Origin of the sequence: Streptomyces hyderabadensis (genome assembly GCF_020404845.1) — a bacterium.
Taxonomy (GTDB): Bacteria; Actinomycetota; Actinomycetes; order Streptomycetales; family Streptomycetaceae; genus Streptomyces; species Streptomyces hyderabadensis.
Genome location: NZ_JAIOJZ010000027.1, coordinates 1 through 112293, shown reverse-complemented (window position 1 = coordinate 112293; position 112293 = coordinate 1). Strand labels below are relative to the sequence as shown.

The following is a 112293-nucleotide window of genomic DNA, read 5'->3' as shown; positions in this document are numbered from 1 at the left end:
TCGGCCCGGTCCTCGAAGTGGTCCGGCCCATCCCCGCCATCGCTCTGGTCCCGGTGGCGATCCTCCTCTTCCCCTCCAACGAGCAGGGCATCGTCTTCATCACCTGCACCGCCGCCTTCTTCCCCGTCCTGGTCTCCACCCGGCACGCGGTACGCGCGCTCTCCCCCGTGTGGGAGGAGGCGGTCCGGACCATGGGCGGCGGCCGGTGGCGGGTCCTCGGTTCGGTGGTCCTGCCGGGCGCGCTGCCCGGTGTCTTCGGTGGGCTGTCGGTCGGCATCGGCGTCTCGTGGATCTGTGTGATCTCCGCCGAGATGATCTCCGGACAGTACGGCGTGGGGTACCGCACCTGGCAGGACTACACGGTCGTCGACTACCCGGGCGTCTTCGTCGGCATGGTCACCATCGGCGTGCTCGGCTGGCTCACCTCCACGGCCGTGGAACTGCTGGGCCGCCGTCTGACCCGCTGGCTGCCACGGACGGCGCAGGGTCCCACCGCCCGCCCGAAGCCCGCGCGGTCCGGGGCGGCGCACCCGCACCCTGCCGCCGCCGTACGCAAGGACATCATCCGCACCCGTCCCGAGGAGGCACGCGATGAGCACCTCGTCCGAGACTGAGACTGAGACCGAGAACGAAGCCGAGACGGAAGCCGGGAACGGGAACGAAGCCGATACCGAGGCCGGCGCCGGGACGTCCGGCCGCGGCAGCCGGCTCACCCTGCGCGACGCCGCCCTCGGCCGCCCGGACGCCGCCGCGGTGAGCGGTGTGGACGTCGACGTCTCCCCCGGCGAGATCCTCACCGTGGTCGGACCCTCGGGCTGCGGCAAGTCGACGCTGCTGCGCACCCTGGCCGGTCTTCTGCCGCCGCTGGCCGGAACGGCGGAACAGGACGGGCGCCCCATCGACGGCCCGGGGGCGGACCGGGCCCTGGTCTTCCAGGAGGACGCCCTCCTGCCCTGGCGCAGCCTGCGCGCCAACGTCGAACTCCCCCTCGCCGTCCAGGGCGTGCCCCGCGCCGAGCGCCGGAACCAGGCGACGGCCTGGCTGGAGCGGGTCGGCCTCGCCGCACAGGCCGGGCAGTTGCCGCACCGTGTCTCCGGGGGACAGCGCCAGCGCGCCCAGTTGGCCCGTGCGCTGGCCGGACGCCCCCGCGCCGTCCTGATGGACGAGCCCTTCGGCGCCCTCGACGCCCAGACCCGGGCCGGGATGCAGGACCTGCTGGTGGAGGTACTGCACGGCACCGGAGCCACCGTCGTCTTCGTCACCCACGACGTGGACGAGGCCCTGTTCCTCGGCGACCGCGTCGCCCTGCTCGGCGCCGGCCGCCTGGCCGCCGTACGCGCCGTGCCCCGCCCCCGGGACCGCACCGCGCACGACGACCCGGCCCGCACGGCGCTGCGGCGCGACGTCCTGACATCCCTCGGCACCTGAAAGGCCACCTGGTGGAGATCCCCGCCCTCACCGACGCCGAAGAACTCTCCTGCGACGTCCTCGTCATCGGCGGCGGCACCGCCGGCACCATGGCCGCGCTGACCGCCGCCGAGCACGGCGCGGACGTGCTGCTGCTGGAGAAGGCCCACGTCCGCCACTCCGGCGCCCTCGCCATGGGCATGGACGGCGTCAACAACGCCGTCGTCCCCGGCCGCGCCGAACCCGACGACTACGTAGCCGAGATCACCCGCGCCAACGACGGCATCGTCGACCAGTCCACCGTCCGTCAGACCGCCGTCCGCGGCTTCGCCATGGTCCAGCGGCTGGAGTCGTACGGGGTGAAGTTCGAGAAGGACGAGCACGGCGACTACGCCGTCCGCCAGGTGCACCGGTCCGGCTCCTATGTGCTGCCGATGCCGGAGGGCAAGGACGTCAAGAAGGTCCTGTACCGGCAGCTGCGGCGGCGCGAGATGCGGGAGCGGATCCGCATCGAGAACCGGGTGATGCCGGTGCGGGTCCTGACTGCGGAGGGGCGGGCGGTCGGTGCGGCGGGCTTCCACACCCGCACCGGACGCTTCGTGACCGTCCGCGCGGGCGCCGTGATCCTCGCGACCGGCGCCGCCGGCCGACTCGGTCTGCCCGCCTCCGGCTACCTCTACGGCACCTACGAGAACCCCACCAACGCCGGTGACGGCTACGCCATGGCCTACCACGCGGGCGCCGAACTGACCGGCATCGAGTGCTTCCAGATCAATCCGCTGATCAAGGACTACAACGGCCCGGCGTGCGCCTACGTCGCCAATCCCTTCGGCGGCTACCAGGTCAACCGGCACGGCGAACGCTTCGTCGACTCCGACTACTGGTCGGGCCAGATGATGGCCGAGTTCGCGGCGGAGGTCGCCAGCGACCGCGGTCCGGTCTACCTCAAGCTCAGCCACCTCCCGGAGGAGTCGGTCGCCGCCCTGGAATCCATCCTGCACTCCACCGAGCGGCCGACCCGCGGCACCTTCCACGCGGGCCGCGGGCACGACTACCGCACCCACGACGTCGAGATGCACATCTCCGAGATCGGGCTGTGCGGCGGCCACTCCGCCTCGGGCGTCCGCGTGGACGACCACGCCCGCACCACCGTCCCCCGCCTCTACGCGGCAGGCGACCTGGCCTGCGTGCCGCACAACTACATGATCGGCGCGTTCGTCTTCGGCGACCTGGCGGGCGCGGACGCCGCCCGGTACACGGCCTACGCGGGCGAACTGCCGTCCGAGCAGCTGCGCGAGGCGCACGAACTGGTCTACCGCCCGCTGCGCAACCCCGACGGCCCGCCGCAGCCGCAGGTCGAGTACAAGCTGCGGCGCTTCGTCAACGACTACGTGGCGCCACCGAAGTCCGGCGCCCGGCTGTCGCTCGCGCTGGAGTCCTTCGAGCGGATGCGCACGGACATCGCGGCGATGGGTGCCCGCACCCCGCACGAGCTGATGCGCTGCGCCGAGGTCACCTTCATCCGTGACTGCGCGGAGATGGCCGCCCGGGCCTCCCTGGCCCGCACGGAGTCCCGCTGGGGCCTCTACCACGAGCGCGTCGACATCCCCGAGCGCGACGACGCTTCCTGGTTCCACCACCTCGATCTGCACAAGTCCCCCTCCGGTGCGATGGAGTTCACGGCTCGTCCCGTGGCTCCCTATCTGGTTCCGATCGACGAGTTCACGCCGGTCGGAGGCCCCTCCCGGCACCTCGGTGAGGTGCATCCGGAGCAGGTGGCGACGGCCGGGGCGCGCGATGCCGCACCCCTCGCCACCGGGGCCAGGGCTGGTACCGGGGCCGGGGCCGGGGAGACCTGCCCCTCGGCCACCTCGGCCGCCGAGCCGGGCGCCGCCGGGTCCCCCAGGCTGCTGGAACTGCTCGCCCTGGCCGAGAACGAGCCCGATCTGCCCGCCCTCCGCCCCTACCTGTCCGATCCCGAACCGGGCGTCCGGCGCACGGCGGTCACCGTGCTCACCGAGACCGTCCCGACCGGTACCGGTCCGGCGCTCGCCGCCGCCCTGTCCGATCCCGACGGCGAGGTGCGCGCCGCCGCGGCCGCCTCCCTGCGTGAACTGGCCGAGACGCTGACGCCCGGGCCCGCCCTGGGCGACCCCCTCGCCGAGGCACTGGCCCAGGCCGACCCCGTAGTCCGCGCCACCGCCCTCGACCTGCTGCGCATCCTGCGGCTGGGCGGCACCGGCACGTTCGCCACGGCCCTGGGCGACCCCGACGCCCGGGTACGCATCGAGGCGGTGCGCGGGCTCGTCTCGCTGGACGTCGCCGAGTCGCTCGCCCCGGCCGCCGACGATCCGTCCCGCGAGGTGCGGGTCGCGGTCGCCAAGGCGCTGGGGACGCTGCGGGCGGCACCTGGCACCGGCGGTGCCCTCGACCGGCTCACCGAGGACCCCGACGTCCTGGTCCGCGGCGCCGCCCTCGCGGCCCTCGCGGAGACGGGCTGCCCCGCCCCGCTGGCGGCCCGTGCCGTCGCCGCACTGTCCGACCCCGCCTGGCAGGTGCGGGCGGGCGCGGCCACCGCGCTGTCCGCCGCCCCTTCCGACCACGCGGTCCCCGTCCTCGCCAAGGCCCTCGCCGACCGGAACGCCGACGTCCGCAAGGCGGCCGTCCTCGCCCTGACCCGGCACACGGCCACCACCGAGGACGCCCGGACGGCGCTGGCGACCGTCACCGGTGACACGGACGCCGACGTCAGGGCGTACGCGACCCGGGCCTTGTGACTCCGGGGACGGACACGGAGGCTCCCCTTAGCCGAGTGCCTATATCCAGTCCTCCGGCTCGGGCTCCGGCTCGGGCTCGTGCTCGTGCTCGTGCTCGTGCTCGTGCTGGGGCCAGTCGACCGCGCCGCCGTGCGCGCCGGAACCGGTGCCCGGGCCGTCCGACGGGGCGGGCGCGGGCGCCGGGGCGGAGCCCGGTCCGTCCAGCCCGGCCAGCACCTCGATCACGCCCTCGCCGTAGGTCGCCAGCTTCTTCTCACCGACTCCGCTGATGCCCCCGAGCTGCCCGACCGAGGTGGGCCAGACGGTGGCGATCTCCCGGAGGGTGGCGTCGTGGAAGATGACGTACGCCGGGACGCCCTGCTCACGGGCCTGTTCCGCCCGCCAGGCACGCAGTGCCTCGAAGGCGGGGACCAGCTCCGCGGGCAGCTCGGCCGCGGCCGCCTTCGCCTTGCGCTCCCCGCGGCCGCCGCCCGCCGACCTGGCCACCGCGGGCTTCTTCGGCTCCTTGCGCAGCGGCACCTCCCGCTCCCGCCGCAGGACCTCGCCGCTGGTCTCGGTCAGCACCAGCGTGCCGTACTCCCCCTCGACCGCGAGCAGTCCCTGGGCCAGCAGCTGCCGGGCGACGCCCCGCCACTCGCCCTCGGTCAGCTCCTCGCCGATGCCGAACACGGAGAGCTGGTCGTGGTCGAACTGGATGACCTTGGCGGTGCGCTTGCCCAGCAGGATGTCGATGATCTGCCCGGCGCCGAACTTCTGCCCCCGCTCCCGCTTCAGCCGTACCACCGTCGACAGCACCTTCTGCGCCGCGACCGTGCCGTCCCAGGTCTCGGGCGGTGTCAGGCAGGTGTCGCAGTTGCCGCACCCGGCCCGGTCCGGGTCCTGCCCGAAGTAGGCGAGGAGCTGGCCGCGGCGGCACCGGGCGGTCTCGCACAGGGCGAGCATGGCGTCCAGGTGGGACTGGGCCCGGCGGCGGAACGCCTCGTCGCCCTCACCGGACTGGATCAGTTTGCGCTGCTGTATGACGTCGTTGAGGCCGTACGCCATCCACGCCGTGGAGGGCAGGCCGTCCCGTCCGGCGCGGCCGGTCTCCTGGTAGTAGCCCTCCACCGACTTGGGCAGGTCCAGGTGGGCGACGAACCGTACGTCCGGCTTGTCGATGCCCATGCCGAAGGCGATGGTCGCCACGACCACCAGGCCCTCCTCGCGCAGGAACCTCGACTGGTGCGCCGCGCGGGTGCCCGCGTCCAGGCCCGCGTGGTAGGGCACCGCTTCGATGCCGTTGCGCGACAGGAACTCGGCGGTCTTCTCGACGGAGTTGCGCGAGAGGCAGTAGACGATGCCGGCGTCGCCGGGGTGCTCCTCGCGCAGGAAGCTCAGGAGCTGCTTCTTGGGGTCGGACTTCGGGACGATCCGGTACTGGATGTTGGGACGGTCGAAGCTGGCCACGAAGTGCCGCGCGGCCGGCATGTTCAGCCGCTCGGTGATCTCGCGGTGGGTGGCGTCGGTGGCCGTCGCCGTGAGGGCGAGCCGGGGCACGTCCGGCCAGCGCTCACCGAGCAGCGACAGGGTGAGGTAGTCGGGCCGGAAGTCGTGGCCCCACTGGGAGACGCAGTGCGCCTCGTCGATGGCGAAGAGGGAGATCTTGCCGCGGGAGAGCAGATCGAGGGTGCTGTCCAGGCGCAGCCGCTCGGGCGCCAGGTACAGCAGGTCCAGCTCCCCGGCGAGGAATTCGGCCTCGGTCACGCGCCGCTCGTCGAAGTCCTGCGTGGAGTTCATGAACCCGGCCCGCACGCCGAGCGCCCGCAGCGCGTCGACCTGGTCCTGCATGAGCGCGATCAGCGGCGAGACCACGATGCCCGTGCCGGGCCTGACCAGGGCCGGGATCTGGTAGCACAGGGACTTGCCGCCGCCGGTCGGCATGAGCACGACGGCGTCGCCGCCGGCGATCACGTGCTCGACGATCGGCTCCTGCTCACCGCGGAATGCCTCGTACCCGAAGACCCGGTGCAGGGTGGCCAGCGCCTCGCTGTCCCCGTCCCTCACCTGCGCCGTCTCTGTCATCTCGCCGATCACGCCCGTCCCGCCCATCGTCTGGTCCCCCGTACGCACTGCCTCGCCCGTCCGGCCTGCCTGGTCCGTCCTGCCCCGACCACTGCCTCAACGATAGGGGTCCGCGCCGACAGCCCCGGAGTTATCCACAGGCTTCGCCCGTGACGGACAGCCACACGCCGATAACCTGCCGTCCTGTCTCCCTCCTACCAGCAGGGACAACCTGACCGGCATCAAACCGCGCCGCGGCGGCGAGTAGCCCCCTCCCCGAACGGCTGTGGTCCGGCACCTCACCGAAGAGGTGCCGGACCACAGCCGTGCAGCCGCAAGCCGCGAGCGCAGCGTCAGCGCACGAACACCCCCGCCTGACCCGCCAGGTCCAGGAAGTACTGCGGCGCCACGCCGAGCACCACCGTGACCGCCACGCCCACGGCGATGGCCGTCATCGTCAGCGGGGACGGCACCGCGACCGTCGGGCCCTCCGGGCGCGGCTCGCTGAAGAACATCAGCACGATCACCCGGATGTAGAAGAACGCCGCGATCGCCGACGAGATCACACCGATCACCACCAGCGGGGCCGCGCCGCCCTCCGCCGCCGCCTTGAACACGGCGAACTTCCCGGAGAACCCGGAGGTCAGCGGGATGCCGGCGAAGGCCAGCAGGAACACCGCGAAGACCGCAGCCACCAGCGGGGACCTGCGGCCGAGCCCCGCCCACTTCGACAGGTGCGTCGCCTCGCCGCCCGCGTCGCGCACCAGCGTGACGACCGCGAAGGCGCCGATCGTGACGAAGGAGTACGCGGCCAGGTAGAAGAGGACGGACGAGATGCCCTCCGGCGTGGTCGCGATGACACCGGCGAGGATGAAGCCCGCGTGCGCGATCGACGAGTACGCCAGCAGCCGCTTGATGTCGGTCTGCGTGATCGCGACGATCGCGCCGGCCAGCATCGTGACGATCGCCACGCCCCACATCACCGGCCGCCAGTCCCAGCGCAGGCCGGGCAGGACGACGTAGAGGATGCGCAGCAGGGCGCCGAAGGCGGCCACCTTGGTCGCCGCCGCCATGAAGCCGGTCACCGGCGTCGGCGCGCCCTGGTACACGTCCGGCGTCCACATGTGGAACGGCACGGCGCCCACCTTGAACAGCAGGCCCATGACGATCAGCGCGGCGCCGACGAGCAGCAGCGCGTCGTTGCCCATGGTGTCCGCGAGCGCCGGGGTGACGTTCTGGACGGTGCCGTCGACGACCTGGGCGATGGTGCCGTACGACATGGAGCCCGCGTAGCCGTAGAGCAGGGCGATGCCGAACAGGGTGAACGCGGAGGCGAAGGCGCCGAGCAGGAAGTACTTGACCGCCGCCTCCTGCGACATGAGCCGCTTGCGGCGGGCCAGCGCGCACAGCAGGTACAGCGGCAGGGAGAAGACCTCAAGCGCCACGAAGAGCGTCAGCAGGTCGTTGGCCGCCGGGAAGACCAGCATGCCGGCGACGGCGAAGAGCAGGAGCGGGAAGACCTCCGTCGTGGTGAAGCCGGCCCTGACCGCCTTCTGCTCGCTGTCGCTGCCGGGTACGGCGGCCGCCTGGGCGGCGAAGGAGTCGACGCGGTTGCCGTGCTGCTCCGGGTCGAGGCGCCGCTCGGCGAAGGTGAACAGGCCGACCAGGCTGGTCAGCAGGATGGTGCCCTGCAGGAACAGAGCGGGTCCGTCGACGGCGACGGCGCCCATCGCCGCGATGCCGGCCTTGGTCGTGCCGTATCCGCCCGCCGCGAGGGCGACGATCGCGGCGAACGCGGCGATCAGCGCGACGGCGGACACGAACATCTGCGCGTAGTAGCGGGACCTGCGCGGCACGAAGGCCTCGACCAGGATTCCGATGATCGCCGCGCCGAGGACGATGAGGACGGGTGACAGCTGCCCGTACTCGATCTTCGGCGCGTCGATCTTGGCGATCGGGTTGGCCGCCGTCGCCGCCGTTGTCCACAGGCTGTGGACGGCTGTTGCGCTCACTTGGCCGCCTCCACCTCAGGCTGGGGGTCCTTCTTGTGTACGTCGGACATGGTCTGCTCCACCGCCGGGTTGACGATGTCCGTCACGGGCTTCGGGAAGACGCCCAGGAAGATCAGCAGCGCCACCAGCGGTGCCACCACCACCAGCTCGCGCACCCGCAGGTCGGGCATCCCGTTCACCTCGGCCTTCACCGGGCCCGTCATCGTCCGCTGGTAGAGGACGAGGGTGTAGAGCGCGGCGAGGACGATGCCGAGGGTGGCGATGATGCCGATCACCGGATAGCGGGTGAACGTGCCGACCAGGACCAGGAACTCGCTGACGAAGGGCGCCAGGCCCGGCAGCGAGAGGGTCGCGAGGCCGCCGATCAGGAAGGTGCCGGCCAGGATCGGGGCGACCTTCTGCACACCGCCGAAGTCGGCGATGAGCCGCGAGCCGCGCCGCGAGATCAGGAATCCGGCGATCAGCATCAGCACGGCGGTCGAGATGCCGTGGTTGACCATGTACAGCGTGGCGCCGGACTGGCCCTGGCTGGTCATCGCGAAGATGCCCATGATGATGAAGCCGAAGTGCGAGATCGACGCGTAGGCGATCAGCCGCTTGATGTCGCGCTGGCCGACCGCGAGCAGCGCGCCGTAGATGATGCTGATGACCGCCAGGACCAGGATGACCGGCGTCGCCCACTTGCTGGCCTCCGGGAAGAGCTGGAGGCAGAAGCGGAGCATCGCGAAGGTGCCGACTTTGTCGACGACCGCCGTGATGAGCACGGCGACGGGCGCGGTCGACTCCCCCATGGCGTTGGGCAGCCAGGTGTGCAGCGGGAACAGCGGCGCCTTCACCGCGAAGGCGAAGAAGAAGCCGAGGAACAGCCAGCGCTCGGTGCTGGTCGCCATGTCCAGCGAGCCGTTGGCCCGCGCCTCGGCGATCTCGGTGAGCGAGAAGTTCCCGGCGACCACATAGAGGCCGATCACCGCGGCCAGCATGATCAGACCGCCGGCCAGGTTGTAGAGGAGGAACTTCACCGCGGCGTACGACCGCTGGGTCGCCGCCGTCTTCTCGCCGTGCTCGTGGGCCCGGTCGCCGAAGCCGCCGATCAGGAAGTACAGCGGGATCAGCATGGCTTCGAAGAAGATGTAGAAGAGGAAGACGTCGGTGGCCTCGAAGGAGATGATCACCATCGCCTCGACGGCCAGGATCAGGGCGAAGAAGCCCTGCGTCGGCCGCCACCGGCTGCTGCCGGTCTCCAGCGGGTCGGCGTCGTGCCAGCCCGCGAGGATGATGAACGGGATCAGCAGGGCGGTCAGCGCGATCAGCGCCACCGCGATGCCGTCCACGCCCAGTTCGTAGCGGACGCCGAAGTCCGCGATCCAGGAGTGGGACTCGGTGAGCTGGTAGCGGTCGCCGTCGGGGTCGAAGCGGACCAGGACCGCGATCGCCAGCGCGAGTGTGGCCAGCGAGACCAGCAGCGCCAGCCACTTGGCCGCGGTGCGTTTCGCGGCCGGCACGGCTGCCGTGGCGATCGCCCCGACGGCCGGGAGGGCCGCCGTGACTGTCAGCAGGGGAAAGGACATCGGTATCAGACCGCCCTCATCAGCAGGGTCGCGGCGACCAGGAGCGCCGCACCGCCGAACATCGAGACCGCGTACGAGCGCGCGAAGCCGTTCTGCAGCTTGCGCATCCGCCCGGACAGGCCGCCGACCGAGGCCGCCGTGCCGTTGACGACTCCGTCGACCAGGGTGTGGTCGACGTAGACCAGGGAGCGCGTGAGGTGCTCGCCGCCGCGGACCAGGACCACGTGGTTGAAGTCGTCCTGGAGCAGGTCGCGGCGGGCGGCCCGGGTGAGCAGCGACCCGCGCGGGGCGACGGCCGGGACCGGACGGCGCCCGTACTGCGCCCAGGCGAGGGCGACGCCGACGACCATGCAGGCCACCGTCGCCCCGGTGACCGCCCCGGCGCTGATCGGCGCGTCGCCGTGGCTGTGCCCGGTGATGGGCTCCAGCCAGTGCAGGAAGCGGTCGCCGATGCTGAAGAAGGCACCGCCCGCGACCGATCCGACGGCCAGCACGATCATCGGGATCGTCATGAGACTCGGTGACTCGTGCGGGTGCGGCGGCTCGTACGCGCCGCGCGTCTCGGCGGCGGGCTCCACGTCGGGCTGGGCCGGGGACGGCGTCGGGGCGTTGCGCCAGCGCTCCTCGCCGAAGAACGTCATCAGCATCACGCGCGTCATGTAGTACGCGGTGATGGCCGCGCCCAGCAGGGCGCAGGCGCCGAGGATCCAGCCCTCGGTGCCGCCCTTGGCGAACGCCGCCTCGATGATCTTGTCCTTGGAGAAGAAGCCGGACAGGCCGGGGAAGCCGATGATGGCGAGGTAGCCGAGGCCGAAGGTGACGAAGGTGACCGGCATGTACTTGCGCAGTCCGCCGTAGCGGCGCATGTCGACCTCGTCGTTCATGCCGTGCATGACGGAACCGGCGCCGAGGAACAGCCCGGCCTTGAAGAAGCCGTGCGTCACCAGGTGCATGATCGCGAAGACGTAGCCGATGGGGCCGAGGCCCGCGGCCAGCACCATGTAGCCGATCTGCGACATGGTCGAGCCGGCCAGCGCCTTCTTGATGTCGTCCTTGGCGCAACCGACGATCGCACCGAAGAGCAGCGTGACCGCGCCCACGATGGTGACCACCAACTGCGCGTCGGGCGCGCCGTTGAAGATCGCACCGGACCGGACGATCAGGTACACGCCCGCCGTGACCATGGTCGCGGCGTGGATGAGGGCCGAGACCGGGGTCGGGCCCTCCATCGCGTCCCCGAGCCAGGACTGCAGCGGCACCTGCGCGGACTTGCCGCAGGCCGCGAGCAGCAGCATCAGGGCGATCGCGGTGAGCTTGCCCTCGTCCGCCCCGCTCGCGAGCCCGGCCTCCCCGTGGCCGCCGAGCACCGGCCCGAAGGCGAAGGTGCCGAACCACAGGAACATCAGCATGATCGCGATGGACAGGCCCATGTCGCCGACGCGGTTGACCAGGAAGGCCTTCTTCGCGGCGGTGGCGGCGCTGGGCTTGTGCTGCCAGAAGCCGATCAGCAGGTAGGAGGCGAGACCGACACCCTCCCAGCCGACGTACAGCAGCAGGTAGTTGTCGGCGAGGACGAGGATCAGCATCGCCGCGAGGAACAGGTTCAGGTAGCCGAAGAAGCGGCGGCGGCGCTCGTCGTGCTCCATGTACGCGACCGAGTACAGGTGGATGAGCGAGCCGACGCCGGTGATCAGCAGGACGAACGTCATCGACAGCTGGTCGAGCCGGAAGGCGACGTCGGCCTGGAAGCCCTCCACCGGGATCCAGCTGAACAGGTGCTGCGTCAGGGTGCGGTCCTCGGCGCCGCTGCCGAGCAGGTCGGCGAAGAGGACGACGCCGAGCACGAAGGACACGGCGGCCAGCAGGGTGCCGATCCAGTGGCCCACGCGGTCCAGCCGGCGTCCGCCGCACAGCAGGACCACCGCTCCGAGCAGGGGCGCCGCCACCAGCAGCGCAATCAGGTTCTCCACGTTTCAGCCCCTCACAACTTCATCAGGCTGGCGTCGTCGACCGAGGCCGAGTGGCGGGAACGGAACAGGGACACGATGATCGCGAGCCCGACCACGACCTCCGCGGCGGCGACGACCATCGTGAAGAAGGCGATGATCTGGCCGTCGAGATTGCCGTGCATCCGGGAGAAGGCGACGAACGCGAGGTTGCAGGCGTTGAGCATCAGCTCGATGCACATGAAGACCACGATCGCGTTGCGCCGGATCAGCACACCCGTGGCGCCGATCGTGAACAACAGGGCCGCGAGGTAGAGGTAGTTGACCGGATTCACTTCGACGCCTCCTCGGACCGCTCGGAGCCGGACCGCTCGGAGCCGGTCCCGCCCGGGCCGGAGCGGCCGGAGCCCACCGGGTCGACCGCCTTGCGTTCCAGCCGCTCCTGGGACCGCTGCTCCAGAGCCTTCAGATCCCCCAGCGCCTCCATCGACACGTCGCGGATCTGGCCCCGCTCGCGCAGCGTCTTGCTGACGGTCAGCTCGGAGGGGGTGCCGTCGGGCAGCAGGCCCGCGATGTCGACGGCGTTGTGCCGGGCGTACACACCGGGTGCCGGCAGCGGCGGCAGGTACTTGCCGTCGCGGACGCGCTGCTCGGACAGCTCGCGCTGGGTCCTGGCCCGCTCGGTGCGCTCGCGGTGGGTGAGCACCATGGCGCCGACGGCGGCCGTGATGAGCAGGGCGCCGGTGATCTCGAAGGCGAAGACGTACTTGGTGAAGATGAGGGACGCGATGCCCTCCACGTTGCCGTTCGCGTTCGCCTGGGCGAGGCCGGTGAACTCCGAGACGGAGGCGTTGCCGATGCCGGCGATCAGCAGGATGCCGAAGCCGAGCCCGGACAGCAGGGCCAGCCAGCGCTGGCCCTTGATGGTCTCCTTCAGCGAGTCCGCCGCGGTGACACCGACGAGCATCACCACGAACAGGAACAGCATCATGATGGCGCCGGTGTAGACGACGATCTGCACGATGCCGAGGAAGTAGGCGCCGTTGGCGAGGTAGAACACCGCCAGGACGATCATGGTCCCGGCCAGGCACAGCGCGCTGTGCACGGCCTTCTTCATGAAGACGGTGCACAGGGCGCCGATCACCGCGACGGTGCCGAGGAGCCAGAACTGGACGGCCTCTCCGGTGGAGGTGCCGGCGGCGAGCGTCGTCGCGGCGGCGAGCTGCGCGCTCATCGGCGGATCACCTCCTCCGAAGCAGGCTCCGTCCCGCCGAAGGTCGAGTCGCCCTCCTGGACGACCTCTCCCTTGGAGTGGGCGACCTGCTGGACCGTGCCGGGCGCGGCCTCGGTCACCAGGCCCCGGTAGTAGTCCTGCTCGTCGGTGCCCGGGTAGATGGCGTGCGGCGAGTCGACCATGCCCTCCTCCAGACCGGCGAGCAGCTGGTCCTTGGTGAAGATGAGGTTGGCGCGGCTGGAGTCGGCCAGCTCGAACTCGTTGGTCATCGTCAGCGCGCGCGTGGGGCACGCCTCGATGCACAGGCCGCACAGGATGCAGCGGGCGTAGTTGATCTGGTAGACGCGGCCGTACCGCTCACCGGGCGAGTAGCGCTCCTCGTCGGTGTTGTCCGCGCCCTCCACGTAGATGGCGTCGGCGGGACAGGCCCAGGCGCACAACTCGCAGCCGACGCACTTCTCCAGGCCGTCCGGATGGCGGTTGAGCTGGTGCCGTCCGTGGAAGCGCGGAGCGGTGGTCTTCTGCTGCTCCGGGTACTGCTCGGTCAGCCGCTTCTTGAACATGGCCTTGAAGGTCACGCCGAAGCCGGCCACGGGGTTCAGGAAACCGGGGTCGGTCCCCTTGTGCTCACCGTGTTCCGCGTTGTCCCTGTGTTCCTTGTGTTCCTCAGCCATCGGACGCCTCCTTTCCATCCGTAGATCCGCCCACAGGTCCGTCACTGTGAGTATCGGGCCCGCCACTGACAATCAGCTCCCGCTCCCGGCGGGGACGGCGCCTGGGCACCGGTGGTACTTCCTGTCCGGGCATCGGCGGGACGGGGAATCCGCCGGCCATCGGGTCGAAGGTGGCCCCGGTCTCGGCGGGCGGTTCGGCGGCCTTGCCGCCCTTGTCGCGGTACATGTCCACGAGGAAGGACAACAGCAGCAGGACCAGGACGCCGCCGCCGATGTAGAGGGCGATGTCGCTGAAGCCGTAGTTCTCGTTCCTCAGCGCCCGCACGGTCGCGACCAGCATCAGCCAGACCAGCGAGACCGGGATCAGTACCTTCCAGCCGAGCTTCATCAACTGGTCGTAGCGGACCCGGGGCAGGGTGCCGCGCAGCCAGATGAAGAAGAAGAGCAGCAGCTGGACCTTGACCACGAACCAGAGCAGCGGCCACCAGCCGTGGTTGGCGCCCTCCCAGAAGGTGCTGATCGGCCAGGGGGCCCGCCAGCCGCCGAGGAACAGCGTGGTGGCGACCGCGGAGACCGTCACCATGTTCACGTACTCGGCGAGCATGAACATCGCGAACTTGATCGACGAGTACTCGGTGTTGAAGCCGCCCACCAGGTCGCCCTCGGACTCGGGCATGTCGAAGGGGGCGCGGTTGGTCTCGCCGACCATCGTGACGATGTAGAGGATGAAGGAGACCGGCAGCAGCACGATGTACCAGCGGTCGTCCTGCTGGGCGACGATCTCCGACGTCGACATCGAACCGGAGTACAGGAACACCGAGGCGAACGCCGCGCCCATCGCGATCTCGTAGGAGATCATCTGCGCGCACGAGCGCAGTCCGCCGAGCAGCGGGTACGTCGATCCGGAGCTCCAGCCGGCGAGCACGATGCCGTAGATGCCGACCGAGGCGACCGCCAGGATGAACAGCATCGCGATCGGCAGGTCGGTGAGCTGCATGGCGGTGCGGTGGCCGAAGATCGAGACCTCGTTGCCGGCCGGTCCGAAGGGGATCACCGCGATCGCCATGAAGGCCGGGATGGCCGCCACGATCGGCGCGAGGACGTAGACCGCCTTGTCGGCGCGCTTGACGACGACGTCTTCCTTGAGCATCAGCTTGATGCCGTCGGCGAGCGACTGGAGCATGCCCCAGGGGCCGTGCCGGTTCGGGCCGATGCGCAGCTGCATCCAGGCGACGACCTTGCGCTCCCACACGATGGAGAACAGCACGGTCACCATCAGGAAGGCGAAGCAGAACACCGCCTTGAGGAGGACCAGCCACCAGGGGTCGGTGCCGAACATCGAGAGGTCTTCAGCGGCGAGGTACGGGCTCATGCCTCCACCTCCTTGGGGGCGGCGCCCTCGGGCGTCGCCGGACCGATGCGGACGAGGGTTCCGGGCAGGACCCCGGCGTCGGAGGCGACGCCGTTGCCGGCCGAGTTCAGCGGGAGCCAGACCACCCGGTCGGGCATCTCGGTGACCTGCAGCGGGAATGCGACGACTCCGGCGGGACCGGTCACGGCGAGGAGGTCGCCGTCCTTGACGCCCGCCTCGGCGGCCGTGGCGGCCGACACGCGCGCGTGTGCGGCGTGCCGGGTGCCGGCCAGCGCCTCGTCGCCCTGCTGGAGCAGCCCCTGGTCGAGCAGCAGCCGGTGCCCGGCCAGTACGGCCTCCCCGGCGGCCGGCCGCGGCAGCGCGCTCGCGGTCTGCAGCGGCTCGCCGCCCCGCGGCCCGTCCCAGGCGCCGAGCCGGTCGATCTCCGCCCGCGTGGTGCGCAGATCGGGCAGGCCGAGGTGCACGTCCATGGCGTCGGCCAGCATCTGCAGGACGCGGGCGTCGGTGGGGGCGAGACGGCGGGTCATCTGGTCGGGCTTGAGCGCGGCCTCGAAGAAGCGCACCCTGCCCTCCCAGTTGAGGAAGGTGCCGGGCTTCTCGGCGACCGCGGCGACGGGCAGGACCACGTCGGCGCGTTCGGTGACCTCGCCGGGCCGCAGCTCCAGCGAGACCACGAACCCGGCCTCGTCCAGTGCGGCACGCGCGCGCGTGGGGTCGGGCAGGTCGGCGACCTCCACGCCCGCCACCAGCAGTGCCTGGAGTTCGCCCCGGGCCGCCGCCTCGACGATCTCGCCGGTGTCGCGGCCGTAGCGGTGCGGGAGGTCGGCCAGACCCCACACGGCGGCGACCTCCTCACGCGCGCGCGGGTCGGTCGCCGGGCGTCCGCCGGGCAGCAGCGACGGCAGCGCGCCCGCCTCGATCGCACCGCGCTCCCCGGCCCGGCGCGGGATCCACACCAGCCGGGCGCCGGTCGCGGCGGCGGTCCGTACGGCGGAGGTGAGGCCGCCGGCCACGGACGCCAGCCGTTCGCCGACGACGATCACGGCGCCCTCGGCGCGCAGCGCCTCGGCCGCCCGGGTGCCGTCCTCCTCCAGGCCGACCCCGCCGGCCAGGGCGTCCAGCCACTCGGTCTCGGTGCCGGGGGCGGCGGGGAGCAGGGTGCCGCCCGCCTTCTCAAGACCCCGCGTGGCGTGCGTGGCCAGCGAGAAGACCTGCTGTCCGTGCTTGCGCCAGGCCTTGCGCAGCCTCAGGAAGACGCCGGGCGCCTCCTCCTCGGCCTCGAAGCCGACCAGCAGGACGGCGGGTGCCTTCTCCAGCGACGTGTACGTGACGCCGGTGCCGTCGAGGTCGCGGCCGCGGCCGGCGACGTGGGCGGCCAGGAAGTCGGCCTCCTCGGCGCTGTGCACGCGCGCGCGGAAGTCGATGTCGTTGGTGTCGAGCGCCACGCGCGCGAACTTGCTGTACGCGTAGGCGTCCTCCACGGTGAGCCGCCCGCCGGCCAGGACGCCGGTGCGGCCCCGGGAGGCGAGCAGTCCCTGCGCGGCGATCTGCAGCGCCTCCGGCCAGGAGGCCGGCTCCAGCTCGCCCTCGGCGTTGCGGACCAGGGGCGTGGTGAGCCGGTCGCGCTGCTGGGCGTAACGGAATCCGAAGCGCCCCTTGTCGCAGATCCACTCCTCGTTGACCTCGGGCTCGTTGGCCGCGAGACGCCGCATGACCTTGCCGCGCCGGTGGTCGGTGCGGGTCGCGCAGCCGCCGGAGCAGTGCTCGCACACGGACGGCGAGGAGATCAGGTCGAAGGGCCGGGAGCGGAACCGGTAGGCCGCCGAGGTGAGCGCGCCGACCGGGCAGATCTGGATGGTGTTGCCGGAGAAGTACGACTCGAAGGGATCGCCCTCGCCGGTGCCGACCTGCTGGAGCGCGCCCCGCTCGATCAGCTCGATCATCGGGTCGCCCGCGACCTGGTTCGAGAACCGGGTGCAGCGGGCGCACAGCACGCAGCGCTCGCGGTCGAGCAGGACCTGCGTCGAGATCGGCACCGGCTTCTCGTAGGTGCGCTTCTTGCCCTCGAAGCGGGAGTCGGCCTGGCCGTGCGACATGGCCTGGTTCTGCAGGGGGCACTCGCCGCCCTTGTCGCAGACGGGGCAGTCCAGCGGGTGGTTGATGAGCAGCAGCTCCATCACGCCGTGCTGGGCCTTCTCGGCGACGGGCGAGGTGAGCTGCGTCTTCACCACCATGCCGTCGGTGCAGGTGATGGTGCAGGACGCCATGGGCTTGCGCTGGCCCTCGACCTCGACGATGCACTGGCGGCAGGCGCCGGCCGGGTCGAGGAGAGGGTGGTCGCAGAACCGGGGGATCTCGATGCCGAGCTGCTCGGCGGCCCGGATGACCAGGGTGCCCTTGGGCACGCTGATCTCGGCGCCGTCGATCGTCAGCGACACGAGGTCCTCCGGCGGGACCGCCGCCTCTCCCCCTCCCGAGGGAGCATTGGTGGTCACTGTCATGCCTTCACCTCCGTGCGGTCGGCCCAGGCCGTCGACTTGGCCGGGTCGAAGGGGCAGCCGCGGCCCGTGATGTGCTCCTCGTACTCCTCGCGGAAGTACTTGAGCGAGGAGAAGATCGGCGAGGCGGCACCGTCGCCGAGGGCGCAGAAGGACTTGCCGTTGATGTTGTCGGCGATGTCGTTCAGCTTGTCGAGGTCGGACATCTGTCCCTTGCCGGCCTCGATGTCGCGCAGCAACTGCACGAGCCAGTACGTGCCTTCGCGACACGGTGTGCACTTGCCGCAGGACTCGTGGGCGTAGAACTCGGTCCAGCGGGTGACGGCGCGCACGACGCAGGTCGTCTCGTCGAAGCACTGGAGCGCCTTGGTGCCGAGCATGGAACCGGCGGCGCCCACTCCCTCGTAGTCGAGGGGGACGTCGAGGTGCTCGTCGGTGAACATCGGGGTCGAGGAGCCGCCGGGCGTCCAGAACTTGAGCCGGTGGCCGGGGCGCATGCCGCCGCTCATGTCGAGGAGCTGGCGCAGCGTGATGCCGAGCGGGGCCTCGTACTGGCCGGGGCCCGCGACGTGGCCGCTGAGCGAGTAGAGCGTGAAGCCCGGGGACTTCTCGCTGCCCATCGACCTGAACCAGTCCTTGCCCTTGTTCAGGATCGCGGGAACTGAAGCGATCGATTCGACGTTATTCACCACAGTCGGGCACGCATAGAGGCCCGCGACGGCAGGAAAGGGGGGACGGAGCCGCGGTTGACCCCGGCGGCCTTCGAGCGAGTCGAGCAGTGCGGTCTCCTCACCGCAGATGTACGCGCCAGCGCCCGCGTGCACGGTGAGTTCGAGGTCGAGTCCGCTGCCCAGGATGTTCTCGCCGAGGAAGCCGGCCGCGTAGGCCTCGCGCACGGCCTCGTGCAACCGCCGCAGCACTGGGACGACTTCACCACGCAGGTAGATGAAGGCATGCGAAGACCTGATGGCGTAACACGCGATGACGATGCCCTCGATGAGGCTGTGCGGGTTCGCGAAGAGGAGCGGGATGTCCTTGCAGGTCCCCGGCTCCGATTCGTCGGCGTTGACAACTAGATAGTGAGGCTTGCCGTCCCCCTGAGGAATGAACTGCCACTTCATCCCCGTCGGGAACCCGGCACCGCCGCGTCCGCGCAGACCGGACTCCTTGACGTACGCGATCAGGTCGTCCGGCGCCATCGCCAGCGCCTTGCGGAGCCCCTCGTACCCCTCGTGCCTCCGGTAGACGTCGAGAGTCCAGGACTCGTCCTCGTCCCAGAAGGCCGACAGCACGGGTGCGAGCAGCTTCTCCGGGCTGCTGCCCCTGATCTCGGCTGCCACGGTCATCACTCCCCCTCCTCGGCGGTAGGCCCTGCCGGGTGGGCAGAGTCGGATGCCGATGTGTCCTGCGGCGCATCGTGCGAGCTGAGGTGTTCCGTCGGGGACGGGTCGTGCACGGCCCGGTCCTGCGGCTCGTCGTGCGGCCCGCCGTCCCGCGGGTGCACCACGCGCGCGGCGGTCGCCTCGCCCTTCGCCAGCTTCAGTCCGGCCAGGGAGGCGGGACCCGCGCTGCCGCCGGCCGCGACGGCGCCGTCCCGCTCGTCGGGGAAGCCCGCCAGGATCCGGGCGGTCTCCTTGAAGGTGCACAGCGGCGCACCGCGCGTGGGCGTCACCGGCCGTCCCGCGCGCAGGTCGTCGACGAGGGCCTTGACGCTCGCCGGGGTCTGGTTGTCGAAGAACTCCCAGTTGACCATCACGACCGGGGCGAAGTCGCAGGCCGCGTTGCACTCGATGTGCTCCAGGGTGACCTTGCCGTCCTCGGTGGTCTCGCCGTTGCCGACGCCGAGGTGTTCCTGGAGGGACTCGAAGATGGCGTCGCCGCCCATCACCGCGCACAGCGTGTTGGTGCACACGCCGACCTGGTAGTCGCCGCTCGGCCTGCGCCGGTACATGGTGTAGAAGGTGGCGACCGCGGTGACCTCGGCGGTGGTGAGGCCCAGCATGTCCGCGCAGAACTGCATCCCGGTGCGCGTGACGTGCCCCTCCTCCGACTGCACGAGGTGCAGCAGCGGCAGGAGTGCGGACCGGGAGTCCGGGTAGCGGGCGATGACCTCGCGCGCGTCGGTCTCCAGCCGGGCCCGGACGTCGTCCGGGTAGGCGGGCGCGGGCAGTTCCGGCATGCCCAGGCTGACGCCCCGCTCCGAAGAAGAGGTGGTCACCGGTCGACGCCTCCCATCACGGGGTCGATGGACGCCACGGCGACGATGACGTCGGCGACCTGGCCGCCCTCGCACATCGCCGCCATGGCCTGCAGGTTGGTGAAGGACGGGTCGCGGAAGTGGACCCGGAAGGGGCGGGTGCCGCCGTCGGAGACGACGTGCACCCCCAGCTCGCCCTTGGGCGACTCGACCGCCGTGTACGCCTGTCCCGGCGGCACCCGGAAGCCCTCGGTGACCAGCTTGAAGTGGTGGATCAGGGCCTCCATGGAGGTGCCCATGATCTTCTTGATGTGGTCGAGGGAGTTGCCCAGTCCGTCCGGCCCCAGGGCGAGCTGGGCGGGCCAGGCGATCTTCTTGTCGGCGACCATGACCGGGCCGGGCTGGAGCCGGTCCAGGCACTGCTCCACGATCCTGAGCGACTGGCGCATCTCCTCCAGCCGGATCAGGAAGCGGCCGTAGGCGTCGCAGGTGTCGGCGGTCGGGACGTCGAAGTCGAACGTCTCGTAGCCGCAGTACGGCTGGGACTTGCGAAGGTCGTGCGGCAGGCCGGTGGACCTGAGCACCGGGCCGGTGGCGCCCAGCGCCATGCAGCCGGACAGGTCGAGGTAGCCGACGTCCTGCATGCGGGCCTTGAAGATGGGGTTCCCGGTGGCGAGCTTGTCGTACTCCGGGAGGTTCTTCTTCATCTTCTTCACGAACTCGCGGATGTGGTCCACCGCGCCCGGCGGCAGGTCCTGGGCGAGTCCGCCGGGGCGGATGAACGCGTGGTTCATGCGCAGGCCGGTGATCAGCTCGTAGATGTCGAGGATCAGTTCCCGGTCGCGGAAGCCGTAGATCATGATCGTGGTCGCGCCCAGCTCCATGCCGCCGGTGGCGATGCACACCAGGTGGGAGGAGAGCCGGTTCAGCTCCATGAGCAGGACCCGGATGAGCGTGGCCCGGTCGGGGATCTGGTCCTCGACGCCGAGGAGCTTCTCGACGCCCAGGCAGTACGCCGTCTCGTTGAAGAACGAGGTCAGGTAGTCCATGCGGGTCACGAACGTGGTGCCCTGCGTCCAGGTCCGGTACTCGAGGTTCTTCTCGATGCCGGTGTGCAGGTAGCCGATGCCGCAGCGGGCCTCGGTGACCGTCTCGCCGTCGATCTCCAGGATGAGGCGGAGGACTCCGTGGGTGGACGGGTGCTGCGGGCCCATGTTGACGACGATGCGCTCGTCGTCGGCGCGGGCCGCGGACTGGACGACCTCGTCCCAGTCGCCGCCGGTGACCGTGTAGACGGTGCCCTCGGTGGTCTCGCGAGGGGATGCGTGGGAAGTGCTCACGAGTACGACCTCCGCTGGTCCGGAGCCGGGATCTGGGCGCCCTTGTACTCGACGGGGATGCCGCCGAGGGGGTAGTCCTTGCGCTGCGGAAAGCCTTGCCAGTCGTCCGGCATCATGATCCGCGTCAGGGCCGGGTGACCGTCGAAGACGATGCCGAAGAAGTCGTACGTCTCGCGCTCGTGCCAGTCGTTCGTCGGGTAGACGGAGAACAGGGACGGGATGTGCGGGTCGCTGTCGGGCGCGCTGACTTCGAGGCGGATCAGCCGGTTGTGGGTGATCGAGCGCAGGTGGTAGACGGCGTGCAGCTCGCGGCCCTTGTCGTGCGGGTAGTGGACGCCGCTGACGCCGGTGCACAGTTCGAAGCGCAGGGCCGGGTCGTCGCGCAGGGTGCGGGCGACGCGGACCAGGTGTTCGCGCTCGATGTGGAAGGTCAGCTCGCCGCGGTCGACGACCGTCTTCTCGATGGCGTTGTCGGGCAGGAGTCCCTGCTCCTCCAGGGCGCCCTCGAGTTCGTCGGCGACCTCGTCGAACCACCCGCCGTAGGGCCTGCTCGCCGGGCCGGGGAGCCGGACGGAGCGGACCAGGCCGCCGTAGCCGGAGGTGTCGCCGCCGTTGTTGGCACCGAACATGCCGCGCTGGACGCGGATCTCCTCGCCGCCCCGGCCCCGCTGGCCGGGGAGGTTCTCCGCGGACAGGTCCTTCTCGGGGTTGACCCCGTTCGCGTCACCCGCGGTGTTGTTCGCGTCGCTCACCGCAGCAGCCCCTTCATCTCGATCGTGGGCAGGGCCTTGAGCGCCGCCTCCTCCGCCTCGCGGGCCGCCTCCTCGGCGTTCACGCCGAGCTTGGAGCCCTGGATCTTCTGGTGGAGCTTGAGGATGGCGTCCATCAGCATCTCGGGGCGCGGCGGGCAGCCGGGGAGGTAGATGTCGACCGGGACGACGTGGTCGACGCCCTGGACGATGGCGTAGTTGTTGAACATGCCGCCCGAGGAGGCGCAGACCCCCATGGAGATGACCCACTTCGGGTTCGGCATCTGGTCGTAGACCTGCCGCAGCACCGGCGCCATCTTCTGGCTGACCCGGCCCGCGACGATCATCAGGTCCGCCTGCCGCGGCGAGCCGCGGAAGACCTCCATGCCGAAGCGCGCCAGGTCGTAGCGGCCGGCGCCGGTGGTCATCATCTCGATGGCACAGCAGGCGAGGCCGAACGTGGCCGGGAAGACGGATGATTTGCGCACCCAGCCCGCGGCCTGCTCGACGGTGGTCAGCAGGAAGCCGCTCGGCAGTTTTTCTTCGAGTCCCATGTCAAAGGCCCCTCAGTCCCATTCCAGGCCGCCGCGCCGCCATACGTACGCGTACGCGACGAAGACGGTGAGCACGAAGAGCAGCATCTCCACGAGCCCGAAAATCCCCAGGGCGTCGAAGGTGACGGCCCAGGGGTAGAGGAAGACGATCTCGATATCGAAGATGATGAAGAGCATCGCCGTCAGGTAGTACTTGATGGGGAAGCGCCCGCCGCCGGCCGGCGTGGGGGTCGGCTCGATGCCGCACTCGTAGGCCTCGAGCTTCGCCCGGTTGTACCGCTTCGGACCGATCAGCGTGGCCATCACCACGGAGAAGATCGCAAAGCCTGCCCCGAGGGCTCCCAGTACGAGGATGGGCGCATACGCGTTCACCGCTCCTCGCTCCTCTCAGTCGGCACTGACTGCTGGCGGTTGCACTGGACTCACTGCCGCCCCAACAGCCCCACGAGCCCCGCCCGTCCCGACGAAGATCGCGAACATGTGAAGCAGGTCACAAGCCCAACTGCCTCGCATCCTATGCCCGACGCTCTGTGATCTGCGACACGGGGTATTGCACAAGCTTTGTGATCTCCACCACCTGACGAACGATCATGAAGTCGGATGAGCGGTGATCTTCACACAAGAAGCGTTCACCTGATCACCAGAGGTGACAATTTCGCTCGTCGCCGCTGGCCAGAGGGCCCGAGCAGGGTGCGTCTCCATATCAAGAGACTTCCCTTGCATGCAAATTGGCGCTGGACGCACACCCTTGATAGAGGAGGCGTTCACACCTGAGGGGGAGGACCGGGGGCCGATGTGGACACGTGCACGCGTTCACGAGCACCGGCGGACACCACCGGGCGCCTCGCACGCGACGGACGCGCGCGTCGGGGTAACCGTTCCGTGACCTGCGCCACATCGATGAGAGGCGTCTGAGAACCGGGCTTGGCCAAGTGTCCCAACAAGTGGTAAGCGCGGGGCAATTCGGGCGTAACGATCAAAGACCGTGATCACAGGCCGGTTACGGCCCGTCCGCTATGTCCGTTACGGCGTCAATAAAGAGCGACACGCCCGGGATTCGGCGGCTCGATTGAACAACTGTGGCGCAGCACACGTTTCTTGAAGGTATGGAGGAGCTACTGATACCGGTTGTCCCTATGTCCCACACCGCTCACATACGCAGCCACCGGAAGCCCCGCCGCAGCGCGTCGACGATCGCGATGCGGGCCGGAGTTGCCGGTGGCGTCCTCAGCACCCTGGCAGTGGCCGGTGCGTCGGGGTCGGCCAACGCGGCCGAACCGGTGACGCAGACCCTCGAACTGCCCACCCTGACGGCCGACCTGGCCGCTCAGGTCGCCCAGTCCGCGGACGTCACGCAGCAGGCGGCCGCGAGCTACCAGCTGCAGGCCGAGCGTGACGCGGCGGCCGCCAAGGCCGCCAAGCAGGCCAAGACGGACCTCGCCGAGGCCAAGAAGAAGGCCGCGGAGGCGAAGAAGAAGGCCGAGGAGGCCGCGCGCAAGGAGGCCGCCGAGCGCGCCTCGCGCGCCGCCGAGCGCACCACCCTGAGCGCTTCCTCGGACACCGGCTCCTCCACCGGCACGAGCAGCAACAGCAGCACCAGCACCAGCACGTCCACGGCCACCGGTTCGGCCGCCGCCGTCGTCTCCTTCGTGCAGGCCCAGGTCGGCAAGGCGTACGTCTCCGGCGCCACCGGCCCGTCCGCCTACGACTGCTCCGGTCTCGTGCAGGCCGCCTTCAAGCAGGTCGGCATCAGCCTGCCCCGCGTCTCCCAGGCGCAGTCCACGGCCGGCACCCAGGTCGGTCTGGACAACCTCCAGCCGGGCGACATCCTCTACTGGGGCGGCGCGGGCAGCGCCTACCACGTGGGTGTCTATGTCGGCGGCGGCATGTTCGTCGGCGCGCAGAACTCCTCCACCGGTGTCGTCGAGAGGCCGCTGTCCTACGACCCGCCGAGCGGCGCGGTGCGCGTGCTGTAAGCCGCACCCGCCCGTATCCGCGAAAGGGCCGCAGCCGCTCGGGGGCTGCGGCCCTTCGCGGGCTCCTGGCATGCTCGGGCGCGGGCCGGTTCCCTCCGGCCCGTCCACGAGCCGAAGGAGAGACAACGTCATGCCGAGCGTCTTCGTACAGGGGCGGCCCACCGCCTCCTATCCCCCGTTCGCACCCGAGGCCCGGCGCGGATCGGTGCGACGCGTCACCGAGGTGGGCGAGGAGGTGCTGCACAGGCCGTGCCGTGACGTCACGGAGTTCGGGCCCGACCTCGCCGCGCTCATCGACGACATGTTCCGCACGATGTACATCGCGGAGGGGGCCGGGCTGGCGGCCAATCAGGTCGGGGTCGGCCTGCGCCTGTTCGTCTACGACTGCCCGGACGACGACGGTGTCCGACATGTCGGGCACATCGTGAATCCGGTCCTGGACGCCCTCGACCCGGCCGCGCGGCGGCTGCTCGACGAGGGCGAGGGGTGCCTGTCGGTGCCGGGCGCCACCATGGTCGTACCGCGGCCCGACCGGGCCGTCGTGCGCGGTCTGGACAAGGACGGCGCGCCGCTGGTCGTCGAGGGCACCGGTTACTTCGCGCGCTGCCTGGCCCACGAGACCGACCACGTGAACGGGCAGGTCTACCTGGACCGGCTCTCCGGCCGGGAACGGAAGGCGGCGCTGCGGCAGTCGGCGGACCGGCGCGAGGAAGTCTTCGCGCGCCGGGCGGCCAACGCCGCGGCCTTCACCGCCTGACCGGCCTCGGGGCCCGGCCGACGGCCGGGCCCCGGGCTCACGCCTTCGGCGCGACCTTGCTCAGTCCGTTGATGATGCGGTCCATCGCGTCGCCGCCCGTCGGGTCCGTCAGGTTGGCGAGCATCTTCAGGGTGAACTTCATCAGGATCGGGTGGGTGAGGCCGCGCTGGGTCGCGATCTGCATGACCTTCGGGTTGCCGATGAGCTTCACGAAGGCGCGGCCCAGCGTGTAGTAGCCGCCGTAGGTGTCCTTCAGGACGCGCGGGTAGCGCTGCAGGGCGGCCTCGCGCTGCGCCGGCGTGGCCCGCGCGTGGGCCTGGACGACGACGTCGGCGGCGATCTGGCCGGACTCCATGGCGTAGGCGATGCCCTCGCCGTTGAAGGGGTTCACCAGGCCGCCGGCGTCGCCGACGAGGAGCAGGCCCTTGGTGTAGTGGGGCTGGCGGTTGAAGGCCATGGGCAGGGCGGCGCCGCGGATCGGGCCGGTCATGTTGTCCGGGGTGTAGCCCCAGTCCTCCGGCATGGACGCGCACCAGGCCTTGAGGATCTCGCGCCAGTCCAGCTCCTTGAAGGCGGCGGAGGTGTTCAGGACGCCCAGGCCCACGTTCGAGGTGCCGTCGCCCATGCCGAAGATCCAGCCGTAGCCCGGCAGCAGGCGGTCCTGCGCGCCGCGCCGGTCCCACAGCTCCAGCCAGGACTCCAGGTAGTCGTCGTCGTGGCGGGGCGAGGTGAAGTACGTGCGCACGGCGACGCCCATGGGCCGGTCCTCGCGGCGGTGCAGGCCCATCGCCAGGGACAGCCGGGTGGAGTTGCCGTCGGCGGCCACGACCAGCGGCGCGTGGAAGGTGACCTCGCGCTTGTCCTCGCCCAGCTTGGCGTGCACGCCGGTGATGCGGCCGGTGCGGTCGTCGACGACCGGCGCGCCGACGTTGCAGCGCTCGTACAGGCGCGCGCCGGCCTTCTGGGCCTGCCGGGCGAGCTGCTCGTCGAAGTCGTCGCGCTTGCGGACCAGCCCGTAGTCGGGGAAGGAGGCCAGGTCCGGCCAGTCCAGCTGGAGGCGGGAGCCGCCGCCGATGATGCGCAGGCCCTTGTTGCGCAGCCAGCCGGCCTCCTCGGAGATGTCGATGCCCATGGCGACCAGCTGCTTGACCGCGCGCGGCGTCAGGCCGTCGCCGCAGACCTTCTCCCTGGGGAAGGCGGTCTTCTCCAGCAGCAGGACGTCGAGTCCCGACTTGGCCAGGTGGTACGCGGTGGTGGAGCCGGCCGGCCCCGCGCCCACGACGATCACGTCGGCGGTGTTCTCGGAGAGCGGCTCAGTCTCGACGGTCACGGCGGGATCTCCCCAAGTTCGGAATCTGCGTGCCGACCGGCACTGGTCATGGGCAGTCTATTCAGCGTCACCGATCACCCGGCTGAAGGGCTGCCCAGTGAAGCGACCTCTCCCCGTTGTACGGTTGCGCGTCCCCACCGACGAGGACGCCGTCGCCTGGCACCGGATCTTCGCCGACCCGGACGTCATGGAGTTCCACGGCGGCAGGCCCGCCGAGCTGTCCGTCTACGAGGAGCTGACCGCCCGCCAGCGCCGGCACGACGCCGAGCACGGCTTCTGCCTGTGGACCATGGTGGACGAGTCCGGGCAGGTCATAGGGTTCACCGGCGCCCAGCCGTGGCCCGGGGACTGGGGCCCCAAGGGCGAGATCGAGATCGGCTGGCGGCTCGGGCGGGCGCACTGGGGCAAGGGGTACGTCACGGCGGCCGCCCGGCAGACGCTGGAGCGGGTCCGCGACGCGGGCGTGGCGGAGGTGGTCGCGATGGTCGACGCGCGCAACGTCCGGTCCATCGCGGTCACGGAGCGGCTGGGCATGCGGCTCGCCGAGGTCTTCACGATCCCGTCCTCCGAGCGGCAGGGGCACTGCTACCGCCTCGGCCTCATCAGCGGCGAATCCTCGAGTGACACAGAGTAACCAACTGTCACAGTCAGCCACTTGACGCTTCCGGGCGGTACCGGGCGGCGCTACTCTGCCGGGTACCGCTGGGGGTGACGTCCGTGCGCCTGGTATCCGAGAACCCCGAGAACCGTGACGTCCGCGTACCGCGCCTGGTCGGTCTCATGGCCGTGGACGCGTACGAGACCGCCCACGGACAGGGCCTGTCCCTGTACGCGCCGGACCGGCCCGATCCGCGGGCCGCCGCCGTCGACCACGTCGTACGCCAGTATCCGCGGCCCGGTGCGCAGGTGCCCCGGGAGTCGACGGTGTACGTGTGGTTCGACTTCGGGGAGGGCGAGGGCGGCGGGGGCATCCGCGAGCCGCGCGTGCCGCGGCCGCCGCTGGGCGGGCTCGGCCGCGAGCTGGCGGAGCCGGGGGAACCGGGGGTGCCGCCGGCCCGCTGCGCCGCGCTCAGCTCGCCTTGAAGCCGCGGTGCAGCGTCACCACGCCGCCCGTCAGATTGCGCCAGGCCACCTTCGACCAGCCGGCCTTGCCCAGCCGCCCGGCGAGCGCCGCCTGGTCGGGCCAGGCCCGGATGGACTCGGCGAGGTAGACGTACGCGTCGGGGTTGGACGACACCGCGCGGGCCACCGGCGGCAGGGCGCGCATCAGGTACTCGGTGTAGACGGTGCGGAACGGCGCCCAGGTCGGGTGCGAGAACTCGCAGATGACGACCCGCCCGCCGGGCCGCGTCACCCGGTACATCTCGCGCAGCGCGGCGTCCGTGTCCTGGACGTTGCGCAGCCCGAAGGAGATGGTGACGGCGTCGAAGACGTCGTCCTTGAACGGCAGCCGGGTCGCGTCGCCCGCGGTGAACGGCAGCCAGGAGTGGCGCTCCTTGCCGACCTGGAGCATGCCCTGGGAGAAGTCGCAGGGCACGACGTACGCGCCGGTGCGGGCGAAGGGCAGGGAGGAGGTCGCGGTGCCGGCCGCCAGGTCCAGGACCTTCTGCGCGGGACGGGCGTCGACGGCTCTGGCGACCGCCTTGCGCCACGCCCGGTCCTGGCCGAGCGAGAGCACGGCGTTCGTCAGGTCGTACCGTTGCGCGACGTGGTCGAACATCGAGGCGACTTCGTGCGGCTGCTTGTTCAGGGAAGCGCGGGTCACGGGCCCATTGTTGCAGCACGGGTCCTTCCGGCCGCTGACGGGCTCACGGCAGCAGCCGCGGCCGCCGGCGCGCGGCGACGTCCTCCACCCACCCGAAGAGCAGCACGAACCCCGCGATCAGGACCCAGCCCACCGCCAGCAGGAACCACTGGCTCCCCAGCGGCAGGTACGCCTCGAAGGCGGGCACGTCCCAGCACCGGTCGATCAGCGGCACGGCCAGGACCAGGGCCAGCTCGTGCCAGAGGTAGACGGTCACCGCGCGGGCGTTGAACACGCTCACCAGCCGGTCCAGCCGCCGCATCCGGGCCAGGCCCGAGAAGTCGAACCTCAGCCGCGCCTTGGAGTACATCAGCAGCGTCACGAACCCGGCCGACCAGAAGGCCTGCGCGAGCGGGATGTCGTCCAGGTCGTAGGTGCCGTACTCGGCCCGGTGCGCGAAGGCGTACCAGGCGCCGCAGGCGAGGGCCGCGAGCGAGAGGACGACGACGGCGGCCGGTCTCAGGCGGGCCAGCACCCCGTCGCGGTGGGCGAAGCCGAGAACCCAGCAGAAGAGGTACGTGGCCAGGTCGAGCAGCGCCGTCCCGAAGCGGTTGTCCGGCGGCTGCCAGAGGAACTGGAACGCCACGACCGGCGCGAGGGACAGCAGCAGCACCGGCACGGGCGCGAGCCGGAAGACCCGCAGCAGCAGCGGGGAGAGCAGCACGAACCACAGGTACGTCCTGAGGTACCAGAGGATCTCCCAGGCCTGCTCGCCCCACGCGCTGCCCGGCGGGTCGCCGAGCGGCACGATCCAGTAGACGATCTGCCACCCCGGCATCCAGCCGCGCACCAGCATCGCGCCCACCACGAACAGCCCCCAGCACCAGAACGGCGGCAGCAGGCGGCGCAGCCGGCCGCGGAGCACCGCCGCGGCGGGCCGCCGGAGCGAGCGGGCCATCAGGGTGCCGGCCAGGCCGAACATGACGCCCATGGACGGGAAGACCAGCCCGGCCCAGGGCCAGCCGAAGGCGTGGTACGCGACGACCCGGACCAGGGCGAGGGCGCGCAGCGTGTCGAAGTACCGGTCCCGGCCGCCGCCTGCCGGGGCGTCCCCGTCGGCGCGCACGGCGGGCACGGCGCCCTTGCGGTGCACGCCCATCAGCCCGTGCCCGTCCCCGTGGTCCCGGTCCCCGCCGGGGTCCCCACCTCGCCGGTCCGTTTCAGCTTCTGCCAGCGCAGCCGCCCGCCGGTCAGCGCGGTGACGCAGGAGTGGATGAGGACGAGGTACATCATCTGCCGGTACGCCAGCTGCTGGAGCGGCATCATCAGCAGGTACCGGTACTTCTCCCCATCGAGCCGGAAGGCGTACGCCGCGCACACCAGCTGCACGGCCAGCACCGCGAGCCAGGCCAGCAGCGCCGCGCGGAAGTCGACGAAGAGCATCGAGTAGACGGTGAACACGTCGATGAGCGGCGCGAAGACCGGCGTGACCACCTGGAAGAGCACCACCAGCGGCAGGCCGACCCGCCCGAAGCGGCCCGAGGGCCCCTTGTCCGTCAGGGAGCGGCGGTGCTTCCACAGCGCCTGCATCGTCCCGTACGACCAGCGGTAGCGCTGCGACCAGAGCTGGCCGAGCGACCCGGGCGCCTCGGTCCAGGCGCGGGCGTGCTCCTCGTAGACCACCCGCCAGCCCGCGCGGTGCAGGGCGATGGTGATGTCGGTGTCCTCGGCGAGGGTGTCGTGGCTCATGCCGCCGACCTGGAGGACCGCCTCGCGCCGGAAGGCGCCGATCGCGCCGGGGATGGTCGGCATGCAGCGCAGCAGGTCGTACATGCGCCGGTCGAGGTTGAAGCCCATCACGTACTCGATGTGCTGCCAGGCGCCGATGAGGGTGCGCCGGTTGCCGACCTTGGCGTTGCCCGCGACCGCGCCGACGGCGGGGTCGGCGAAGGGCTGCACCAGGTGCCGTACGGTGTCGGGTTCGAAGACGGTGTCGCCGTCCATCATCACGACGATGTCGTACCGGGCGTGCCGGACGCCGTTGTTGAGGGCGGCGGGCTTGCCCGCGTTGGCCTGCCGCACTACCCGGACGCCCGGCAGCCCCAGCGACTCGGCGATCTCCGCCGTGCCGTCCGTCGAGCCGTCGTCCACGACGATGATCTCGATCGGGTGCGTACTGCGCGCCAGGGATCTCAGGGTCGCCTCGATGCACTCCTTCTCGTTGTACGCCGGGACGATCACGCTCACCGGCCGGGTGACGGGCGGGCCCCAGCTGAAGCGTCGTCTGTTGCGCTGCCGGTAATGGCGGCGGGCCAGGACCAGCATCATCGCGAACCTGCCCATCACGGCCACACCCACGATCACGAGCCCGGCCGACAGCGCCGGCACCGTCCACTCGGCGACCGCGACGGCGGCGACGAGCGCCTTGCCCTCGTAGAGGGTGGCGCCGGTGGCCTTGTGGTGGGCGGCCTGGAGGCTGTCACCGGAACCCGTCGCGTCCGAGGCTGCGGCGGCGGGCCCACGCGTGGGCTGCTGGTCGGCCATGACACCGCTGACCGTGGTGAAGGTGTAGCCCTTCGCCTTCATCTTCTCGATGTACTTCGGCAGCGCCTCGATCGTCTGGGACCGCTCGCCCCCGGCGTCGTGGAAGAGGACGGAGGCGCCCTCGCCGTCCTCCGGCGTCGCCCACTCGACGATCTTCGAGACGCCGGGCCGCTTCCAGTCGTCGCTGTCGGTGTCGATGAAGACGCTGGTGTAGCCGTCCTCGCCGAGGCTCTCGTAGACGGGCCAGCTGTAGTTGTCGATGGCGTCCGTCTCGGAGGAGTACGGCGCCCGGAAGAGCGTGGTGGTGATGCCGGCCGCGCCCGCGAGCGCGAGCTGGGTCTGCTCGATCTCTCGGTCGACGCGGGACTGGCTCTGGTAGGAGAGGTCGACGTGGGTGAAGGTGTGGACGCCCACCTCGTTGCCCTGCTCGACCATGTCCCGCACGATGCCCGGGTGGCGCGCGACCATCGAGCCGACCAGGAAGAACGTGCCGGGCACGTCGTACTTCTCCAGGATCTCCAGCACCTGCGGCGTCCAGGTGGGGTCGGGGCCGTCGTCGAAGGTCAGCACGATCGTCTTGTCCGGGACGGAGACGGTGGTGGCCTGCCCGCCGGGGAAGGACAGGATCGGCCCGCCGTCGAGCACGTCCTCGGGGACGTCGCTCGCCGAGGCGCCGGTGCGCACGCGCTGGTCGCCGCCGACCTCGGCGCGCAGATAGCCGTCGAGGAGCATCACGCAGGTCAGCGCGAGCAGGAGCAGCAGGGCGAGGAGGACCCGGGGGCGTTGCAGCGCGGCGGCCCGGCCCGCGGCGCGTTCCATGCGGGAGGGGGCGCGGCGGCGGCCCCGGGCGGGCGGGGTCGCGGGAGGGGTGGTGGGCGTGGTCATGAGGGTGAGGGCGTCCGGTCAGTCGGTGCGGGCGGCGGTGGAGGCGGATGCGGTGGCGGCGGCGCTGGGGACCGCGCTGGGGGAGACGGAGGGTGCGGTGCTCGGCGGGACGCCCGTGGGAGCCACGCCGCCCTGCGGACGCGTGCCGCCGCCGGGGCCCGGGCCGCCCTCCGGTCCTCCGCCACCACCGCCGAAGGGCAGCAGCGAGGACGGGTTGACCGAGATGCCGACGCCCATGAAGGCCAGGCCCAGGACGGCCGTGTAGCCGACGCACACGGCCCCGAGCAGGAGTCCGAGCCGGCGCAGCAGCCGGGCCCGGCGTCCGGTGCTGTCGACGAACACGGGTCCTTCGGCAGGACCGTTGCCGCGTTTGCGGCGGCGACCGCGCGGGGCGGCTCGGGAGGCGGTGGCAGGCTCGGATCGCATGCCCCGGACGGTAGGGAGCCTTGCCTGTCGCGAACTGGCAGTTCCTTGAGAGGTCCCGGTGAAAAGCGGCCGTTCCTGTCCGTTTCCTGGGAGATGACCCCGAACGGCGCGCTTTCCTCAGCGAAGACCCAGGCAGGCGTGACACCTTCACTGGTCCGACACGAACGACGAGAACGGGAGGGTGCGCTCATGAGGGTTCACCGGACCGCGGCAGCCGGGTGCGCCCTGTTGCTCGCCCTGGCCACCGCGGGCTGCGCCGGGCAGGACGACGGCACCACCGACGCGGCCCCCGCGTCGCCGTCCGCCTCCTCCGGGCCGGCCACCGCCTACGCCCCCTACGTCAGTGCCACCACCGCGTCCGGCACCGATGCGGCGGGCTCCCCCACGGCGTACAACCTGGCGTTCGTCATCTCCTCCGGCGACGACTGCGTGCCCCGCTGGAACGGCGTGCAGGACATCGACGACGCCTCCGTCGCCTCCCGCGTCGAGCAGCTGAAGGAGTCCGGCGCCACCGTCCGCGTCTCCTTCGGCGGCGCCTCCGGCACGGAGCTGGCGGCGGCCTGCGACAGCGCCTCGGCCCTGGCGGCGGCGTACGGCGCGGCCCTGGACGCCGCCGGGTCCACGCAGGCGGACTTCGACATCGAGGGCGACGCGCTGACCGACGCCGACTCCGTCGCCCTGCGCTCGGAGGCGATCGCGCTGCTCCAGGAGGAACGCGGCGGCCTGGAGGTCTCCTTCACGCTCCCGGTGATGCCCTCCGGCCTGGACGGCGACGGTCTGGCGCTGCTGGCGTCGGCCAACGACCACGGCGTACGGGTCTCCACGGTCAACCTCATGACCATGAACTACGGCGAGTCGTACACCGACGACATGGGTGACTACGCCCTGACCTCGGCCAAGGCCGCGCACACCCAGCTGAGGAAGGTCTTCGGCACCTCCGACGCGGACGCCTGGCGGGGCATGGCGCTCACCTCGATGCTCGGCGTCAACGACGTCGCCGGGGAGACCTTCACGCTCGACGACGCGGCCGAGGTGCGCGCCTTCGCCGAGGAGAAGGACATCGCCTGGGTGTCGATGTGGGCCGCCTTCCGCGACCGGCAGTGCGCGGACGACGCGTCCGCGCAGGACGCGCTGACCGACTGCAGCGGGGTGGAGCAGGACAGCGGCGCGTTCGCGGCGGCGTTCGCGGGATAGCGCCCGCTCGGCGCGCCCACGCGCTCAGCACCCGGGCCCTCAGCGCCCGCGCACACGGCGCAGGCGCGTTCAGCGCCGCCGGTACACGAGCCGGCCCGCGACGACGGTCGCCACGCACGTGGCCGCGCCCTCCCGCACGAGCGCGGCCCGGTCGGGTACGTCGAACACCGCGAACCGCGCGGGCTTGCCGGGAGCGAGCCCGGGCAGCAGCACCAGCGGCACCGGTGAGAACGACGCGGGCCCGGGCAGGCCGGCCGGGCGCCCCGCCAGGGCGAGCCCCGCTCCGCGCACCGCGTCCAGGGCCGCGCGCCCCCGCAGCTCACCGGCGACGGCGACCGTTCCGTGCGCCAGCAGGCGCTGTACCCCTCGGCGCGCGCTGGCGCCCCGCGCGGACGCGTTCGCGCCGAGGAGTGCGAGCGCGCGCTCCCCGAAGACCGGCTCGGTGCCCAGCCGGTCCGCTTCGCGCGGGTCGGGGTGGTACGCCTGCTCCAGCAGCTCCGGGCCGTACGGGTTGAGCAGTCCGGGCGTCAGGATGCCGGGCCACCGGCGCACCCGTGCCCGCGGGTGGCCGGCGGCCAGCGCCTCGTACGGGCCGACGGCGGCGAGCTGCGCGCCGTCGACCACGACGGCCGCCTCGGGCGAGGCCTCGGCGACGTGAAGGGTCAGCACGGCGGCGTCAGTTGGAGGCGAGCAGCTTCAGCTCGGGGTGCGCCGTGCCGCCCTCGATCGCCGTGGAGGAGATGTGCGAGACGACCCGCTCGTCGACCGGGTCGTTCGCCGGGTCGTCGTGCACGACGAGGTGCTCGTACGTCGTGGCCCGCTGCGCCGGGACCCGCCCCGCCTTGCGGATCAGGTCGATGATCTCCAGCCGGTTGGACCGGTGCTTGGCGCCCGCGGAGGAGACGACGTTCTCCTCCAGCATGATCGAGCCGAGGTCGTCCGCGCCGTAGTGCAGGGAGAGCTGGCCGACCTCCTTGCCGGTGGTCAGCCAGGAGCCCTGGATGTGGGCGACGTTGTCCAGGAACACGCGGGCGATGGCGATCATCCGCAGGTACTCGAAGAGCGTGGCCTGGGTGCGGCCCTTCAGGTGGTTGTTCTCGGGCTGGTAGGTGTACGGGATGAAGGCGCGGAAGCCGCCGGTGCGGTCCTGCACGTCCCGGATCATGCGCAGGTGCTCGATGCGCTCGGCGTTGGTCTCGCCGGTGCCCATCAGCATGGTGGAGGTCGACTCGACGCCCAGGTTGTGCGCGATCTCCATGATCTCCAGCCAGCGCTCGCCGGACTCCTTCAGCGGCGCGATGGCCTTGCGCGGCCGCTCGGGCAGCAGCTCGGCACCGGCACCGGCGAAGGAGTCGAGCCCGGCGGCGTGGATGCGGGTGATGGCCTCCTCGACCGACACACCCGAGATCCGAGCCATGTGCTCGACCTCGCTCGCCCCCAGGCTGTGGATGACGAGCTGGGGGAACTCCTTCTTGATGGCGGCGAAGTGCTTCTCGTAGTACTCGACGCCGTAGTCCGGGTGGTGGCCGCCCTGGAACATGATCTGGGTGCCGCCCAGCTCGACCGTCTCCGCGCAGCGGCGCAGGATGTCGTCGAGGTCGCGGCTCCAGCCCTTCTTGGTGTCCTTGGGGGCCGCGTAGAAGGCGCAGAACTTGCACGCCGTGACGCACACGTTCGTGTAGTTGATGTTGCGCTCGATGATGTACGTCGCGATGTGCTCCGTACCGGCGTACCGCCGCCTTCGTACGGCGTCGGCGGCGGCGCCCAGCGCGTGCAGCGGGGCGTCGCGGTAGAGGACGAGCGCCTCTTCGGGGGTGATCCGCCCACCGGCGGCGGCGCGGTCGAGGATGGGCTGAAGGTCGGCCTTCTCGGTCACCGGCGTCCCTTTCGCAAGGTTCGTAAGGGTTGTGGACGGACCGCACCAGCCTACGCCAGGCCGTTTGCCCGCTCGTGGTCAGGCCGCGTACGCCCCGGCCAGGACGCCGAGGAAGGCGCCCGCGATCAGGAAGGGGCCGAAGGGAATGGCCGTCTTGCGGTGCGCGCGCCGGGCGACGAGGAGGGCGCCGCCGTACAGCGCCCCGAGCAGGAACCCGGCGAAGGTGCCCAGCATCAGCGTGGGCCAGCCGTACCAGCCGAGGACGGCGCCGGCCGTGAGGGCGAGCTTGACGTCGCCGAAGCCCATGCCGGCGGGGTTGATGAGGAACAGCACGAGATAGGCCGCGCCGAGGGCGAGGGCGCCCAGCAAGGCGGTGGTCCACTCCCCCGCGTGCTCGGGCACGAGCGCGGTGAGGCCGAGCAGGACGAGCGCGGCGCCGGCCAGCGGCAGGGTGAGCGGGTCGGGCAGCCGCCGTACCTTCAGGTCGACGACGGCGAGCAGTACGCCGACCGGGGCGAGCAGCAGCCAGACGGCCAGCTCGGGCCGGGTGCCGGTGGCGGCGGCGAGGGCGGCGCAGACGAGGGCGGTGGCGACGGCGAGGGGCGCGGTGCGGGGGCCGTGGGACGCCTGGTCGGGCGGGCACTGCCCGCACCGGACCCGGCCGAGCCAGCCGCGTACGGCGTGCCCGTCCGGGCACCGCTCGTGCCACGCCTCCCCGGAGGGGGCGGCGAACCGGTAGGCCGCGCGGGGCAGCAGCGCGCCCGTCGCCGCACCCCACAGCGCGGCGACGAGGACGGCCAGGAGGCCGGGGTCGATGCCGGTGCCGACAGCGGCGTCGACGGCGATGTCGATGCTCATCCGGCGGCGGAGACGCCCTCGCGCCAGGTCGGCAGCAACTCGTCGAGCAGCGCCTCGGTGCGCGGCGGCAGTCCGCGTGCGCCGCTGCGGGCGACGAGGTCGGCGGCGAGGGCGCGCAGCCGGTCGGGGTCGCCGGTGGTGTGGGTGGCGCGCAGCAGCTCGTGCCACAGGCGCTCGTCGGCGGGGGCGGTGCACAGGGCCGCGTTCAGCGCCTCGATGGCCTTCTCCGCGCGGTTCTTCTCCAGGTGGAACTCGGAGAGGGCCAGCCCGGTGTCGGCGACGAGCAGTGGGAGCTGGGCGTCGACGATCTCGTGGGTGAGCCAGCGGTAGCGGCCCTCGGGCCGGTCGGCGAGCAGCGGCCCGCGCACCAGCACCAGCGCGTCGGTGAGCAGCCGCCCGCGCACCTGGCGGCTGTCGACGCCCCGGCCCTGGGTGGCCTCGTAGTAGAGGGAGCGCAGCACGTCGAGGTCGGAGACGACGGACTTGGCGAGGGTGAGCCGACCGGTGGCGTCGGTGGCGAGCCGGGGCGTGCCGTCGGGGTCGGTGCCGAGCCAGGTCCGCAGCCGCTCCAGCAGCGCGTCGCGCACGTCCGGCGTCACGCCGCGCGGCCACAGCGCGGAGGACAGCACGCGCGGGTGCACGCCCTCGCGGTGCAGCAGGAGCAGCGCCAGCGCTTCGTGCAGCAGGGCGCTGCGCTCGCCGTCGGGCGCGTCCAGGCCGATGATCTCGTACGAGCCGACGAGGCGGGCGTACACGGCTGGGCGGCCCTGTTCGCTGATGTCGACGAGGAACGGCGGGGCGTTGGCGGGCCGGCCGGGACCGCCCTCGGGGTCGGAGCCGGGGTCGGCGTCGGTGAACAGCTCGACGACGGCGCGCCGCTGGGCGGCCGGCAGCATCTGGGCGTCCAGTTCGAGCCCGAGCAGCGGCGCGAGCAGCCGGCCCTCGCCGGTGATCTCCATCTCCCAGGCGGCGCCGGGCAGGTCGGTGCCCTGGGTGCCGACGAGGTAGCCGATGCCGAGGCGGCCGGCGTCGGCGGCGAGTTCGGCGAGCCTGAGCGCGTCGTCGTCGGAGGGCTGGGCGGCGAGCAGGACGAGGTGCGGGGCCCAGCGGGTGTGCTGGGCGGGCCCGGTGCGGCCGGTGAGCACAGAGTCGTGTCCCGCGGCCCCGAGCGCGCCGCGCCGCTGCCGGGTCTCGGCCGACATGGTCTCGAAGAGGTCCTCGAACCCGTCGAGGTGCCGGATCCGGTTGGGCGCGAGGGGCGTGAGGTCGTCCCCGAACCCGACCAGGGTGATGGTCATGCGGTCCGACCAGCCGTTGGTGGCCAGTTCGGCGGCGACCGACGCGAACACGGCGGCCCGGTCGGCCTCGGCGCCGCCGAGCGAGACGATGCCGGGTACCGCCTCCAGGTTGAGCAGCAGCCGGGAGTCGTCCATGGTGCCGAGGCTGACGAGCCCGGGGTACGGCGCGGCGGTCTCGGCGTCCTCGTACCCCTCGGCGTCCGCGCGGGCGAGCATCCAGAAGGTCTGGTCCTGCCCCTGCTGCCAGGGCGTCGGCGGCTTCCCGGCGGGCTGGGCGAGCTGGAGGTGCAGGTCGCCGTTGCCGCTCATCCAGGCCGCGTAGACGACGGGCAGCGGGCGGGACTCGGCGGCGAGGGCGGCGGCCAGCCCGCGCAGCGACCGGTCGAGCAGGCGTACGCCCTCGGGGTCGGCGCCCACCAGCAGCGCGTCCTGCACGTCCTGGGCGTCGCCGGTCGGCGTGGGCGGCTCCATGCCGCGGCGTCCGCCGACCGCGCCGAGCGCCGACTGCCACATCGCCTGCCGGCGCCGGCGCCCGAGGGCGCCGAGGAGACCGGCGGCGAGCAGCGGCGCGGCGAGCAGCGCCTCGGGCAGCCCGAAGGAGTGGCCCTCCTGTCCGGCGGCCGGAGCGGCGTGTTCCCCGCCCGTGCTGGGCACGGGGGTGGCGGGCGTGACGGGGTTCGCGGGCGCGGGCGCGGGCCGCTGCTCGGGCAGGGACACCTGGGCGTCGCCGCCGCCCTGCGCTCCCCCTCCGCCCTGGGCGTGATCCCCGCTCTTGGCGTAGTCGCTGATTTGCTGCTGCACCTGCTCGGAGACGTTCGGCGCCTCGTCGGGCATCTCGACCAGCTCGCCTCCGCGGGCGTCGCCGGGCATCTCCATGATCCAGCCGGGCCGGATGAGCGAGGCCTCGGACAGCCGGGACCCGTCGGGCTGCACCCGGTCCTTGTTCAGCTCGAAGATCTCCTTGTAGCGCCGCCCGTCACCGAGGTGCCGTTCGGCCACCTCCCAGAGGGAGTCGTGGTGACGCCCCTCGGGCGGCTGGATCCGGTAGTACTTCGTGTCGCCGTGCGCGGCGGAGGCGCCGCCGTCGGCCCGCGCCGCGGCCTGGCCGGCCTGTCCCGCCTGCTCGGCGAGGGCGCTGGCCGTGGCGGCCGCCTGCTCCTGCTGCTGGGCGAAGAGTCCCGGCGTCTGCTGGGCGGCTGCGACGGACGGCTTCTGATTCCCCTCCAGGCTCTGCCCCAGCTGCGACAGCCCCGGCGTGAGGCTCGCCGCGGTGGCGCCGACCAGCAGCAGGGCGGCGACGAGCTGCCGGGCCAGCAGCTGGCTGGGCCCGGACCCGGGCACCCGCCCCGGCACCCCGACGCCGGACAGCGCGGCCTTGACCTCGACGAGCACGCAGGCGGCGAACTGCGCCCAGGCGAACCAGACGATGACGGTGAGGATGTGCAGGAAGGTCTGCACGGTGATCTCGCGCTGCAGCCAGTCGAGGCTCGGCGCACCGTCGGGCAACGGCCAGCCGATCTGGGTGGCCAGCGCGAGCGGCACCCCGAGGACCAGCACCAGCAGCACCACGAAGGCCAGGAACGCCTTGACGAAGTCCCCGAACGACCGCCGCCGCACCCGCACGGGCTGCGGCGTGCGGTTCCTCGGCGCCGAGGGAGCCGTCGAGCTTGACGAGCTGGTGGTGCGGCGTCGCGGCATGGCGGTGTCCTGTGTCGAGTGTGAGGGGAGTGAATTGCGTCAGCTGTCGAGGGCTCGTCGAGCCTACAGAGATCTTATGGACTGGCGCCGACAGCGGAGAAGGCCACGGAGAGTCGGGCCCGCAACTCCTGCACCGTTTCTCCCCCTTTGCCCTCAAGCCATCGAGCCGCCCCGCAGCGGCGCCCACCACCCGGCGTCTGACGGCGCCTAACGGTTGACGGCCTGGATCTCCCGCACAGCCATGTCCTGCGTGGTCTCAAAGGTGCCGTCGGGCAGCTCGCCCTGGGCTCCGCCGGAGCCCTCCCAGGAGATCTCCCACGTGATCGATGCCTTCAACTGGTAAGGAGCACTTCCACTTGCCCGCAGATACTTGATCCCGCAAGGCGGCGTCCTGTCGGCATCGCCCTTGCTGTAGGGAGTGCCGATGGAACCGTCGGCGTTGATCTCGCAGTCGCCGGACGAGGGGTAGGTCTCGGCATCCTCGGTACCCGGGTCCAGGTGCAGTGCCACGGGTTTGGCGGTGGTTTCCGCCCACACCCCGGCCGCCTCCAGTTCGGCACGAACCTTGACCTCCTGGAAGGTCGCCTTGTCCAGCCACACCCAGGTCGGCAGGTTCACCTTGGACTCGGCAGCAGGCTTCAGCTCGACCTCCGTACCGGGAACCTTGATCTTGTCGTACGCGTAGGCGGCGAGGACATCGGGAGTAGGGGCGTGCTCATTGTCCGGAAGGGTCTTGGCGTCCTGCCAGAACAAGGTGCGATCGCATTCGTACGACGCCGCGTCGTTCTCCCTGTCCTTGTTGATCACACCGCGCCAGAACTGACCGTCCTTGCCGATGTTGTAGTTCTTGTAGCCGTCGCTGTCGCTGGTCCGGCCCTCGCCCTTCTCGTACTGCGTCACCATCAGTTCCTCACCCCAGGAGAGCGACGGCGTGACGGCAACCAGGGGGCCGCCCTTCTTGAGGCGGTCCACAGCGGCCTTGAGCTGCTCGGGCGTGGCCACGGGCTCGTACCAGCAGGCGGGCGGCTCCCAGTTGGGGTCCACTGGTGCGAGCGCCTTGGGAGAGTTGCCGGAGCCGCTGCCGCTGACCTGCGTGACCTTGATCCTGGTGCTGGTCGCGGCGGCGGTCAGCGTGTTGCCATCGGCGTTTCCGGAAGGGCCCGTCGAGGGTTCTCGGTTCTCCTCGTCGCCGATCGCCTGTGCACCCGGAGCAGCCAGAGCCACCGCACAAAGCGAACCGGAGAGCAGAAGAACTGCCTTCGACAGGGCCCTCATCAGCCGCACGCTCCCGGCACCACGTTGACGGACGCCGCCTTCCACACCCCTTGCGGCGACTTGTCGAGATTGATCCGGTACTGAATCACGCTTTCCGGCTTGTCCGGGGTCTTGGTGACTTCACCGGTCTTGCGGTCCTTCGTGGACGCCTGACGCTCGTCGACGCAGTAGAAGAGCACACCGGATCCCGAGTCCCCGATGCTGACCTGGGGATCGGAGACCGTGACCTTGCCGATCAGCGTTTCGCCGTCGTCGACGAACTGCTTGATCCACTTGCGGGCGGTCGGCAGTGTGGCTTCCGAGTTGTAGAAAGCCACTGCTTCGGAATCCGGGTCCGCCTCGATCACCGCGGCGTACTGGGAACGCAGTTCCTCACGGCCGTCGTTCAGGATCGCCTGCAGCTTCGGGTCGCTGTTCGTCCAGCGCTCGAAGTCGGCCTGGAACTCCTTGGGGAGCGTGATCTCCGGCCGATCGACACCTGCCGGCGCAGCCGAAGCCGTAGGACTCGCGGAAGCCGACGCCCCGGCCCCGGTGTCCGCGCCCTTGATCTTGTCGGTTGACGCGTCGTCGTCCCCTGAGCCGCAGGCGGTCAACAGCAGGGCCGCGGATGCGGTGAGCGCGGCGGTCACTAGCCGGGCGGGGCGGTTCACGCTTCGACTCCCGTCGAGGTGGGGGGCAGCTGGAGTGAACCCACGCTACCCAAGGGCGGGGTGATACCAACAGACGGGTCCCGGTCGAGACGGGAGCCGGCTCCTGACAAATCCTGCCCATCGACCATCAGGCCCCGTCTTCAGCGAACAGCTCCTCGGCACGCGTGACGCGGACGGCCCGCTGGGACCAGACCTTGAGCTGCTCCAGATCGGTGCAGGCAAGCACCCGCTGCCGCACGGCATGGGAAACCGGGATGCCCCGCCACTCCAGAATCTCCAAGGTGATCTCGGAACGTTCCTCGGTCCGCCCCTCCTCACGACCCTCCTCCCGCCCCTCCACACGCCCTTCCTCACGCACCTTCTCGGCCACCGGGTTGTTGAAGAAGTAGCGGATCTCCGACATCAGGTCCCTCCAGATCTCCTTGGCCCGGGAATCGGCCAAACACGACTCGACGAGCTGTCCGAACACCGCGGCGCTGTCGCCGTCGACGGTCCGCAGAGCGAAAGCCAACGGTTCCAGTATGGCGGCGGCCCGTTCGCCCCGCCCGTGCGTCATGGCCGACAGAACGGCCAGCGGAACGTCCCTTTCGGCATCCCGCTCACTCGCGATCACCGGCACGTTGTCCGGGCCGATCACCAACGGTCGCACCGTCAGCGACTCCCAACCGGGCAATCCCCGCCGGATGGGCCGCGCGGCCCAGCGCGCCGTCGTGCTGTTCTGCGTGATCACGACGAGTACCGGCTCACAGCGGTACTTCTCGTACAGGTACGCGAGGTAGTACGGCCAGCTGCCCCGCTTCCTTTCGTCCTGCTTCCCCTGCGCCTCGACGACGAGGAGGTAGGCCCCTTCGTCCGTCTCCACCCGCATCAGCGTGTCAACGCGCCGTTCGACGGGCTCGATCTCCGTGACATCGGCGTTCAGGACCGCGAAGTCACGCGGCTCCGGGAAAGGAACCCGCAGCACCTTCTGAAACGCCCGGGTCAGCAGCGCCGGGTCCTTCTGAAAGACCCGGTGCAGCGCCTCGTGCGACGAGCCGACCATCAGCTCTCCCTCCCGTACGACGTGATCAACGCGCTACGCCGCGACAAGGTCACACCACACATACTTGCCCCGGTTCCCACCCCTGGCCAGCGGCTGCCACCCCCACAGGTCCGCACACGCCCGCACGAGCGCGAGCCCCCGCCCCTCCTCCGCCTCCGTGAGCGCGTCCAGGTTTCCGGGCGGCTCCGGCGGTCCCGGGTCGGCGTCCCACGCCCCGACCCGCAGCACACCGGCGGCCCACCGCACACGCAACGCGGCTGGCCCCTTGGTGTGCCGTACGGCGTTGGAGACCAGCTCGGTCGCCAGCAACTCGGCGGTGTCCACGAGGCGGATGAGGCCGTGCATGGTGAGGATGAGACGGAGAGTGCGGCGGCAGATGGTCACCGCGCGCGGGTCGTTGGGGATGTAGAGGGTGTACTCCCAGGGGGCCGCCGGGTCGACGGACTCGGATTCGGGCATGGGGAACTCCGTTCAGTGAGAGGGAGAGGCAGGTGGCATCGCCGCAGCCGTCATGGACAGAACGGCGCGGTGCACTTCCGGCACATCGACAGCACTCCGTGTGCGTCGCATCACCGAAGGTAGAGCAAAAATTTTTGCCCATGCAAGCCGTTGCCCTAATCTGACCCCGTAAGCGGTACGACGACAGGCGAGTTGAGGCCCGGAGGAAACACGTGGCGCCAAGGAGTCGACCAACGGCGCGGCAGGTACGTCTGGGTACGGAACTGCGCAGGTTGCGCGAGGCCGCCGGGCTGAAGGCGCGCGAGGTGGCGGGGCTGATCAGCTCGACTTCGGCCCAGATGAGTCAGGTTGAGGCAGGCTTCGCCGGGGCGAGTGAGGAGCGTGTGCGACGGCTGGCCGCTCACTACGCCTGCGCCGACGAGGCCCTGGTCGACGCCCTGGTGGCGATGGCGACCGATCGCACTCGGGGCTGGTGGGAGGAGTTCCGCGGAGTCCTGCCTCCGGTGTTCCTGGACGTCGCCGAGTTGGAACACCACGCGACGTTCCTGCACGAGGTCGTGATCACTCACGTCCCGGGACTGCTGCAGACGCCCGACTACGCACGCGCGGTCTTCGGCTACATGGTGCCGGAGTTGCCGGACAGCGAGCTGAGACCACGCGTGGACCATCGCCTGAGACGCCGTGCCGTGATCGAGCGCGACACCCCGGCGGCCTACGAGACCGTGGTCCACGAAGCCGCGCTCCGCATCCGAGTGGGCGACCGCGGAGTGACGCGAGCGCAGTTGCGCAGGCTCCTGGACGAGTCGGAGAGGGAACACGTCACGGTGCGGGTCATCCCGTTCGACACCGATCACTTCGCCGGCGCCAGCGCCGCCATGATGCATGTGGGCGGGCCCCTCCCTCAGCTGGACACCGTGCTTCGCGACTCCCCCAACGGCACGGCGTTCCTGGACGCCCAGTCCCAACTGGAGCGCTTTCGAACGCTGTTTCGTAAGGTGGAGCAGGCGTCACTCGATCCCAACCGGACGCGTGATTTCATCCACCAGCTGGCGAAGGAATTGTGAGGTACGGGACCGTGACCGTACGCCCCCGTTGGCGGAAGTCCTCCTACTCCGAGGGAGGCGACGGCAACACCTGCGTGGAGATCGCAGATCTGCACACCCGGGTAGCCATACGCGACTCGAAGGCGCCCTCCCAGGGCACAGTCACCATCCCGGTCGGATCTTTCGCCGCCCTCATACAGAGCCTCAAGACGACCACTGCCTGACCGGGCGCATGCCTGGGTGCGATAAATTCATACGCGCGTTCCAAGCGAGGGCATCGCACGTGCACGGGGGAGAACACGGTGTCGCACAGGCCGGCGGACTGGCACGTACTCGACCTGGACAAGGACCCGACGCCGGGCGATCCGGACCGCATTCGCAAACTCGCCGGTACCCTGCACGACTTCGCCGACGACGTGTCCGATGTCCTGCGCGACCTCAAGGGCATCGCCAAGGAAGAGGAGATCCTCTCCTGGGCGGGCAAGACGGCGGAGGTGTTCGCCGAGGAGTTCGAGGACGCCCCGAAGAAACTCCGCAAGCTGAAGAAGTCGTACAACCTGGCGGGCGACGCGCTGGCCACCTTCTGGCCCGACCTCCAGGACGCCCAGGAGAAGGCCGACAAGGCGCTGCGCGACGGCCGCAAGGCCCGTGAGGAACTCACCACCGCGCAGACGGCACTGACCGGCGCCGAGGACTGGGTGCGCAGGGCGACCGAGAAGACCGACTCGTACGACCCGGCCAAGAACGGCGGCAAGGACGTCCCCAAGCCCGACGAGGCCGACGTCCGCCGCGCCACCCGCGACGCCCAGCACGCGAAGGCCCGCCAGGCGGCGGCCCAGCGGAACGTGGAGAGCGCTCAGAGCGCGCTGGACGCGGCCAAGAAGCTCGCCGGTCAGGCGAAGGGGCTGCGCGAGGAGGCCGCCCGCCGGACGGTGACCAAGCTCCGGGAAGCCTCCGACGCCGGTATCCCGAACCGGCACTGGTGGGAGGAGATCGGCGACTGGGTCTCCGACCACTGGGACGAGATCGTCACCATCTGCAAGTGGGTCGTGACGATCGTCGGAATCGTCGTGATGATCGTGGGCGGCCCGCTGGGCTGGCTGGTCTTCGCGGCGGCGCTCGTCGTGATGGCGGACACGATAAGAAAAGTCATCAAGGGTGAGGCGGGCTGGGGCGATCTCCTATGGGCAGCCCTGGACTGCATACCCGCCACCAAGGGCTTCACCAGCCTCGCCAAGCTCGGCAAGCTGTGGAAGGCGGGCGGCCTGAAGGCACTCGGCGCCGGGTTCATGGGTGGCCTCGGCGGCGGCCTCAAGAACGTGGCTCAAACACTTCGCGGACTGCGCGGGGCGGTGGGGCTCAGGCAGGTCGAACGGCTGCTGCAAACAGGGGGATCGCTGCGTCGCGTACGCGGCGACGTGGACTTCGTCACCGATTGGGCGGAGGAAGCATATGACGTCATCCGTTCGACCGACGACATCGACAACGTCGCCAGAACTGCCGCAGAACATGGATTCTCCCGGTCCCAGATCGAACAGATCAAGAAACACCTTTTCCACGAGGAGCATCTACTCGACAGTTACGGCGATGCCTACATGGCACGCTTCGACGCGAACCCGCGCATCGCCGAAGCATGGCAGAGGCTTGGCAATGGAAATCCACACCCGGCAGACATCGACCTGCTACGGCACGAGCTGCACGAGTCCAACTATATGAAGGACACCGGAAATCCAAGCTATAGCACGGCCCACGGCGCCACGATCGATGCTGGCTACACTTGGGACCAAGCTGCCGCCGCCCGTGATGGTCACGGGCGGCCGATCAGTGTAGAGGAATAACGATGGCCTACTCTTTCCAACTGAAGCTGACGTCCGGCGGAACGTCCCCTCATCTTTACCGAGCGCTTGTCGACGGCACACTGGAGGCTTTCATGATCCTGGACGAAGAGTCGGCGACTGTATCTCTTGCAGACCGTGATGGAAATCCGGCAGGCGGTTTGCGGATGTCTCTCCCGAGCGGACAGCTCGAAGTGACAGACAAGAACTCGACCGACTCCACCTCACTCGGATCGGAAGATTTCAAGTTGTTGGCGGCCCACCTCGGAACCCAGTGGAAGAAGCAAGGAAAGGCGCCCACCGAGATTCGCAAATTCTTCGCCTGATCCGTTACCGTTCCCAGTAGATGAGCAGCCATGACTTCAGTGGACGTTTCACCGGCCGCATTCTCCCTCTCGGTCCCGGAATCGTGGTGGGAGTTCGACATCCGTCCCGAAGGCCGGGAGGCGACGATCCGAGCCTTGGTGGATGAACGTCTCGACGAGACACCGGAGTTGGCCCCCTACCGCGCCGACCTGACCGCCATGCTCCGGAAGATGGCCAAGGACGCTCAGGACTCCGGTGCGCTCTACCTGGGCTGCATGGCCGAGAACTTCGACGGTGTCCCGCTCTCCGCGACCGTCACCGTGTCCGTCCTCGGCGCCAGGAACAAGCAGGGGGCCGCCCTGTCCACCGACCCCCGGGCCATCGCCGACAGCCTGCGCACGATCACCGCGCGGCGCGAAGGGGATGCTTGGCGCGAGGTGACGACCGTGGACATTCCCGAAGTGGGGTCGGCCGCGCGGACGTACGGCGTGGAGGACGTACCCGTGGCGCCGGGCGACAGCCGTACCCTTCGTATGGTGCTGACGCAGACGTACATCCCCGTCCCGGGAACCACCGACCAGGTCGTCCTCGTCTCCGGAGCCAGCCCGGTGCTGGATCTCGCCGAGGCGTTCCACGACATCTTCGACGCTGTGACCGGCACGTTCCGTTTCGTCTGAACCGCAGAGAGGACTTCGGGCCATGGGCAAGAGCGACCTCGCACTGCCGTTGACCGAGCTGGAGGACTACGGGCGTCGGCTGCGGTCGCTCAAGACGCGGCTGAACCACACGAAGAAGCTCTTCGAGTCCTACAAGGACGACATCGGCGACGGCAGCGTCAACGACGCCCTCGACGACTTCGAGTCCAACTGGGAGGACGGCCGCGAGGACATCACCCAGCAGCTCGACGCCCTCGCGAGCATGTCGGACGCCGTGGTCCGCGAGTTCAAGAAGCTCGACGACGAACTGACCAAGCAGGTCAACGACGCCGTGAAGACGGAGGACAAGCGGGGCGGCAAGGGCGGCAAGGACAAGTAGCCGATGGCCAGGGTCCCCGTGCCTCACCTCGTCGGCGAGCCGCGACTGGAGGCCGACTTCGCTCCCGGCACGCTCCGCGACGAGCCCGCCGAGGCCCTGGCCAGGTTCCTGGAGGAGGCGGAACCCGTTCTGTTCTCTCCAGGCACTCTGCCGGACCCGTTCTCCGACTCGGCGCAGATGCGTGTACGCGTGGGGATCATGACCGACGGACGCTGGGTCTGGGCCCTCGCATGGTCGGACCACGTCCGCCATCACCGCGTGGCGCCGCCACCGGACTTCGTCCAGCACGCCGTCTCGCTCCGTTTCTCGGCCCCGGAGGTCAGCGTTGAACGAGCACTCGACATCGCACGGGCCGAGGGCATCCCGTTGCCCGACTGAGGGTCCCGGGAAGGCACGTACGGTCCGGGCCGTCGGGTTCTTCGACGAACTCTCACCCGGCTGGGGCTTCCCCACCGACGGCGCGATCAAGGACGCGGTGAGGTCGTCGGCGGACGCGGACGAGCACCGACTCGTCGAGTATCTCCGGCGAGGCTCCGGGATCTGGTCGGAGATGGGCGCGCAGGCCGACGTGCTGGATCCCGGAGGGCCGGTCCTGGTGGGCTCCGGCTCGCTCCTCACGGACGGTGTCTGGCTCTGGCGGGACGATCTCGCGTACTACGTGGCCAAGTATCACCTGGTCTTGCCCTCAGACTTCGTCGCGCGTGCCAGAGAGCTGGGCCACCGCCCCCCGGAGGTCCCGGAGAGCAGGCTCGTCGAGATTCTTACGCGGGATCTCGGGGTCCCCATGGGTTGAGCGACGCCGCCACGCCCGCTCGTCTCGCCTCGTTGTTCGCCAACCGCCCGGTCGGCAGGCGGCGCCCGTCGGTCTTCCGGGTCACAGGTGCAGCGTCCCCGCGATGGTGTCCACGATGTTCTCCAGCGGCTCGTCCAGGACCGGTTCCGTCCAGGAGACCAGGAGGGTGATGGCCGCGTCGATCGTCGCGGGGCGGACGGCGTAGAAGAGGGTGTGGACGACCGGGCGGGGACCGAGGAGGCGTTTCCTCTCCTCGATGATGTTCTGGCGGATGCGGACCGCGTCGCCCAGGGGTAGCCCCACCTCGCGGACGTCTGGTTCGCCGAAGTCCCTCGCCGTCATGTGCTCGGTGAGGAGCGGGAGGGTGACCTCCGGGAACGTGGCGTCCGGGTGGATCGCGTCGAGTTCGAGGACGGCCGCCACCGTCTGGTGGCCGCTGAGGTACCAGCCGAAGGCGCCCAGGGGTTCGCGGGTGCGGCTGTCGGCCGCGGCGCGCTTGAGGTCGCGGGCCAGGAGACGGGCGTTGCCCTTCTCCCCGTCGCGTGCGTACCGTTCGACCAGCTCCCCGGCCTGGTGCCGGGCCCAGTAGTCGAGGTCGATGGTCCCGGCGACGGGGAACGGAACCCAGTCCTCCGAGCACTCCAGCCCAAGGTTCGACAGATCGTCGGCGGTCATGTCCGGGGTCACTCCGTCCAGGTCAGCGAGCCGGCGATCGCGTCGAAGAGGCCGGCCATCGCATCGGCGATCGGCTCCAGGGGCGTGGAGAAGGTGAGCAGCAGGTACGCCGTCGTGCCGGGGACGGGGAGGTGGTACTCCACCGAGACGGAGGCGTGCGCTGCTTGTGGGCCGTCCGGGCCGTCCGGGCCGTTCCCGCCCGGCTGCCGGGTGAGTCTGCGGACCCGTACGGCCGTGCCCGCGGTCAGTTCCTCGACGGCGATCTCGGGCAACGGCGAGCCCGCGTCCCCGCTCCCGTCCTCCGTCGCCTCCGCCTCCTCGGCGAGGACGCGGGCCAGGTCATCCGGCGGGAGCGGTTCCGCGTGGCGCAGCGGCGCCAGGGTGACGAGGAGCGAGGCGGGGACGGTGAAGGGGCCGGCCGCCTGGAGGCTCAGGTACAGCTCGATCCCGCCGCCGCGGTACGCCTTGGCGGCCCGGCGCCGCAGGTCGGCGCGCAGCTCCTCCTTGAGGTGCGGGGCGTTGTCGATGCCGCGGAACTGGCGCTCCACCAGGGCGTCGACGGAGCCGTCCCGCTGGTCGGGGTCGAGCAGGATCCGGAACCAGCCCTCGGGCAGCAGCAGACGGTAGTCGGCCGGGGGCGTGGGGCTTTCGGTGGGCGTCATACGGCAACTTTCCTCGGTGTCGTCCGTTGCGGGACCGGCCGGTCGAGGCGGAGGCGGCCGCGCAGTTGGTGAACCGCGTAAGGGACGCCCTGGAGGGCGAGGCCGACCGCTCCCAGGAGTACGGCGGTGAGTGCGGCGCCCGGGTGCTCGTCGGTGATCCGCAGGCCCTGGACGACGGAGAAGACGGAGCCGATGGCCATGACCGCGGTGGAGGACACCCCGGCGATGGTCCCGGGAAAGCGCGACCTGCGGCGGGCCTCCGATCCTGACACGGGGAGCATGCGCAGGCCGAGCACCGGGCCCTTCGGCCAGATCGCCTTCCCGGTCAGGCGGCGTTCGGACACCGTCAGCCCCGCGGCCCTCCGCAGCCGGGCCCAGCCGTCGGCGCCCGTCTCACCCCCGAACCAGAGGTCCCAGGGCAGGACGGCCCGCACCTGCTCCGCCGGTCCCCGCAGTTCCACACCGAGTTCGGAGCCCGCGCGGTCGCGGACCCGGACCAGTGACGTCACCGCGTGCGCGCCGGTCAGCGGGAACCAGTACTCCTGCCCGCCCAGATCCCGCAGGACCAGGTCGCGGTCCTGCACCCGCAGTTCGGTGTCCCGGCAGAACCGCACCGTGGCGCCGAGGCCCGGCGCGGGAGACGGGCGGACCCGCTCGCGCACAGTGGGGGCGTAGCGGCGCAGGCGTACCCGGGTCCAGGCGCGCAGCAGCAGCCTCGCCACCGGTGCGACGGCCGCGGTGGCCGCCAGGACGAGGATGAGCCAGGGCGCCGTCGTCCCGGAGAAGAGGACCGCCGTGAACGCCGCGAACCACGCGGCCCCGGCGACGGCCCGGACGCCCCAGTACCAGTACGGGAAGTCGTTGCCCGGCCCCAGCGCGGCTCCTGAGCCGCCCGGCGCCACCAGCGGATCGTCTCTGTCCCGCACCACGTGCAGAGGGATCCCCGCCGCCTGGAGCAGGTGGGACACCCCCGTGCGGCTGAGGAGTTGTTCGCCCCGGACGGAGCGTTTGGGAAGGGCGGGCGACTCCGGCAGCCAGTCCTCGAGGTCGAAGCGGCCGATGAGCGCCCCGTCGCGGTCCTGGAGCTGGAGTTCGCCCCAGGACCCGGGCAGGGTCGGGCCCACGCGCTCCCGGTCCTCGCCGGGGGCGTCGACGAACACGGCCCGCGCGATGCCGTTGCCGCCCACCGGGAGACGGGAGGTGCGGTGGCGGGTGCGCAGGACCAGGGCGCCGTCCTCGAAGCAGAGCCGTGCGCAGTGGCAGCGTTCGAGGCCGGGGCCGCGCGAGGCGGCCGGCCTGAGGGCGGGCTCGGGGGAAGGGGTCATCCCGTCGCCCTGTCGTACAGGGACGTGACCGCCCCGTAGGCCCCCTCGGCACCGGCGGCCACACCGGTGGCCGTGGCCCCCGCCCAGGCATTGGTCTGGCCGGTGAAGTTGCCCAGCGCATTGCTGACCGCGGGCATCTGCGTGGCGGCCGGCGCGATGCCGTCGAGGTCGGCGGCGGCCCTCGCCAGGTCCGGGTCGAGGGTGCCCGCCGAACGGGGCGCCGCCATCCCGGCGAGGCCGTCCCGCCAGCCCTGCCTGGAGAACGCGTTGCTGATCGACTTCACCCCGCCGACCGTGTCCCGGTACATGGAGACGGGGCTGAAGCCCTCCTTGATGTTGCTCCAAGTGGGCAGCTTCCCCTTGGGCATGCTGGCCATGGCCTTCGCCGCGTCCTTGCCCCGGATCGCCCCCTGGGAGCCCCGGTTGGCGAGGTTCCAGGCCTTGTTGGTCTTCATGCCGGAGGCGACCGCGCTCTTGTAGAGGTTGCTGCGGGCCAGTGCCTTGCTGCCCGCGGCCACCCCCTTGGCCCCCGCCATCGCCGCCCGGCCGAGGCCGAAGGTGGCCACGCCGACGGCGTCCAGGATCACCGACTTCCAGCTCCCCTCACCGCCCAGGGCCAGCACCAGGTCGGTGGCGAGGGCGACGACGCTGGCCAGCAGGGCGACCGCGTTGGCGACGGCCGCGATGGCCTGCCCGATCACGGGGATCCAGCCCAGGGCGAGTGCCGCGACCCCCGCCCACAGGGCGATGCGCCCCGCCCACTTGGAGATCTGGGTGAGCCAGCCCGCGTTCTCGTGGACCCAGTTCTTGAACTTGTCCTTCCAGCCGTCCTTGAGACCGTCGTTCTCGATGACGTCGTGGATGGCGTCGGCGGCCCGGCGTGCCGCGGCGTCCCTGACTTCCTTGGCGGTGCGCAGCGCCTCCCTGGCCGAGGCCAGCGCCGACGACGCGTTCTCCTTCTGTTCCTTGTACTTCTTGGTGTCCGGGTCGTCCTTGGGGGTGTCGTCGGGCTGCCCGTCCAGCGACTTCTGCGCGGCGCCGAGGTCTTCGTCGGCGGCTTCCGCGTCGCGCAGCGCCTTGTCGGCCATCTGCTGGGCCCGGTGCAGCTCCGAGGCGAACTCGGTGCTGCACACGCCGTCCACGACCCGGGTGCCGAGCGCGTCGGCCGCCTCGTCGTACCGCTTGAACGCCTTGCGGAGCTTGTCACCGGCGCCCTCGGCGGCCGACCGGAACTCGGTGGCGGCCTTGCCCTTCCAGTTCTCGACGGAGGCCAGCTCCTTGATCTCGCGGGCCTCCTTCTCGATGGCCTCGGCGGTCCTGCGCAGCTGCCGGCCGAGTTTCGCCACTTCTTCCGGGTCGCCGGGCACCGGGTCGGAACTCTCGTCGAGCACCGCCCAGCGGTGGTTAGCGGGACGCGTCACTTGCCGCCGCCCTTCTTCCCGGACCTGCCCTTCTCGTCCGCGCGTCTGAGCGCTTCGGCGAGTTCGTGGTCGATCTTGTCGTACGAGTCGGCCGCGGCCTTGGTGATCCCGTGCAGCTTCTCCAGCTCGTCCGTCAGCTGTCGGCGGTGGATCTTCCAGTTGCTGCCGAACTTGTCGAAGGCGTCGAGGATCTTCTGCGACCCGATCTCGCCGACACCGTATCCCTCGGCCGGATTGGCCCGCTCGGCGAAGGTGCCGCGGATGCGCTTCAGCGCGCGGGCGCTCTCCCGGATCCGGTCTATGTCCGCTTCCTGGTCCCCCATGGCCGCGTTCTCCTCCTGACCGTTCTTGCTGTCTTGCTCTACTGCCTTGTGCCACTGCCCTGCTCGCGCCCGCCCGGCCCGGCCGCGGGGCTCACCCCACTTCGTTCTCCGCCACCGCCCGGCCGTGGACGACCACGTCGCCGCCGTAGAACATGCCGGTGAAGACCGGGGCGTAGGTGAGCTGGACCTCGACCTGGACCTGGGCCGCGTCGGCCGTGACGCAGTGGGTGGCGGCGATGTCCGCGCCGGTCATGTCCATCTCGGCGGCGAAGGCCTTCACGCGGGCGTTGCAGTTCTCGTAGTTGATCGGGGCGGGGCCGCCCACGTCGTCGTAGAGGGCCTCGCGGTCGATGTCCTGGGCGGCGTAGCGGGCGGCCTGTTCGGCGATGTCGGCGGCGCGTTCCCGCTTGGAGATGGACATGCCGCCGTCGATGACGAAGGCCGAGAGGGAGAGGAAGACCAGCGCGAAGATGATGACCGCGCCGGCGCCCGAGCCGCGGTCGTCCAGCCGGGTGCGCCGGTCGGCGAGCCAGTCGCGTACCTGGGATCTCACGCCGTCCTCCGGTACGGGTCCAGCGGGGAGCTGAAGGTCGCCGACAGGGTGGTGGGGATGTTCAGGCCGATCGAGGCCAGCCCGCGCACCTCGCAGCTCACCTCGACCGTGAAGAGGGTGTCCGGTTCGAACCCGGCGCTCTTCTGGACGACGGAGACCGGGCCGGAGCAGACGTCCGCGAGGTTGGCCTCCGCGGCCTTCCGCGCCTCCGCGAGCGCCGTACCGTGGTCCTTCTGGATCGAGCCCGCGCGGGCCGCGTCGCGGGCGGCGCCGTCGAGTGCGCCGCGGCCGTCGACCAACTGGCCGAAAGCCACCAGGACCAGGATGAAGAGGATCATCACGGGGGCCAGGATGACCACCTCGATGGTGGACAGCCCCCGGTCGTCGGCGGCGTCCCGTCGTGGGCGGTCGCCGCCGGGGCGGGAGAGGTTCATCTAGTTGCCCCCCTCCGGCACGAAACGCTCGACCGGGCCCGCCGACTGGGCGTGCACCGTCAGGTCCAGGCCCGGGAAGACCGTGGGGATGCGGGCCGTGATCTCCACTCCGACCGTGTTCTGCTCCGGCTGGAGCATCTTCACGTCCGGGGACAGGACCAGTTGCGGGCCGAGCTGGCGGATGTAGCTGTCGACCACGTCCCGCGCCTCGCCCCGCCACGCGCCGGGCTGGGCGTCGGCCGTCGCGCGGGCCTTGCGCGCGCCCGCCTGGGCCGCGGCCTGCGCCACGTGGTCGGCGAAGAAGTACAGACCGAACTGCACCGTCGCGAAGATCATGAAGAACAGGACCGGAGTGAGCAGCACGAACTCGATCGCGGTCATGCCGGAGTCGTCGCCGCGGGTGGTCGCGGCCTCCCGCGCCACCTCCACCCTGCGGCGCGCCCGTCTGTGCACGCCCTTGAGCACGCCGCGCACAGCGCCCGGCGTCCTCGTCCCCGTCTGTCCCGTCACGTCGTCCCCGTCAGCGCCGTATGGCCCTATAGCCGTGTAGCCGTGTAGCCGTGTACGGCCGGTCAGCAGGTCTTGCCCGCGTCCGCGCCCTTGATGCAGTCGCCGACCTTGTTGGCGCCGTCGCTGAGGGCGGCGTTGATGATGGCGGCCACCACGCCGACGATCGCGACGACGACCGCGGAGATGATGACCCACTCGACCGCGGAGGCGCCGCGGTCCAGTTCACCGGAGCGGGCGCGGTCCACGCGGGCCCGCAGGAAGGTGATCAGGAAGTCGACGGGCACGATGCCCGTGGTGCCGGTGCGGAAGTTCCGTCCGTTCATGGTGGGTTCTGTCCTCTCGTGTCAGTTCTGGGAGCGAAGCGGCTCGGAGCTGTCGAATCGGGGCGGGGATGGCTGCGTCGAACGTCGCGTCACACCTGGAACACCCTCATCGCCGCCGGATAGATCAGGAACACCAGGAACCCGGCGCACAGCAGGAGCTGGGCCACGAGCATCGACTGGGACTTCTCACCCGCGCTGCCCTCGATCTCGGCGAGTTCCCGGTGGCGCATGGTCTCGGCGCGGGAGGCGAGGGACTCGCGGACCTTGGCACCGTCGTCCGCCACCAGGGCGAGGGAGGCGGAGAGGTCCTTGAGTTCCTCGACGCCCAGGTCCTCACCGAGCTGGCCCAGCGCCTGCCACTGGCTGATGCCCGTGATCCGCGCGTCGGCCAGGGCGTTGCGGATGCGGTGGGTGGCCCAGCCGTCCGACACCTCCGCCGCCGCCATCAGCGCCTCCGGCAGACCGCGGCCGCCGGCCAGGCTCATGGAGACCAGGTCCAGGTAGGCGCCGATCACCCGCCGCAGGTCACGGCGCTTCTCGGCGGCGTCGCGGCGGACCTCCAGGTCGGGGAGGAAGAAGAAGAGCGCGGCGCAGAGCAGGGCCAGCCAGACCGGGATGACCGGGCTGTCGCCGAACCCGAGCTGCCACACGATCACGAACAGGAACGGGCCGAAGAACAGCCCGCCCGCGGCCAGCAGCGCCTTCGTCGCCAGGAACTTCTCCCAGCTGCGGTCGAGCACCGCCAGGTCCGCGCGCAGCGAGCGCTGCTCCCAGCCCTGCTGGAGGTACAGCTCGGCGACCCGGGCGCCGACCTGGGCCCGCAGCGAGCCCAGCCGGCCGGTGTCCTGCGCCGCGCGGGACGACTCGTACGCCGCTCCGCGCGCCCGCATGGCGTCGATCCGGGCGACCTGCTGGATGGAACTGCGCCTGCTCGGCATCAGAGCGCGGACCAGGACGTAGATGCCCAGGCCGATGACGGCACCGACCAGCACCGGCATTGTCAGGTTCATCGTCGCACCCCCTCGTCCCCAGACGCCGCCGACGGCTGCGCCGGTTGCGCCGACTGCGCCGGGTGCGGCAGACGCTGTACGGGCTGCCCCGGCTGGGCGGAGTGGCCCGGCTGGCCCGGCGTGCGGGGGCGCACGAACTGGACGTCGGAGCCGTCCCGGACCAGGAAGCGTTCCGGCGTCTCGATGGTCGACAGCTTGCGCAGCCACCAGAAGCCCAGCGCGAACAGCCCGCACACACAGGCCAGCACGAGCTGGCCGACCGGTGAGCCGTACGGCTCGACGAAGTCCCGGTTGAAGATGGACAGGCCGAGGACGAAGAGCACCGACACCGCGACCACGATCTGCACCGAGCGGCGGGTCGAGGCGCGCTGCGCCATCACGCGCTGGCGCATGTCGACCTCCTCGCGCGCCGACTTGGCGAGCGCGCCGAGGACCTGCCGCAGACCCGGGCCGCGCAGCCGCGCGTTGAGGATCAGCGCCGCGACGATGATGTCGGCGGAGGCGTCGTCGATCTCGTCGGCGAGGTGCTGGAGCGCGTCGGGCAGCGGGGTGCGCGAGCGCAGCCGGTCGACCAGGGCGTCCAGGTGGGGGCGGAGTACCGGCGCGGCGGCGCGGGCGGAGGCCGGGATGGCCTGCTCCAGGCCGACCGCGCCCGCGATGGTGTCGCGCAGCGACTCGGTCCAGGAGGCGAGCGCCTCGACCCGCTTCATGGCGGCGCGTTCCTCGGCGGCACCGCCGAACAGGCGGTCCCAGAAGAAGACCAGGACGCCGGCCGCGATGCCGAGCACCGTCCAGCGGGTCAGCAGCAGGACGACGAGGCCGACCAGGGCCGCCGCGGAACCGCGCCGGCCCGCCCAGCGGATCAGCTCGTTGACGCGCTCGCTGGCCTGCCGCTTCTCGTGCTCGGGCTTGGCGGGCAGTCCGCGTACGGCGACGAGGAAGAGGGCGAGGCCGCCGCCGACGGCGACACCGCAGCCGAGCGCGTACAGGACGGTGGTCGAGAACAGTCCACCCATGGAGCCGAGCGAGTCCAGCGCCGCGAGTGTGGTCATCTCCATGTCCCCCTCACCCCCACGTTCCGTTGGGCCGGTAGCCGTAGGCGATGAGTTCCTCCAGGCAGGCGATGGGGGCGTGCGGGACCACCTGGCCGTCGGGCGTCTCGGCGAACACCTCGCTGGACAGCACCCGGCCGTCGACGCCGTTGACCTCGCGGACCGAGGTGACCATGCGCTGGAGGCGGCCGCCGCTCTGGAAGTCGTTGCGCCGCTGCACGAAGACGACGAAGTTGACGGCGCCGGCCACCAGCATCTGGCTGGCCTCGATCGGCAGCCGCTCGGTCGCCTGGAGAGCGTACGTGGAGATGCGGTTGAAGACCTCGTGCGAGCTGTTGGCGTGGATCGTGGAGAGCGAGCCGTCGTTGCCCTGCGACATCGCGTTCAGCATGGTGACGATCTCGTCGCCGAGCACCTCGCCGACGATGACGCGGGAGGGGTTCATACGCAGCGAACGGCGGACCAGTTCCGCCATGCTGATGGCGCCCTGGCCCTCGGAGTTGGGCAGCCGCTCCTCGAACGCCACCACGTTGGGGTGGAGTTCGGGGAAGGTGTCGAGGCCCAGCTCCAGCGCGCGTTCCACGGTGATCAGCCGCTCGTGCGGCGGGATCTCGTTGGCGAGGGCGCGCAGCAGGGTCGTCTTTCCGGCGTTGGTGGCGCCCGCGATCATGATGTTCTTGCGGGCCCGGACCGCGCAGGCCAGGAAGTGGCCCAGCTCGGGGGTGAGGGTGCCGTTGCCGACCAGGTCGGAGATGAAGACCTTGCCCAGGCGGGCGCGGCGGATGGAGAGCGCCGGGCGCCGGGCGACGTCCATGACCGCCGACAGACGCGAACCGTCCGGCAGCCTGAGGTCCAGCTGCGGGTTGGCGGAGTCGAAGGGGCGGGAGGACAGGCCCGAGTAGGCGCCGAGGATCTGGATCAGCTCGATGAGTTCCTCGTCGGTCTCGGCGACCGGCTCGCCGCGCACCTCGCGCCCGTCGGAGTAGCCGACGAAGACGTGGTCGCAGCCGTTGATGTCGATGTTCTCGACCTCGGGGTCGTCGAGCAGCGGCTGGAGCCGCCCGACGCCGAAGAGCGCGGCGTGCACGGCGGCCGCGTACGCCTCCTCCGTCTCCGCGTCCAGCGGCGTACGCCCGGCGTTGATCTCGGCGCGGGCGTACTCCTCGAGTATCTGCGCGATGACGGCGCGGGCGTAGTGCCGTTCGTCCTCGGTGGACATCGGCGTGACGCCGGCGACCTGGTCCTGGCGGCGCTGCTCGGCGATGCGGTCACCGGCGTCCTGCCGGAACCGCTTGACCAACGAGTGGTCGACAGCGGTCATCGGCCGGCCCCCGCGTGGCCGGACATGCCGGCCGGGCCTGCGTGGCCCGCGGCACCGGGGCCGGCGTGACCGGCCGGGCCGGTGCTGGGCATGGACCAGGCGGCGCCGAACTGCTGGTACAGATCCGAGGCGACCTTGCGGGCCGAGCGGACGAGCAGCGACTTCTCCAGCCGCCCGCGCCTGCGCCCGGCCAGCTGCTCGGCCCCGGCGGGGTCGTCGGCGATGGTGCCGACCACGCGGGCGCCGGTCTGGGCGTGCACCAGCATGTCGTTGACCTGGCCGGACAGCTTGGCCGCGTTGTTGGTGTCGGCGACCAGGACGACGCCGATCAACGGCAGGCCGAGGCTCGATGCCCCGCGCGCTCCGCCGTGCAGCTTGTTGGACAGCGCGGCGGCGCGGTCCCGCACCCGGGCGATGGCCTCCGGCTCGGTGCGGGAGAGCAGCAGCACCAGGGCGGCGTGCGGGAAGAGTTCGGTGGCCGGGGAGTCCCCGCTGATCCGGCCGCAGTCGGCGATGACGTCGGCGGGCGCGTTCGGGGAGTCGCCGAGGGCGGCGAAGGCCCGGCCCAGGGTGGGCCACAGCCCGGCGAGCCCGGCGGCCTGCTCGGAGATGCCGAGTCCGACGAGGACTTCGAGACCGCCGCTGAGCGGCTGTACGTGGTCCCAGAGCTGGTCGGGCACCAGGCCGCGGCGGGCGGTGGCGGCGATCGACAGCATGCCGGTGTTCGGGTTCAGCGGACCGCCGTGCGCGGCGGCCGACCGGTACACCAGGTCGCCGCCCGCCGGGTCGGTCTCGGCGAGCAGCACCCGGCGCGGCCAGACCGCCGCGAGGGCGACGGCCGCGGTGGTGACGCCGGGGGAACCCTTGTCGGCGGCGAGGGCGATGAGGGCCATGGCTTCTTCGTCGCCTTCTAGTTGCCGGGGATGAGGACGACGGCGACCTCGCCGGCGGACGCGGCCTGCGCCAGGGCCGCGGCGTCGTCGGCGTCGACGGTCAGCGTGACGGGCAGGTTGGTGCTGGTGATGCCGTCGCTGGAGCCGGCGCCGGCGGACTCCACCACCGCGCGCTCGACCAGCAGCGAGCTGTCGGCACCGGCCGAACCGGAGGCACCGCCGTCCTGGTCGCCGCCGCCGGAGGTCTTGGTGCCGACGCGGTAGACGGCGACGTTGTCGCCCGATTCCAGGCCCTTCGGGTACTGGCCCTCCTTGAGGGAGACGCCGACCGTGGCCTTGCCCTGCTCCATGCCGGACTTGTCGGCGAACATCTCGCCGACGACCACCGTGCCCTTGTAGAGGGTGGACCTGGCCTGGAGCTTCATCAGGCTCTCGCGCTGGGACCAGGCGACGAAGTTGGCGCCGGAGTCGTCGTTCACCATGACGGACTTGATGTTGTCCTGCGTGATGGAATCACCGGCCTTGACGTCGGCCGTCAACTGGATGGCCTCCACCCGGTCCCCGGCCCTCAGCACCAGCATCGTCGCGCCCAGCGCGCCCACCAGGATCAGCAGCACCGCCAGCGCGGCCAGCGCCGGTTTGCGCTCGCGAGGGGGGCTGGGAAGCCGGTCACCGACCGACGGCTGAGCCGGAGCCGCGGAACGTCCCGCGCCCGCCCCCGTACGCTCCTGGATCTTCACGCAACCGCTCCCCGTACAACCAAGAAAATTGTCTGCCACGTGCGCACTTGGGCGCCGATCACCCAAGTACGCAGAAGTACCTGCAATTTCGGACACTTCACTCGTGCCCGCCCGACCTTTGACGTCCCGGGGCATCCCCTGACGCACCCGCCCGACCTGGGCGAATAACCAGCAGTAAGGCGAGTGTCAAGCCATCGCACCGTATCAGCCGCACATAAGCCCCTCAAGGCATGCCCACCCCCTGCGCGACACCCCGCCCGCCCTTACTCATCTGCAACTTCGCACTGCCGCAACCCCGTTGAGCACGCCCCGTCGAGCAGCCCCTCCCACTGTGCGCGCGCGAATCCGGAACGACCAGTCCCGGACACCGTCCGCGTGCCGTTCGTCACGGAGCGCCCATGGGTCCTGCACGATTCACTCACGGGGGACCCGACGGCCCGTGCCATGATCTTCGCTCGTATCAGTGACGGGCCCGTACGGAGAGGGCATCGGGGGGGGACGGATGAGTCTGCTTCCAGTGAGCGGGGCGGCGTTGCGGTCCGACGCCCGGGTACGGAAGGCCGCGCGGGACATCGGCGCTCGCCACGGCGTCGACTACACCGACGACGCGGCCGTGACCGCGCTGCTGACGGAACGCCGGAAGGCCCTGGAGTCGGAGCAGCGCCGACCGGCGGCCTGGCTGGGCCTGCTGGCACTGATGGCGGGCCTGTTCCTGCCGTTCGGGATACCGATGTCCCCGGCCTTGGACGCGCACCTGTTCCCCGTACTGGGTGCCGCGGCCGCCCTGACGGTCGTCGGCGTGGCCCTGGTCGTCCACGCGCGCACCCACTGGAAGCGCGCTCTGCGCTCCGGCCCCCTCGACGGCTACCGCGAGGTCCTCGGCATCGCCCGCGCCCACGGCATCCCGCTGGCGCACATACCACCGTGGCTGGAGGGCCGCACGACGAGCGGGGGCGGGAAGGGGGCGGCGCCGATCCCGACGTATCCGGAGGTGGCCCCTTCGACGCCGTCGGCGGCATCGCCGGCCTCACCGGCATCCACCTCCGCCGCCACACCCGTGTCCGCGTCCGTACCGCCGAAGCCCTCGGCCGTCGCGTACTACGAGCACATGGCGGACGCGGGCGGCTGGCACGACGAGACGGGCTGCCTCCTGGTCCTCGCCGGCGCGGGCGGCGCGATCTGGGCCGCCACCACGGGCACCGCGATCGGCTACGCGGCACTCGTCCTCGTCCCCGTGGCCGTCCTCGTCTGGCTGGCGGGCCGTCGCCAGGGCCGGGAGAAGGAGGAGTTGCGCGAGCAGGCCCTGGAGTACATCAGGGCCCTGGAGGCGGCGCAGGCAGCGGGCGCGCGCGTACCGGAGCTGTCCCCGCAGCTGCGCCGACTGATCGACGGCGACTGATCCCTCTCCCCACCCGCCCACGGACCAACGGAGCACCCATGCACCGCCCCACATCGCCAGCCCGCTACTCCCTGTTCTCGCCTGCGGTGGTGAAGGCGCGGAACGGAAAGCTGGGTTGAGGTCATGACAGACCTGCGACTGCGCGGTGCGGCGGGCGTCACCGCGGGCGTGATCGCGCTCGCGCTCACCGTGCTCGTGGCGGTGTCCCGGCCGGAGCTGTACGAGTGGGCCCGGACGAAGGCCGAGGAACGGGACCGGACCGGCGAGGCCGTCATCTTCGCCTGGGCCCTGATCGTCCTGCCCGTGGCCGGACTGCTGCAGACACCGGTGGCGCGAAGGCGCGGGGCGCGGATCGGCGCGGGCTGGGCCCTGCTGGCCTGCTATTGGCTCTTCGTGCTGCTTCTGGTCCCGGTGGCGTGGCAGGCGGAAGGGCTGTTCCCCGCGAGCGACGGTCCCGGCAGGAGCGGCGGCGTCTTCGGCGCGGCGATCGGGCTGGTGCTCGGCACGCCGGTGTACGCGGTGGTCTCGGGAGCGGTCTTCCGTACGGTGCGGCCCGAGGAGACCCTGGGCGAGCAGGTGCGCGGTCACGTGTCGGGCGTCGTCGTCCTCACCAGTGTGCTGGCCGGTGCCGTCGTGGGCCTGGCCTGCGGACTCGGCTTCCGTCTCCCGGCCTCGGGCGCGCCCGCCCTCGTCCTGCCCGGCGGCGTCCTGTGGGGACTGCACGCGGGCGCGGCCCTGGGCTACGTCGTCGCGGGCCGCCTGCAACCGTCGCCCGCCGCAGGCCGCACGACGACTGCCACGGCGCGCACATTCGCCCGCACGGGCGCGGCCGTCTTCCTCTGCTGCCTGTGCGTGTCCCAACTGGGCTGGGTGCTGCCGGGGTGGGCGGTCGCGGTGGTGGGGGTGCCGGCGCCGTTCCTGCTGTTCGGGTGCGCGGTGCGGTGGGAGTGGCTGGGACGGTGGGTGAGCTTCCGGACGGTGGAGGTGCCGAAGGGGGCCTTCGGGTGAGGGGGGCCGGCCGGGCGGGTCGTCGCTGACTGCGGGCGGCGCGTCTCTTCCCCCTGCCTTGCTTGCGCAGCCTCCGCAGGCGCTCATACTCCGTCATACGCTCGATCCCACCGGCTCTGCCGCACGCCGCCCCACGTGCCCATCACGACGGCCGCCCCGAAGAGCGTCGTGAGGAGCACGCCGTGGGAGCTGGTGCGCCCGTCGTCGGGACTCGCGACGCCTTCGGGGTCGTACCGCACGCGCAGTTCGTCTCCCTTCGACGTCGAGTCACGGCAGCCGTCGCTCTCCGAGAGCGAGGGAGAGATGTCCTGACCGTCGACGGTGCGCAGTTCGCAGTGGTTGGTGCTGCTGTAGTCCGCGCTGACGACCACGGCGTCGGCGGACACGCCCCGGTCCGCCAAGGCGGTCGCGCCCCCGGCGACCGTACCGAGGACTCCCAGGGCAACCCCGGCGATCGGCGGCACGATCAACTGCCAGGCCACCTTCCGCTTCTTGCGCGGCACCCGGCGCAGCAGGAGTACCGGGACCAGGAGCGACGCCAGGGGAAGGATCAGAATCGCGAGCAGACCCCCGACCCCACGCACCACGGTCGGAAGCGGCACGACGGGCCCCAGCCAGGACAGCCCCAGCGAACCCCCGGCGCACAGCAGACTGAACGCCAGCCACCGCACCAGGTCAGACCTGGCCGCCCCGTTCCGGGATATGACATCTGCCACGTGACTCCTCGCCCCTCACTGACCTCTCGCGCGTCCAGAGCACGGTAGCGATTCCTGAACCGGTTCACGCTGGCGAAACCGGGAAGCACGCGGATACCGTCAGTAGCCTCGACCGCACTTCTGTCTCACGGGGAGTCCACTGTGAAGCGCCGCTCTTTGCCCATTGCCGCCGCGCTCGCCGCCGTCACGGTCCAGGCGACCCAATCCGTGAACCGCTGAGCCGCCGTCCCCCTGTGTTCCCTGTATGTCCCCGTACAGCGAACGCCTCCCATCGCGGTGGGGAGCTTGCCCGGCCCGGTCCCAGGAGGTTGGTCCGATGTTCCTGCGGCCCCAGCTCAGGGCACTGCTGCGGGACGGCTCGCGGGGCGCCGAGCGGCATGACGCCCGCAACCTGCAGCGGTCGTGGCGCAAGTTCGCCGCCTTCGCTTACGTGGCCGAGCAGTACGGGTACCGGTTCGAGGGGTTGTCCCCGCTCTCCCCGAAGGGGAGCCCGAACCCGTACTTCGCCTTCCGCCGGCTTCCGGATGCCGCGGAGCGGGTCGCTCGGAGCGCACAGCAGTACCCCACCGCGGCGGAGGGCGGGCAACTGCCCGGCATGCGGCCCGGAGGCAACCGCTTGCGACCACTGGCCGAGGTGCGGCAGGACGTCGACCTCCTGCACGCCCGCATCATGGTCGACTACAGCCGTACCCACCGGCGTCGAGGCCTGACCGCCCTCCTGGTCCTGCTGATCGCCATGCTCATTCCCCTGTCCCAGACCGGCTTCAGTTCTCAGTCGTTGCTCGTGTGCGGCGGCATCTGGCTGTTCTTCGCCGCACTGTGGCTGACGGGACTCGTCATCGCACGACACCGGTACTCGAAGTACAGTCGCGTGCTCCGGGACGCAGGGGTCGACTGGCCCCCGAATCCTTCACTCGCCTAGAGCCGCGGAAAGCCGCGCGAGGTGCCTCGCCCGGCAGAGACGGGACACGGCGAGACCAACGAGGTAGAGGCAGAGGAACACCGCCCAGATGCCCGCGGCGAGGAGGACCCGGCCCCTCGTGTATCCCGGAAAGAAGAGGAACACGGCCATGACGAGCGGAAGCAGCAGGACGTTGCTGAGCACGCGCGGGTTGTAGCGTCCGCTCGCGTCGACGACCATCCGCGAGTAGAGCAACTCGACCCGCGGCCGAGCCGCCTCGGTCGGAGTGAGGCCGAGGCCGGGACGCATGCCGGGCAAGGTCCCGGACCCGGCAGTGGGCTCGAACGTTTCCGAGGACGCGGGCACCTCACGCGGGCCGGAAGTGCGCTGGAAGACGAAGTAGGGATTGTTCAGTGCCGCGTTGCCCGGGGCGTGCCCCGCGTAGCTGTAGCCGAACTGCTCAGCGACGTAGGCGAAGGCCGCGAACTTCCTCAGGCCGGGGATGAGCGGTCGTACGACGAACTCTCGCGCCTCCTCCCCCACCGCCTTCATCAGCACGTCGACGAGACGCCTCTCGTCCATCTCCCACCTCTCGACCACTCGCCACGCCGTCCAGAGCCCCGGGGGGCCGCCCCATGACGTGGCGCAGAGCCTAGGACAAGCCGTCCCCCTCGTCGCCAGGGACCGCGGGCCGCCCGACCATGCTCCTCGGCGCAGTGTCCCTCGCGCCGCACCACTTTCGCTCGCCGCCGGCCCGGCGGCGGACACACTGTCGTGAGAGGGCATACGTCCGCAGAGAGCCGAAGCCAAGAACATCCCCGGCTCCGTCGCAGAGCACTAGATGTGGATGACGACCTGTCGTAGGGGATGTCCGAGCGCATCCGCGAGGGAGGCCAGTTCTTCGTCCGTCAGCCATGCCCGGTTCGGATACAGGACCTCGATCCTGAACCGCGCGAACCCCATCGGCCAGTCATACACCAGCTCGTTGAGCGACGCTTCGGCGCCACAGCAGGGGACCGTCACCATGAGCGTCGAAAAGCCTTCGGCGTAGCGCTCTGAGACTGCCTCCCCGTGCCCGCCAGAGTCCGCTCCTCATCCACCGACCGGGCGAACCTATACGGTCACAGCACCAACTACTCGCAAGTCCAGCGCACCGTGGCCTCTCCTGAACCAGTTCACTCTGGCGAAACCGGGAAGCACGCGGATACCGTCAGTAGCCTCGACCGCACTTCTGTCTCACGGGGAGTCCACTGTGAAGCGCCGCTCTTTGCCCGTTGCCGCCGCGCTCGCCGCCTCAGCCGCTCTGCTGCTGACGGCCTGCGGGGGCGGGGACGACAAGTCCAGCGACAACGACAAGATCGCGGGGGCCGACCAGGGATCTGCGACCCCGAGCGAGACAGCTGAGTCTTCGGCGGCCCCGGCGGAGGACAAGCCGGACGGCGTGGACCTGTCCCTCCCGAAGGACATGAACCTCGTCTTCGACTGGGACAAGCCGAATGACAAGGACGAGGCGGCCGCGATGGACGATGCGGCGAACTACCTGCGCGCCATCTACCGGGGCGTCGACAAGCGCACGACCAAGGACGCCGCCCTGGCCGCCTATGCCACGGGTGACGGAGTCCACTACGCCGAGACGCAGATCAACGAGTGGATCAAGGGTGGCTGGACCGGCACCGGTACCCGCCGTCACTACGACGCCACCACACGATCCGCCCCGAACGGCAATTCGGTTGAGGTCGCATTCTGTGCGGACACCGGAAAGTTCTACGGAAAAGAAGTCAAAACGGGGAAGGTTCTGAAGTCCGAGCCCAGCCTCAAGGACTTCAACTACTACAAGATCATCATGACCAAGTACCCCACCGGTGAGGACCTGTGGCAGGCGTCCAAGGTGTTCGTCGAGACGGAGGCCAAGAAGTGCCAGTGAGCAGACCACGGCGCCGCCTCCTCGGCAGCAGCGCCGCCCTGGCCGTCGCGACCGGCATGGTCTTACTCACAGCCCCGAACGCCACCGCGGAACCAGTGGACACCGGCAAAGGCGGCAGCGCAGAGCCAAAAGGCGGCAGCGACGAAACCGGCATCTACGCCGCCGCACGCATCACGTACTCCGGATCCGTCGCCCCGGACGGCGGCACCGGGAACGTGACGTCCGCCGACGTCAACTGGACTCCCCCACCCTGCTGGTACGCCCCCTACCTCGGCGCCAAGGACTTCAAAAAGAAGATGTCTGCCGAAATAGAGAAGGCCGCGAGCGCGCCCGGGATGACGGGGACCCCGGCTGCGGCGATCGGCCAGACGAAGGCGCACTACGAGGACGAGTACGGCTGGACGGACACCCCCGGTTACAAGGACTACAACGTCGCCAAGGACGGCGAGGGAATGTTCTGGGCCGGCGTCGAGAATCCCAACGAGCCCGACTACCTGAAGCGCACCTCCTGCACCGACCTCCCCTTTTGGGTCGACAACGGTGAGGCCCCGCCGCCTCAGTACGAGGAGGCCATCACCCCGGAGATACTCGCCGCCCTCGCGTACCAGCACATGGAGCTGCCCGGCACTGAGGTCACCCTGGCCCCCGCCCAGACCACGAAGGTGAACCTGCCGACCTGGGCGTGGCTCGACAAGGCCGACTTCCACGAGGTCGAGGCCACCGCGGTCATCAACGCCCCCGGCTTCGCCCTCACGGCCACGACCACCGCCAAGCCGGTGTCGCTCAGGCTGGAGCCGGGCACCCCGGACGCAGAGACCTACCCGGCCTCCGGGGAGTGCACGATCAACGGCGACGGCTCCATCGGCGAGCCCTACGCCAGGGGCAAGGCCGAGCGGACACCGCCCTGCGGCATCAAGTACCTCCGCTCCTCCGGGGACGGCACCTTCGACCTCACGGCCACCATCACCTGGGAGATCGCCTGGACCGGCACCGGCGGCGCGGGCGGCGACCTGCCCGACGGCACCTTCGAGAACGCCCAGGCGATCACGGTCCAGGAGATCCAGTCCGTGAATCGCTGATGAAGCCCACAAAGCAATGTGGAGGAGCTCACCACAAAACAATTCGCAACAGTCACATGAACTGGAGTCCGCAGCTTCATTGCGATCAGGGGGATAAATATTATGAGCGACAGAACGCGAGCAGACCTAGAAACCATACGGGACTGTTCCGACTCACTGTTCCGAATACACCGAGAATTCAAGGAGCATGGGAACCCCGCCGAGGAATACGGCGACGAACTGGGCAGCAAAGACCTGCGTGACGTTTTCGGTGAGTTCTCAGACACCTGGAAGAAAACTCGAAAGAAACTCATGAAGGACATCGAGAATCTGGCAAAATTCACAAAGGCTGCGGCCGACACATACGACGAAGTCGACCACAAACTCGCCGAGGCCCTCCGGGACGCGCGCAGGAAATCAAAGGGGAAAAAGTGAGTTCGCGACCGCGCGATTGGGAGCCTCTTCACGACGGTGACCCCATACCCGGAGATCCCTATGAGGTTGCTGCACTCGGTAAAAAGTTGCGCAATATGGCTGACGAAATCGACAAACAATCCAGAAATATTCGGGCCTTGTCGTCCGTTGAGGGATGGGACAGTGATGCTGGGCGTGCTTTTCATGAGATAGCAGACGGTACGTCCGGCCGCCTCAAGCGAGCATTTGATCGCTATGACGAGGCGGCCAAGGCATTGGGGACGAAAGTCGTCGATGGCGAGGAATCAAAAGAGTACGCCAGCGAGTTGCACCGAGCGCAAAGGATCGCAGACAAGGCTCTGCATAAATACCGAGAAGCGGAGACGGACCACAAAAGCGCCATCGGCGACCTGAAACAATACGAAGGCACTGTTCCGTCCCGCGACGACGTGACGGACCGCACTCGCCTCGAGAAGAAACGTGACGCCGCGATGGATATCATCCGCGAGTGCCACAGCGAAATCGGGCGAGCCAAGATAATACGCGATGACGCGGCGAAATCAGCTGCTAAGCACATAAAGAACATCGTGCATCACGACGGGGTCCGCGATCCCGGCGGGATCATGAACTTCCTTGCCGACTGGGCTGACAGACTGTCCAATGTTTCAGCGATACTTTCCGTACTAGCAGTTATTTGCGCATTTGTCCCTCCTCTTCAGATATTGGCTCCGATCTTTGCGGGTTTGTCGGTCGTCACGAGTGCCATGGCATTGGCTGGTCACGCTTACGACATGACCGTCCGCGGGGGTAAGTTCAGCGCAACACGCCTGTTTTTTGACGCCTTGGGTGTTATGCCAGGGCTTGGAGCGTTGAAGGGCTTCAGCGCCCTCAAAGGGCTCAAGGGGCTGGCCAAGCTGCGCGGCATTCGATTCAGCGGAAGCGCCGCACTGGAAGGCGTCGGATTCAAGTTCTTCAACGGCATCGCCGTCAACACCGTGAACAAGATTCTTACCAAAGCGGGGAAACCTGTAATCGCGGGCGAAAAACTTACCGCCGCCATCAAGACAGGAGGGTTCGCCAGTGCCATGGTGAAAATATTCTCTGGTCAAAATGGCGAACCGACCGGTGACCCAGGAGACCTGCCGAAAGTCAAACCCAGCCCTTCTCCGCAGCCCGCCCCCACACCCTCGCCCGCGCCCTTCCACACCGCCCTGGCTCGGTAACCTACCGAGCCACTAGCCAAGGAGAATGACTTCGATGCCGACAGAAGGCCACCAACTCGGCCCGGGCGAGTACAGAGCCCGTGGGAACATTGTCCGGAAGATGGTGCCCGGCGAAGTGCTGTCTCGTGTACCTGAAGCACGGGAACTAGCAATCTCGGAGGGGCGACGCCTGCACTACGACTTTCTTGACGATGAGGCCGTTCTCAAGCTTTTGCGCCTTCGTCACCTGGACGACGTAAAGCTGCATAGCGCAGGCATGAAACTAGGAGTTCCGTCTGTGTTGATAATCGCAGCATTGTTCGTTTATTGGGGCGGCTACGTTCAGTATTGGGAATCAACGAAGTCTCAGAATCTGTACTACGCGGCATGCGGAGCGGCCCTTGCTGCGATCGTTCTGCTCTACGTGATTTCACTAACCCGACACTGGGGGAGCCGGTCACGTCAGAAAATGCGCGCCCGAGCGGCGGCCTACCGTAAGATCGCGCACGTCGCAGCAGAAAACGGTGCCGAGCTGCCTGACTTCTACCCGCACTACGGCCCCTACCCTTTCGCCGCCGCGTTCCACGCCGATGCGGCGGAATTGGAAATGCCTGACGAAGCAGGCACCCGATGAGCACGACTACGTCAGAGAACGAACTCGCTTCAGTGTCCGAGGGACAGGCAGTACACGTTCGTTGGATCATGCCTCAAGGCTTCTACGAGTTGCCTACGGATGTTGAATCCGTTGATGAGCTGGCTGATGAGCTGATCTCCTTGGCGCAACAAGTGATGCCCGATGCGCCCGAGAGCATGCAATACCAGTGGGCTGCTCTCTGTGCGGGAAACTACGATGCCTTCGTCGAAGGCGGCATCCAGTACGCCGGATTCGTCATCACAGAAGTCGACGGCACACGCTGTACAGCGACGGTTCATGTCTCCATGACGGAACTTGCGGACGAGGCTCGGCTGCGCCCGATACTTGCCACGGCCGGGGCGCTCCGTGACCTCGGCCAGGGTGAGGTCACGGAAATCGACCTTCCTTGCGGGCCTGCCGTATCATGGATCGGCGCCCGGCAGGCCGTCGTCGACGCCGCTCTCTCACCATCTGGCCAGACCGAGCCGTTCTGGACATCGTTCATCCAGGCTCAGGTCCCATTGCCCAATGGCACTGTCGTCGTGATGGAAATGGTGACACCGACGCAAGAAGGGTGGGAGGTCTTCTCGTCCATGTTCGCCGGTATCCTGAAGACCCTTAGCTTTTTCGACGACGAGGGTACGCCCGTGAGGCTCGTCCCGTGAGCAATACGCAATACGGCTGCCCACCGGACGACTACCGTCTACTCGTTCCCCGAGACTGGTTTCGTATCGACCTGGTGATCGATCGATGGCGACCTCAACTGAAGAAGTTCATCGATCAACAAGCAACTCGTCGGCAGCTGTCCAGAGATGCCGGCCACGAACTCTGGGTCTCCTTGCGCAACGCTGTGGAGACGGGTGTGTCCCAAGGAGCTCTGGAGCTCTACCTGCGTACGGATATCGCCGTCGGTACGACCGCTCCTGCCACCTTGATGGTCTCTCTGCTCCCCATGCGTGATGCTCTGCATGCCTCACCTGAAGAATTCGCACAAGCTTTGTCGCGCCGGGAAGAAAAAGGAGCGAGTGTCTCCGTCTCCAGCCTACCGGCCGGAGCTTGCGTACGTGTATCCACGACGACGACGCTGGAGTACTACGTCCAAATGCCCGGCGAGGCAGGCTACATACTGCTCTCTTTTACCCTTCCGCTGAGCGGCGTACAAAGCTCCTTGGGTGAGCTGTGCGAGGCCATGGCCGGCTCCCTGCGTTGGATACACAACACCGCTCCCCATGAGCAACATCAATCACCGCCGTAACGAATTTAACGAGGCGGAAGTGACTCACATGGGGATCCGGAAGCGCAGGCCGGAAGAGACGCTTCTCGGATCGAGTCCCCGTCACCTTCGCCACAGGAACTGCCATGCGAGTCAGAGGCAGACGGTGATTTCGGGATGAAGAGCGCAACGACATTCAGGGAGAGCTGGACGACTGGCCTGCGGGGCCGGTGTGCGGCGCACGGTCGACCGGCGTTGGCACGGTGTTGGCCATACTGAGGATCTCGGCGCTAGTCATAGGGGCGCTCATGGTGGCCGCCCTCCCTTCCGGCAGAGGATTCAAGACCTCGTCGGTGCCGCGTAGCGCCGCGGACCATGCCGACGAACTCGAGGACTTCCCGTCTTGTGGGCCGCACCCGGCGCCATCGCTCGGACCAGGGGCGCCATCGCACACACTTGATCATCACGGATCGCCGCGTGGCATACGGAACCTCCGGTTACTTCCCTGCTCAGTCGGTGCGGAGGACTGCCGGCCAGTGCGGTCCGTAACGGCCCCCCGCTCGGACTTCCCACGTCCCGGCTGTATAGCGTTGGTTGGGACGAGCGAGGCAGTAACGACTGCAGGGGCGGGGGAGTTCATGGGTGACCTGTACATCGACTTCGAGATGCTGGAGAAGACTCAGAAGGACATCCGCGACATCCACGAGGTGATGGCGGCGCCCTGCCGTGAGATGGAAGACGTGGACGGCGCCGCGATGGGTGTCTTCAAGCTCGCGAAGCGGATGGACGACTTCGGCGACGAGTGGTCCTACGGCATCAAACAGATGTCCAAGTTCTCGAAGTCCGCGGCGAAAGCACTGGGGCAGATCAAGAAGACCTTCGAGGAGACCGACGAGCAGTTCGCGCGGGAGCTGGAAAAGGCCCGGAGCGGAAAGGGCGGTCAGCGATGACGGACTACTCCCAGCCCGGCTGGCTGCGTCCGGACCCCGCCGCCGACGCACGCTTTCCCGCGATCGGGTTCTGCCCCTGCCCCGGCAACCAGGCGGACGCCGCGCACGTCGCGGAGATCGTGGTCAGGACGGGAAAGACGCTGCGCGACATCGCGCAGGTCCTGAACGGCACCGGCCGCGGGGAGTGGAAGGGCAAGGCCGCCGAGGCATTCCGTGAGCAGTTCCACGACGACTTCCGGCCCAAGGTCAACGACGCACGGGACTCGTTCACCGACGCCGGGCAGGCCCTGGACGACTGGGCGCGCTACATGCGTGAGCGCCAGGCTCTCGCGGAGAAGCTGGAGAGGGAGGCGCAGGACGCCAAGGACCGGGCGGCCGGCCTCCAACGCGAACTGGACGGCATGCCGCCCAAGCCCGGGTTCGCCGAGAGGCTGGGCGACCAGACGCACGAGGAGAAGGCTAAGCGGGAGCGGCAGGAGGAGAAGCGCAGCGGCACGGAGAAGTCGCTGCACGCTGCCAACGCCGACCTGGAGGAGATACGCGGCCGGGCCGAGCGGCTGCGGGAACGTTACATCGAGGAAGGCGGTGCGGTCGCCGACCGGCTCAAGCACGCGATGGACATCGCGCCCAACGAACCGGGAATCTGGGACAAGCTCGGCGATGCCCTCGCGGACTTCGCGAAGATGGCCGCCGAGCTGGGCGAGGAGATCCTCGACAACCTCAAGGACTTCCTCAAGGAGTACGCCTGGGTCTTCGAGATAATCGGCAACATCGCCGGGTTCGCCAGCACGGTGCTCGGCCTGCTGTCGCTGGTCCCCGGGCTGCAGTTCCTGGCCGCACCGGCACTGATCCTCGGCGCCGTCGCCCTCGGTTCCCACTACCTGCAGAAGGTCGGGGAGTCCGGAAGCTTCGTCGACGCGCTGACCGACCCCACGGTGATCGCCGACGCCGCCGCGCTGACCTTCGGGTTCGGCGCGTACAAGGTCGGCAGCCAGCTCGGCAGGATGGCCGGGGCCTCGCCCTACGGATTCTTCCGCGGGGTCCTCACCCAGCCCGGCCACGTGCTGGAGGGGACCGAATTCGGATTGAAGGTCGCCCAGTTCGGTGCCAACTGGGGTGCCAACACCGCCGCTCTCGGTCCCGGCGGAGGAGCTCAGCTGATGTGGGACCTCGGGAAATACGTCGTCCCGGGTGACCAGACGAAGGGGCCGGGCGAGGACGTGTGGCCCGATGCCCTCACGCCGGCGCCCCTCAGGGACAAGACATGACCTCGCACCCGGCCGGTCGACGACCCCGGACGCCTGCACCCCGCGATCGTGCGTTCAGAATGGCCTGACATGACTGCCTCCCCTCCCCTCAGTACCTCCCCGCTGCGGCACCCGCTCGGCTCCGTCCAGCTGTACGCGCCGACCGACTGGTTCGACCTGCTCGCCGACGGCGACGACGAAGAGGCCGCACGAACCCGCTGCGCCGACCTGATCAACCGGAGCTACCCGCACAAGGCCGCCGGTCCGCGTCAGGAGTACACCGACGCGCTGATGGCATGGCGGCGGGTCCTCCTCGCCCAAGGCGTGATCACCCACGGCGTCGTCGCGGTACCGGAGGGCGAGTACGGCAGGGCCGTATGGCAGATCAGCGCCGGAGTCGTCGACGTGGGCCCGAGCAACCAGGACGTCGACCTCGGCGAGGTACTCGCGCGGCACTTCGGCCAGGAACTGCGGGGACGGCAGGTGTACACCGAGTCCTTCCCCACCGCGATGGGAATCGGCATGGGGATCATCTCCCAGCCGGAACTGCTCTCGGCCGACAGGACGGAACTCTTCCCGGACCCCCCGGCGGCCCGGGCGGCCCGCCCACTGGCGAAACTCGGACTCGCCGTCTGCCTGGCCTGTCCTCCCGGTGGCGGGCGTGGGCTCATGGTCGTGGGCACCTGCCTGGACGCCGAACAGGTGCTGGCCATGGCGAGCATCGTGGCCCTGATCGCCGGGAAGTCGACCTTTCTCGAACAACCGGAACCCGCCGAGGACGGTGCGTCGTCATGAACCCCGGAACCCCGCCCGACCTGCCCCCGGACCCGCGGACACTGAGCTGGTACGACCGTGCCGCGCTCCTGACCGCCCGGGCCGCCGCAGCGGATGTCCTGACCTCGCGCAGCATGGCGCTGCGGAACATGGTGTGGGCCTGGCTGGCCGCAGTGGTGGTCGCGGGCGGCTGGTTCTTCGCATGGGCCGGCCTCGGCTGGTATCTCGGCCTGGAAGATGCCGCAGACGCCGACCTGCTCGTGACGGTCGTGCTCGTGCTCGTCGCGCTCCTCGCAGCGGGAGCCGCCCTCGCGGCGTTCGCGCGCCTGGTACGGCGGGGCCGCGCCGCGCACCGGCTGCTGGAGGCGTGGACGGCGCTCGACCGCCTGCCGCCGGCTCGCGCACTGCCTCCCGGGAACATCCCGCAGCCCCTCGCCTCGACCTGGGACCTGATGCGGGCGGGGCAGCCCTGGAAGAACACCGTTCCCCTGGACGGACGCCGGTACCTGGTGTACCTGTCCGGCAAGTCACTGATGTGGATGGCGGCGCCCGTCGCGCCGCTCCTGGTCGGGGTGGTCCTGGTCCTGGTGGCCCTCGTGGGGGGCCTCGGCCAGGAGGACGGCGGTGCCTACAGCCAGGTGGCCGTGGCAGGCGCGGGCACCGCGATCGCCGCTGTCGGCCTCTGGGGTGTGGGCAAGGGTCTGCGGCACTACACCTGGGCGTTGCGAGAGGCCCGGGCGAGGATCTCGGAGGAGAAGACCTGGCCCCTCCTCACCGCCCGCTGATGGCGGGACCCGCGTGGCTCGACCGTCTGGGGCAGCGTCACTCCGCCCCGTTCTTCTACACGGGCGTGAGCCTTCTGACCGTCCTGGACGGCGCCATGGTCTCCGGGCTCGTCGGCCGCTGGCTCGTTCTTCCCGGTCTGGCGGTCGCGCTGGGACTGCTGTGGCTCGTCGCGGTCCACACCGATCAGCGACTGGTCCTGGCGCTCCTTTTCCTCCTGTGCGCCGCAGCGCTCTTCGTCCTCGGTCTGTTCCTCATCCAGGACCGGGCTCTGCAAAAGCGCGGCGCATGGATCGACGCCGTAGTGGCGTCCACGGAGCAGACGAGGGTCAACTCGACGTGTGAGCTGCGTGGGAACGACGGCGCCGTGCTCGCGGGCCCGGCCGGTGGCTGCCGTGGCGCACGGCCCGGCGACCGCGTCCGGGTCTTCCACGACCCCGAAGGAGAGGTACCGCCCAGTTGGAGCGCTCCGCACCCCGCCAGATGGGTCTGGGCGGCGGCCGGCGTGAACGTCGCCTTCACCGCGTGTGTGCTCCGCGCGGCCGTTCTCGGCGTACGCGGGAACCGTCAGGCCGTCGCACAGCGGCCTGGTGCACTGGGCAGCCGACTCGTTCCACCACCCCCGCGGGATCCTCCCGGCCGCCGGTGAGCGACCCGACACCAGCGAACTCGACGAATCAGGAGTGGATCACATGGGAATCTGGATGCCCGGTCCGGGCGAGACCGTACTCGCCCGGGTCCCCGTCACCTTCGCCACGGGCGCTGCCATGCGGGTCAGAGGCAGGCGATGGTTCCGGGACGAAGAGCGCAACGACATTCAAGGAGAGCTCGACGGTTGGCCCGCGGGGCCAGTGCACAACGTGCGGTCGACCGGATTCGGGGCGGTATTGGCCGTGCTGAGGATCTCGGCGCTGGCCGTAGGGGCGCTCATAGTCGCCGCCCTGCCGTCCGGGAGCACCGTCAAGACCTCATCGGTGCCTCGTTCCGCTGCGGACCGTGCCGACGAACTCGAGGACTTCCCGGTCCTGTGGGCCGCCCCCGGAACCGTCGCTCGCAGTCTGCCCTGGCAACTGGATCCGGCTCGCTCGGACCAGAGGCGCTATCGCACGCACTTGATCGTCACGGACCGTCGCGTGGTCATCGTGGGTCTGCCCTTCAACGAGCGCAGGTGTCACGAGCTTCCTGTCGAGGACGAACTTCTGTGGGAGCTCCCGCGTTCAGACATCCAGCGGGTCGACCGGCAGAATTTCAAGGGCGGTGATGACTTCAAGGTGGTTTTCACGGACGGTTCCTGGTGCCGCCTGTACTCCCCATGGCGCGTGTTTCCCATGCAGCATCTAGCGGATCGGTCCGACGTCGTGCCGTCGGACGCTCTGCCACCTGAAATTCGTGAGGCCGCCGAGACCTTCGCAGCCAACCACGGCCCTGACGCCGCGCCTCCCCTGGTCGTCAGGAACGATTGCGGGTGCTACCGCATCGAGGTGCTGGCTCCGGGCACAGCCGTTTCCTTCTACGGCATTCACCCCCAGGAGAGGATCGTCGACGCCGAGGGACGAGAAGTGGACATGGTCGACTATCACTTGGAAGACCTGTCCGTCGAAGGCCTGTGGCTGTGGAAGAGCCTGTTCAGAGGGACGCCTGCGTCGGCCAAGGCGTCACCGAGCTAGTTCGCGCCGGCATCCGGCGCACACCGCCCCCATCAAACGTCGGCTCGCCCGTCCGTAGCTCCCGAGCCGTCGCCGTCCCTGCCGTGCAGACGAGGAGATCACCCCGTGGCCCCCAGGCGGAAACAGCACAATTCTGCAGAACGGCTCGGCATTCACATCGAAGCGGGCGAGTGGTGCACGATCGACGCGATTCCACGGCCTCCCGCCGACGTGTACGCGGCCGCGGGCAACCCCCGGCTGCGTCCCGGAAGAGTGCCTGCACTGGGCATGATCGGTGCGGTGCTCAAGGCGCCGTTCATACCGATCGCCCTTCTCCTTGGACTACTGGCCGCCATGGAGGACTCGGTCATGCGCTCTCTCGCCCCGAAGGGCGAAAGGACCCGTCTACGGGCCAAGAGCACGGACGAGAGGACCCGCCGGAGGGCCGTGGCCGACGAGTACGGGCTCGACAGAGTCTTCGACGGAAACTGGCACGGCGACGCCGGGCAGTTCCTGTTGGACTGGTACGGCCACTCACCGCACCACCAGCGGCTTCTGCTGGCGACACCCGAGGGAATCGTGCTGGCGGCCCCGCCCCGGCGCGTCAGCGTGGGGCGCGAGAAGCATATGCGGGTCGTCGCACGCCTACCGGTCACCGAGGCAGCTCTGGTCGACCCTTTCGCCGGGGAGTTCGCGACCACGACGCTGCTGATCCGCTTCCGGGACGGTTCCTGGCTGCGGGTCGAGACGGAAGAGCCTCGAAGCGCCCTCCACATGCACGCACTCCGCCGACCGTCCCCGGACGGCTGACCGGCGCCGTCGAGCCGTCACCCGCCCGGCACACGACGGGGAGACCGCGCGTACCGGACGGGCGGTGTGGCCCTACTTGCTCCGTGCCTGCTTCGCCAGTTCCTCGTCGATCTGCTCGAACTTGTCGGCGGCCGTGGTGAGGTAGTCGCCCATGCCGTCGAGGCCGTCGAGGGTGTCCTTGGCGCCGCGGGTGAACTCGTCGAAGTTGTCGTCGAAGGCCTTGGAGGAGGACTTCGTGACATAGCCCGACTCGACCAGGTTCGCGATGTACTTGCGCAGGCCGTCGAGCTTCTCCTGGAGCTTTTCCTTCTCCTTCACGACATGCTTGGCGGCATCCCGCATGTCCTGGTATGTGATGTCAAGGTCTTTGGCCATGAAGCCGCTTCCTCTCACAACGCCGCAGGGCCAACCCCCGTGGCTCCTCGTTTGCGGATCGAACCGGCGCACCGGTCAGACCGGTCGGATGTAACGACCGGTGTGATCGTCCGCTCTTGAGGCAGCAGCTTACGGGGGAGGCCAGTGGTGTCACATCCCTGCGTTGCCAACGGGAACGTGCGGTCACCGCCCTGTTGCCGGACCGCGACACCCAGCGGATATCGTCGCCTGGACTGTGAGCCGTGGTGTGGAAGCGGCCGCGGGGGCTCGCCTGGGGAGGACAAGCGTGCGACTGACTCTGACCGTCGTCGATCCGTACGGCGGGGGCTCCGCCGACGTCGTGCTCGACGCGGACGCCGAGTCCACCGTCGGGGACATCGCCCAGGAGCTGGCCAAGCAGGTCGGGGTCGCGGGGGCGCAGGTCATTCCCATCGGGCACCAGGGCCAGGCCGCGGCCGGCGGGGCGCCGCTGGTCTACGTCGACGGGTACGCCGTCGATCCGTCCGCCACCGTCATCGGGTCGCCGTTGCGCGAGGGCGCGGTCGTCAGTCTGCAGGATCCGTCCGGGTGCCTGCCCGGAGAGCCCACCGGGCTGGTGGAGTTGCGGGTCGTCGGCGGGCCGGGGGCCGGGTTCGTGCACCGGCTCGGGGTGGGGAAGTACGACATCGGGAGCGGACCGGCCGCGTACATACGGATCGAGGACCCCGAGGTCGACGCCCGTGCCCTCACCCTCTCCGTCGCCACCGACGGCACCTGCAAGGTCGCCGTGCACGGAGACGAGGACACCGTCACCCTCGACGGGGAGCCGGTCAAGGACCGGGAAGGGGACGACTGGCCGCTCGGGGGGCAGATCGCCGTCGGGAACTCGCTCGTCGAGCTGGCCCGGTACGCGCCGCCCAACGCCGCGCTCAAGTGGTCCGAGGACGGGATCGGGCTGGACTACAACCGGCCGCCCCGGCTGCGTCCGGCCGAGCGGCAGACCAACTTCCGGCTGCCCTCGCCGCCCCGCGAGTACGAGGCCCGGCCGCTGCCCTGGCTGATGGCGTTGACGCCGCTCGTCGGCGCGGTGGTCGCGGTGGCGGTGTTCGGGCGCTGGTACTACCTGATCATGGCCGGGCTCAGCCCGATCCTGCTGTTCGCCAACTACTTCAACGACAAGAAGCACGGCCGCAAGTCCCACGCCAAGCAGGTCAAGGAGTACGAGGAGCAGAAGGCGCGGATCGAGAAGGACGCGCAGGACGCGCTGGTCGCCGAGCGGGACGACCGGCGGCAGGCCATTCCGGACCCGGCGGTCGTGCTGTCCGTCGCGACCGGGCCGCGGACGCGGCTGTGGGAGCGGCGGCGGACCGACCGCGACCACCTGCTGCTGCGGGTGGGGACCGGGCGGCTGCCGTCCGAGGTCGTGCTCGACGACCCCGAACAGGACGACCACCGGCGCCAGGTCACCTGGAAGATCGAGGACGCGCCCGTCGCGCTGTCGCTGCGCGGCCTCGGCGTCGTGGGCATCGCGGGGCCCGGCGACTCGGCGCGGTCGCTGGGGCGGTGGGCCGTCGCGCAGACCGCCGCGCTGCACAGCCCGATGGACGTGCAGTTCTACGTATTGAGCGAGAACTCCGCGCAGAGTGAGTGGGACTGGGTGCGGTGGCTGCCGCACGCGCGGCCCTCCGGGGGCCAGGACGTCAACATCCTCATCGGCACCGACGCCGAGACCGTCGGCGCCCGCATCGGCGAGCTGACGCGGATCCTCGACGCCCGCAAGAAAGCCGCCGAGCAGAAGGGCAGCGGCGCGCAGGGGTCCAGCTTCACCGATCCGGACATCGTGGTGGTGTGGGACGGGTCGCGGCGGCTGCGGTCGTTGCCCGGTGTCGTACGGCTGCTGCGCGAGGGGCCGGCCGTGTCGATGTTCGCGGTCTGCCTCGACGCCGAGGAGCGGTTCCTGCCGGGCGAGTGCCAGGCGTTCGTCGTCGCCGAGCCCAAGGCCGAGGGGGGCGGGCGGCAGCAGCGGGACGAGCAGCCGCAGCCGGCCCAGCAGGTCGCCGGGGGCTTCCCGTCCTTCCAGGCGTGGCACACCAACGCCCCCGCCGAGCCCGAGCAGCGGGCCCGCGCCGAGAAGCTGCGGCTGCGGGTGGAGGAGGCGGGCGTCGAGCGGATCACCGACGTACGGCCCGACTTCGTCACGCCCGCCTGGTGCCTGCGGCTGGCGCGGTCGCTGTCCGCGCTGCGGGACATCAGCGGGGAGACGGAAGACTCCGCGCTGCCCGGCGCCAGCAGGTTGCTCGACGTGCTCCAGCTGGAGCCGCCGACGGCCGACGCGATCTCCGCGCGGTGGCGGATGGGCGGCCAGTCCACGATGGCCGTGATCGGTGAGTCGTACGACGGCCCGTTCGGCATCGACATGCGCAAGGACGGGCCGCACGGCCTCATCGCCGGTACCACCGGTTCCGGCAAGTCGGAGCTGCTGCAGACCATCGTGGCGGCCCTCGCCGTCGCCAACACGCCCGAGAACATGACCTTCGTCCTCGTCGACTACAAGGGCGGCTCCGCGTTCAAGGACTGCGTGAAGCTGCCGCACACCGTCGGCATGGTGACCGACCTCGACGCGCACCTGGTCGAGCGGGCGCTGGAGTCGCTAGGCGCCGAGCTGAAGCGGCGCGAGCACATCCTCGCCGCCGCCGACGCCAAGGACATCGAGGACTACCAGGACCTGGTCAGGCGCGATCCCTCGCACGCTCCGGTGCCCCGGCTGCTCATCGTCATCGACGAGTTCGCCTCCATGGTGCGGGACCTGCCCGACTTCGTGACCGGGCTCGTCAACATCGCCCAGCGAGGACGTTCCCTCGGCATCCACCTGCTGCTCGCCACCCAGCGGCCCAGCGGCGTCGTCTCGCCCGAGATCCGCGCCAACACCAACCTGCGGATCGCGCTGCGCGTGACCGACGGCGGCGAGTCCTCCGACGTCATCGACTCGCCCGAGGCCGGGCACATCTCCAAGAACACCCCGGGCCGCGCCTACGTGCGCCTGGGCCACTCCTCCCTCGTCCCCTTCCAGTCGGGACGCGTCGGTGGCCGTCGGCCCGGCGCAGCCGACCCCGCCGCGCTCGCGCCCTGGGTCGGGCCGCTGGGCTGGGAGGACCTGGGCCGGGCGGCGCTGACCAAGCCGAAGACCGAGTCCCGCGAGGACGACGAGATCACCGACCTCAAGGTGCTCGTCGACGCGGTGCGCGAGGCCAACCTGGCCATGGGCATCCCCGCCCAGCACAGCCCCTGGCTGCCGGCGCTCGACGAGACCCTGCTGCTGGACGACATCGAGGTCCCGGCACTCGCCGGCGCCGCCCCGGGCCAGCTGCCGCCCGCCCCGTACGGCATCGAGGACCTGCCCTCCGACCAGGCCCGCCGCCCGGTCGTCGTGGACTTCTCGACCTTCGGCCACCTGATGATCGGCGGTGCCCCGCGCAGCGGCCGTTCCCAGGTGCTGCGCACCATCGCCGGTTCGCTGGCCCGCACCCACTCCACCGCCGACGTCCACCTGTACGGCATCGACTGCGGCAACGGCGCCCTCAACGCGCTGACCCGGCTGCCGCACTGCGGCGCGGTCGTGGGCCGCAACCAGACCGAACGGGTCGTACGGCTCGTCAACCGGCTCAAGGGCGAGCTGTCGCGCCGCCAGGACCTGCTGGCGGACGCCGGGTTCGCGGACATCGGTGAGCAGCGGGCCTCCGTGGCGGAGGACGAGCGGCTGCCGCACATCGTCGTGCTCCTCGACCGCTGGGAGGGCTGGGTGCCCACCCTCGGCGAGGTCGACCACGGTTCGCTGACCGACGAGTTGCAGACGATGATGCGCGAGGGCGCGAGCGTCGGCATTCACCTGGTCCTCACCGGCGACCGCACGCTGCTCGTGGGGCGCATCGCGACCCTCACCGAGGACAAGTACGGCCTGCGCCTGGCCGACCGCAGCGACTTCGCCTCGCTCGGCATCCCGGCCCGCAAGGTGCCCGAGGAGATCCCGCCGGGCCGCGCCTTCCGCAACGAGGCCGGTACGGAGACCCAGTTCGCGCTGCTGTCGCAGGACACCACGGGCCAGGGCCAGGCCGCGGCCATCACCGCGATCGGCGAGGCCGCCACGGCGCGCGACGCGGACGTCCCGCGGGCCCGGCGCCCGTTCCGCGTCGACAGCCTGCCCAGCCGGATCTCCTTCCCGGAGGCCTGGGAGATGCGCGATCCGGAAGCGTCCCGCTCCAAGCTGTGGGCGCTGATCGGCATCGGCGGCGACGAGATCGTCGGCTTCGGGCCCGACCTCGCCGACGGCGTCCCCTCGTTCGTCATCGCGGGGCCCGCCAAGTCGGGCCGCTCCACGGTGCTGATGAACGTCGCCCAGTCGCTGCTCGCCCAGGGCACCCGGCTGGTCGTGGCGGCGCCCCGGCAGTCGCCGGTGCGCCAACTGGACGGCACGGAGGGCGTGCTGAAGGTCTTCACCGGGGACGACATCGACGAGGACGAGTTCGAGGAGCTGATCGACGGGGCGAGCCTGGAGGAGCCCATCGCCGTCCTCGTCGACGACGGCGAGATCCTGGAGGACTGCGACGCCGAGAGCCAGATGAAGAAGATCGTCTCGCGCGGTGCCGAACGCGGCCTCGCTCTCGTCATCGCCGGTGACGAGGAGGACGTGTGCAGCGGCTTCTCCGGCTGGCAGGTCGACGCCAAGAAGGCCCGCCGCGGCATCCTGCTCTCGCCGCAGGAGTCCTCCAGCGGGGACCTCATCGGGCTGCGCGTCTCGCGCCAGATGGTCGGCGGCCAGATCACGCCGGGCAAGGGCATGCTGCACCTCGGCGACGGGGAACTGCGCACGGTGGTGGTTCCGGGCTGAGCCCGTGGAGGGGGGGAGGCGGGGCCCTCGCCGGGTGCCCCGCCTCCCCCCCTTGATTTCCGGCCCCCGCTACTCGATCTTCGACAGCCGTGCCTCCGGCCGTCCCGACTCCTCGCTCTTCGACGCGTAGTCGAGGTCGTCGCCGACCGGGGTGAAGGTGACGGTGGTGGGCGCGGGGTTGCAGCCGTCGTGGTTGCCCTCGGCGCCGACGGACCCGGCGACGAGCTGCTTCTCCGTGACCTTCTTGAGGGTGATCACGTCGACGCAGACGCCGCCCAGCGCGTCGGTCTGGCGGAGCCTGCCCAGCTCCTGGCCGGCCTCGGCCTGCTTGATGGTGATCCGGAAGGTGCCCAGCGGCAGCTTGCCGTCCAGGGCGGCGGCCTGGCCCTCCCAGGTGCCGAGGTAGCGCGCGGGCAGCGGGCCCGCGGTGGCGGCGGGCGGCTCGTGGGAGCCGTCGTCGCCGCCCGCGTTGTTCGCGTCGTTGCCCGAGCCCGGCAGCAGGTCCAGGACGAACACCGACCCCACCGTCACCGCCGCCAGCGCTCCCGCCACCGCCAGCGCCACGGTGCAGCTGATCCGCCGGCCGCGTCCCCGGGCGCCCTGCGTCGAGGTCGCCGCGACGGAGAGGGCGAGCCGCCCGGGCGGGTGCCCCGGGTCCGGCCCGTCGCCGGGGTCGCCGCCCCGCGGTCCGGGGTCCCTCGGCCCGGGGACGGACGGGAGGGCCGGGGCAGGCGGCGAGGGCGGGTACGAGGGCGACGTGGGCGTCGGCATCACCGGCGGCGGGCCGAAGACACCGGAGGCCGGGGGCGCCGCCCCGGCGTCGTCCCCCGCCGTCACCGACGGCCGGCTGAACCCCACGGGACCCGAGGCCCCGGTCTCCGCCTCCGCCGCCTCCAGGTTCAGCAGCCGCACGGCGCTCCGGCTGACCCGCTCCACCAGCGCCCCCGGCAGCCAGCCGCCGGTCACCAGCCGGGCCGCGCCCTCGGGGGCCAGGCGACGGGCCACCTCGGCGGGGGCCGGACGGGCGGCCGGGTCCTTGGCGAGGCAGGCCGCGACCAGCTCGCGCAGCTCCCCGTCGTCCAGGCCGTCGAGGCTCGGCTCCTCGTGGACGACCTTGTAGAGCAGCGCGGCCGAGGAGTCCCCGGGGAAGGGCGGCCGCCCCGTCGTCGCGTACGCCAGCACGGCGCCCAGCGAGAAGACGTCCGCCGCCCCGGTCACGCCCTTGCCGAGGATCTGCTCGGGGGACATGTAGCCGGGCGAGCCGATGGACACGCCCGTCGAGGTCAGGGAGGCGGTGCCGTCGGTGGCGCGGGCGATGCCGAAGTCGATCAGGAGGGGGCCGTCGAGGGTGAGCAGGACGTTGGAGGGCTTCACGTCACGGTGGACGAGGCCCAGCTCGTGCACCGCGGCCAGCGCCTCGCTGAGGCCCGCGCCCAGCGCCCGTACCGAGTGGGCGGGCAGCGGGCCGCCGTCGGCGACGGCCGCCGTCAGGGACGGACCGGCGGCGTACGCCGTGGCGACCCACGGCACGCGCGCCTCGGGGTCGGCGTCCAGTACGGGTGCGGTCCAGACGCCGCCGACCCGGCGCGCGGCGGCCACCTCGCGCCGGAACCGGGCCCGGAACTCCTCGTCCAGCGCGAAGTGCGGGTGCACGATCTTCACCGCGACCGTGCGGCCGCCGGCGCTGCGGCCCAGGTAGACCCGGCCCATGCCGCCGGAGCCCAGCCGGCCGAGCAGCCGGTAGGGCCCCACGACGGTGGGTTCGTCGACTTCGAGCGGCCGCATGGCGTCCACCCCTCCCCCGTACGCCGGTACCTGCCAGCAGGGTAGTGGGCCGCCCGCGCCGGAACCCCGGGCGTGCCGGGGTCAGGGGGTGCCGAGCAGCTCCACCTTCACGTCCGCCGGGAAGCCGGTGGTCGGCCCGACCCGGCGGGCGAACTCGGTGACCGCCTCCAGCTGCGGGCCCCCGAAGCGGAAGTCGAGGGTGGTGAAGTACTTGGCGAGGGTGTCCTCGTCGAAGGCCTCCCAGCGGGCGGCCTGCTCCGCGACCTTCTCCACCTCCTCCAGCGAGAGGTTGCGGGAGGCGAGGAAGGCCTCGTGCACCTTGCGGGTGATGACCGGCTCGCGCTCCGCGTAGTCGCGCCGGGCCGCCCAGACCGCGAAGACGAACGGCAGTCCCGTCCACTCCTTCCACAGGGCGCCCAGGTCGTGCACGTCGAGGCCGTAGCGCGGGCCGTCGATCATGTTGGCGCGCAGGGCCGCGTCCCCGATCAGGACGGCCGCGTCGGCCTCCTGCATCATCAGGCTCAGGTCCGGCGGGCAGGTGTAGTAGTCCGGCTGGACGCCGAAGCGCTCGGCGAGCAGGAGCTGGGCGAGCCGTACGGAGGTGCGCGAGGTCGACCCGAGGGCGACCCGGGCTCCGTCCAGGCGGTCCAGCGGGACCTGGGAGACGATCACGCACGACATCACCGGGCCGTCGCAGCCGACGGCGATGTCCGGGAAGGCGACGAGATCGTCCGCGTTCTTGAGGAATTCGACCAGGGTGACGGGACCGATGTCGAGATCGCCGCGCACCAGCTGCTCGCTGAGCTTCTCCGGGGTGTCCTTCGTCAGCTCGAAGTCGAGGAGCGTGCCTGTTCTCGCGAGCCCCCAGTACAGGGGCAGGCAGTTCAGGAACTGGATGTGGCCGACGCGCGGCCGGGTGCGAGAATTGTCCACATCGCGAGGCTAGCCCTCCCCGGGGATGTGCCCGTAGCCGACCCCCGGCGTCAGCCGAACGGCGCAGGTGTTCAAACGTCCGGGTGAAGTGATCTTGACCTCTGTTGCGCTGGGGGGCCTGCGTGCTAGGCTCACAGCAAGTTGCAGTTTGGTTTCCCTTGCAGTACAGAGCCTGCGGAGCATGTGACCGCGGGCTCTCGTCGTTCTCAGACGTATGCAGTTGTGCGGCATTCAAAGTCTTCACATTTGCTGGTTCTGGAGCAGGGCAACCCTTTGGGCCCAAGGAGGGCTTATGGCTACCGGAACCGTGAAGTGGTTCAACGCCGAAAAGGGCTTTGGTTTCATCGCCCAGGAAGGCGGCGGCCCCGACGTCTTCGTCCACTACTCCGCGATCAACGCGACCGGCTTCCGGTCCCTCGAGGAGAACCAGCAGGTGTCCTTCGACGTCACGCAGGGCCCCAAGGGTCCGCAGGCGGAGAATGTCACTCCTGTCTGATTGACAGCAGTACCCAAGGAGCCCCGCGCCGTTTCGGCGACGGGGCTCCTGCCCTTTCATGAAATCTCCGTGAACTTCCCGCCCGCTGCGCCCGCCCCGGCTGTCAGTGGCTGCCACTAGGGTCCGCCCATGACCATCGACCCCGCCTTCGTGGCCACCACCAGGACCTTCTACGACGCCATCGCCGAGGACTACCACGCCCGGTTCCGCACCGTGCTGGACGACGCCCCGCTGGACCGGGCGCTGATGGGCGCCTTCGCCGAGCTGGTGGGGCCCGAGGGCCAGGTGGCCGACCTCGGCTGCGGACCCGGCCTGGTCACCGCGCACCTCGCCTCGCTGGGCCTGCGGGTCTTCGGCCTGGACCTGTCCGCCTCGATGCTCGCGATCGCGCGCCGGGAGAACCCCGGGCTGCGGTTCGAGCAGGGGTCCATGCTGGAGCTGGACCTGCCGGACGGCGCCCTCGCGGGGGCGGTCTCCTGGTACTCGTCGATCCACACGCCGTGGGAGCGGCTGCCGGACCTGTTCGGCGAGATGCGGCGGGTGCTGGCCCCGGGCGGGCACCTGCTGCTCGGCTTCCAGGTCGGCGACGAGCCCAACCACCACGACCGCCCGTGGGGCCACCCGGTCGCCCTGGACTTCGAGCGGCGGCGGCCGGAGCCGATGGCGGAGCTGCTGGAGCGGGCCGGTTTCACCGTGCTGTCCCGGACGGTGCGGATCACCGAGGAGACCACCGTCGCCCAGGTCCCGCAGGCGTGCCTGATCGCCCGCGCCGGCACCCGGCCGCCGTCCTAGCCCTGTCCGGCTGACGGGCCTATCCCTCGTACAGCCCCTCCACCGCCGCCGCGAAGTCCCGCATGATCGCCTCGCGGCGGAGCTTCATGGAGGGGGTCAGGTGGCCCTCCCACTCGGTGAAGTCCCTGGGCAGGACGGCGAAGCGGCGGATGGACTCGGGGCGGGAGACCAGCTTGTTGGCCTCGTCGACCGCGCGCTGGAGCACCTGGTGGACCTCCTCGTCGTCCACCAGCAGTTCCGGCGGCACCGGGTGCTTGCCGTTCATGCGGCGCCAGTGGTTGACGCCGTCGGCATCGAGGGTGAACAGGGCGGAGACGTAGGGGCGGCGGTCGCCCAGGACGAGGCACTGGGAGATCAGCGGGTGGGAGCGCAGCCAGTTCTCCAGCGGGGCCGGGGCGACGCTCTTGCCGCCCGCGGTGATCAGCAGCTCCTTCTTGCGGCCGGTGATGGTCAGATAGCCCTCGTCGTCCAGGCTGCCTATGTCCCCGGTGGCGAACCAGCCGTCGGGTGCGGCCGGGACGACGCCGCCGGCCTGCGGGTCCCAGTAGCCGTGCAGGACCTGCTCGCCGGCGACCAGGATCTCGCCGTCGGCCGCGATGCGGATGCGGGTGCCCGGCAGCGGCCAGCCGACCGTGCCGAGGCGCGGCTTGAGCGGGGGCGTGACGGTGGCCGCGGCGGTGGTCTCGGTGAGGCCGTAGCCCTCGAATATCTCGATGCCGGCCCCGGCGTAGAAGGCGGCCAGGCGGCGGCCGAGCGGGGAGCCGCCGCAGATGGCGTACTTGACCCGGCCGCCCATGGCGTTCCGGATCTTGCGGTACACGAGGGGGTCGTAGAAGGAGCGGGCGGTCTTCAGGCCGCGGCCGGGGCCGCCGCCGGTGCCGGTCTGGCGGGCCTCCTTGGCCTCGCCGTAGCGGACCGCCACCGAGACGGCGCGGTCGAAGGCCGAGGCGCGGCCGCCGGACTCGGCCTTGGCGCGGGCGCTGTTGAAGACCTTCTCCAGCATGTACGGGATGGTCAGCAGGCAGGTCGGCCGGAAGGCCGCCAGGTCGGGCAGCAGGTCCCCGGGTTTCAGGCTCGGCGCATGACCGAGGCGGACCCGGGCGCGGACGCAGGCCACGGCGACCATCCGGCCGAAGACGTGGGACATCGGCAGGAAGAGCAGGATGGAGGGCTCCTCGCCGGTCTCCGCCTTGAAGACGGGGTAGAGCAGCTCGATCGCGTTGTCGACCTCGGCGAAGAAGTTGCCGTGGGTGAGCGCGCAGCCCTTGGGGCGGCCGGTCGTCCCCGAGGTGTAGATCAGGGTGGCCAGGGTGCTCGGGCTCAGCATGCCGCGGCGCACCTCCACCTCCGCGTCCGGCAGCCGCGCGCCCAGCTCGGCCAGCCGCTCCACGTGCCCCTTCTCCATGACCCACAGATGCCCGAGGTCGGGGATGCGGTCCAGCTCGGGGCCGAGGGCCGCGGCCTGCGCGGTGGTCTCGGTGACCAGGGTGACGGCGCCGGAGTCCTGCAGGATCCAGCGGGTCTGGAAGAGCGAGGAGGTGGGGTAGATCGGGACGGTGACCAGCCCGGCCGCCCAGGCGGCGAAGTCCAGCAGCGTCCACTCGTACGTGGTCCGCGCCATGATCGCGATGCGGTCGCCCGGCATCAGGCCCTCGGCGATCATGCCCTTGGCGACCGCGAGCACCTGTCCGGCGAACTCGGCGGCCGTCACGTCGGACCAGTCGCCCTCGGCGGACCTGCGGCTGAGGACGACCTGGCCCGGGACCGCCGCCGCGTTGTCGAAGGGCAGGTCGGCGAGGGACCCGCGGCGCACCGGCGGCGCGAACGGCGGTACGTACGCCTCCCTGACGGTCCCGTCCAGCATCCGCGTCTCGGGCGCCACCAGGGTGGGGCCGGGCGAGTCGGCGTAGGCGGCGGACGCGGCGAAGGACGGAAGCGGGGTGGACACGGGCGGCTCCTGGGACGTGCAGCAAAGACACTGCTCCTGCTGTCGCTGCTCTGCTGCATGACGTACGTGCCTCGCGCGCCGAGGCGTTCATCGCCGGTTCCGCGGACAGGGGTTACCGGCGGTCAGTTCCGGGATCGTACGGTGCCCGCGTGGGGAGTTGGTGCGCGTTCCACGATCTTCCCGCGCCGGACGTGTGCAGTGTTGGGGGTTACCTGAGGGTAGGTCACGTTCGTTCCAGTATGGCGGTGACGCCCTGGCCGCCCGCCGCGCAGACGGAGATCAGGCCGCGCCCCGGACCTCCCCGCTCGGCCAGCAGGGTGGCCAGCGTCGCCACGATGCGGGCGCCGGTGGCGGCGAAGGGGTGGCCGGTGGCGAGGGAGGAGCCCGCCACGTTCAGCCGGGCCCGGTCCACCGGGGCCAGGCCGCGCTTCTCCCAGGCGGCCAGCGTGGCCAGCACCTGGGACGCGAACGCCTCGTGGATCTCGACGAGGTCGAAGTCCCCGGTGCCGAGCCCGGCCCGCTCCAGCATCCGCGGGACCGCGTAGGCCGGGGCCATCAGCAGGCCGTCCTCCCCGTCGGCCACGTCCCCGCCGACGAAGTCCACGGCCGCCGTCTCGTACGCGGTGAGGTAGGCGAGGGGTTCGAGGCCCCGGGCCTCGGCCCACTCCTCGCTCGCCAGCAGCACCGTGGCGGCGCCGTCGGTCAGCGGCGTGGAGTTGCCCGCCGTCATGGTGGGGCCGGGGGCGTCGAGGCCGAACACCGGCTTGAGTGCGGCCAGTTTCTCCACCGTCGAGCCGGGGCGCAGGTTCTGGTCGCGGGCCAGGCCGCGGAAGGGGACCACCAGGTCCTGGAAGAGCCCGCGTTCGTACGCCGCCGCCAGCCGCTGGTGGCTCGCGGCGGCCAACGCGTCCTGTTCCTCACGGGAGATGCCCCAGGCGCGTGCGGTGACCGCGGCGTGCTCGCCCATGGACAGGCCGGTGCGCGGCTCGGCGTTTCGGGGGATGTCGGGCACCAGGTGTCCCGGGCGGACCTTGGCCAGCGCCTTCAGTCTGCCGCCGGTGGTCTTCGCCCGGCGGGCCTCCAAGAGGATGCGGCGCAGGCGGTCGTTGACCCCGAGCGGGGCGTCGCTCGCGGTGTCCGCGCCGCCCGCGATCGCGGACTCGGTCTGGCCGAGGGCGATCTTGTTGGCGGCGGCGATCACGGCCTGGAGTCCGGTGCCGCAGGCCTGCTGGATGTCGTAGGCGGGGGTGCGCGGGTCGAGGGCCGAGCCGAGGACGGTCTCGCGGGCGAGGTTGAAGTCCCGGCTGTGCTTGAGGACCGCGCCGGCCACGAACTCGCCGACCGCGCCCGGCCCCTGGAGGCCGTGCCGCTCGACCAGGGCGTCCAGGGCGGCGGTGAGCATCTCCTGGTTGGAGGCGGTGGCGTACGGCCCGTCGGAGCGGGCGAAGGGGACGCGGGCGCCGCCGAGGACCGCGACGCGGCGTGTGGGCTGCGCTGTCAGAGGGCTCATCTCGACCTGCTCCTCACCCGTGCCATAGGCTTACCTCCGGTAACCTTACTCCAGAGTAAGCAGTTGTGGGCGCCGCGAGCCCGACCGCCGGTCTCCGGCCCCTCCCCCACGCTCGAACACGCTCGCGCGGGGGGATCCCCATCAGCCGCCTGGGAGACAGACATGGCCGACCGCTATCTCAGCTTCACCGGCACCGCACCGGGCCGTTTCCTCACCCGCCGGCTGGGGCTGCCGCAACCCGCCGAGCTGCGGCGGGACGCGCTCGACGGCGGTCTGCTGCACCTCACGGCCGGCAAGCCGGACCTCGACCTCGCCCCCGTCCTGGCCCGCACCGGCCTGCCCCGGGACGAGGACGGCCGGCCCGCCGCCGTCGTCCTCGACGCCACCGGCGTACGGGACGTCGACGCGCTCGCCGAGGTGCACGCCGCCCTGCATCCCGTCGTACGGTCCGTCGCCGCGAGCGGCCGCGTGGTGGTGCTCGGCGCCCCGCTGGATGCGGCCGACCACCACCAGGCCGCCGCCCAGCAGGCGTTGGAGGGGTTCACCCGCTCGCTCGGCAAGGAGATCGGGCGGGGCAGGACGGTCAACCTGGTACGGCTCACCGCCGCGGCGCCCGCCGAGTCCACCCTCCGCTTCCTCCTCTCCCCCGCCTCCGCCTACGTCAGCGGCCAGGTGATCGAGGTCGGCACCGCGGACCAGGGCGTGGGCCCCGACGACTGGTCCCTCCCCCTCGCCGGGCGCACCGCCCTGGTCACCGGCGCCGCACGCGGCATCGGCGCGGCCGTCGCCGAGACGCTGGCCGGGCAGGGCGCCCAGGTCGTCGTCCTGGACGTGCCGCAGGCCGAGGACGCCGCCCGCCGGGCCGCCGAACGCCTCGGCGGCACCGCCCTCGCGCTGGACATCACGGCCGCCGACGCGGGTGAGCGGATCGCCGCCGCGCTGCCCGGCGGGATCGACGTCCTGGTCCACAACGCGGGCATCACCCGCGACCGGCGCCTGGTCAACATGCCCGCCGAGCGCTGGAGTTCCGTGCTCGACGTCAATCTCGCCAGCGTCCTGCGCACCACGGACGCGCTGCTCGCCGCGGGCGCCGTCAACCGGGGCGGCCGGATCGTGGCGACGGCCTCCATCGCGGGGCTGGCGGGAAACGCGGGCCAGACCAACTACGGCGCCAGCAAGGCCGGGATCGTCGGCCTGGTCCGCTCGCTGGCACCGCGCGCACTCGACGCCCACGGGGTGACGGTGAACGCGGTGGCGCCGGGGTTCATCGAGACGAAGATGACGGCGGCGGTCCCGCTCTTCATCCGCGAGGCCGGCCGCCGCATGAACTCCCTCGCCCAGGGCGGCCTGCCCGTCGACGTCGCCCGGACCACCGCCTGGCTCGCCCACCCGGCCTCCGGCGCGGTCAACGGCCAGGTCGTACGGGTCTGCGGCCAGAGCCTGCTGGGGGCCTGATGACCACCGCGGCCCCGACCACCAGCACCCTCACCGGCGTCCCCGCGCTCGCCCCGCTGCTCGCCCGCGGCGCGCTCCTGTCACCGCTGCGGCGCCCCCGCCCGGACGCGGACTTCCCGCGCACCCGGCTGGTGCTGCCCGGCCTGCGCGTGGACCTCGCGCGACTGGCGGCGTACGAGCGGGTGTGCGGGTTCGCGACCGGCGCGGACACGCTTCCGGTGACGTATCCGCACGTCCTGGGCTTCCCGCTGGCCATGCGCCTGATGAGCGCCCGGGACTTCCCGCTGCCCCTGCTCGGACTCGTCCACACCTCCATCGGCATCACCCGGCGCACCGCCATGCCCGCGACCGGTGAGCACGAACTCGCGGTGCACGTCGAGAAGCTGGCCCCGCACCGGCGCGGCACCGAGGCGACGGTGGTCACGGAGGTCCGCACCGGCGGGGACCTCGTGTGGGAGTCCCGCAGCACCTACCTGGCCCGGCACCGCGCCCCCGCACCGACCGCCGCCGCGAAGACCCCCTCGGGCGACCGGACGCCCCTGCCCGTGCGCGCCGAGTGGCGACTCGCCGGGGACGTCGGACGCCGCTACGGTGCCGCCTCCGGGGACCGCAACCCGATCCACCTGTACCCGCTCACCGCCCGCCTGTTCGGCTTCCCGCGGGCCGTCGCGCACGGCATGTGGACCGTGGCCCGGTGCCTGGCCGAGCACGGGACGCCGGACGCGGCCGTGGTCCGGGCGGAGTTCCGGGCGCCGGTGCTGCTGCCGGGGACGGTGGCGTACGGCGCCGAGGACGGCCGGTTCGAACTGCGCGGCGCCGGCGCAGGTCGGCGGCTGCACCTGTCCGGCGAGGTCGGGCCCTACCCGGCGGCCTGAGCCACCACCGGCTCCGGCCCGGTCCCCGCCTCCTCGGGCGGGGTCCACGGCCGACCCGTCATCAGGTCGCCCAGACCGGCCCAGGCGAAGTTCATCAGGGTCGCCGCCGCCTGCTTGGCGGTGACGCCCTCGGTGGCGCCCGCCCAGTCGGCCAGCGACTCGGCGGCGCCGACCAGCGCCTCGGCCAGCCCGGCGACCTCGCCCTCGGGCAGGTGCGGGTCCCGGTGCGCGTCGCGCGCCGCGGCGGCGATCAGCTGCGTCACGAACGCGACGATCTCCTCGCGCATCGCCGCGACCTCGGCCGCGAACCGCTCGCCGTGCGTCCGGGCGTGCAGGTGCAGCACCCGCCAGGCGTCCGGGTGGTGCGCGGTGTGGTCGAAGAACGCCCGCAGCCCCGACCAGAGTTGCCCGTCGGCGGACAGCCCCGGACGCACCCCGGCCCGCACCGCCTCGGTGAGGGCGCGGGCCTCGCGGCGGATGCAGGCGCTGAAGAGGTCGTCCTTCGAGTTCAGGTAGAGATACACCAGCGGCTTGGACACGCCCGCCAGTTCGGCGATCTCGTCCATCGACGCCGCCATGTACCCGCGCCGCCCGAAGACGCTCACCGCGGCGTCCAGCATCTGCTGCTCGCGGACCGCACGCGGCATCCGCTTGGTCTTCCCTGCACCCATGCCCATCAGCGTACGGTCCGTGCGGCGGTGACCGGGACGACCGCGCACCCGGCACGGTGCGACACGGCACGGCCCTGCGCATCGACGACGCGTGGTGGGACGATGAACGTCACGGCCCGCCGACGATGGGGGGATCCATGCCGGAGTGGCTGATCGCCGTACTGATTCCGATCGGTCTGCTGGGGGTCTGCGCGGGCGCGTTCCTCGTGTGGGTCTCCGTGGACACCCACAACCCCGTGCACCGCGACACGTCCGACCCCGAGGTGGGTCACTGGTCGGACTACAGCTGAGACGGTGTCCTGGTGCAACCGCACAGCTTCGGGGTGGTGTACCCCTTCCAGGTGGTGCCGTAGGAGTCGTTCCCCTCGCGGACGTCACCGCGCTCGTACCGGCAACTGCCCCGCCAGTGATACGCGTCGTCGTGTCCGCAGGACGCACACCGCGGTTTCGGGGCGGGGAAGACCCGCTTCCCGTGCTTCTTGATGTCCCTGCGCAGGATCTCCTCGATGACCACGAGGCCCGCCGCGACGACGACGATCCCGACGATGCCCACGACATGTTCCGCGCTCATGCTCCGCCCCCCGCCCGGCGCCATCGGGACGTGTCCAGCGTAGGCAGGCGTACGGGCCCGGTCCAGGCCCGGCGGTTCGGGCCGGGGCCGCACCCGTGCAGCAGGACGCCCCGCACCGGATCCCGGTACGGGGCGTCGTGCGAACTGTCGGTCGACGGTCAGGCGGCGACCGGAACGGGCTCCGCGTCCTGCTTCTCCCGCTCGGGCTCGTCGATCGGCGAGGCGTGCGCCTCGTCGTAGGCCTTGCGGTCGAGCAGCCCCTCACGGGCCGAGACGATGACCGGGACGAGGGCCTGCCCCGCGACGTTGGTCGCCGTCCGCATCATGTCCAGGATCGGGTCGATGGCGAGGAGCAGGCCGACGCCCTCCATGGGCAGGCCCAGGGTGGACAGGGTCAGGGTGAGCATCACCGTGGCGCCGGTGAGGCCGGCCGTGGCGGCGGAGCCGACCACCGAGACGAAGGCGATCAGCAGGTAGTCGCCGACCCCGAGGTCGATGCCGAAGATCTGCGCGACGAAGATCGCGGCGATCGCCGGGTAGATCGCGGCGCAGCCGTCCATCTTGGTCGTCGCGCCGAACGGCACCGCGAAGGACGCGTACTCCTTCGGGACGCCGAGGCGCTCGGTGACCTTCTGGGTCAGCGGCATGGTGCCGACCGAGGAGCGGGAGACGAAGGCCAGCTGGATGGCGGGCCAGGCGCCCTTGAAGAACTGGAGCGGGCTGGCCTTGGCGACGGTGGCGAGCAGCGTCGGGTAGACCACGAACATCACGATGGCGCAGCCGACGTAGATGTCGGCGGTGAAGGTGGCGTACTTGCCGATCAGGTCCCAGCCGTAGGTGGCGATGGCCTTGCCGATGAGGCCGACGGTGCCGAGCGGGGCGAGGCGGATGACCCACCACAGGGCCTTCTGGAGGAGTTCGAGGACCGACTCGCTCAGGTTCAGGATCGGCTGGGCCTTCTCGCCGAGCTGGAGGGCTGCGATACCGGCGACGGCCGCCATGAAGACGATCTGCAGGACGTTCAGCTCGGTGAACGGCGTGATCACGTCGGTCGGCACGATGCCGGTCAGGAAGTCGATCCAGGACCCGGTGTGCTCGGGCTTGGCGCCGTCGGCCGGGGTGAGACCGGTGCCGGAGCCGGGGTTGGTGACCAGGCCGATGGCGAGGCCGATGGCCACCGCGATCAGCGAGGTGATCATGAACCAGAGGAGGGTGCGGGACGCCAGGCGGGCCGCGTTGTTGACCTTCCGCAGGTTGGTGATCGAGACGAGGATCGCGAAGAAGACCAGCGGGGCGACGGCCAGCTTCAGCAGGCCGATGAAGGTGTCACCGACCTTCTCCAGGGTGGTGACCAGCCAGGATATGTCCTGGCTGCGGGCCAGCCAGCCCAGCAGCACGCCGAGGACGAGACCGGCGAGTATCTGGGCCCAGAAGGGCACCTTGAGGTACTTCGTGAAGGACGGCGAGGGCTTCGACGAGGACGTCGGCGCCGGGGAGGGTGAAGACACGGACATGCTCCGTAGGGGGACGGGACGCGGAATGGGACGCGCTGAGCTGACGTGGGAACGACTGGCGAGGGGGGAACGTCAGGGGCGACAGTTCGCGGACGCGCACCGGCAGAGGTCCACGTGCAGGCGCGCCACGAGCGCGAGGCGCTGTGGTGTGGTGGGCGCGGCTGCTTGCTTCATGCACACGACTTTAACACCCATGCTTTGAGACACTCAAAGCCATACTTTGAGAGGCAGGAGTGCGCTACTGCCCACAAAACGCAAAGTGCCCCGGTTTCCGATGAAATCGGAGTCCGGGGCGGCGTGCGTACGTGACGGACGTTACGAGGTCTGGCCCTGGGCCCGCGCCGTGTCGTCGGCACCGTCCTCCTGGCCGCGGTTGGCCTCCAGGTTGGCCTTCATGCGCTCCACGCGGCCCGCGACCTGGACCGAGGCCCGGTCCCGCTCCTTGCGCAGCGCGACGTAGCTGATCGGGGCGGAGATCAGCAGGGAGAGCAGCAGGATCCACATGCCGTTGGAGTCGCCGAGGCCACGCGGGAACACTCCGGCGTAGACGAGCCCCCAGACGACCACGAGGCAGCCCACGAAGATCCCGAGGCGCATCAGCGTGTAGCGGAGCATCTCAATCCACTCTTCCGTTTCTGGCACAAAGAGGCACTGTCCAGTGAAACATGCCGCACCGCCGGCCTTGCAGGGGGGTCGGCTGCGGGTCAGCCCAGCGGCAGCAGCATGAAGATGTCGTCCCGGTCGTCGCCGGGGGCGACCCGGATCGCGCCGGGGACCCGGCCGACCTCCTTGTAGCCGCAGGACTCGTAGAACCGCTCCAGACCGAGGCCGCCCCGGCAGGTGAGGCGTATCGCCTCGATGCCGTCGCAGGTGCGGGCGGCGTCGGCGGCGGCGGCCATCAGGTCCCGGCCGTAGCCCCGGCCCTGGTGGCGGGGGTGGACCATGACCGTGTAGAGCCACAGCCAGTGCCTCATCAGCCGGTGGGTGTTGAGGGCGAGGAACGCGGTGGCGGCCACCCGCCCCTCCGCGTCGTGTCCGACGAGCAGACGGGTACGCCCTTCGGCCATGCCCACCAGGTGCTTGACCAGCTCGGGACGGATGTCCTCCCGCGTCACCGGCGGCACGAAGCCGACGGAGCCGCCGGCGTTGGAGACGTCGGTCCACAGGTCGAGGACGCCGTCGCGGAGGTCGGGGGTGAGGGCCGGATCGAAAGTGAAAGTAAGGGACACCGAGCCATGGTAACTATTACCCGAGTGCTCGGACAGCGACTTTCAGATCCGAGACCAGTCCCCGGTAGGCCCCCTCCCGGTCGTCGGCCCGCAGCACCGCCGACGGGTGCACGGTCGGCACCAGCCGCTCCGGACGCCCGTGGATCTCCTCCTCCAGCACCGTGCCGCGCACCCGGGTGACCCGGAACGACGAGCCGAGCAGCGCCTTCCCGGCCGTGGCACCCAGCACCACGATCAGCTCGGGCTGCACCCGGTCCAGCTCGGCGGCCAGCCAGGGGCCGCAGGCGGTCATCTCGCGCAGGGTGGGCGCCTTGTGGATACGGCGCTTGCGGGGCTCGGCCCGGGTGAACTTGAAGTGCTTGACGGCGTTGGTGACGTAGGCGTCCGCCGGGTCGATGCCGGCTTCCGCCAGCGCCCGGTCGAGGAGGTGCCCGGCGGGGCCCACGAAGGGCTTGCCCTGCCGGTCCTCCTGGTCGCCGGGCTGCTCGCCGACGAGCATGACGCGGGCGGACGCCTGGCCGGCGCCGAAGACGGTCTGGGTGGCGTCCCGGTGCAGGGGGCAGCCCCGGCAATCGGCTGCCGCCGCGCGCAGGGCGGGGAGGCCGCCGCGCCTCGGCACGAAGGGTTCTGCGGTGTAGGCGTCCTCGGTACCGGCCATGCGGTGCGGGTACCCGCCGGGGCGGTTCGGACCCGTGCCGGGTGCGGGTGGTCCGTGGCTGGTCGCGCAGTTCCCCGCGCCCCTTCGGGGCACGTGCACTGGACCGCCCCTGAAAGGGGCGCGGGGAACTGCGCGACCAGCCCCCACCGGCCGGCAGCCGGAGAACTACCGCGGAATTCACACCCGCATCGGCTGCGGCGACTCCCGGCGCGCCGGGTCGGGACCCTCGTACTCCCGGAGGACCTCGTACCGCGTGTTGCGCTCGACCGGCCGGAACCCCGCGTCGCGGATGAGGTCCAGCAGGTCCTCCCGCGTCAGCTTGTTCGGCGTGCCGAAGTCGTCCGCGTCGTGGGTGATCTTGTACTCGACCACCGAGCCGTCCATGTCGTCCGCGCCGTGCTGGAGGGCCAGCTGGGCGGTCTGGACGCCGTGCATGACCCAGAAGACCTTGACGTGCGGGACGTTGTCGAACAGCAGCCGCGAGACCGCGAAGGTCTTCAGCGCCTCCGCGCCGGTCGCCATCTGCGTCCGCGCCTGGAGCCGGTTGCGGACCTTGCCGTCCTTCATGTCCACGAAGTCGTGCTGGTAGCGCAGCGGGATGAAGACCTGGAAGCCGCCCGTCTCGTCCTGCAGCTCACGCAGGCGCAGCACGTGGTCCACGCGGTGGCGGGGCTCCTCGATGTGGCCGTAGAGCATGGTGCAGGGGGTCTTCAGGCCCTTCTCGTGGGCCAGGCGGTGGATGCGGGACCAGTCCTCCCAGTGGGTGCGGTGGTCGACGATGTGCTGCCGCACCTCCCAGTCGAAGATCTCCGCGCCGCCGCCGGTCAGCGACTCCAGACCGGCGTCGATCAGCTCGTCCAGGATGTCGGAGGCGGACATCCCGGAGATGGTCTCGAAGTGGTGGATCTCGGTGGCGGTGAACGCCTTGAGCGACACGCCCGGCAGCGCGGCCTTCAGTTCCCTGAGCGAGCGCGGGTAGTAGCGCCACGGCAGGTTGGGGTGTAGGCCGTTGACGATGTGCAGCTCGGTGAGGTTCTCGCCCTCCATCTCCTTGGCGAGCTTCACCGCCTCCTCGATGCGCATCGTGTACGCGTCCTTCTCCCCCGGCTTGCGCTGGAAGGAGCAGTACGCGCAGGAGGCGGTGCACACGTTGGTCATGTTGAGGTGGCGGTTGACGTTGAAGTGGACGACGTCGCCGTTCTTCCGCGTCCGCACCTCGTGCGCGAGGCCGCCGAGCCAGGCGAGATCGTCCGACTCGTACAGCGCGATGCCGTCCTCGCGGGTCAGCCGCTCACCGGAGCGGACCTTCTGCTCCAGCTCGCGCTTGAGCCCGGCGTCCATGCGATACCTCTTTCTGAGACAGACGGGGACAACCGTACGCCCCGGTGACTAGACCTCTTCCGGCAGCTCGCCCACCCGGTTCTCCCACTTGGTGGAGAGAACGATGGTGGTACGGGTCCTGGACACGCCCTTGGTGCCCGACAGCCGCCGGATGATGCTCTCCAGTCCGTCCACGTCGGCGGCGCGCACCTTGAGCATGTAGGAGTCGTCGCCGGCGATGAACCAGCAGTCCTCGATCTCCCGCAGCTCCTTGAGGCGCTGGGCCACGTCCTCGTGGTCGGCGGCGTCGGAGAGCGAGACGCCGATCAGGGCGGTGACGCCGAGGCCGAGCGAGGCGGCGTCGACGGTGGCCCGGTAGCCGGTGATGACGCCGGCCGCCTCCAGCCGGTTGATGCGGTCGGTGACGCTGGGTCCGGAGAGTCCGACCAGGCGCCCCAGCTCCGCGTAGGAGGCCCGGCCGTTCTCCCTCAGGGCCTGGATGAGCTGCCTGTCCACCGCGTCCATGCGATCGAAGCCTTCCACTGAAGAGTTCTGAAGATGTGGGTAACAAACGTGAGGGGCGAAGATGTGGGGGTGGTGCTCAGCTGGTGGGGCGGGCCCCGCCGAGGTCGCCGCGCCAGCGGCGGTAGAGGTCGTGCCCGACGCCCGCCGCGTCGAGCACCCGTCCGGCGACGAAGTCCACCAGGTCCTGGATGTGCGTCGCCCCCGCGTAGAAGGCCGGGGAGGCGGGCACCACGCTCGCGCCGGCGTCGTCCAGGGTCACCAGGTGCCGCAGCGTCCGGCCGTCCAGCGGGGTCTCCCGTACGGCCACGACCAGCCTGCGGCGCTCCTTGAGGGTCACGCTCGCGGTGCGCTGGAGCAGGTCCTTCGACAGCCCGAGCGCGACACCGGCCACGCAGGCCGTCGACGCGGGCACGATCAGCATGCCCTTCGCCGGGTACGACCCGGAGGACGGCCCGGCCGCGAGGTCGCCCGCGCTCCAGTGCCGTACGCCGGAGACATCCGCGTCGAAGGCGTCGGGCTTCCCGTCGGCTCCGCGGGCCAGCCACTCGCGCAGGTCCTGCTGCCAGTGGGCGTCGCGGAAGGAGATGCCGGTCTCGTCGAGCAGGGTGAGCCGCGAGGCCCGGCTGACCACCAGGTCGACGCTCTCGCCGGCGGCGAGCAGCGCACGCAGCACGGCGGCGGCGTACGGGGTGCCGGAGGCCCCGGACACCCCCACGATCCAAGGCACGCGCTGCGTCTGTCCTGGCTTCATGATGCCGAGCCTAGTCGCAGGCTCAGGGTTTTCAGACCGTGAGGCCCCGTACGAGCAGATCCAGCAGCGCGCATACGAAAAGCGCGATGCCGATGAAGCCGTTGACGCTGAAGAACGCCCTGTTGAGGCGGGTCAGGTCGGTGGGGCGGACGATGGTGTGCTCGTAGAGGAACGCGCCCGCGACGATCAGCAGGCCGAGCCAGAAGAAGACACCGGCGTCGGTGGCGACGGCGTACCAGACGAACAGGGCCGTGGTCACCGTGTGGCAGGCGCGGGCGCCCCAGATGGCGGCGGGGATGCCGAAGCGGGCCGGGACGGATTTCACGCCGACCTGCCGGTCGGTCTCGACGTCCTGGCAGGCGTAGATCAGGTCGAAGCCGCCGATCCAGATGCCGACCGCGAGGCCGAGGATCACGGCCTCCCAGGACCACTCGCCGGTGATCGCCAGCCAGCCGCCGATCGGGCCCATGGCCTGGGCGAGACCGAGGATGGCCTGCGGGAAGTTGGTGAACCGCTTGCCGTACGGGTAGACCACCATCGGCACGACGGCCACCGGGGCGAGGGCCAGGCAGAGCGGGTTGAGCAGGGCCGCCGCGCCGAGGAAGACGACCAGCGCGATCAGCGCGCCGGTCCAGGCGTGCCTGACCGACATGGCGCCGGTGACCAGCTCGCGGTGGGCGGTGCGGGGGTTCCGGGCGTCGATCTCGCGGTCGATGATCCGGTTGACCGCCATCGCGAAGGTGCGCAGGCCCACCATGGCGACGGTGACCAGGAGCAGCCGGCCCCAGTGGATGTTCTCGTCCCACCGGTACATCGCGGTCAGCGCGGCGATGTAGGCGAAGGGCAGCGCGAACACCGAGTGCTCGATCATCACCAGGCGCAGGAAGGCCTTGGTGCGCCCCGGCTGCTGCGGCAGGGCGGCGGAAGCCGACGTCACAGTCCGTACTCCTTCCAGCGGCGGTCGACCTTCGCCGCCGTATCCGGGTCGGACAGCACCATGTCCGGCCAGCCCCCGTCGCGCGTGTACCCCTCCTCGGGCAGCTTCTTCGTCGCGTCGATGCCCGCCTTGCCGCCCCAGAACTGCTGGTAGGAGGCGTGGTCGAGGTGGTCGACCGGGCCTTCGACCACGGTGAGGTCGCGGCCGTAGTCGGTGTTGCCGAGCGCCCGCCAGGCGACCTCGTGCAGGTCGTGGACGTCGCAGTCGGAGTCAACGACCACGATCAGCTTGGTCAGGGACATCATGTGCGCGCCCCAGATGGCGTGCATGACCTTCTGCGCGTGCTTGGGGTACTTCTTGTCGATCGAGACGATCGCGCAGTTGTGGAAGCCGCCGGCCTCGGGGAGGTGGTAGTCCACGATGTCCGGGACGATGATCTTGAGGAGGGGGAGGAAGAAGCGCTCCGTGGCCCTGCCCAGCGGACCGTCCTCCGTCGGGGGGCGGCCGACCACGATCGACTGGAGCAGCGGCCGCTTCCGCATCGTCACGCAGTCGATCTTCAGGGCGGGGAAGGGCTCCTGCGGCGTGTAGAAGCCGGTGTGGTCGCCGAAGGGGCCCTCGGGGAGCATCTCGCCCGGCTCCAGCCAGCCCTCCAGGACCACCTCCGCCTGCGCGGGGACCTGCAGCGGGACCGTCTTGCAGTCGACCATCTCGATCCGCTTGCCCTGCAGGAACCCGGCGAAGAGGTACTCGTCGATGTCGCCGGGGAGCGGGGCGGTGGAGGAGTAGGTCACGGCGGGCGGGCAGCCGAAGGCGATCGCGACCGGCAGGCGCTCACCGCGGCGGGCGGCGACCTGGTAGTGGTTGCGGCTGTCCTTGTGGATCTGCCAGTGCATGCCGATGGTGCGCTTGTCGTGGCGCTGCAGCCGGTAGAGGCCCAGGTTGCGGATGCCCGTCTCCGGGTCCTTGGTGTGGGTGAGCCCGAGGTTGAAGAAGGAGCCGCCGTCGTCGGGCCAGGTGAAGAGGGCGGGGAGGCGGTCCAGGTCCACGTCGTCGCCGGTGCGCACGACCTCCTGGACGGGCGCGGTGCCCGGCTTCACCTTCTTCGGCGGTACGTGCGTCATCGCGCCGAGCTTCCCGAAGGCCTCGCGCACGCCGACGAAGCCCTGCGGCAGCTCGGGCTTCAGCAGGCCGCCGATCTTGTCCGAGATGTCGGAGTACGACTTGAGGCCGAGGGCCTTGAGCAGGCGGCGGTCGGTGCCGAAGACGTTCATCGCCAGCGGCAGGTCGGAGCCCTTCACGTTCTCGAAGAGCAACGCCGGGCCGCCCGCCTTGTTCACCCGGTCGACGATCTCCCCGACCTCCAGGTACGGGTCCACCTCGGCCTTGATGCGCTTGAGGTCGCCCTCGCGCTCCAGTGCCCTGAGCAGGGAGCGAAGATCGTCGTAAGCCATGCGGTCCAGTATCCCCGAGCGGCTACCCTGGCCCTGTACCTGGGGGCCGTGACGCGTCCCCACCCCTCGCTTGAGCTGGAGAGGCCCATGCTCCGGGTGCTGATGTTCCTCGTGCCGCTGGCACTGAGCGTCTACGCGTTCATCGACTGCATCAGCACGAAGGACGCCGACATCCGCCACATGCCCAAGCCGCTGTGGGCGATCCTCGTGCTGCTCTTCCCGCTGGTCGGCTCGATCTCCTGGATCATCGCCGGCAAGAAGCGGCAGCCCGCCGGCTCCGCCCCGTGGCAGGGCGGCGGGCGGCGGCAGTGGGTGGCGCCGGACGACAATCCCGAGTTCCTGAAGTCGCTGGGCAAGGACGGCGAAGAGGACCAGGACGGCAAGGGCGACAAGGACGACGAGGACCGCAGCGGGGGCAGGCGGGACGAGCCCTGACGCTGCGCTCCGTCAGATCCTGGTCCAGCGCTGGGAGTCGGAGCCGGTGCAGGTCGTGGTGGTCAGGCCGATCCTGGACGCCCGCCGGTTGAGGTCGAGGCAGCCACCGGTGTTGAGGTTCTGGAGCGAGCCGTTCGCCCCCTCCCGCCACTCTCCGCCGAACGAGCCGCAGCTGTCCTTGACGAGCCAGGCGTTCGCGGACCTGGAGTGGATGCACTCGGCCGTGCCCACGTTGAGGATCCGGAAGGCCCCGCCCGAGGTGTCCTGGAAGCGGAAGACGGCGATGTCGCCCGAGCAGTTGCCGTCGTCGACGGGGGTGCCGACGTACATGCACTTCCCGCTCGACCCGTTCTTCAGCATGAAGCTGCCCGACGCGGCCCCGCCGCCGTCCGAGCCGTCACTGCCGGAACCGCTCTCCCCGGACCCGCTTCCGGAGCCGGTGGACGTGTCCGAGCCGGACGAGCCGCCCGGGTCGGACGCCCCGCCCGCGCCGGAGGATCCCCCCGGGCCGGATGCGCCGCCGGACGCCCCCTGCGTGGCGGCGGCCGCGTCTCCGCCGCCGCCTCCGCCGGACGCGCCGCCGTCGCCGTCCTTCCCGCTCTCCGAGTCCTTGTCCTCGTCCTTGTTCTTGTCCCCGCCCTTGTCCCGGTCGTCCTTCTTCCCGTCGTCGGGGCTGCGGGAGGCGGAGGCGCTCGGGCCGGTGAAGGCCGGGGCGGCCGTCCGGGTGGCCGCGGGCGGTGCGGCCGTGTTCCCGTCCCGGTCCGCGTCGTCCATCACGTGCGGCAGCAGGGTGAATCCGAGCGTCGTCCCGGTCACGACGACGGGGATCACGAACGCCAGCACCTTCGTACGGCCCCGCCGTTCACGCTTCTCGGGCCGTCCCCCGGTGACCACGGGGACGGACGGCGCGGCGGGCGCCGCCTTCTCCGCCGCGTCCGGCCCGCCCGTCCTGCCCGGCCCGCCCGTCTTGTCCGGCCCATCTGTCCTGTCCGGCCCGCCTGTCTTGTCCGGCCCGTCTGCAGCGTCCGGTCCGCCCGCCTCGTCCGGCTCGGGCAGGGGTACGGGTTCGGGCACCCGGGCGGCGAAGGCGGCCCGTTCGGCCAGCCGCTCGGTGATGTCCCGGGGCCACGGTGCGGCGGCCGACGGTCCGCGCGCGGTGGCGCGTTCGACGAGTTCGGCGGCGGTGGGGCGGCCCTCGTGGTCCTTGTCCAGGCAGGACGCGACGACCTCGGCGAGTTCCGCGTCCAGGTCCCGCAGCGGCTGGAGGTCGGGGTCCTCGTGCACGATGCGGTAGAGCACGGCGTGCCCGGACTCGTCGCCGAAAGGCGGCCGCCCGGACGCCGCGTACGCCAGCACCGAGCCCAGCGCGAAGACGTCCACGGCACCGCTGGACGCCCGCTTCCCGGAGGCCTGCTCGGGTGACATGTAGGCGGGCGTGCCCACCACCATGCCGGTCCTGGTCAACTGGCTCTGCTCCGCGGCCCGGGCCACCCCGAAGTCGATGAGGGTGAGTCCGTCGACGGTCAGCATGACGTTGGACGGCTTCAGGTCCCGGTGCACCACGTCCAGCGCGTGCACCGCCTCAAGCCCCTTCGCGGCCTCCCGCAGCAGCAGCCACAGCGCGCCGGCCGGCAGCGGGCCGTGCAGGTCGACGGCCTCGCGCAGGGTGAGGCCGGGCACGTAGGCGGTGGCGAACCAGGGCGGCCGGGCCTCCCGGTCCCCGGCCAGCAGCGGCGCCGTGGCCTCCTCGGGCAGCCGGGCGAGGTTGTCCAGCTCGTGCCCGAAGCGGCGCAGGAAGTCCTTGTCCTCCCCGGCGACCGACGGCAGCACCTGCTTGACGGCCGCGTACCGGCCCTCGTGGACGCCGAGGTAGACGCGGCCCATGCCGCCGGCCCCGAGCCGGCCCAGCAGCGGGATCGGTCCGATCCGGCGCGGGTCGTCGTCCTCCAACGGCTCGGCACCACTGCCCGTGAGGCCGGATCCGGCTTCCCCGCTCAACTCTCTCCCCGTTCGCCGGCGCCGCGCGCTCCGTGCGGGAGCCGCGGCCACTGCTGGACGCTACATCTTTAGCACGAGCGCCCCAACTGCCGCCCTGCCGACCGTTGATGAGCCTCCGTCAACCGGGTCACGCGAGGTTCGCGACCCTGGCCGGGCCGAGTGCCCGGTCGAAGGCCCGTACGTCGCGGATGGCGCCGGGGAAGAAGTCGCGGGGCTGCCCGTCGAAGGCAGCCCGGCCGATGACGAAGGCGCCGGTGGCGGGGGCGGGGCCGGTGTCCTCGACGACCGCCTCCTGGACGCCGTTGACGTACAGGCGCAGCTTGCGGGCCCGGCCGTCGCAGACGCCGGTCAGGTGGGTCCAGACGTGCGCGGCGGGAGCGGTGCGGCCGACGGCGCGCAGACCGGGGCGGGAGAAGGCCCAGCCGTGGTCCTCGCTGGAGTACTGGAGGTAGAAGCCGCTGGCGTCGGCGCTGTCCTGGCTGACGGCGGTGGCGAAGGTGCCCGGCAGGACGGCGAGGCGGACCCAGGCGGCGACGGTGAAGCTGCGGCCCTCGCCGGTGTCCAGCACCGGTCCGGCGGTCACGATCTGGCTGCCGGTGCCGTCGAAGGCGGCGCCCTGGCCCGCACCCTGCCAGGCGACCCCGGTCACGGTGCCGTCGTGCCCGCCCGCGGTGTCCCGCGCCACGGCGCCGGAAGTTTCGTCGAGCGGCCAGAGTCCGACCGGCTCCGGGGGCGGCGGGGTCGCGGCGGAGGGCGACGGCGAGGGTGCGGAACCGTCCGGGGTGCCCGACGGGGCGGAGGCCGCCGGGCGGTTGAGCCAGAACCCGGTGCCGACGCCGAGCGCGGCGAGGGCGCCCGCGCCGGAGAGCAGGAAGGCCCGCCGGCTGCGGCGGCCGCCGCCCCCGGTCGCCGTCGGGCGTACGTCCGCCGGGCGTGCGTGTCCCGGTGCGGGTGCCGGCGGACGGGCGGGGTCGACCCGGGTCGGCGCCTGCGCGGGGGCCGGGGCGGGCGGCGGCACGATCTGGGTGGGCACGGCGTCCGCGCGGGTCGGGCGGACGGCCGGGGTCCACTGCTGGGCGTGCGGCAGGGCGGTGGCGCTCTCGCCGCCGAGGGGGCCGATGCGGGCGAGGATCTCGCGCGGGGCGGGACGGCGGGCCGGGTCCTTGGCGAGGCAGTCGGCGATCAGGGAACGCAGGGCCGGGTCGGTGACGGGGGCCACGTCGGGGGCGTTGTGCACCACGCGGTAGAGCAGCGCGGGCGTCGGACCGGCGCCGAAGGGGCCCGCGCCGGTCGCCGCGAAGGCCAGGACCGCGCCCAGGCAGAACACGTCGCTGGCCCAGGTGACCTCGTCCCCGTTGACCTGCTCCGGGGACATGAAGCCCGGGGAGCCCGCCATGTGCCCGGTGCCGGTGAGGGAGTCGGCGTCGACGCTGCGGACGATGCCGAAGTCGATGACGCGCGGCCCGTCCTCGGCGAGCAGCACGTTGGAGGGCTTGAGGTCGCGGTGGACGAGGTGCGCGGCGTGGATCGACACCAGCGCCTCGGCGAGCCCGGCGGCCAGGGTGAGCACCGCCTGCGGGTCGAACGGTCCCCGCTCGGCCACCGCCTGCTCCAGGGACGGCCCGGCGATGTAGCTGGTGACCAGCCAGGGCAGGGGCGCGTCCGGGTCGGCGTCGACGACGGGGGCGGTGAAGGCGCCGCTGACCATCCGGGCCGCCCGGACCTCGCGGCGGAAGCGGTCGCGGAACTCGGGCCGGCGCAGCAGCTCGGCGTGCACCACCTTGACCGCGACCAGCCGCCCTCCGGGGGACCGGCCGAGGAAGACCCGGCCCATGCCGCCCACGCCCAGCCGGCTCAGCAGCCGGTACTCCCCGACGGAGCGCGGGTCGTCCGGCTCCAGCGCTGACACAGATCCCTCCCGGCGTGCGGTCCTCGCCCCTGCGGGCGGGTCCAGCATAGGGGGGTCGTCAGCGGGCGACGCCGGCGAACTTCTCGACGGCGGCCGGGGTGACGGGGGTGAAGAAGTTGACCAGGTTGCCGTCGGGGTCGCGCAGGAGGAGCGCGCGGTTGCCCCAGGGCATGGTGGTGGGTTCCCTGACGAACTCGTCCACGAAGCCGGCCAGGTTCCGGTGCACGGCGTCCACGTCCTCGACGAGGAACTCGAGGATCGCGCTGCGGTTGGCGGCCGGGTGGGCGGAGCCGGGGGCGAAGAGCGGCACGGTGCGGGTGCTGCCGATCGCGAGGGTGCCCGAGGGGGTGCGCAGTTCGGCGAAGTCCTCGGTGGCCCAGGTCGCGGGCAGGCCGGTGGCGCGCTCGTAGAAGTCGACGAGGCGGGCGACGTCGCCCGTGATGACGCGGATCGAGACGAGATTCATCGGTTCACTCCGGTTCGTGCGGTGCTGTCCCGGCCCACGCTAGGAGCAATACCGGTCACAATCCGGCCGGTATCGGCGGCAGACTTGCGCCCATGTCACGTCCCGTCTCCCGCGTCCTCACCCTGCTCGAACTGCTCCAGTCGGGCGGGGTGCGCACCGTGGCCGAACTGGCCGACCGGCTCGGTGTCGGCGAGCGCACGGTGCGCCGGTACGTCGACCACCTCGTCGACCTCGACATCCCGGTGGAGTCGGTGCGCGGCCGCTACGGCGGCTACCGGCTCGCCCCCGGCCACCGCATGCCCCCGCTGATGCTGACCGACGACGAGGCGCTGGCCGTCCTGCTGGGCCTGGTCGCCGGGCGGCGGACGGGGATCACGGCGGCGGCGGGCACGGCGGGCGAGACGGCTGCGGCCAAGGTGCGGCGGGTGCTGCCGGAGCGGCTGCGCCACCGCCTGGACGCGGTGCTCGACTCCCTCACCTTCACGACCGCCCCGGCCGGGACCGCCGCCCCCGAGGCCGCCGTCCTGCTCCCGGTGGCCGACGCGGTGCGCCACCACCGGCCGCTGGCGATCCGGTACACCGGCGGGCGCGGCGGGGGCGGCGAACGCACCGTGTACCCGTACGGGCTCGTCGCGCACGCGGGCCGGTGGTACGTGACCGGCCGGGACCTCTCGGCCGGTGCGGAGCGGACGTTCCGCCTCGACCGCATCGACACGGCGCGGGTCCTGCCCGGCACCTTCGCACCGCCGCCCGGCCCCGGCCCGGCGGAGCGCGTGCTGACGACGCTGGCCACCGCGCCCCACCGGCACGAGGTGACGGTGCGGGTCCGGGGGACGGCCGAGGAGGTCCGCGCCCGGCTCCCGGGCAGCGTGGCGGTCGTGACCCCGGACGACGAGGGGGACGGGGAGGGCGGGGCGTGGTGCCGGGTGGAGATCCGGGCCGAGCGCCTCGACTGGGTGCCGGGCGTGCTCGCCTCGCTGGACCGCCCGTTCGTGGTCGAGCGGCCGGACGAGCTGCGCGGCCTCGTCGCGGACCTCGCGGGCCGGCTGATGGACGCGGCCCGGCACGCCCCGCCGCCGCGCGACTGACGGCGGGCGCCGGGTCACAGCCAGGTCGTGGCGAGCCCGACGGTGACGGCGGCGGTGGCCAGGAGGGTGAGGTTCAGGGCGACCCTGCGGTCCCCCATGCGCAGGTGGACCCCGGTGGCGCCGATCTGCAGGAGGACGAACCCGGCGGCCGCGGCCGGGGCCAGCCAGGGCGCGACGCCGGTCAGCGGCGGCAGGACCAGCCCGGCCGCGCCGAGCACCTCGACCGCGCCGATGGCCCGGACGGCGGGCATCGGCATGCCGTCCACCCAGGCCATCATCGGCCGCAGCCCGTCCCGGCTGCGCACCGCCTTCAGCGCGCCCGCGTAGAGGTAGAAGGCGGCGAGCAGTCCGGCGACGATCCAGTACGCGACGTTCACGACCCGTTCCCCCGGGGCCGGGCGAACTCGGTGGCGGGCTCGGTCGCGTAGCGGCTCATCGTCCCGAGGCTCTCCTGGGGAGTCGGGGTACGGCCGTCGGCGTACAGCTCCTCCAGGTCCCGGAAGTACTGCACGTACAGGTCGGGGGTGAAGGTGCTGAGCATGCGGGCCGGTTCGCCGGTGGCGTTGGCGAAGGTGTGCGGCGCGCCGGGCGGGACCATCACCAGGGTGCCCGCCGTCGCGTCGATCTGCTCGTCCCCGACGGTGAACCGGACCGTGCCGGAGATGACGTAGAAGCCCTCGTCGTGCCGGGCGTGGCGGTGCTGGGGCGGTCCGGGGGTGTGCGGGGCGAGTACGGACTCGGCCATGCCGAGGCGGTGGCCGGTGTGGCTGCCGTCCTCCAGGACGCGCATGCGGGTGGTGCCCAGCAGGATCGTCTCGCCCTCTCCCGGGCCGACCACCGACACGGCGGGGCCCGCCCCCGCCGCGTTGTTCTCGCTGTTCCGCGGTTCTTCGCTCATGCCCCGATTCCAGCGCCGGGGCACCGGTGGTGTCCAAGACCCGTTCCGCACACCCGATACCGCACGGGTATCGTCGCAGCATGGACCGGGTGAACCGGATGGACCGGCTTGAGCTGCGGACGCTGCGCTACTTCGTGGCGGTCGCCGAGGAACTCCACTTCGGCCGCGCGGCCGTCCGGCTGCACATGAGCCAGCCGCCGCTGAGCCGGGCGATCAGGGCGCTGGAGACGGAACTCGGCGCCGCGCTGTTCCACCGCACCCCCGCCGGCGTCACCCTCACCGCGGCCGGGGCGGTGCTGCTCGACGAGGCGCGCGCCCTGCTGGACCGGGCCGAGCGGGTACGCGCGCGCGTGGCCACCGCGGCCGGCGCCGCGACCCTCACCGTCGGCATCCTCGGCGACAGCACCGACCCGGACGTGGTCCGGCTGGCCGACGCCTACCGCGGGCGCCACCCACACGTCGAGGTCTCCATCCGCGAGACCGACCTGACCGACCCCACCTGCGGCCTGCACGCCGGGCTGGTCGACGTGGCCCTCACCCGCGGCCCCTTCGACCCGGCCGGCCTGGCCACCCACACCTTGCGCACCGACCCGGTGGGCGCCCTGCTGCGCGCCGACGATCCGCTGGCCGGCCGCCCGAGCCTGACCCCGGCCGAGCTGGCCGACCGCCGCTGGTTCCGCTTCCCCGCGGGCACGGACCCGCTGTGGCAGGCGTACTGGAACGGCGGCGAGCCGCGCCCGGGGCCGGTGGTGCGCACCGTGCGGGAGTGCCAGCAGGCCGTCCTGTGGAACGGCACGGTCGGCATGACCCTCGCCGGCCACGTACCCGACGAGGGGCTCGCCGTGGTCCCGCTGACCGGTCTGCCGCCGAGCCCGGTGGTGCTGGCCTGGCCGCGGACCGGCCCGAACCCGCTGGTCCGCTCGTTCGTCCGGACCGCGATCGCGGCGTACGACGCCTCCTAGCTCCGCGTCCAGCGCTGCGCCGCGGACTGGTCGCAGGCCTCGTTGCGCACGCCGGTGCCGCTCATCGCGCTGACGGTGACGCAGCCGCCGGTCGCGACGTTCTTGAGGGTGCCGCCGGACCCCACCCGCCACTCCTGCCCGGTGGTGCGGCCGCAGGGGAACGAGAAGACCGGGTGCCCGATCGCCGCGGTGTAGATGCACTGGCCCGAGAGCCCGTTGATGATCCACACGGTGCCGTCCGGCCTGCTCCGGAAGGTCCAGGTGGCCGCGTCGCCCGTGCAGTCACCGTCGTACGGCGCGTCGGAGTAGGCGGTGGTCATACACCGGCCGTTCTTGGCGTTCTTGAGCATGAAGACATCTGATCCAGGCGCGTCGCCACCTCCGGAACCAGAGCCGGAACCGGAGCCTGAGCCGGAATCGGAACCAGAACCGGAGCCGTCGCCGCTGCCTGTACCAGCGCCAGTGCCTCCGCCGCCGGAGGAACCGGAACCTGATCCGGAACCCGACCCGGCCCCACCGGCTGCCGCCTCCCCTGGCGAACCGCCCGCGGCACCGCCCCCACCGTCCGCGTCGCCCCGTCGGTCGCCCTGCTCCCCGGGCGACCGGGAGGGTGACGCGGACCGGTCCGGCGTCGCCGAACGCGACGCCTTCCCGGGCCCGGCCGGGGACGCCGCGGGCGCGCTCGACACCGGTGCGGACGACGACGGCGACGCGTCCGCACGGTCACCGGGGGCGAAGGTGTACGGCAGGAGTTGCACGGCGAGGGTCGCCCCGGCGGCCACCACGACCGGGACGACGGCGAAGAGAACGCGGGGCCGGCGCCGCCGGTCGGACCGAACCGGATCCCGCCGCCCGACGACAGCGGACCCGGGAGCGGACCCGGGACCGGGACCGTGCTCGGGTTCGGGTTCGGGGAGGTCCGCCTGCTCCGGCAGCTTCGTGACGAAGGCCGCCCGTTCGGTCAGCCGCTCGGTGAGGGCCCGAGGCCACAGCGGCGGCTCGTACGGCCCGTGCCGCTCGGCGGTCTCGAACAGCTCGGCGGCGGTGGGCCGGCCCTCGTGGTCCTTGTCCAGGCAGGAGGCGACGACCTCGGCGAGTTCCGCGTCCAGGTCCCGCAGCGGCTGGAGGTCGGGGTCTTCGTGCACGATGCGGTAGAGCACGGCGTGCCCGGACTCGTCGCCGAAAGGCGGCCGCCCGGACGCCGCGTACGCCAGCACCGAGCCCAGCGCGAAGACGTCCACGGCACCGCTGGACGCCCGTCTCCCGGAGGCCTGCTCGGGTGACATGTAGGCGGGCGTGCCCACCACCATGCCGGTCCTGGTCAACTGGCTCTGCTCCGCGGCCCGGGCCACCCCGAAGTCGATGAGGGTGAGTCCGTCGACGGTCAGCATGACGTTGGACGGCTTCAGGTCCCGGTGCACCACGTCCAGCGCGTGCACCGCCGCCAGTCCCTTGGCGGCCTCCCGCAGCAGCAGCCACAGCGCGCCGGCCGGCAGCGGGCCGTGCAGGTCGACGGCCTCGCGCAGGGTGAGGCCGGGCACGTAGGCGGTGGCGAACCACGGCGGCCGGGCCGCCCGGTCCCCCGCGAGCAGGGGTGCGGTCGCCTCCCGGGGTAAGCGGGCGAGGTTGTCCAGCTCATGTCCGAAGCGGCGCAGGAAGTCCTCGTCCTCGGCGACGACCGACGGCAGGAGCTGCTTGACGGCGGCGTACCGGCCCTCGTGGACGCCGAGGTAGACGCGGCCCATGCCGCCGGCCCCGAGGCGTCCGACCAGCGGGATCGGTCCGATCCACCGTGGGTCCTCGTCCCGCAGCGGTTCCGCCCCGCTGCCGTCCAGCTCCAACACGTCAGCCCTGTCTCCCCGTTGTCCCGTCGGTCGGGGACCCGCGGCCCGCCCGCTCCCCTCCGAAGTCCGGGCGGACCCGCGCGTCCCGCGGGGGACAGTCTGAGTCAGACGGGCCTAAGATTGGAAGTAAGTTCTAGAAAATTATTCTAGAAAAGGGAATGAGAGCGTGCCTGCCCATGAGCCCCAAACAACACCGCGGTGAGGTCACCTCCGACCTCCTCCTGGACGCCGCCTTGCGGGTGTACGCGGAGGCGGGGGAACAGGGGCTGACGGTCAGCGCCGTGACCAGGGCGAGCGGCGTCAGCCTGGGCAGCCTCTACCACCACTTCGGCAGCATCGACGGGCTCGTCAACGCGTTGCTGACGCGCTGGCTCGGCCGGCTGCTGGGCGAACTGGCCGACGCGGTGGGGCAATCCCGCGACGCACGCACCGGCGTGCGCGCACTGGTGCGCGCCTACCTCGGCTTCGTCCAGGAGCATCCCGACGTGAGCCGGCTCCTGCACTCCTCGCGAGCCGACCGGGTGGGCATGGAGCAGGGCAGGGAACTCCGTGACGTCCAGGAGGCGCGGATGCCTCCGCTCACCTCATGGGCGGTGCGGCACGTCGAGCGGGGCGAGATCGCCCCACTGCCCCCCGCCCTGCTGGAGTCCCTCCTCCTGGGCCCCGTCGTCGGGGTCAGCCGCCGCTGGCTGACCGTCGGCGACGTCGACCTGGACGAGGCCGCGCGCGTCCTGCCGGAGCGGATCTGGCGGTCGATCGGCGCGGACGGGGCATAGGGGCGGGGCGGTAGTCCCCGCCCGAACGGGGCGTAGGGCGGGGGCGGTTGTCCCCCACGGGAGCTACGGACGGGTGTCCACCGCGGGGTGACGATCCGGCAGCGGCGGATCCGTAGAGTCCTTCTCAGTCGCCGAGCACCACAGGCCGACCGCGAGAACTCCCCCACCACCGCGTCCCTACCCCACCCTTGTCTGCTGGAGGCCCCCCATGTTCCGCACCCTCGCCAAGGCGGTCGCCGCGATCGCCGTCGTCTGCACCGTGGCCGGCGCGGGACTCGTCCTGAACGAGGAGTACGGCAAGGACGACTCCGACGCGAAGGACACCGGCGCCTCGGCCGGGGCCTCCTTCACCGGCACGGAGAAGATCGACGTCGACGGCCACACGGTCAACGTCTCCTGCTCGGGCCACTCGGACCCGGAGCAGCCGCTGGTGCTGCTGATGGCGGGCGGCGGCGAGGGCCTGGACAACATGGCCGCCCTGCAGAAGTCCCTGAGCAAGACCTCCCGCGTCTGCTCCTACGACCGCCTCGGGGAGGGCAGGAGCGACAAGCCCGCTCCGGGCACCCTCCAGACCGTCGACGACACCAGCGTCCTGCTCACCAAGCTCCTCGACCACCTCGCGGGCGACCGCCCGGTCGTCCTGGCCGGACACTCCCTGGGCGGTTACATCGCCGCCCGCTACACCCCCGACCACACCGACCGCGTCAAGGGCCTGGTCCTCCTGGACGCCACCGTCCCCCACCTCACCCGCGACATGAACCGCACCATCCCCGCCGACGCCACCGGCCCGGCGACCCAGGTCCGGGACGGCGCGATCGCCGCCAACGAGGGCCAGAACCCGGAGCAGTTCGTCATCGCGGACGGCCCGGTCCACGCCGCCGGGGACATCCCCGTCGAGATCCTCAAGCACGAGTCGCAGTACGCCGAGGTCCCGGACTACGGGCCCGCCCTGGAGAAGATGTGGGCCAAGGGCCAGCAGGAGTGGCGGCAGCTCTCCACCGACGCCGAGCTGACCACCGCCGAGGGCAGCGGCCACTACATCCACACCGACCGCCCCGACCTCGCCCTCAAGGCCGTCCAGAGCGTCACCGCGCGGGTCGCCGACGCCCGGTAGCGGCCCGCCGCCTCCACAGACCGGCCCTGGGCCGTGGCTACCCCCGCCACGGCCCAGGGCCTCACCCGCTGGCCGCGCCCGGTCAGTCCCGCCGGTCGGAACGGTCTCGTCGGTCGGGTCGCTCTCGTCGGTCGCTGCGGTCGCTGCGGTCGCGGAGCCGGGTGCCGACGAGCGCGGCCAGGTCCGGCGCGAGGCGGAGTTCGGTCGTGTGCAGCGCGGGGTGCTCCAGCCAGTGCAGCCGGGGGTGGTCGGGGGCACCCTCGAAGCGGGGCGGCCAGGTGGTGGCGGGGGTGAAGTCGTCGACCACCAGGGTGCCGCCGGGGGTCAGCAGCCGGACCGGGTCGGCGGCGCCGTCGCCCTTCGCCTGACCGCCGCCGTCCAGCACCAGCAGGTCGTACGGGCCCAGTTCCTCGACGCGGCGCCAGTCACCGTGGAGGATGTCGACCCCCGTGTGCCCCCGGAAGACCTCCCTGGCGACGCGGACCCGCTCGGCGTCGCGCTCGACGCCGACCAGCCGGGTCCCCGGCCGGGCGCCGGAGGCCAGCCAGGCCAGGCCCACGCCGCAGCCCGTGCCGGTCTCGGCGATGGCGTGGGGTGCTCCCGCGGCGAGCAGGTGGAGCAGGCGGCCCTGTTCGGGTCGGCACGAGTGGGCGAAGCCGTGCGCACGTGCCGCCGCCACGGCCCGGACGACCAGCGCCGGCAGGGTGGTGTCGTCGTCCCGGTAGGCGTCCGTCCCCTGAAGCGACATGCCCCGCATTATGGCCCCGTACCGGCGGTGACGGGCGAGGCGTGAAGGGTGCAGGGGGGAAGGGTGAAGGGCCGCCGGG

113 protein-coding genes (1 of these 113 only partly in view) are annotated in these 112293 nt (G+C 71.1%); 44 read left to right on the top strand and 69 right to left on the bottom strand.

Features of this window, described 5'->3' with window-relative positions; translation table 11 throughout:
* The 3 genes in view from K7854_RS21700 to K7854_RS21690 are tightly spaced (at most 11 nt apart) and all read left to right on the top strand, a layout consistent with a single transcriptional unit that may run on beyond the window.
* A protein-coding gene (locus tag K7854_RS21700; RefSeq protein WP_372481053.1) for an ABC transporter permease crosses the window boundary here: on the top strand, positions 1 to 614 show its 3' portion. 289 nt of this gene lie to the left of the window's left edge; the window shows 614 of its 903 coding nt (coding positions 290-903); the start codon falls outside the window, past its left edge; it ends in the stop codon at positions 612 to 614.
* On the top strand, positions 592 to 1428 hold the full coding sequence (locus K7854_RS21695; RefSeq protein ID WP_226028210.1) for an ABC transporter ATP-binding protein: 837 nt from the start codon (positions 592 to 594) through the stop codon (positions 1426 to 1428). The genes K7854_RS21700 and K7854_RS21695 overlap by 23 nt, the downstream gene beginning before the upstream one ends.
* A gap of 11 nt (positions 1429 to 1439) precedes the next feature.
* Entirely contained in the window at positions 1440 to 4184 is a 2745-nt protein-coding gene (locus K7854_RS21690) for a fumarate reductase/succinate dehydrogenase flavoprotein subunit (RefSeq protein WP_226028209.1), read from the top strand.
* A 39-nt stretch (positions 4185 to 4223) separates the two neighbouring features.
* Here K7854_RS21690 and recQ read toward each other — a convergent pair whose 3' ends face one another.
* From recQ to K7854_RS21615, 15 genes are all read right to left on the bottom strand, one after another.
* The gene (gene recQ, locus K7854_RS21685) at positions 4224 to 6272 is read right to left on the bottom strand and encodes a DNA helicase RecQ (RefSeq protein ID WP_226028208.1); all 2049 of its coding nucleotides are present in this window, start codon (positions 6270 to 6272) and stop codon (positions 4224 to 4226) included.
* A 305-nt stretch (positions 6273 to 6577) separates the two neighbouring features.
* On the bottom strand, positions 6578 to 8236 hold the full coding sequence (gene nuoN, locus K7854_RS21680) for an NADH-quinone oxidoreductase subunit NuoN (RefSeq protein WP_226028207.1): 1659 nt from the start codon (positions 8234 to 8236) through the stop codon (positions 6578 to 6580).
* Positions 8233 to 9804 carry an NADH-quinone oxidoreductase subunit M gene (locus K7854_RS21675; protein ID WP_226028206.1) on the bottom strand — a complete coding sequence of 524 codons (1572 nt, stop codon included), beginning with the start codon at positions 9802 to 9804 and terminating at the stop codon, positions 8233 to 8235. The genes nuoN and K7854_RS21675 overlap by 4 nt, the downstream gene beginning before the upstream one ends.
* A 5-nt stretch (positions 9805 to 9809) precedes the next feature.
* Complete coding sequence (gene nuoL, locus K7854_RS21670) at positions 9810 to 11774, bottom strand: NADH-quinone oxidoreductase subunit L (RefSeq protein ID WP_226028205.1); 1965 nt, start codon at positions 11772 to 11774, stop codon at positions 9810 to 9812.
* Between the two features lie 11 nt (positions 11775 to 11785).
* Positions 11786 to 12085 carry an NADH-quinone oxidoreductase subunit NuoK gene (nuoK, locus tag K7854_RS21665; RefSeq protein WP_003974374.1) on the bottom strand — a complete coding sequence of 100 codons (300 nt, stop codon included), beginning with the start codon at positions 12083 to 12085 and terminating at the stop codon, positions 11786 to 11788.
* Positions 12082 to 12984: an NADH-quinone oxidoreductase subunit J gene (locus tag K7854_RS21660; protein ID WP_226028204.1), complete on the bottom strand. Its 903-nt coding sequence runs from the start codon at positions 12982 to 12984 to the stop codon at positions 12082 to 12084. Before K7854_RS21660 ends, nuoK begins: the two co-directional genes overlap by 4 nt.
* On the bottom strand, positions 12981 to 13658 hold the full coding sequence (gene nuoI, locus K7854_RS21655) for an NADH-quinone oxidoreductase subunit NuoI (protein WP_226028203.1): 678 nt from the start codon (positions 13656 to 13658) through the stop codon (positions 12981 to 12983). The genes K7854_RS21660 and nuoI overlap by 4 nt, the downstream gene beginning before the upstream one ends.
* Positions 13651 to 15030 (bottom strand): NADH-quinone oxidoreductase subunit NuoH, encoded by a 1380-nt coding sequence (gene nuoH / locus K7854_RS21650; protein ID WP_226028202.1) that lies wholly within the window; start codon positions 15028 to 15030, stop codon positions 13651 to 13653. The genes nuoI and nuoH overlap by 8 nt, the downstream gene beginning before the upstream one ends.
* Positions 15027 to 17531, bottom strand: coding sequence for an NADH-quinone oxidoreductase subunit G (locus K7854_RS21645; protein ID WP_226028201.1), 2505 nt, complete (start codon positions 17529 to 17531; stop codon positions 15027 to 15029). The genes nuoH and K7854_RS21645 overlap by 4 nt, the downstream gene beginning before the upstream one ends.
* Positions 17528 to 18877 carry an NADH-quinone oxidoreductase subunit NuoF gene (gene nuoF / locus K7854_RS21640; protein WP_176154238.1) on the bottom strand — a complete coding sequence of 450 codons (1350 nt, stop codon included), beginning with the start codon at positions 18875 to 18877 and terminating at the stop codon, positions 17528 to 17530. Before nuoF ends, K7854_RS21645 begins: the two co-directional genes overlap by 4 nt.
* Positions 18874 to 19746 (bottom strand): NADH-quinone oxidoreductase subunit NuoE, encoded by an 873-nt coding sequence (gene nuoE / locus K7854_RS21635; RefSeq protein WP_226028200.1) that lies wholly within the window; start codon positions 19744 to 19746, stop codon positions 18874 to 18876. Before nuoE ends, nuoF begins: the two co-directional genes overlap by 4 nt.
* Positions 19743 to 21065 carry an NADH-quinone oxidoreductase subunit D gene (locus tag K7854_RS21630; RefSeq protein WP_226028199.1) on the bottom strand — a complete coding sequence of 441 codons (1323 nt, stop codon included), beginning with the start codon at positions 21063 to 21065 and terminating at the stop codon, positions 19743 to 19745. The genes nuoE and K7854_RS21630 overlap by 4 nt, the downstream gene beginning before the upstream one ends.
* Positions 21062 to 21817: an NADH-quinone oxidoreductase subunit C gene (locus K7854_RS21625; RefSeq protein ID WP_226028198.1), complete on the bottom strand. Its 756-nt coding sequence runs from the start codon at positions 21815 to 21817 to the stop codon at positions 21062 to 21064. The genes K7854_RS21630 and K7854_RS21625 overlap by 4 nt, the downstream gene beginning before the upstream one ends.
* Positions 21814 to 22368 (bottom strand): NuoB/complex I 20 kDa subunit family protein, encoded by a 555-nt coding sequence (locus tag K7854_RS21620; RefSeq protein WP_031035164.1) that lies wholly within the window; start codon positions 22366 to 22368, stop codon positions 21814 to 21816. Before K7854_RS21620 ends, K7854_RS21625 begins: the two co-directional genes overlap by 4 nt.
* 12 nt (positions 22369 to 22380) lie before the next feature.
* The gene (locus K7854_RS21615; protein WP_003974383.1) at positions 22381 to 22740 is read right to left on the bottom strand and encodes an NADH-quinone oxidoreductase subunit A; all 360 of its coding nucleotides are present in this window, start codon (positions 22738 to 22740) and stop codon (positions 22381 to 22383) included.
* A 764-nt stretch (positions 22741 to 23504) separates the two neighbouring features.
* On the opposite strand from K7854_RS21615, the gene K7854_RS21610 reads away from it, so the two are divergent.
* On the top strand, positions 23505 to 24344 hold the full coding sequence (locus K7854_RS21610) for a C40 family peptidase (protein WP_226028197.1): 840 nt from the start codon (positions 23505 to 23507) through the stop codon (positions 24342 to 24344).
* A gap of 130 nt (positions 24345 to 24474) precedes the next feature.
* Complete coding sequence (gene def, locus K7854_RS21605; protein ID WP_226028196.1) at positions 24475 to 25101, top strand: peptide deformylase; 627 nt, start codon at positions 24475 to 24477, stop codon at positions 25099 to 25101.
* Between the two features lie 37 nt (positions 25102 to 25138).
* On the opposite strand, the gene K7854_RS21600 is transcribed toward def, so the two are convergent.
* Positions 25139 to 26431: a geranylgeranyl reductase family protein gene (locus tag K7854_RS21600; protein ID WP_226028195.1), complete on the bottom strand. Its 1293-nt coding sequence runs from the start codon at positions 26429 to 26431 to the stop codon at positions 25139 to 25141.
* Positions 26432 to 26528: 97 nt separating this feature from the next.
* On the opposite strand from K7854_RS21600, the gene K7854_RS21595 reads away from it, so the two are divergent.
* A complete protein-coding gene (locus K7854_RS21595) occupies positions 26529 to 27065 on the top strand; it encodes a GNAT family N-acetyltransferase (protein WP_226028194.1) in 537 nt (178 codons plus the stop codon).
* Positions 27066 to 27148: 83 nt separating this feature from the next.
* Positions 27149 to 27514, top strand: a complete 366-nt coding sequence (locus K7854_RS21590; RefSeq protein ID WP_226028193.1) for a PASTA domain-containing protein — start codon at positions 27149 to 27151, stop codon at positions 27512 to 27514.
* On the opposite strand, the gene K7854_RS21585 is transcribed toward K7854_RS21590, so the two are convergent.
* Genes K7854_RS21585 through K7854_RS21570 form a run of 4 tightly spaced genes read right to left on the bottom strand, consistent with a single transcriptional unit; the run spans position 27501 to position 32030 of the window.
* Complete coding sequence (locus K7854_RS21585; RefSeq protein WP_226028192.1) at positions 27501 to 28196, bottom strand: demethylmenaquinone methyltransferase; 696 nt, start codon at positions 28194 to 28196, stop codon at positions 27501 to 27503. The two genes, K7854_RS21590 and K7854_RS21585, sit on opposite strands and share 14 nt — an antisense overlap.
* Positions 28197 to 28239: 43 nt before the next feature.
* Positions 28240 to 29334, bottom strand: coding sequence for an acyltransferase family protein (locus tag K7854_RS21580; protein ID WP_226028191.1), 1095 nt, complete (start codon positions 29332 to 29334; stop codon positions 28240 to 28242).
* Positions 29334 to 31604 (bottom strand): bifunctional polysaccharide deacetylase/glycosyltransferase family 2 protein, encoded by a 2271-nt coding sequence (locus K7854_RS21575; RefSeq protein WP_226028190.1) that lies wholly within the window; start codon positions 31602 to 31604, stop codon positions 29334 to 29336. Before K7854_RS21575 ends, K7854_RS21580 begins: the two co-directional genes overlap by 1 nt.
* A gap of 18 nt (positions 31605 to 31622) precedes the next feature.
* Positions 31623 to 32030, bottom strand: a complete 408-nt coding sequence (locus K7854_RS21570; protein ID WP_226028189.1) for a hypothetical protein — start codon at positions 32028 to 32030, stop codon at positions 31623 to 31625.
* A 189-nt stretch (positions 32031 to 32219) separates the two neighbouring features.
* Here K7854_RS21570 and K7854_RS21565 point away from each other — a divergent pair, with 189 nt between their 5' ends.
* Complete coding sequence (locus K7854_RS21565) at positions 32220 to 33224, top strand: chitinase (RefSeq protein WP_226028188.1); 1005 nt, start codon at positions 32220 to 32222, stop codon at positions 33222 to 33224.
* A gap of 69 nt (positions 33225 to 33293) precedes the next feature.
* Here K7854_RS21565 and K7854_RS21560 read toward each other — a convergent pair whose 3' ends face one another.
* From K7854_RS21560 to K7854_RS21525, 8 genes are all read right to left on the bottom strand, one after another.
* Positions 33294 to 33893 carry a hypothetical protein gene (locus K7854_RS21560; protein WP_226028187.1) on the bottom strand — a complete coding sequence of 200 codons (600 nt, stop codon included), beginning with the start codon at positions 33891 to 33893 and terminating at the stop codon, positions 33294 to 33296.
* Positions 33894 to 33900: 7 nt separating this feature from the next.
* A complete protein-coding gene (gene mqnC, locus K7854_RS21555) occupies positions 33901 to 35100 on the bottom strand; it encodes a cyclic dehypoxanthinyl futalosine synthase (RefSeq protein WP_226028186.1) in 1200 nt (399 codons plus the stop codon).
* A gap of 78 nt (positions 35101 to 35178) precedes the next feature.
* Positions 35179 to 35958, bottom strand: coding sequence for a prepilin peptidase (locus tag K7854_RS21550; protein ID WP_226028185.1), 780 nt, complete (start codon positions 35956 to 35958; stop codon positions 35179 to 35181).
* A complete protein-coding gene (locus tag K7854_RS21545) occupies positions 35955 to 38954 on the bottom strand; it encodes a bacterial transcriptional activator domain-containing protein (protein ID WP_226028184.1) in 3000 nt (999 codons plus the stop codon). The genes K7854_RS21550 and K7854_RS21545 overlap by 4 nt, the downstream gene beginning before the upstream one ends.
* Before the next feature lie 207 nt (positions 38955 to 39161).
* Positions 39162 to 40229, bottom strand: a complete 1068-nt coding sequence (locus tag K7854_RS21540) for a hypothetical protein (RefSeq protein WP_226028183.1) — start codon at positions 40227 to 40229, stop codon at positions 39162 to 39164.
* Complete coding sequence (locus tag K7854_RS21535) at positions 40229 to 40879, bottom strand: hypothetical protein (RefSeq protein ID WP_226028182.1); 651 nt, start codon at positions 40877 to 40879, stop codon at positions 40229 to 40231. Before K7854_RS21535 ends, K7854_RS21540 begins: the two co-directional genes overlap by 1 nt.
* Positions 40880 to 41006: 127 nt before the next feature.
* Positions 41007 to 41921 (bottom strand): hypothetical protein, encoded by a 915-nt coding sequence (locus tag K7854_RS21530; RefSeq protein ID WP_226028181.1) that lies wholly within the window; start codon positions 41919 to 41921, stop codon positions 41007 to 41009.
* Positions 41922 to 41954: 33 nt separating this feature from the next.
* On the bottom strand, positions 41955 to 42380 hold the full coding sequence (locus tag K7854_RS21525; protein ID WP_226028180.1) for an ATP-binding protein: 426 nt from the start codon (positions 42378 to 42380) through the stop codon (positions 41955 to 41957).
* A gap of 212 nt (positions 42381 to 42592) precedes the next feature.
* On the opposite strand from K7854_RS21525, the gene whiJ reads away from it, so the two are divergent.
* The 8 genes from whiJ to K7854_RS21485 all read left to right on the top strand — a co-directional run bounded on the left by whiJ (position 42593) and on the right by K7854_RS21485 (position 47392).
* Positions 42593 to 43444: a transcriptional regulator WhiJ gene (gene whiJ / locus K7854_RS21520; protein WP_226028179.1), complete on the top strand. Its 852-nt coding sequence runs from the start codon at positions 42593 to 42595 to the stop codon at positions 43442 to 43444.
* An 11-nt stretch (positions 43445 to 43455) separates the two neighbouring features.
* Entirely contained in the window at positions 43456 to 43647 is a 192-nt protein-coding gene (locus tag K7854_RS21515; RefSeq protein WP_226028178.1) for a DUF397 domain-containing protein, read from the top strand.
* A gap of 78 nt (positions 43648 to 43725) precedes the next feature.
* Entirely contained in the window at positions 43726 to 45261 is a 1536-nt protein-coding gene (locus tag K7854_RS21510; protein ID WP_226028177.1) for a putative T7SS-secreted protein, read from the top strand.
* A gap of 2 nt (positions 45262 to 45263) precedes the next feature.
* Positions 45264 to 45584: a hypothetical protein gene (locus tag K7854_RS21505; protein ID WP_226028176.1), complete on the top strand. Its 321-nt coding sequence runs from the start codon at positions 45264 to 45266 to the stop codon at positions 45582 to 45584.
* Between the two features lie 30 nt (positions 45585 to 45614).
* Positions 45615 to 46241: a hypothetical protein gene (locus tag K7854_RS21500; protein WP_226028175.1), complete on the top strand. Its 627-nt coding sequence runs from the start codon at positions 45615 to 45617 to the stop codon at positions 46239 to 46241.
* A gap of 22 nt (positions 46242 to 46263) precedes the next feature.
* Positions 46264 to 46599 carry a hypothetical protein gene (locus K7854_RS21495; RefSeq protein ID WP_011029716.1) on the top strand — a complete coding sequence of 112 codons (336 nt, stop codon included), beginning with the start codon at positions 46264 to 46266 and terminating at the stop codon, positions 46597 to 46599.
* 3 nt (positions 46600 to 46602) lie between these two features.
* Positions 46603 to 46977, top strand: a complete 375-nt coding sequence (locus K7854_RS21490) for a hypothetical protein (RefSeq protein WP_226028174.1) — start codon at positions 46603 to 46605, stop codon at positions 46975 to 46977.
* On the top strand, positions 46925 to 47392 hold the full coding sequence (locus tag K7854_RS21485) for a hypothetical protein (protein WP_226028173.1): 468 nt from the start codon (positions 46925 to 46927) through the stop codon (positions 47390 to 47392). Before K7854_RS21490 ends, K7854_RS21485 begins: the two co-directional genes overlap by 53 nt.
* Positions 47393 to 47473: 81 nt before the next feature.
* Here the strand turns inward: K7854_RS21485 and K7854_RS21480 are convergent, their stop codons facing one another.
* The 14 genes from K7854_RS21480 to K7854_RS21415 all read right to left on the bottom strand — a co-directional run bounded on the left by K7854_RS21480 (position 47474) and on the right by K7854_RS21415 (position 58634).
* A complete protein-coding gene (locus tag K7854_RS21480) occupies positions 47474 to 48067 on the bottom strand; it encodes a hypothetical protein (protein ID WP_226028172.1) in 594 nt (197 codons plus the stop codon).
* Between the two features lie 8 nt (positions 48068 to 48075).
* Entirely contained in the window at positions 48076 to 48729 is a 654-nt protein-coding gene (locus K7854_RS21475; protein WP_226028171.1) for a hypothetical protein, read from the bottom strand.
* A complete protein-coding gene (locus K7854_RS21470) occupies positions 48726 to 50054 on the bottom strand; it encodes a hypothetical protein (protein WP_226028170.1) in 1329 nt (442 codons plus the stop codon). Before K7854_RS21470 ends, K7854_RS21475 begins: the two co-directional genes overlap by 4 nt.
* Positions 50051 to 51475: a putative T7SS-secreted protein gene (locus tag K7854_RS21465; RefSeq protein ID WP_226028169.1), complete on the bottom strand. Its 1425-nt coding sequence runs from the start codon at positions 51473 to 51475 to the stop codon at positions 50051 to 50053. Before K7854_RS21465 ends, K7854_RS21470 begins: the two co-directional genes overlap by 4 nt.
* Complete coding sequence (locus K7854_RS21460; protein WP_226028168.1) at positions 51472 to 51798, bottom strand: hypothetical protein; 327 nt, start codon at positions 51796 to 51798, stop codon at positions 51472 to 51474. The genes K7854_RS21465 and K7854_RS21460 overlap by 4 nt, the downstream gene beginning before the upstream one ends.
* Before the next feature lie 91 nt (positions 51799 to 51889).
* Positions 51890 to 52351 (bottom strand): TadE/TadG family type IV pilus assembly protein, encoded by a 462-nt coding sequence (locus K7854_RS21455; protein WP_226028167.1) that lies wholly within the window; start codon positions 52349 to 52351, stop codon positions 51890 to 51892.
* A complete protein-coding gene (locus tag K7854_RS21450) occupies positions 52348 to 52785 on the bottom strand; it encodes a TadE/TadG family type IV pilus assembly protein (RefSeq protein ID WP_226028166.1) in 438 nt (145 codons plus the stop codon). Before K7854_RS21450 ends, K7854_RS21455 begins: the two co-directional genes overlap by 4 nt.
* Positions 52786 to 53166, bottom strand: a complete 381-nt coding sequence (locus K7854_RS21445; protein ID WP_226028215.1) for a TadE family protein — start codon at positions 53164 to 53166, stop codon at positions 52786 to 52788.
* A 191-nt stretch (positions 53167 to 53357) separates the two neighbouring features.
* Positions 53358 to 53618, bottom strand: coding sequence for a hypothetical protein (locus K7854_RS21440; protein ID WP_031035077.1), 261 nt, complete (start codon positions 53616 to 53618; stop codon positions 53358 to 53360).
* An 89-nt stretch (positions 53619 to 53707) separates the two neighbouring features.
* Complete coding sequence (locus K7854_RS21435) at positions 53708 to 54628, bottom strand: type II secretion system F family protein (protein ID WP_226028165.1); 921 nt, start codon at positions 54626 to 54628, stop codon at positions 53708 to 53710.
* Positions 54625 to 55686, bottom strand: coding sequence for a type II secretion system F family protein (locus K7854_RS21430; protein WP_226028164.1), 1062 nt, complete (start codon positions 55684 to 55686; stop codon positions 54625 to 54627). The genes K7854_RS21435 and K7854_RS21430 overlap by 4 nt, the downstream gene beginning before the upstream one ends.
* Positions 55687 to 55693: 7 nt before the next feature.
* Positions 55694 to 57001 (bottom strand): TadA family conjugal transfer-associated ATPase, encoded by a 1308-nt coding sequence (locus K7854_RS21425; RefSeq protein WP_134654610.1) that lies wholly within the window; start codon positions 56999 to 57001, stop codon positions 55694 to 55696.
* Complete coding sequence (locus K7854_RS21420; RefSeq protein WP_226028163.1) at positions 56998 to 57894, bottom strand: hypothetical protein; 897 nt, start codon at positions 57892 to 57894, stop codon at positions 56998 to 57000. The genes K7854_RS21425 and K7854_RS21420 overlap by 4 nt, the downstream gene beginning before the upstream one ends.
* Positions 57895 to 57911: 17 nt before the next feature.
* Positions 57912 to 58634: a hypothetical protein gene (locus K7854_RS21415; protein ID WP_226028162.1), complete on the bottom strand. Its 723-nt coding sequence runs from the start codon at positions 58632 to 58634 to the stop codon at positions 57912 to 57914.
* A gap of 502 nt (positions 58635 to 59136) precedes the next feature.
* Here K7854_RS21415 and K7854_RS21410 point away from each other — a divergent pair.
* Positions 59137 to 60033 (top strand): hypothetical protein, encoded by an 897-nt coding sequence (locus tag K7854_RS21410; RefSeq protein ID WP_226028161.1) that lies wholly within the window; start codon positions 59137 to 59139, stop codon positions 60031 to 60033.
* A 123-nt stretch (positions 60034 to 60156) separates the two neighbouring features.
* The gene (locus tag K7854_RS21405) at positions 60157 to 61041 is read left to right on the top strand and encodes a hypothetical protein (RefSeq protein WP_226028160.1); all 885 of its coding nucleotides are present in this window, start codon (positions 60157 to 60159) and stop codon (positions 61039 to 61041) included.
* 83 nt (positions 61042 to 61124) lie between these two features.
* Here the strand turns inward: K7854_RS21405 and K7854_RS21400 are convergent, their stop codons facing one another.
* Entirely contained in the window at positions 61125 to 61757 is a 633-nt protein-coding gene (locus K7854_RS21400) for a hypothetical protein (protein ID WP_226028159.1), read from the bottom strand.
* A gap of 316 nt (positions 61758 to 62073) precedes the next feature.
* Between K7854_RS21400 and K7854_RS21395 the strand changes: the two genes are divergently transcribed.
* Positions 62074 to 62679, top strand: coding sequence for a hypothetical protein (locus tag K7854_RS21395; protein WP_226028158.1), 606 nt, complete (start codon positions 62074 to 62076; stop codon positions 62677 to 62679).
* On the opposite strand, the gene K7854_RS21390 is transcribed toward K7854_RS21395, so the two are convergent.
* Positions 62668 to 63240 (bottom strand): hypothetical protein, encoded by a 573-nt coding sequence (locus K7854_RS21390; RefSeq protein ID WP_226028157.1) that lies wholly within the window; start codon positions 63238 to 63240, stop codon positions 62668 to 62670. The genes K7854_RS21395 and K7854_RS21390 overlap by 12 nt on opposite strands.
* Positions 63241 to 63495: 255 nt before the next feature.
* Positions 63496 to 63684 (bottom strand): hypothetical protein, encoded by a 189-nt coding sequence (locus tag K7854_RS21385; protein WP_226028156.1) that lies wholly within the window; start codon positions 63682 to 63684, stop codon positions 63496 to 63498.
* Positions 63685 to 63910: 226 nt separating this feature from the next.
* Here K7854_RS21385 and K7854_RS21380 point away from each other — a divergent pair, with 226 nt between their 5' ends.
* The 14 genes from K7854_RS21380 (at position 63911) to K7854_RS21315 (ending at position 75313) form a co-directional block, all read left to right on the top strand.
* Positions 63911 to 64582, top strand: a complete 672-nt coding sequence (locus K7854_RS21380; protein WP_226028155.1) for a hypothetical protein — start codon at positions 63911 to 63913, stop codon at positions 64580 to 64582.
* A 56-nt stretch (positions 64583 to 64638) separates the two neighbouring features.
* Positions 64639 to 65661, top strand: coding sequence for a hypothetical protein (locus tag K7854_RS21375; RefSeq protein WP_226028214.1), 1023 nt, complete (start codon positions 64639 to 64641; stop codon positions 65659 to 65661).
* 102 nt (positions 65662 to 65763) lie between these two features.
* Positions 65764 to 66075 carry a hypothetical protein gene (locus K7854_RS21370; protein WP_226028154.1) on the top strand — a complete coding sequence of 104 codons (312 nt, stop codon included), beginning with the start codon at positions 65764 to 65766 and terminating at the stop codon, positions 66073 to 66075.
* Positions 66072 to 67277 carry a putative T7SS-secreted protein gene (locus K7854_RS21365; RefSeq protein ID WP_345605359.1) on the top strand — a complete coding sequence of 402 codons (1206 nt, stop codon included), beginning with the start codon at positions 66072 to 66074 and terminating at the stop codon, positions 67275 to 67277. Before K7854_RS21370 ends, K7854_RS21365 begins: the two co-directional genes overlap by 4 nt.
* A gap of 34 nt (positions 67278 to 67311) precedes the next feature.
* Complete coding sequence (locus K7854_RS21360; RefSeq protein ID WP_226028152.1) at positions 67312 to 67890, top strand: hypothetical protein; 579 nt, start codon at positions 67312 to 67314, stop codon at positions 67888 to 67890.
* On the top strand, positions 67887 to 68555 hold the full coding sequence (locus tag K7854_RS21355) for a hypothetical protein (protein ID WP_226028151.1): 669 nt from the start codon (positions 67887 to 67889) through the stop codon (positions 68553 to 68555). The genes K7854_RS21360 and K7854_RS21355 overlap by 4 nt, the downstream gene beginning before the upstream one ends.
* Positions 68552 to 69145, top strand: a complete 594-nt coding sequence (locus K7854_RS21350; RefSeq protein ID WP_226028150.1) for a hypothetical protein — start codon at positions 68552 to 68554, stop codon at positions 69143 to 69145. Before K7854_RS21355 ends, K7854_RS21350 begins: the two co-directional genes overlap by 4 nt.
* A 596-nt stretch (positions 69146 to 69741) precedes the next feature.
* Positions 69742 to 70053 (top strand): hypothetical protein, encoded by a 312-nt coding sequence (locus K7854_RS21345; protein WP_226028149.1) that lies wholly within the window; start codon positions 69742 to 69744, stop codon positions 70051 to 70053.
* On the top strand, positions 70050 to 71321 hold the full coding sequence (locus tag K7854_RS21340) for a WXG100 family type VII secretion target (protein WP_226028148.1): 1272 nt from the start codon (positions 70050 to 70052) through the stop codon (positions 71319 to 71321). The genes K7854_RS21345 and K7854_RS21340 overlap by 4 nt, the downstream gene beginning before the upstream one ends.
* A 69-nt stretch (positions 71322 to 71390) precedes the next feature.
* A complete protein-coding gene (locus K7854_RS21335) occupies positions 71391 to 72095 on the top strand; it encodes a hypothetical protein (protein WP_226028147.1) in 705 nt (234 codons plus the stop codon).
* Positions 72092 to 72859, top strand: a complete 768-nt coding sequence (locus K7854_RS21330) for a hypothetical protein (protein WP_226028146.1) — start codon at positions 72092 to 72094, stop codon at positions 72857 to 72859. The genes K7854_RS21335 and K7854_RS21330 overlap by 4 nt, the downstream gene beginning before the upstream one ends.
* Positions 72859 to 73506 carry a hypothetical protein gene (locus K7854_RS21325; RefSeq protein WP_226028145.1) on the top strand — a complete coding sequence of 216 codons (648 nt, stop codon included), beginning with the start codon at positions 72859 to 72861 and terminating at the stop codon, positions 73504 to 73506. The genes K7854_RS21330 and K7854_RS21325 overlap by 1 nt, the downstream gene beginning before the upstream one ends.
* Before the next feature lie 43 nt (positions 73507 to 73549).
* On the top strand, positions 73550 to 74524 hold the full coding sequence (locus tag K7854_RS21320) for a hypothetical protein (RefSeq protein WP_226028144.1): 975 nt from the start codon (positions 73550 to 73552) through the stop codon (positions 74522 to 74524).
* Positions 74525 to 74629: 105 nt separating this feature from the next.
* Complete coding sequence (locus K7854_RS21315; protein WP_226028143.1) at positions 74630 to 75313, top strand: hypothetical protein; 684 nt, start codon at positions 74630 to 74632, stop codon at positions 75311 to 75313.
* A 72-nt stretch (positions 75314 to 75385) separates the two neighbouring features.
* Here the strand turns inward: K7854_RS21315 and K7854_RS21310 are convergent, their stop codons facing one another.
* Positions 75386 to 75688: a WXG100 family type VII secretion target gene (locus tag K7854_RS21310; RefSeq protein ID WP_030145321.1), complete on the bottom strand. Its 303-nt coding sequence runs from the start codon at positions 75686 to 75688 to the stop codon at positions 75386 to 75388.
* Between the two features lie 286 nt (positions 75689 to 75974).
* Here K7854_RS21310 and K7854_RS21305 point away from each other — a divergent pair, with 286 nt between their 5' ends.
* Positions 75975 to 80552 (top strand): FtsK/SpoIIIE domain-containing protein, encoded by a 4578-nt coding sequence (locus K7854_RS21305; RefSeq protein ID WP_226028142.1) that lies wholly within the window; start codon positions 75975 to 75977, stop codon positions 80550 to 80552.
* A gap of 69 nt (positions 80553 to 80621) precedes the next feature.
* On the opposite strand, the gene K7854_RS21300 is transcribed toward K7854_RS21305, so the two are convergent.
* Both K7854_RS21300 and K7854_RS21295 read right to left on the bottom strand, forming a co-directional pair.
* On the bottom strand, positions 80622 to 82337 hold the full coding sequence (locus tag K7854_RS21300; RefSeq protein WP_226028141.1) for a serine/threonine-protein kinase: 1716 nt from the start codon (positions 82335 to 82337) through the stop codon (positions 80622 to 80624).
* An 81-nt stretch (positions 82338 to 82418) separates the two neighbouring features.
* On the bottom strand, positions 82419 to 83270 hold the full coding sequence (locus K7854_RS21295) for a menaquinone biosynthetic enzyme MqnA/MqnD family protein (RefSeq protein WP_226028140.1): 852 nt from the start codon (positions 83268 to 83270) through the stop codon (positions 82419 to 82421).
* A 292-nt stretch (positions 83271 to 83562) separates the two neighbouring features.
* Here K7854_RS21295 and K7854_RS21290 point away from each other — a divergent pair, with 292 nt between their 5' ends.
* Positions 83563 to 83766, top strand: a complete 204-nt coding sequence (locus K7854_RS21290) for a cold-shock protein (RefSeq protein WP_004984723.1) — start codon at positions 83563 to 83565, stop codon at positions 83764 to 83766.
* Between the two features lie 129 nt (positions 83767 to 83895).
* Positions 83896 to 84558, top strand: coding sequence for a class I SAM-dependent DNA methyltransferase (locus tag K7854_RS21285; RefSeq protein ID WP_226028139.1), 663 nt, complete (start codon positions 83896 to 83898; stop codon positions 84556 to 84558).
* A gap of 19 nt (positions 84559 to 84577) precedes the next feature.
* Here K7854_RS21285 and K7854_RS21280 read toward each other — a convergent pair whose 3' ends face one another.
* Entirely contained in the window at positions 84578 to 86506 is a 1929-nt protein-coding gene (locus K7854_RS21280) for an AMP-dependent synthetase/ligase (RefSeq protein WP_226028138.1), read from the bottom strand.
* Between the two features lie 223 nt (positions 86507 to 86729).
* A complete protein-coding gene (locus tag K7854_RS21275; RefSeq protein ID WP_226028137.1) occupies positions 86730 to 88016 on the bottom strand; it encodes an acetyl-CoA C-acetyltransferase in 1287 nt (428 codons plus the stop codon).
* 162 nt (positions 88017 to 88178) lie between these two features.
* On the opposite strand from K7854_RS21275, the gene K7854_RS21270 reads away from it, so the two are divergent.
* Positions 88179 to 89471 carry a 3-oxoacyl-ACP reductase gene (locus K7854_RS21270; RefSeq protein ID WP_226028136.1) on the top strand — a complete coding sequence of 431 codons (1293 nt, stop codon included), beginning with the start codon at positions 88179 to 88181 and terminating at the stop codon, positions 89469 to 89471.
* Positions 89471 to 90346, top strand: coding sequence for a MaoC family dehydratase (locus K7854_RS21265; RefSeq protein WP_226028135.1), 876 nt, complete (start codon positions 89471 to 89473; stop codon positions 90344 to 90346). Before K7854_RS21270 ends, K7854_RS21265 begins: the two co-directional genes overlap by 1 nt.
* Here the strand turns inward: K7854_RS21265 and K7854_RS21260 are convergent.
* Complete coding sequence (locus K7854_RS21260) at positions 90331 to 91017, bottom strand: TetR/AcrR family transcriptional regulator (protein WP_226028134.1); 687 nt, start codon at positions 91015 to 91017, stop codon at positions 90331 to 90333. The two genes, K7854_RS21265 and K7854_RS21260, sit on opposite strands and share 16 nt — an antisense overlap.
* Positions 91018 to 91154: 137 nt before the next feature.
* Between K7854_RS21260 and K7854_RS21255 the strand changes: the two genes are divergently transcribed.
* Positions 91155 to 91307, top strand: coding sequence for a hypothetical protein (locus tag K7854_RS21255; RefSeq protein ID WP_226028133.1), 153 nt, complete (start codon positions 91155 to 91157; stop codon positions 91305 to 91307).
* Here K7854_RS21255 and K7854_RS21250 read toward each other — a convergent pair.
* From K7854_RS21250 to K7854_RS21205, 11 genes are all read right to left on the bottom strand, one after another.
* On the bottom strand, positions 91298 to 91588 hold the full coding sequence (locus tag K7854_RS21250) for a hypothetical protein (RefSeq protein ID WP_226028132.1): 291 nt from the start codon (positions 91586 to 91588) through the stop codon (positions 91298 to 91300). The two genes, K7854_RS21255 and K7854_RS21250, sit on opposite strands and share 10 nt — an antisense overlap.
* Before the next feature lie 158 nt (positions 91589 to 91746).
* Positions 91747 to 93102: a dicarboxylate/amino acid:cation symporter gene (locus tag K7854_RS21245; RefSeq protein ID WP_226028131.1), complete on the bottom strand. Its 1356-nt coding sequence runs from the start codon at positions 93100 to 93102 to the stop codon at positions 91747 to 91749.
* A gap of 72 nt (positions 93103 to 93174) precedes the next feature.
* Positions 93175 to 93276 (bottom strand): putative leader peptide, encoded by a 102-nt coding sequence (locus K7854_RS37825; RefSeq protein WP_309546884.1) that lies wholly within the window; start codon positions 93274 to 93276, stop codon positions 93175 to 93177.
* A 141-nt stretch (positions 93277 to 93417) separates the two neighbouring features.
* Positions 93418 to 93717, bottom strand: coding sequence for a DUF4229 domain-containing protein (locus K7854_RS21240; protein ID WP_226028130.1), 300 nt, complete (start codon positions 93715 to 93717; stop codon positions 93418 to 93420).
* A gap of 89 nt (positions 93718 to 93806) precedes the next feature.
* Entirely contained in the window at positions 93807 to 94331 is a 525-nt protein-coding gene (locus K7854_RS21235; RefSeq protein WP_226028129.1) for a GNAT family N-acetyltransferase, read from the bottom strand.
* Positions 94332 to 94347: 16 nt separating this feature from the next.
* Complete coding sequence (locus tag K7854_RS21230) at positions 94348 to 94989, bottom strand: UdgX family uracil-DNA binding protein (RefSeq protein ID WP_226028128.1); 642 nt, start codon at positions 94987 to 94989, stop codon at positions 94348 to 94350.
* Between the two features lie 177 nt (positions 94990 to 95166).
* Entirely contained in the window at positions 95167 to 96330 is a 1164-nt protein-coding gene (mqnE, locus tag K7854_RS21225) for an aminofutalosine synthase MqnE (RefSeq protein ID WP_226028127.1), read from the bottom strand.
* 48 nt (positions 96331 to 96378) lie between these two features.
* Positions 96379 to 96834: an Lrp/AsnC family transcriptional regulator gene (locus tag K7854_RS21220; RefSeq protein ID WP_030401669.1), complete on the bottom strand. Its 456-nt coding sequence runs from the start codon at positions 96832 to 96834 to the stop codon at positions 96379 to 96381.
* 76 nt (positions 96835 to 96910) lie between these two features.
* On the bottom strand, positions 96911 to 97561 hold the full coding sequence (locus K7854_RS21215) for a UbiX family flavin prenyltransferase (RefSeq protein ID WP_226028213.1): 651 nt from the start codon (positions 97559 to 97561) through the stop codon (positions 96911 to 96913).
* A gap of 55 nt (positions 97562 to 97616) precedes the next feature.
* Positions 97617 to 98522: a menaquinone biosynthesis prenyltransferase MqnP gene (gene mqnP, locus K7854_RS21210; protein ID WP_226028126.1), complete on the bottom strand. Its 906-nt coding sequence runs from the start codon at positions 98520 to 98522 to the stop codon at positions 97617 to 97619.
* Positions 98519 to 99976, bottom strand: a complete 1458-nt coding sequence (locus K7854_RS21205; protein WP_226028125.1) for a menaquinone biosynthesis decarboxylase — start codon at positions 99974 to 99976, stop codon at positions 98519 to 98521. Before K7854_RS21205 ends, mqnP begins: the two co-directional genes overlap by 4 nt.
* An 87-nt stretch (positions 99977 to 100063) precedes the next feature.
* Between K7854_RS21205 and K7854_RS21200 the strand changes: the two genes are divergently transcribed.
* A complete protein-coding gene (locus tag K7854_RS21200; protein ID WP_226028124.1) occupies positions 100064 to 100411 on the top strand; it encodes a PLD nuclease N-terminal domain-containing protein in 348 nt (115 codons plus the stop codon).
* Between the two features lie 12 nt (positions 100412 to 100423).
* Here K7854_RS21200 and K7854_RS21195 read toward each other — a convergent pair whose 3' ends face one another.
* The 3 genes from K7854_RS21195 to K7854_RS21185 all read right to left on the bottom strand — a co-directional run bounded on the left by K7854_RS21195 (position 100424) and on the right by K7854_RS21185 (position 104784).
* Entirely contained in the window at positions 100424 to 102409 is a 1986-nt protein-coding gene (locus tag K7854_RS21195; RefSeq protein WP_226028123.1) for a serine/threonine protein kinase, read from the bottom strand.
* Positions 102410 to 102536: 127 nt separating this feature from the next.
* Positions 102537 to 104318: a protein kinase domain-containing protein gene (locus K7854_RS21190; protein WP_226028122.1), complete on the bottom strand. Its 1782-nt coding sequence runs from the start codon at positions 104316 to 104318 to the stop codon at positions 102537 to 102539.
* Between the two features lie 58 nt (positions 104319 to 104376).
* Complete coding sequence (locus tag K7854_RS21185; protein WP_226028121.1) at positions 104377 to 104784, bottom strand: VOC family protein; 408 nt, start codon at positions 104782 to 104784, stop codon at positions 104377 to 104379.
* Positions 104785 to 104876: 92 nt separating this feature from the next.
* Here K7854_RS21185 and K7854_RS21180 point away from each other — a divergent pair, with 92 nt between their 5' ends.
* Positions 104877 to 105872, top strand: coding sequence for a helix-turn-helix transcriptional regulator (locus K7854_RS21180; protein ID WP_226028120.1), 996 nt, complete (start codon positions 104877 to 104879; stop codon positions 105870 to 105872).
* 14 nt (positions 105873 to 105886) lie between these two features.
* Here the strand turns inward: K7854_RS21180 and K7854_RS21175 are convergent, their stop codons facing one another.
* Positions 105887 to 106249, bottom strand: coding sequence for a DoxX family protein (locus K7854_RS21175; protein ID WP_226028119.1), 363 nt, complete (start codon positions 106247 to 106249; stop codon positions 105887 to 105889).
* Positions 106246 to 106770, bottom strand: coding sequence for a cupin domain-containing protein (locus tag K7854_RS21170; protein WP_226028118.1), 525 nt, complete (start codon positions 106768 to 106770; stop codon positions 106246 to 106248). Before K7854_RS21170 ends, K7854_RS21175 begins: the two co-directional genes overlap by 4 nt.
* A gap of 80 nt (positions 106771 to 106850) precedes the next feature.
* Between K7854_RS21170 and K7854_RS21165 the strand changes: the two genes are divergently transcribed.
* Entirely contained in the window at positions 106851 to 107732 is an 882-nt protein-coding gene (locus K7854_RS21165; RefSeq protein WP_226028117.1) for a LysR family transcriptional regulator, read from the top strand.
* Here K7854_RS21165 and K7854_RS21160 read toward each other — a convergent pair.
* Positions 107729 to 109576, bottom strand: coding sequence for a serine/threonine-protein kinase (locus tag K7854_RS21160; RefSeq protein ID WP_226028116.1), 1848 nt, complete (start codon positions 109574 to 109576; stop codon positions 107729 to 107731). The genes K7854_RS21165 and K7854_RS21160 overlap by 4 nt on opposite strands.
* Before the next feature lie 176 nt (positions 109577 to 109752).
* Here K7854_RS21160 and K7854_RS21155 point away from each other — a divergent pair, with 176 nt between their 5' ends.
* Positions 109753 to 110352: a TetR/AcrR family transcriptional regulator gene (locus K7854_RS21155; RefSeq protein WP_226028115.1), complete on the top strand. Its 600-nt coding sequence runs from the start codon at positions 109753 to 109755 to the stop codon at positions 110350 to 110352.
* A gap of 208 nt (positions 110353 to 110560) precedes the next feature.
* Positions 110561 to 111466 (top strand): alpha/beta fold hydrolase, encoded by a 906-nt coding sequence (locus K7854_RS21150; RefSeq protein WP_226028114.1) that lies wholly within the window; start codon positions 110561 to 110563, stop codon positions 111464 to 111466.
* Positions 111467 to 111548: 82 nt separating this feature from the next.
* On the opposite strand, the gene K7854_RS21145 is transcribed toward K7854_RS21150, so the two are convergent.
* Positions 111549 to 112214: an O-methyltransferase gene (locus K7854_RS21145; protein WP_226028113.1), complete on the bottom strand. Its 666-nt coding sequence runs from the start codon at positions 112212 to 112214 to the stop codon at positions 111549 to 111551.
* Between the last annotated feature and the right edge of the window lie 79 nt (positions 112215 to 112293).

Bases quoted from the DNA above. Each gene is read 5' to 3' on its own strand.
- K7854_RS21695 (WP_226028210.1), top strand. From the start codon at position 592: ATGAGCACCTCGTCCGAGACTGAGACTGAGACCGAGAACGAAGCCGAG.
- recQ (WP_226028208.1), bottom strand. From the start codon at position 6,272: ATGGGCGGGACGGGCGTGATCGGCGAGATGACAGAGACGGCGCAGGTG.
- K7854_RS21675 (WP_226028206.1), bottom strand. From the start codon at position 9,804: ATGTCCTTTCCCCTGCTGACAGTCACGGCGGCCCTCCCGGCCGTCGGG.
- K7854_RS21660 (WP_226028204.1), bottom strand. From the start codon at position 12,984: ATGAGCGCGCAGCTCGCCGCCGCGACGACGCTCGCCGCCGGCACCTCC.
- nuoI (WP_226028203.1), bottom strand. From the start codon at position 13,658: ATGGCTGAGGAACACAAGGAACACAGGGACAACGCGGAACACGGTGAG.
- nuoH (WP_226028202.1), bottom strand. From the start codon at position 15,030: ATGAGCCCGTACCTCGCCGCTGAAGACCTCTCGATGTTCGGCACCGAC.
- K7854_RS21645 (WP_226028201.1), bottom strand. From the start codon at position 17,531: ATGACAGTGACCACCAATGCTCCCTCGGGAGGGGGAGAGGCGGCGGTC.
- K7854_RS21620 (WP_031035164.1), bottom strand. From the start codon at position 22,368: ATGGGACTCGAAGAAAAACTGCCGAGCGGCTTCCTGCTGACCACCGTC.
- K7854_RS21610 (WP_226028197.1), top strand. From the start codon at position 23,505: ATGTCCCACACCGCTCACATACGCAGCCACCGGAAGCCCCGCCGCAGC.
- def (WP_226028196.1), top strand. From the start codon at position 24,475: ATGCCGAGCGTCTTCGTACAGGGGCGGCCCACCGCCTCCTATCCCCCG.
- K7854_RS21580 (WP_226028191.1), bottom strand. From the start codon at position 29,334: ATGGGCGTGCACCGCAAGGGCGCCGTGCCCGCCGTGCGCGCCGACGGG.
- K7854_RS21575 (WP_226028190.1), bottom strand. From the start codon at position 31,604: ATGACCACGCCCACCACCCCTCCCGCGACCCCGCCCGCCCGGGGCCGC.
- K7854_RS21570 (WP_226028189.1), bottom strand. From the start codon at position 32,030: ATGCGATCCGAGCCTGCCACCGCCTCCCGAGCCGCCCCGCGCGGTCGC.
- K7854_RS21565 (WP_226028188.1), top strand. From the start codon at position 32,220: ATGAGGGTTCACCGGACCGCGGCAGCCGGGTGCGCCCTGTTGCTCGCC.
- K7854_RS21550 (WP_226028185.1), bottom strand. From the start codon at position 35,958: ATGAGCATCGACATCGCCGTCGACGCCGCTGTCGGCACCGGCATCGAC.
- K7854_RS21545 (WP_226028184.1), bottom strand. From the start codon at position 38,954: ATGCCGCGACGCCGCACCACCAGCTCGTCAAGCTCGACGGCTCCCTCG.
- K7854_RS21540 (WP_226028183.1), bottom strand. From the start codon at position 40,229: ATGAGGGCCCTGTCGAAGGCAGTTCTTCTGCTCTCCGGTTCGCTTTGT.
- K7854_RS21530 (WP_226028181.1), bottom strand. From the start codon at position 41,921: ATGGTCGGCTCGTCGCACGAGGCGCTGCACCGGGTCTTTCAGAAGGAC.
- K7854_RS21525 (WP_226028180.1), bottom strand. From the start codon at position 42,380: ATGCCCGAATCCGAGTCCGTCGACCCGGCGGCCCCCTGGGAGTACACC.
- K7854_RS21505 (WP_226028176.1), top strand. From the start codon at position 45,264: ATGGCCTACTCTTTCCAACTGAAGCTGACGTCCGGCGGAACGTCCCCT.
- K7854_RS21500 (WP_226028175.1), top strand. From the start codon at position 45,615: ATGACTTCAGTGGACGTTTCACCGGCCGCATTCTCCCTCTCGGTCCCG.
- K7854_RS21495 (WP_011029716.1), top strand. From the start codon at position 46,264: ATGGGCAAGAGCGACCTCGCACTGCCGTTGACCGAGCTGGAGGACTAC.
- K7854_RS21490 (WP_226028174.1), top strand. From the start codon at position 46,603: ATGGCCAGGGTCCCCGTGCCTCACCTCGTCGGCGAGCCGCGACTGGAG.
- K7854_RS21480 (WP_226028172.1), bottom strand. From the start codon at position 48,067: ATGACCGCCGACGATCTGTCGAACCTTGGGCTGGAGTGCTCGGAGGAC.
- K7854_RS21475 (WP_226028171.1), bottom strand. From the start codon at position 48,729: ATGACGCCCACCGAAAGCCCCACGCCCCCGGCCGACTACCGTCTGCTG.
- K7854_RS21470 (WP_226028170.1), bottom strand. From the start codon at position 50,054: ATGACCCCTTCCCCCGAGCCCGCCCTCAGGCCGGCCGCCTCGCGCGGC.
- K7854_RS21460 (WP_226028168.1), bottom strand. From the start codon at position 51,798: ATGGGGGACCAGGAAGCGGACATAGACCGGATCCGGGAGAGCGCCCGC.
- K7854_RS21450 (WP_226028166.1), bottom strand. From the start codon at position 52,785: ATGAACCTCTCCCGCCCCGGCGGCGACCGCCCACGACGGGACGCCGCC.
- K7854_RS21445 (WP_226028215.1), bottom strand. From the start codon at position 53,166: ATGACCGCGATCGAGTTCGTGCTGCTCACTCCGGTCCTGTTCTTCATG.
- K7854_RS21440 (WP_031035077.1), bottom strand. From the start codon at position 53,618: ATGAACGGACGGAACTTCCGCACCGGCACCACGGGCATCGTGCCCGTC.
- K7854_RS21435 (WP_226028165.1), bottom strand. From the start codon at position 54,628: ATGAACCTGACAATGCCGGTGCTGGTCGGTGCCGTCATCGGCCTGGGC.
- K7854_RS21430 (WP_226028164.1), bottom strand. From the start codon at position 55,686: ATGGAGATGACCACACTCGCGGCGCTGGACTCGCTCGGCTCCATGGGT.
- K7854_RS21425 (WP_134654610.1), bottom strand. From the start codon at position 57,001: ATGACCGCTGTCGACCACTCGTTGGTCAAGCGGTTCCGGCAGGACGCC.
- K7854_RS21420 (WP_226028163.1), bottom strand. From the start codon at position 57,894: ATGGCCCTCATCGCCCTCGCCGCCGACAAGGGTTCCCCCGGCGTCACC.
- K7854_RS21410 (WP_226028161.1), top strand. From the start codon at position 59,137: ATGAGTCTGCTTCCAGTGAGCGGGGCGGCGTTGCGGTCCGACGCCCGG.
- K7854_RS21405 (WP_226028160.1), top strand. From the start codon at position 60,157: ATGACAGACCTGCGACTGCGCGGTGCGGCGGGCGTCACCGCGGGCGTG.
- K7854_RS21395 (WP_226028158.1), top strand. From the start codon at position 62,074: ATGTTCCTGCGGCCCCAGCTCAGGGCACTGCTGCGGGACGGCTCGCGG.
- K7854_RS21390 (WP_226028157.1), bottom strand. From the start codon at position 63,240: ATGGACGAGAGGCGTCTCGTCGACGTGCTGATGAAGGCGGTGGGGGAG.
- K7854_RS21385 (WP_226028156.1), bottom strand. From the start codon at position 63,684: ATGGTGACGGTCCCCTGCTGTGGCGCCGAAGCGTCGCTCAACGAGCTG.
- K7854_RS21375 (WP_226028214.1), top strand. From the start codon at position 64,639: ATGGTCTTACTCACAGCCCCGAACGCCACCGCGGAACCAGTGGACACC.
- K7854_RS21370 (WP_226028154.1), top strand. From the start codon at position 65,764: ATGAGCGACAGAACGCGAGCAGACCTAGAAACCATACGGGACTGTTCC.
- K7854_RS21360 (WP_226028152.1), top strand. From the start codon at position 67,312: ATGCCGACAGAAGGCCACCAACTCGGCCCGGGCGAGTACAGAGCCCGT.
- K7854_RS21355 (WP_226028151.1), top strand. From the start codon at position 67,887: ATGAGCACGACTACGTCAGAGAACGAACTCGCTTCAGTGTCCGAGGGA.
- K7854_RS21345 (WP_226028149.1), top strand. From the start codon at position 69,742: ATGGGTGACCTGTACATCGACTTCGAGATGCTGGAGAAGACTCAGAAG.
- K7854_RS21340 (WP_226028148.1), top strand. From the start codon at position 70,050: ATGACGGACTACTCCCAGCCCGGCTGGCTGCGTCCGGACCCCGCCGCC.
- K7854_RS21335 (WP_226028147.1), top strand. From the start codon at position 71,391: ATGACTGCCTCCCCTCCCCTCAGTACCTCCCCGCTGCGGCACCCGCTC.
- K7854_RS21330 (WP_226028146.1), top strand. From the start codon at position 72,092: ATGAACCCCGGAACCCCGCCCGACCTGCCCCCGGACCCGCGGACACTG.
- K7854_RS21325 (WP_226028145.1), top strand. From the start codon at position 72,859: ATGGCGGGACCCGCGTGGCTCGACCGTCTGGGGCAGCGTCACTCCGCC.
- K7854_RS21320 (WP_226028144.1), top strand. From the start codon at position 73,550: ATGGGAATCTGGATGCCCGGTCCGGGCGAGACCGTACTCGCCCGGGTC.
- K7854_RS21310 (WP_030145321.1), bottom strand. From the start codon at position 75,688: ATGGCCAAAGACCTTGACATCACATACCAGGACATGCGGGATGCCGCC.
- K7854_RS21300 (WP_226028141.1), bottom strand. From the start codon at position 82,337: ATGCGGCCGCTCGAAGTCGACGAACCCACCGTCGTGGGGCCCTACCGG.
- K7854_RS21290 (WP_004984723.1), top strand. From the start codon at position 83,563: ATGGCTACCGGAACCGTGAAGTGGTTCAACGCCGAAAAGGGCTTTGGT.
- K7854_RS21285 (WP_226028139.1), top strand. From the start codon at position 83,896: ATGACCATCGACCCCGCCTTCGTGGCCACCACCAGGACCTTCTACGAC.
- K7854_RS21275 (WP_226028137.1), bottom strand. From the start codon at position 88,016: ATGAGCCCTCTGACAGCGCAGCCCACACGCCGCGTCGCGGTCCTCGGC.
- K7854_RS21270 (WP_226028136.1), top strand. From the start codon at position 88,179: ATGGCCGACCGCTATCTCAGCTTCACCGGCACCGCACCGGGCCGTTTC.
- K7854_RS21265 (WP_226028135.1), top strand. From the start codon at position 89,471: ATGACCACCGCGGCCCCGACCACCAGCACCCTCACCGGCGTCCCCGCG.
- K7854_RS21260 (WP_226028134.1), bottom strand. From the start codon at position 91,017: ATGGGTGCAGGGAAGACCAAGCGGATGCCGCGTGCGGTCCGCGAGCAG.
- K7854_RS21255 (WP_226028133.1), top strand. From the start codon at position 91,155: ATGCCGGAGTGGCTGATCGCCGTACTGATTCCGATCGGTCTGCTGGGG.
- K7854_RS21250 (WP_226028132.1), bottom strand. From the start codon at position 91,588: ATGAGCGCGGAACATGTCGTGGGCATCGTCGGGATCGTCGTCGTCGCG.
- K7854_RS21245 (WP_226028131.1), bottom strand. From the start codon at position 93,102: ATGTCCGTGTCTTCACCCTCCCCGGCGCCGACGTCCTCGTCGAAGCCC.
- K7854_RS37825 (WP_309546884.1), bottom strand. From the start codon at position 93,276: ATGAAGCAAGCAGCCGCGCCCACCACACCACAGCGCCTCGCGCTCGTG.
- K7854_RS21240 (WP_226028130.1), bottom strand. From the start codon at position 93,717: ATGCTCCGCTACACGCTGATGCGCCTCGGGATCTTCGTGGGCTGCCTC.
- K7854_RS21230 (WP_226028128.1), bottom strand. From the start codon at position 94,989: ATGGCCGGTACCGAGGACGCCTACACCGCAGAACCCTTCGTGCCGAGG.
- mqnE (WP_226028127.1), bottom strand. From the start codon at position 96,330: ATGGACGCCGGGCTCAAGCGCGAGCTGGAGCAGAAGGTCCGCTCCGGT.
- K7854_RS21220 (WP_030401669.1), bottom strand. From the start codon at position 96,834: ATGGACGCGGTGGACAGGCAGCTCATCCAGGCCCTGAGGGAGAACGGC.
- K7854_RS21205 (WP_226028125.1), bottom strand. From the start codon at position 99,976: ATGGCTTACGACGATCTTCGCTCCCTGCTCAGGGCACTGGAGCGCGAG.
- K7854_RS21200 (WP_226028124.1), top strand. From the start codon at position 100,064: ATGCTCCGGGTGCTGATGTTCCTCGTGCCGCTGGCACTGAGCGTCTAC.
- K7854_RS21185 (WP_226028121.1), bottom strand. From the start codon at position 104,784: ATGAATCTCGTCTCGATCCGCGTCATCACGGGCGACGTCGCCCGCCTC.
- K7854_RS21180 (WP_226028120.1), top strand. From the start codon at position 104,877: ATGTCACGTCCCGTCTCCCGCGTCCTCACCCTGCTCGAACTGCTCCAG.
- K7854_RS21170 (WP_226028118.1), bottom strand. From the start codon at position 106,770: ATGAGCGAAGAACCGCGGAACAGCGAGAACAACGCGGCGGGGGCGGGC.
- K7854_RS21165 (WP_226028117.1), top strand. From the start codon at position 106,851: ATGGACCGGGTGAACCGGATGGACCGGCTTGAGCTGCGGACGCTGCGC.
- K7854_RS21155 (WP_226028115.1), top strand. From the start codon at position 109,753: ATGAGCCCCAAACAACACCGCGGTGAGGTCACCTCCGACCTCCTCCTG.
- K7854_RS21150 (WP_226028114.1), top strand. From the start codon at position 110,561: ATGTTCCGCACCCTCGCCAAGGCGGTCGCCGCGATCGCCGTCGTCTGC.
- K7854_RS21145 (WP_226028113.1), bottom strand. From the start codon at position 112,214: ATGTCGCTTCAGGGGACGGACGCCTACCGGGACGACGACACCACCCTG.